The 115343-nt window shown below is 60.7% G+C and carries 86 protein-coding genes, 7 tRNA genes and 1 other RNA gene (2 of these 94 cut by a window edge); 29 read left to right on the top strand and 65 right to left on the bottom strand.

What is annotated here, in order from left to right:
• From LPB405_RS08040 to LPB405_RS07920, 25 genes are all read right to left on the bottom strand, one after another.
• Positions 1-2290 carry the 5' portion of a non-ribosomal peptide synthetase gene (locus tag LPB405_RS08040; protein WP_219101143.1) on the bottom strand. 2021 nt of this gene lie to the left of the window's left edge, so 2290 of the gene's 4311 nt are visible here — the first part of the coding sequence; the start codon lies at positions 2288-2290; the stop codon falls past the left edge of the window.
• 243 nt (positions 2291-2533) lie between these two features.
• Positions 2534-2761, bottom strand: coding sequence for a phosphopantetheine-binding protein (locus tag LPB405_RS08035; RefSeq protein ID WP_219101141.1), 228 nt, complete (start codon positions 2759-2761; stop codon positions 2534-2536).
• A 54-nt stretch (positions 2762-2815) separates the two neighbouring features.
• Positions 2816-4516, bottom strand: a complete 1701-nt coding sequence (locus tag LPB405_RS08030; protein WP_219101139.1) for a (2,3-dihydroxybenzoyl)adenylate synthase — start codon at positions 4514-4516, stop codon at positions 2816-2818.
• Positions 4517-4768: 252 nt separating this feature from the next.
• On the bottom strand, positions 4769-6157 hold the full coding sequence (locus tag LPB405_RS08025) for an enterochelin esterase domain-containing protein (RefSeq protein ID WP_257604902.1): 1389 nt from the start codon (positions 6155-6157) through the stop codon (positions 4769-4771).
• 572 nt (positions 6158-6729) lie between these two features.
• On the bottom strand, positions 6730-7572 hold the full coding sequence (locus LPB405_RS08020; RefSeq protein WP_219101135.1) for an ABC transporter ATP-binding protein: 843 nt from the start codon (positions 7570-7572) through the stop codon (positions 6730-6732).
• Positions 7572-8678, bottom strand: coding sequence for a FecCD family ABC transporter permease (locus tag LPB405_RS08015; RefSeq protein ID WP_219101133.1), 1107 nt, complete (start codon positions 8676-8678; stop codon positions 7572-7574). Before LPB405_RS08015 ends, LPB405_RS08020 begins: the two co-directional genes overlap by 1 nt.
• Positions 8678-9745, bottom strand: a complete 1068-nt coding sequence (locus tag LPB405_RS08010) for a FecCD family ABC transporter permease (RefSeq protein ID WP_083303488.1) — start codon at positions 9743-9745, stop codon at positions 8678-8680. Before LPB405_RS08010 ends, LPB405_RS08015 begins: the two co-directional genes overlap by 1 nt.
• Positions 9746-9888: 143 nt before the next feature.
• On the bottom strand, positions 9889-10935 hold the full coding sequence (locus tag LPB405_RS08005) for a hypothetical protein (RefSeq protein ID WP_012903304.1): 1047 nt from the start codon (positions 10933-10935) through the stop codon (positions 9889-9891).
• A 198-nt stretch (positions 10936-11133) separates the two neighbouring features.
• Positions 11134-13215, bottom strand: a complete 2082-nt coding sequence (locus LPB405_RS08000; RefSeq protein WP_219101131.1) for a peptidase — start codon at positions 13213-13215, stop codon at positions 11134-11136.
• A 127-nt stretch (positions 13216-13342) separates the two neighbouring features.
• Complete coding sequence (locus LPB405_RS07995) at positions 13343-14401, bottom strand: ABC transporter substrate-binding protein (protein WP_219101129.1); 1059 nt, start codon at positions 14399-14401, stop codon at positions 13343-13345.
• A 388-nt stretch (positions 14402-14789) separates the two neighbouring features.
• On the bottom strand, positions 14790-15491 hold the full coding sequence (rpe, locus tag LPB405_RS07990) for a ribulose-phosphate 3-epimerase (protein ID WP_219101127.1): 702 nt from the start codon (positions 15489-15491) through the stop codon (positions 14790-14792).
• Positions 15492-15545: 54 nt separating this feature from the next.
• Positions 15546-17531, bottom strand: a complete 1986-nt coding sequence (locus tag LPB405_RS07985; protein ID WP_219101125.1) for an RsmB/NOP family class I SAM-dependent RNA methyltransferase — start codon at positions 17529-17531, stop codon at positions 15546-15548.
• Positions 17528-18496, bottom strand: a complete 969-nt coding sequence (gene fmt / locus LPB405_RS07980) for a methionyl-tRNA formyltransferase (RefSeq protein ID WP_219101123.1) — start codon at positions 18494-18496, stop codon at positions 17528-17530. The genes LPB405_RS07985 and fmt overlap by 4 nt, the downstream gene beginning before the upstream one ends.
• Before the next feature lie 6 nt (positions 18497-18502).
• Entirely contained in the window at positions 18503-19099 is a 597-nt protein-coding gene (gene def / locus LPB405_RS07975) for a peptide deformylase (RefSeq protein ID WP_219101121.1), read from the bottom strand.
• Between the two features lie 355 nt (positions 19100-19454).
• Entirely contained in the window at positions 19455-20303 is an 849-nt protein-coding gene (locus LPB405_RS07970) for a PD-(D/E)XK nuclease family protein (RefSeq protein ID WP_219101119.1), read from the bottom strand.
• Between the two features lie 108 nt (positions 20304-20411).
• A tRNA-Val gene (locus LPB405_RS07965) sits at positions 20412-20486 on the bottom strand.
• 581 nt (positions 20487-21067) lie between these two features.
• Positions 21068-21140, bottom strand: a tRNA-Glu gene (locus LPB405_RS07960).
• Positions 21141-21163: 23 nt separating this feature from the next.
• Positions 21164-21235: transfer RNA gene (locus tag LPB405_RS07955), tRNA-Gln, on the bottom strand.
• A gap of 469 nt (positions 21236-21704) precedes the next feature.
• Positions 21705-21780 (bottom strand) — tRNA-Gly (locus tag LPB405_RS07950).
• 263 nt (positions 21781-22043) lie between these two features.
• Positions 22044-22502: a hypothetical protein gene (locus tag LPB405_RS07945; protein WP_219101117.1), complete on the bottom strand. Its 459-nt coding sequence runs from the start codon at positions 22500-22502 to the stop codon at positions 22044-22046.
• Between the two features lie 2 nt (positions 22503-22504).
• Positions 22505-24016: a glutamate--tRNA ligase gene (gltX, locus tag LPB405_RS07940; protein WP_219101115.1), complete on the bottom strand. Its 1512-nt coding sequence runs from the start codon at positions 24014-24016 to the stop codon at positions 22505-22507.
• A gap of 57 nt (positions 24017-24073) precedes the next feature.
• Complete coding sequence (locus tag LPB405_RS07935) at positions 24074-24826, bottom strand: fumarylacetoacetate hydrolase family protein (RefSeq protein ID WP_219101113.1); 753 nt, start codon at positions 24824-24826, stop codon at positions 24074-24076.
• 221 nt (positions 24827-25047) lie between these two features.
• The gene (locus LPB405_RS07930) at positions 25048-26145 is read right to left on the bottom strand and encodes a branched-chain amino acid aminotransferase (RefSeq protein ID WP_070593443.1); all 1098 of its coding nucleotides are present in this window, start codon (positions 26143-26145) and stop codon (positions 25048-25050) included.
• Positions 26146-26573: 428 nt separating this feature from the next.
• Positions 26574-27629, bottom strand: a complete 1056-nt coding sequence (locus tag LPB405_RS07925) for a 3-isopropylmalate dehydrogenase (protein ID WP_219101111.1) — start codon at positions 27627-27629, stop codon at positions 26574-26576.
• 186 nt (positions 27630-27815) lie between these two features.
• Positions 27816-29180, bottom strand: coding sequence for a hypothetical protein (locus LPB405_RS07920; RefSeq protein ID WP_219101109.1), 1365 nt, complete (start codon positions 29178-29180; stop codon positions 27816-27818).
• A 587-nt stretch (positions 29181-29767) separates the two neighbouring features.
• Between LPB405_RS07920 and LPB405_RS07915 the strand changes: the two genes are divergently transcribed.
• Together LPB405_RS07915 and LPB405_RS07910 are read left to right on the top strand one after the other, a co-directional pair.
• Positions 29768-31207 carry a histidine kinase gene (locus LPB405_RS07915; RefSeq protein WP_219101108.1) on the top strand — a complete coding sequence of 480 codons (1440 nt, stop codon included), beginning with the start codon at positions 29768-29770 and terminating at the stop codon, positions 31205-31207.
• Positions 31208-31248: 41 nt separating this feature from the next.
• Positions 31249-32091, top strand: a complete 843-nt coding sequence (locus LPB405_RS07910; RefSeq protein WP_219101106.1) for a response regulator — start codon at positions 31249-31251, stop codon at positions 32089-32091.
• A 172-nt stretch (positions 32092-32263) separates the two neighbouring features.
• Here LPB405_RS07910 and LPB405_RS07905 read toward each other — a convergent pair whose 3' ends face one another.
• From LPB405_RS07905 to LPB405_RS07870, 8 genes are all read right to left on the bottom strand, one after another.
• The gene (locus LPB405_RS07905; RefSeq protein WP_049345616.1) at positions 32264-32581 is read right to left on the bottom strand and encodes a nucleotidyltransferase family protein; all 318 of its coding nucleotides are present in this window, start codon (positions 32579-32581) and stop codon (positions 32264-32266) included.
• A 183-nt stretch (positions 32582-32764) separates the two neighbouring features.
• Positions 32765-35518, bottom strand: coding sequence for an ABC transporter permease (locus tag LPB405_RS07900; RefSeq protein WP_219101104.1), 2754 nt, complete (start codon positions 35516-35518; stop codon positions 32765-32767).
• A gap of 3 nt (positions 35519-35521) precedes the next feature.
• The gene (locus LPB405_RS07895; RefSeq protein ID WP_049348985.1) at positions 35522-36289 is read right to left on the bottom strand and encodes an ABC transporter ATP-binding protein; all 768 of its coding nucleotides are present in this window, start codon (positions 36287-36289) and stop codon (positions 35522-35524) included.
• 328 nt (positions 36290-36617) lie between these two features.
• A complete protein-coding gene (gene metG, locus LPB405_RS07890) occupies positions 36618-38162 on the bottom strand; it encodes a methionine--tRNA ligase (RefSeq protein WP_219101102.1) in 1545 nt (514 codons plus the stop codon).
• 588 nt (positions 38163-38750) lie between these two features.
• Positions 38751-38823, bottom strand: a tRNA-Lys gene (locus tag LPB405_RS07885).
• Positions 38824-39035: 212 nt separating this feature from the next.
• A complete protein-coding gene (gene ilvC / locus LPB405_RS07880; protein ID WP_005505530.1) occupies positions 39036-40064 on the bottom strand; it encodes a ketol-acid reductoisomerase in 1029 nt (342 codons plus the stop codon).
• 237 nt (positions 40065-40301) lie between these two features.
• The gene (gene ilvN / locus LPB405_RS07875; RefSeq protein WP_060824598.1) at positions 40302-40802 is read right to left on the bottom strand and encodes an acetolactate synthase small subunit; all 501 of its coding nucleotides are present in this window, start codon (positions 40800-40802) and stop codon (positions 40302-40304) included.
• Positions 40802-42604: an acetolactate synthase large subunit gene (locus LPB405_RS07870; protein ID WP_219101100.1), complete on the bottom strand. Its 1803-nt coding sequence runs from the start codon at positions 42602-42604 to the stop codon at positions 40802-40804. The genes ilvN and LPB405_RS07870 overlap by 1 nt, the downstream gene beginning before the upstream one ends.
• 462 nt (positions 42605-43066) lie before the next feature.
• On the opposite strand from LPB405_RS07870, the gene LPB405_RS07865 reads away from it, so the two are divergent.
• Positions 43067-43606 carry a hypothetical protein gene (locus LPB405_RS07865; protein WP_070687540.1) on the top strand — a complete coding sequence of 180 codons (540 nt, stop codon included), beginning with the start codon at positions 43067-43069 and terminating at the stop codon, positions 43604-43606.
• 549 nt (positions 43607-44155) lie between these two features.
• On the opposite strand, the gene LPB405_RS07860 is transcribed toward LPB405_RS07865, so the two are convergent.
• Positions 44156-44228, bottom strand: a tRNA-Lys gene (locus tag LPB405_RS07860).
• Positions 44229-44449: 221 nt separating this feature from the next.
• On the opposite strand from LPB405_RS07860, the gene bcp reads away from it, so the two are divergent.
• The 8 genes from bcp (at position 44450) to LPB405_RS07820 (ending at position 54066) form a co-directional block, all read left to right on the top strand.
• Positions 44450-44926 (top strand): thioredoxin-dependent thiol peroxidase, encoded by a 477-nt coding sequence (gene bcp / locus LPB405_RS07855; protein ID WP_219101098.1) that lies wholly within the window; start codon positions 44450-44452, stop codon positions 44924-44926.
• Positions 44927-45126: 200 nt separating this feature from the next.
• Positions 45127-45207, top strand: a tRNA-Leu gene (locus LPB405_RS07850).
• 149 nt (positions 45208-45356) lie between these two features.
• Positions 45357-47555: an ABC transporter substrate-binding protein gene (locus tag LPB405_RS07845; protein WP_219101096.1), complete on the top strand. Its 2199-nt coding sequence runs from the start codon at positions 45357-45359 to the stop codon at positions 47553-47555.
• A 324-nt stretch (positions 47556-47879) separates the two neighbouring features.
• Positions 47880-49361, top strand: a complete 1482-nt coding sequence (locus LPB405_RS07840; protein ID WP_219101094.1) for a malate:quinone oxidoreductase — start codon at positions 47880-47882, stop codon at positions 49359-49361.
• A 278-nt stretch (positions 49362-49639) separates the two neighbouring features.
• Entirely contained in the window at positions 49640-51031 is a 1392-nt protein-coding gene (locus tag LPB405_RS07835; protein WP_219101092.1) for a YihY/virulence factor BrkB family protein, read from the top strand.
• An 83-nt stretch (positions 51032-51114) separates the two neighbouring features.
• The gene (locus tag LPB405_RS07830) at positions 51115-52134 is read left to right on the top strand and encodes an alpha/beta hydrolase (RefSeq protein WP_219101090.1); all 1020 of its coding nucleotides are present in this window, start codon (positions 51115-51117) and stop codon (positions 52132-52134) included.
• Between the two features lie 183 nt (positions 52135-52317).
• On the top strand, positions 52318-53409 hold the full coding sequence (locus LPB405_RS07825; RefSeq protein WP_060824590.1) for an S-(hydroxymethyl)mycothiol dehydrogenase: 1092 nt from the start codon (positions 52318-52320) through the stop codon (positions 53407-53409).
• A 9-nt stretch (positions 53410-53418) separates the two neighbouring features.
• A complete protein-coding gene (locus tag LPB405_RS07820; protein WP_049333239.1) occupies positions 53419-54066 on the top strand; it encodes an MBL fold metallo-hydrolase in 648 nt (215 codons plus the stop codon).
• Between the two features lie 193 nt (positions 54067-54259).
• Here LPB405_RS07820 and LPB405_RS07815 read toward each other — a convergent pair whose 3' ends face one another.
• From LPB405_RS07815 to LPB405_RS07805, 3 genes are all read right to left on the bottom strand, one after another.
• On the bottom strand, positions 54260-55849 hold the full coding sequence (locus LPB405_RS07815; protein WP_257604901.1) for an MFS transporter: 1590 nt from the start codon (positions 55847-55849) through the stop codon (positions 54260-54262).
• Between the two features lie 62 nt (positions 55850-55911).
• Positions 55912-59193 (bottom strand): AAA family ATPase, encoded by a 3282-nt coding sequence (locus LPB405_RS07810; RefSeq protein ID WP_219101088.1) that lies wholly within the window; start codon positions 59191-59193, stop codon positions 55912-55914.
• Positions 59190-60395, bottom strand: coding sequence for an exonuclease SbcCD subunit D (locus LPB405_RS07805; RefSeq protein WP_257604900.1), 1206 nt, complete (start codon positions 60393-60395; stop codon positions 59190-59192). The genes LPB405_RS07810 and LPB405_RS07805 overlap by 4 nt, the downstream gene beginning before the upstream one ends.
• A gap of 438 nt (positions 60396-60833) precedes the next feature.
• Here LPB405_RS07805 and LPB405_RS07800 point away from each other — a divergent pair, with 438 nt between their 5' ends.
• Positions 60834-61979, top strand: a complete 1146-nt coding sequence (locus LPB405_RS07800; RefSeq protein WP_219101086.1) for an ADP-ribosylglycohydrolase family protein — start codon at positions 60834-60836, stop codon at positions 61977-61979.
• A gap of 375 nt (positions 61980-62354) precedes the next feature.
• Here the strand turns inward: LPB405_RS07800 and LPB405_RS07795 are convergent, their stop codons facing one another.
• From LPB405_RS07795 to LPB405_RS07785, 3 genes are all read right to left on the bottom strand, one after another.
• Entirely contained in the window at positions 62355-63734 is a 1380-nt protein-coding gene (locus LPB405_RS07795) for an RNA polymerase sigma factor (RefSeq protein ID WP_049352557.1), read from the bottom strand.
• A gap of 395 nt (positions 63735-64129) precedes the next feature.
• Positions 64130-66013, bottom strand: a complete 1884-nt coding sequence (locus tag LPB405_RS07790) for a metal-dependent hydrolase (protein WP_219101084.1) — start codon at positions 66011-66013, stop codon at positions 64130-64132.
• 264 nt (positions 66014-66277) lie between these two features.
• Positions 66278-67183 (bottom strand): PAC2 family protein, encoded by a 906-nt coding sequence (locus tag LPB405_RS07785; RefSeq protein WP_219101082.1) that lies wholly within the window; start codon positions 67181-67183, stop codon positions 66278-66280.
• Positions 67184-67614: 431 nt separating this feature from the next.
• Between LPB405_RS07785 and LPB405_RS07780 the strand changes: the two genes are divergently transcribed.
• From LPB405_RS07780 to sucB, 3 genes are all read left to right on the top strand, one after another.
• The gene (locus LPB405_RS07780; RefSeq protein WP_219101080.1) at positions 67615-69111 is read left to right on the top strand and encodes a leucyl aminopeptidase; all 1497 of its coding nucleotides are present in this window, start codon (positions 67615-67617) and stop codon (positions 69109-69111) included.
• A gap of 434 nt (positions 69112-69545) precedes the next feature.
• Positions 69546-70931, top strand: a complete 1386-nt coding sequence (gene lpdA / locus LPB405_RS07775; protein WP_219101078.1) for a dihydrolipoyl dehydrogenase — start codon at positions 69546-69548, stop codon at positions 70929-70931.
• A gap of 191 nt (positions 70932-71122) precedes the next feature.
• Positions 71123-72802 (top strand): 2-oxoglutarate dehydrogenase, E2 component, dihydrolipoamide succinyltransferase, encoded by a 1680-nt coding sequence (sucB, locus tag LPB405_RS07770; RefSeq protein ID WP_219101076.1) that lies wholly within the window; start codon positions 71123-71125, stop codon positions 72800-72802.
• Between the two features lie 206 nt (positions 72803-73008).
• On the opposite strand, the gene LPB405_RS07765 is transcribed toward sucB, so the two are convergent.
• Positions 73009-74652 (bottom strand): peptidase, encoded by a 1644-nt coding sequence (locus LPB405_RS07765; RefSeq protein ID WP_219101074.1) that lies wholly within the window; start codon positions 74650-74652, stop codon positions 73009-73011.
• 184 nt (positions 74653-74836) lie between these two features.
• Between LPB405_RS07765 and lipB the strand changes: the two genes are divergently transcribed.
• The 5 genes from lipB to budA all read left to right on the top strand — a co-directional run bounded on the left by lipB (position 74837) and on the right by budA (position 80820).
• Positions 74837-75538, top strand: coding sequence for a lipoyl(octanoyl) transferase LipB (gene lipB / locus LPB405_RS07760; protein WP_256387664.1), 702 nt, complete (start codon positions 74837-74839; stop codon positions 75536-75538).
• Between the two features lie 164 nt (positions 75539-75702).
• Positions 75703-76710 (top strand): lipoyl synthase, encoded by a 1008-nt coding sequence (gene lipA / locus LPB405_RS07755; protein ID WP_005505472.1) that lies wholly within the window; start codon positions 75703-75705, stop codon positions 76708-76710.
• Between the two features lie 209 nt (positions 76711-76919).
• Positions 76920-77636 carry a DUF4191 domain-containing protein gene (locus tag LPB405_RS07750; protein ID WP_219101072.1) on the top strand — a complete coding sequence of 239 codons (717 nt, stop codon included), beginning with the start codon at positions 76920-76922 and terminating at the stop codon, positions 77634-77636.
• 314 nt (positions 77637-77950) lie between these two features.
• Positions 77951-79375 carry a type I glutamate--ammonia ligase gene (gene glnA / locus LPB405_RS07745; protein WP_060824576.1) on the top strand — a complete coding sequence of 475 codons (1425 nt, stop codon included), beginning with the start codon at positions 77951-77953 and terminating at the stop codon, positions 79373-79375.
• A 695-nt stretch (positions 79376-80070) separates the two neighbouring features.
• A complete protein-coding gene (gene budA / locus LPB405_RS07740) occupies positions 80071-80820 on the top strand; it encodes an acetolactate decarboxylase (protein WP_219101070.1) in 750 nt (249 codons plus the stop codon).
• 109 nt (positions 80821-80929) lie between these two features.
• Here budA and LPB405_RS07735 read toward each other — a convergent pair whose 3' ends face one another.
• Together LPB405_RS07735 and LPB405_RS07730 are read right to left on the bottom strand one after the other, a co-directional pair.
• The gene (locus LPB405_RS07735) at positions 80930-81358 is read right to left on the bottom strand and encodes an HIT family protein (protein WP_219101067.1); all 429 of its coding nucleotides are present in this window, start codon (positions 81356-81358) and stop codon (positions 80930-80932) included.
• A 53-nt stretch (positions 81359-81411) separates the two neighbouring features.
• Complete coding sequence (locus LPB405_RS07730; RefSeq protein WP_219101065.1) at positions 81412-82089, bottom strand: MBL fold metallo-hydrolase; 678 nt, start codon at positions 82087-82089, stop codon at positions 81412-81414.
• A 157-nt stretch (positions 82090-82246) separates the two neighbouring features.
• Here LPB405_RS07730 and LPB405_RS07725 point away from each other — a divergent pair, with 157 nt between their 5' ends.
• The gene (locus tag LPB405_RS07725; protein WP_219101063.1) at positions 82247-82711 is read left to right on the top strand and encodes a Fur family transcriptional regulator; all 465 of its coding nucleotides are present in this window, start codon (positions 82247-82249) and stop codon (positions 82709-82711) included.
• 294 nt (positions 82712-83005) lie between these two features.
• Here the strand turns inward: LPB405_RS07725 and LPB405_RS07720 are convergent, their stop codons facing one another.
• The 5 genes from LPB405_RS07720 to LPB405_RS07700 form a co-directional block, all read right to left on the bottom strand.
• A complete protein-coding gene (locus LPB405_RS07720) occupies positions 83006-83926 on the bottom strand; it encodes a metal ABC transporter permease (protein WP_005505453.1) in 921 nt (306 codons plus the stop codon).
• On the bottom strand, positions 83923-84822 hold the full coding sequence (locus LPB405_RS07715) for a metal ABC transporter ATP-binding protein (RefSeq protein ID WP_005508610.1): 900 nt from the start codon (positions 84820-84822) through the stop codon (positions 83923-83925). The genes LPB405_RS07720 and LPB405_RS07715 overlap by 4 nt, the downstream gene beginning before the upstream one ends.
• Positions 84823-85824 carry a metal ABC transporter solute-binding protein, Zn/Mn family gene (locus LPB405_RS07710; protein WP_219101061.1) on the bottom strand — a complete coding sequence of 334 codons (1002 nt, stop codon included), beginning with the start codon at positions 85822-85824 and terminating at the stop codon, positions 84823-84825.
• Positions 85825-86206: 382 nt separating this feature from the next.
• Positions 86207-87289 (bottom strand): hemolysin family protein, encoded by a 1083-nt coding sequence (locus tag LPB405_RS07705; protein WP_219101059.1) that lies wholly within the window; start codon positions 87287-87289, stop codon positions 86207-86209.
• On the bottom strand, positions 87286-88620 hold the full coding sequence (locus LPB405_RS07700; RefSeq protein ID WP_219101057.1) for a hemolysin family protein: 1335 nt from the start codon (positions 88618-88620) through the stop codon (positions 87286-87288). The genes LPB405_RS07705 and LPB405_RS07700 overlap by 4 nt, the downstream gene beginning before the upstream one ends.
• Before the next feature lie 587 nt (positions 88621-89207).
• Between LPB405_RS07700 and LPB405_RS07695 the strand changes: the two genes are divergently transcribed.
• The 8 genes from LPB405_RS07695 to LPB405_RS07665 all read left to right on the top strand — a co-directional run bounded on the left by LPB405_RS07695 (position 89208) and on the right by LPB405_RS07665 (position 99236).
• Positions 89208-92888, top strand: a complete 3681-nt coding sequence (locus tag LPB405_RS07695; RefSeq protein WP_219101055.1) for a multifunctional oxoglutarate decarboxylase/oxoglutarate dehydrogenase thiamine pyrophosphate-binding subunit/dihydrolipoyllysine-residue succinyltransferase subunit — start codon at positions 89208-89210, stop codon at positions 92886-92888.
• A 221-nt stretch (positions 92889-93109) separates the two neighbouring features.
• Positions 93110-93709 carry a GDSL-type esterase/lipase family protein gene (locus LPB405_RS07690; RefSeq protein WP_005505446.1) on the top strand — a complete coding sequence of 200 codons (600 nt, stop codon included), beginning with the start codon at positions 93110-93112 and terminating at the stop codon, positions 93707-93709.
• Positions 93710-93939: 230 nt separating this feature from the next.
• Positions 93940-94014: a 50S ribosomal protein bL37 gene (locus LPB405_RS09185; RefSeq protein WP_095343185.1), complete on the top strand. Its 75-nt coding sequence runs from the start codon at positions 93940-93942 to the stop codon at positions 94012-94014.
• Positions 94015-94171: 157 nt separating this feature from the next.
• A complete protein-coding gene (locus LPB405_RS07685; RefSeq protein WP_219101053.1) occupies positions 94172-94924 on the top strand; it encodes a sigma-70 family RNA polymerase sigma factor in 753 nt (250 codons plus the stop codon).
• A gap of 87 nt (positions 94925-95011) precedes the next feature.
• Positions 95012-95362 (top strand): mycothiol system anti-sigma-R factor, encoded by a 351-nt coding sequence (gene rsrA / locus LPB405_RS07680; protein ID WP_219101051.1) that lies wholly within the window; start codon positions 95012-95014, stop codon positions 95360-95362.
• Between the two features lie 234 nt (positions 95363-95596).
• On the top strand, positions 95597-97087 hold the full coding sequence (gene aroA, locus LPB405_RS07675; protein ID WP_219101049.1) for a 3-phosphoshikimate 1-carboxyvinyltransferase: 1491 nt from the start codon (positions 95597-95599) through the stop codon (positions 97085-97087).
• Positions 97088-98215, top strand: coding sequence for a ribosome small subunit-dependent GTPase A (gene rsgA, locus LPB405_RS07670; protein ID WP_219101047.1), 1128 nt, complete (start codon positions 97088-97090; stop codon positions 98213-98215).
• 79 nt (positions 98216-98294) lie between these two features.
• Complete coding sequence (locus LPB405_RS07665) at positions 98295-99236, top strand: inositol monophosphatase family protein (RefSeq protein WP_219101045.1); 942 nt, start codon at positions 98295-98297, stop codon at positions 99234-99236.
• 124 nt (positions 99237-99360) lie between these two features.
• Here LPB405_RS07665 and LPB405_RS07660 read toward each other — a convergent pair whose 3' ends face one another.
• From LPB405_RS07660 to glf, 17 genes are all read right to left on the bottom strand, one after another.
• Positions 99361-99957: a hypothetical protein gene (locus LPB405_RS07660; RefSeq protein WP_219101043.1), complete on the bottom strand. Its 597-nt coding sequence runs from the start codon at positions 99955-99957 to the stop codon at positions 99361-99363.
• Between the two features lie 1146 nt (positions 99958-101103).
• Positions 101104-101476, bottom strand: a transfer-messenger RNA (tmRNA) gene (ssrA, locus tag LPB405_RS07655).
• Positions 101477-101760: 284 nt separating this feature from the next.
• Positions 101761-102636 carry a DUF4190 domain-containing protein gene (locus tag LPB405_RS07650; RefSeq protein ID WP_219101041.1) on the bottom strand — a complete coding sequence of 292 codons (876 nt, stop codon included), beginning with the start codon at positions 102634-102636 and terminating at the stop codon, positions 101761-101763.
• Positions 102637-102875: 239 nt separating this feature from the next.
• On the bottom strand, positions 102876-103340 hold the full coding sequence (locus tag LPB405_RS07645) for a DUF4190 domain-containing protein (RefSeq protein ID WP_049354298.1): 465 nt from the start codon (positions 103338-103340) through the stop codon (positions 102876-102878).
• A gap of 126 nt (positions 103341-103466) precedes the next feature.
• Positions 103467-103961 (bottom strand): SsrA-binding protein SmpB, encoded by a 495-nt coding sequence (smpB, locus tag LPB405_RS07640; protein ID WP_005508591.1) that lies wholly within the window; start codon positions 103959-103961, stop codon positions 103467-103469.
• 19 nt (positions 103962-103980) lie between these two features.
• Entirely contained in the window at positions 103981-105108 is a 1128-nt protein-coding gene (gene prfB, locus LPB405_RS07635) for a peptide chain release factor 2 (protein ID WP_049327697.1), read from the bottom strand.
• A 247-nt stretch (positions 105109-105355) separates the two neighbouring features.
• Positions 105356-105871, bottom strand: coding sequence for a pilus assembly protein TadG-related protein (locus LPB405_RS07630; protein ID WP_219101039.1), 516 nt, complete (start codon positions 105869-105871; stop codon positions 105356-105358).
• Positions 105834-106331 carry a pilus assembly protein TadE gene (locus LPB405_RS07625; RefSeq protein ID WP_257604898.1) on the bottom strand — a complete coding sequence of 166 codons (498 nt, stop codon included), beginning with the start codon at positions 106329-106331 and terminating at the stop codon, positions 105834-105836. The genes LPB405_RS07630 and LPB405_RS07625 overlap by 38 nt, the downstream gene beginning before the upstream one ends.
• The gene (locus LPB405_RS07620) at positions 106306-106761 is read right to left on the bottom strand and encodes a TadE family protein (protein WP_005508587.1); all 456 of its coding nucleotides are present in this window, start codon (positions 106759-106761) and stop codon (positions 106306-106308) included. Before LPB405_RS07620 ends, LPB405_RS07625 begins: the two co-directional genes overlap by 26 nt.
• Positions 106761-106988 (bottom strand): hypothetical protein, encoded by a 228-nt coding sequence (locus tag LPB405_RS07615; protein ID WP_005505403.1) that lies wholly within the window; start codon positions 106986-106988, stop codon positions 106761-106763. Before LPB405_RS07615 ends, LPB405_RS07620 begins: the two co-directional genes overlap by 1 nt.
• Before the next feature lie 108 nt (positions 106989-107096).
• Entirely contained in the window at positions 107097-108029 is a 933-nt protein-coding gene (locus tag LPB405_RS07610) for a type II secretion system F family protein (protein ID WP_219101035.1), read from the bottom strand.
• The gene (locus tag LPB405_RS07605) at positions 108026-108880 is read right to left on the bottom strand and encodes a type II secretion system F family protein (RefSeq protein ID WP_070615018.1); all 855 of its coding nucleotides are present in this window, start codon (positions 108878-108880) and stop codon (positions 108026-108028) included. Before LPB405_RS07605 ends, LPB405_RS07610 begins: the two co-directional genes overlap by 4 nt.
• Positions 108880-110142 (bottom strand): CpaF family protein, encoded by a 1263-nt coding sequence (locus tag LPB405_RS07600; protein ID WP_070687517.1) that lies wholly within the window; start codon positions 110140-110142, stop codon positions 108880-108882. The genes LPB405_RS07605 and LPB405_RS07600 overlap by 1 nt, the downstream gene beginning before the upstream one ends.
• A gap of 506 nt (positions 110143-110648) precedes the next feature.
• A complete protein-coding gene (locus LPB405_RS07595; RefSeq protein WP_044150294.1) occupies positions 110649-111422 on the bottom strand; it encodes an ABC transporter ATP-binding protein in 774 nt (257 codons plus the stop codon).
• 4 nt (positions 111423-111426) lie between these two features.
• Positions 111427-112308 (bottom strand): ABC transporter permease, encoded by an 882-nt coding sequence (locus LPB405_RS07590; RefSeq protein WP_012903227.1) that lies wholly within the window; start codon positions 112306-112308, stop codon positions 111427-111429.
• The gene (locus LPB405_RS07585) at positions 112305-114311 is read right to left on the bottom strand and encodes a glycosyltransferase (protein WP_219101033.1); all 2007 of its coding nucleotides are present in this window, start codon (positions 114309-114311) and stop codon (positions 112305-112307) included. The genes LPB405_RS07590 and LPB405_RS07585 overlap by 4 nt, the downstream gene beginning before the upstream one ends.
• 2 nt (positions 114312-114313) lie before the next feature.
• Positions 114314-115343: the 3' portion of a UDP-galactopyranose mutase gene (glf, locus tag LPB405_RS07580; RefSeq protein WP_005508581.1), read on the bottom strand. Its footprint extends 158 nt past the window's final position; only the last 1030 of its 1188 coding nucleotides appear in the window; its start codon lies beyond the right edge, outside the window; the stop codon is at positions 114314-114316.

The following is a 115343-nucleotide window of genomic DNA, read 5'->3' as shown; positions in this document are numbered from 1 at the left end:
AGTACAGCTCCCACACGTGTACGTCAAAGGAGATGGGGGTCTTGTGCAGAACGCGGTCGCCCTCCCCCACCGGAATTTGGTGCTGCTGCCAGCGCAGGCGGTTATCAATCGCGCGGTGGCTGATGGCAACGCCCTTAGGCCTGCCCGTGGAGCCGGAGGTGAAGAGCACGTAAGCGTCCTCGTCCAGGCCGGTTTTCGTGCCCGGAAGCTCCTCTGCGGCGGGTGCCTGTACAGCTTCCTCGATGGTCAGCTGCGGTAGGGTGTGCTGGGGCAGGTTTGCGTGACGTGCAGGCTCCTGCGGGTTCAGCTCCTCCGCGCTCAGCGGCTGCAGACCGGGGCCGTGCAACAGCAGGGAACATTCGGCGTCCTCCATCATCACGCCCACACGCTCGGCGGGCAGATCCGGAAGCACCGGCACGTAGGTGGCGCCAGCGTACAGCAGGGCGTACAGCGCCACATACTGCTCGGCGCCGCGGTGCACACGCAGACCCACCGCATCGGAAGGGCGAACGCCCCAGTCCAGCAGCTGCGCGGCAAGCGCACGGGCGCGCTCGTCCAGTTCGGCGTAGGTGAGGGCGCGGTCAAAGACGTAGGCGCGCTCCGACTCGGGGGTGAGCACCTCACCGGGCGCGGGGGCAGAATCCAGCACCGCGAGCGCCTGCGGATGCGCCGCCACCGCGTCACGGAAGCGACCCAGCAGGGTCTTGTACTCCAGCGGGTGCTCGGTCAGCGCCGGGGCGGTCAGCTCGCGCAGGGTTGCCAGTTCTGCCTCGGTCGCCAGACCCAGGTTGTTCAGGGAGGCGCCCTCGCGCTGCGCCTCCGCCGCGTAGGCGGGCAGCCACTCGCTCAGGCGGGCGGCGTGATGTTCCAGCTCCTTAGCGGTGTAGAGCGCCGGGTTCATGTCAATCTCGCAGGAGATGCTGTTGCCGCGGCCGGGCATGCCGCGCAGGGTGAAGGTCGCGTCAGCAACGGGACCGGCAGAGATATTGTGAATACGCGCGGTCGGTACCGGGGCTCCGGACCCGCCCTTGGAGGGGGCCGCCAGCGGCAGCACCGCGTCGAAGGGCACCACGTTAATCTGCGCACCAAAAAGCCTGGACTGGGCGTTACGTGCGGTACGTTCGAGGTCTTCCTGACGAGCCAGCGGATGCTCGGCGTTACGGGCGTACTGCTCCTTCACCGAGTGCAGGGACTCCGCGATGGGGCCGGTCGCCGCAACCTGCACCGGCAGAACGTTCACCGCGGTACAGCCGGTCTGAGCGCTCACCGTGCCCAGGGCGCGGGTCGCCTCCGGCAGAGTGCGGGCGAACATGCGGTTCATCTGCGGCACGCCGAACGAAGCCTGCGGGTAGCCGCCCACACGCGCCAGGTACGAGCCGACGGCGGCGGTCGCCAACACGGGCCAGGAGACGGCGTGCTGCTTTGCCGCATCCAGCAGGGCCTGCTGGGTGGGCACATCAATGCTGAACGCCAGGCGCACAGACTGCGCCGACGGGGAGGCGGTACGACCCGCCAGGGAGGTATCTTCCTGTTCCAGGGCGCCGCTCGCCTCCCAGAAGGCGACGTCTTCTTCACGGGCGGTGGAGGCGGCATCGTCGGCATCGAGCAGCTGCTGCAGGCTCATGCGGCGGGTTGCCGGGACCGGCTGACCGGCGGACAGGGCGCGGTATATCGCCGCCACGCGGGAGAGGCCGTTGAACGCGGCGAACCCGTCGGCAACCACGTGGGAGAAGGAATGGTACACCCAGAGGAACCCGCCGTAACGCACCGCTGCACTGCGCACGGTCACGCCCTCATCGGTGGTGAGGGGCTGGGCGAGCAGGCGCTGTGCCCAGGCCCGTACCGGCGCGGGCAAATCAGAGTCAGGCAGGGCTGATTCAGGCAGGTCAGAGGCGTTCTCCTCCCCCGCCTCGGCGGTGCCGCTCAGCTCGTCCTCATCCACGAGCAGGTCAATGCCCGAAAGGAACGCCTCCTCGGTCAGAATCTGCTGGGAGGCGGCACCATCGGCAATGCAGGTGCGCACGCGGAAGCCCTCGTTCTCGCGGTAGAGCTGCACCAGCGCCTCACGCAGCAGGGCGAGGTCGGTGTCCGCGGGGCATTGCAGAACCTCCGCGGTGTTGTAGCAGGGGTTCGTCGGGTCAATCGCGGCGGCAAAGTAGATGCCGCGCGCGTTCGTGGTCAGCGGCAGCCAGGGACTGTCAGCGCTGTGCGATGCGGGATCAGTCGCGGCGGTGCGAAGGTCGGAAGCAGTCCCGAAGCTATCGGGTGCGGTAGTATCAGCTACGCCCATGGTGGCCTCTCAAAGGTCTGGATTAGGGATGATATGCGGTGTGTTAAAGGTAGGTGTGAAAGGTAGGCGACTGCCTCGCCGCTTCAAGCTGACAGATGTGCACTGACAGAAGTGCACTGACAGGGGTAAACGCAGCTACACAATACGGTGCAAAACCTGCGCAAAGAAAAACGAGGCGAGTAGCAAACACCCCGGGCACCCGTCTGCATTTGCGGCAGGCGGGCACTCGGGGTGCGGTAACGCTTAGCCCAGGCGGGAGGCGATGAACTCCACGGTCGGGTTCTCCACCAGCTCGGTAAACTCAATCACGGCGCCTTCGGCAGCAAGATCATCGAGCAGCGCGAAGGAACCCATCGAGTCCAGGCCCAGCGAGAACAGGTCGGTGGTCGGCTCGTCAAAAGCGGTCTGCAGGGAGTCGGGCTCGACGATGTACTTCTCCATGATGGGGCGCAGGGTCTCAAGTGCGGACATTTTTCTCCTCAAGTAGGGGTAGGAATACGGGCTTAAGGTTTAGCAGAAAAGGGTTTAGCCGAAAATTTCGGCAAGCTTGGCGCGCAGTTCGCGGCGAGAAATCTTACCCACGTTCGTGGTGGGCAGCTCCTGCAGAACCTGCACGCGCTCGGGAATCTTGAAGTCGGCGAGCTTCTTCGATGTGAAGAACTCGTGCATCGTGCGGCGCGGGTTTTCGCCCAGGTCGGCGCCTTCCTGCGGCACAATGACCAGGCCCACGCGCTCGCCCACGGTCTCATCCGGGATGCCCAGAACCACGGCGTCAAAAACGTCGGGGTGGGTCAGCGCCAGCTCTTCAATTTCGTCCACGGCAATCTTCTCGCCATTGCGGTTAATCTGGTCTTTCGCGCGGCCGGTCACCTCAAGGTACTTGCCGGCGACCAGGCGCACAATGTCGCCGGTGCGGTAGAAGCCGTCCTCGGTGAAGCCGTAGCGGTTCGCGTTCTCCTCCAGGTAGTAGCCGCGAATCGTGTACGGGCCGCGGGTGAGCAGGTGGCCGCTCTCGCCGCGCTTAACCGGCTGGTCCTGATCATCAACAATCAGAATTTCATCGTCGGGGCTAATCGGGTAGCCCTGAGTCCTCAGACGCATCTCAATCGGGTCGGTCGAGCGGGTGTAGTTCACCAGGCCCTCAGCCATGCCGAACACCTGCTGAACGGTGCAGCCGAGCACCGATTCGATCTTGCCCGCAACCGCCGGAGCCAGCTTCGAGCCACCCACCTGCAGGGTCTGCAGGGACGGCAGGGACACATCGCGCTTCTCCGCGGAGGCGACCCACGCCTGAGCCAGCGGCGGCACCAGCGCGGAGGTGGTCACACCTTCCATCTCAATGAGGTGGAACGCAGTCTGCGGGGACGGATCCGCCGCAAACACCAGCTTGCCGGAGGCGCACATGACGCCCAGAATACCGGGCGAGCTCATCGTGAAGTTGTGCGCGGCGGGCAGCACCACGAGCATGGTCGTGTTGTTGTTCAGCTTGCAGATATCGACCGAGCCGCGCACCGAGTACAGGTAGGCGGCGTGGGTGCGAGGAATCAGCTTCGAAATGCCGGTCGTACCGCCGGAGAGCTGCAGGAACGCCACCTGCTCGCTCGCGCGCAGGTTCTCGGTGTTCTGAACGACGCCGGGCACGAACTCTTCAGCGAGCTCCTCGTCGGTCAGCGGGGTCAGCGGCTCGGCAACGTCAATAGCGACCGGCGGCTCCTGGGAGTTCTTGCGCAGCTCGGCGGCAACGTCCTCGTGCAGGGCGGTGAAATCCGCGCCGGGGGTCAGCGAAGAGAACACGTGCGCCGCCGCGTCGGTGCGGGTTGCAAAGTGCACGAGCTCGGTGGTGCGGTGCTGCGGCAGGCAGAACACCGGCAGAGCCGCCGCCCAGAAAATACCGAGCAGGTACACCAGGTACTCGGCGGTGTTACCCAGCTGCAGCAGCACGCGGTCACCGGGCTGCACGCCAGCCTGAACGAGGCGCGCCGCAGCGGCACGACCTGCCGCCTCCAGCTCACCGTAGGAGAGGCGAATCTGCTGGGGCTTGCCGTCCTCATCGAGCTGCGCGTGCGAAATCGCCACGAGCGCCGGGAAGTGCGGCTTCGCGCGGCAGGCATCCAGCAGGAACTCGGGGATGGTCTGGTCAATCCAGTAGCCGGCTTCGCGGTACTTCGCGGCAAAAGACTCGGGGATGAGCGGTGTGGGGGCCAGGGGGCTACGTTCTACGGTCATCTTCTCTCGATTTCTGTGTCGTTTGCGGTTTCTATAGCGCTCACGTGCTGCGTGCGTTCGCAGCGTGATGCCATCTCGTCAATGAGGGCGGGTGCACAACCTACGCCGGGTACCTTTCGGTACCCCTCGCGGCGCGGTAGTGTTGCACTCTTCTTAGGCTGTACTTCTCTAGGATACGGGCGCGGCGGTGTTTACCCTAACGGGAACCCCGCACGCCCACCATACGGGGTGTGCTCTACCCGTACGGGAGCCCTAAGCGATCTCTCGCTGGTTCTCTTCAGAGCCTGGCTCAGTGCGTTCAGCCTTCCGGCTGGCAGCAATAATACGTTCCAGGGCCGGCACAATCGCACCGCGCCAGCACGCATAATCGTGACCGCCGTTGAAGGTCGTGCAGTGTGCCCTCTCCAGGCCCAGCTTTTCCAGGCGCTCCTTCAGCTCACGGTGAGGAGGCACCAGAACCCACTCCTGCTCCCCCACCTCAATCTCAAGGTACAGGTGGCGCAGACGGTCAATCTCGCCCGCCGCCTCCAGCTCGTCCAGGCGGTCCATGACCTGCGGTTGCCACAGCGACGAAGACTGCGCAATCGCGCCACCAAACGCCTCCGGACGGCTCAGCACCGCCAGCAGGGAGGACAGGCCACCCAGCGACTGACCGTTAATCACAATGTTCTGCGGGTCGGTCTTAATGCCGTGCACCGCTTCCAGGTGCGGGAACGCAATCTCCACCAGGTAGTCGGCAATCGGGTTGTCACCGTTCAGTTCCTTCCAGCGGTTCTCACGGCCGCCAGAGTGCAGGAAGAACACATGCATCGCCGGAATACGGCCCGCCTCATGGGCGCGGTTGAGGGTCTGCTCCATACCCTGGCTGAACCACATCTCACCGTCGAACTGGATGAACAGCGGCGCATCCGGGGCGGGATCCCCCACACGACCGAGCACGTACTGGTGACCGTCAGAGGTCTGCATCCACTCGGGGGCGGGCAGCGCGTCAATCTCTTCCTGAGTCAGGATGAACTCCTGCACCGGCGCGTGCTCAAGCTGCACCACACCCATGCAACGACCGATGCGGTTGCACACGGTCTCGGGGTTCAGCGGGTCACCCTCGCCGGAGTCCAGGGCGGCGCGCAGGCGCACCTGGTCGTCATCGCCCAGCCAGGCGGGGCGCTCGCCGGGCAGCGTCGGCAAGAAGTTGTAGGAGGCACGCCAGGTGGTTGCCATCTGCATGCTCAGCTGCCACCATCCGGTGCCCTCGATGCGGGCCATGAGGGAACGGTCCAGGTTCTTCTCATCGGTCAGGCGGTTGATGAACATGAGCACCTGCTCCGCCTGCTCGTTGTGATACAGGAAGGTGACGATGCGCTCGTTCTCACTGATGCTGCCGTCGTCAAGATGCACCGGCTCGATGATGGGGGTGCCTTCGGAGACAACCTCAACGATGCGGGCGTTCAGCTCTTCGGGGCTGACCGCCTCGGCGATGAGGGCGCTGATGAGGGGGCTGTCCACGCGCGGTGCCGGTACGGGGCGCGGGATCTTGGGAGGGGCCGGGCGCACAGCCGGCGCAACGGTACGCGGCTGCACGGAAGCAGCTTGTTCAGAAGCGTTCTGCGTGGGAACGATCGCGGTGGGTTCGTGCTCGCCCAACGGTTCCTCCTTGGTCTGTGGAAACACTCAATCGGTGAGAATCGGTGAGGAGGCGCATTATTGTTAGTTAGCCTCTACTACCTCACTCTATGGTATCCCTTACCCAAACTCCAGCCAAAGGGAAAAACGAAAGAACCAAAAGATGACATTCATGACAGCGAACACACGCTGCTAAAACCCAAGCACGAAGCCGCCGCAGCCCCGCCCAGACCGGCACAGCCCCGCCCAGACCGGCTCAGAGCAACCCAGCCCAGCCCCGCCCAGACCAGCTCATCCCAGCCCGGCTCAGAAGTTAAAAGAGATGAGGCACCGAGACCGTGCATCAAACCTTCAAACAGTGAAGGTCTCATGCGGCAGTCTCGGTGCCTCATCTGCGGGTTCCCAAAATGGAACCTACCCAGTGCTCGTTTCCGTTCATGCGTCAAAGACGGGCGAGCACCGGGTAGGCGCCCTACGCGCAGGGGATCCTGGGTCCCTCAGATCCTAGCGTTCGCTGCTTGGCGCAATGCCGAGCTTTTCCACCCGTACTGAGACGGGTGGCGCAAACTCCCACGCGGCTTAGGGGCGAAAACTTATTTGCTTTCGCGGGCCGCCGAAATAGCGTCAGCGGCAATATGAATTGTTTGGTTCTCCTTCGGAATAACCAAAGGGGTACCAGTGCACGGATCAGGAATAATGACCGATTGCAGGTCAAAAACTTCCTGAATAAGTTCCGGTGTAATTATTGCACGCGGATCACCCTGAGCGATAATCCGGCCCTGCTTCATTAACACAACATGAGTAGCATACCTGAAAGCAAGGTTCAGGTCATGCAACACCACGGCTACAGTCCGGCCTTCGGAATGCAATTTCTTCGTCAGGTTCAGCACCTCAATCTGGTGCGTGATATCCAGGTAGGTGGTCGGCTCATCCAGCAGAATCAGCGGGGTCTGCTGCGCCAGGGTCATGGCAATCCACACACGCTGACGCTGACCGCCCGAAAGCGCCTCAATGGGACGCTCCGCAAGCTCCAGCACGTTCGCCGCCTGCATCGCCTCCACGCAGGCTCGCTCGTCCTCATCGGACCAGGAACGCAGCAGCGACTGGTGCGGGTAGCGGCCGCGCGCCACCACATCCGCCACGGTCACGCCGCTCGGCGCCTCCGGGGTCTGCGGCAGCATCGCCAGAATCTTAGCGATAGCGCGGGACTTCATCTGCGGCAGCGGGGTGCCGTCCAGGCGAACCTCACCCTTCTTGAGCGGGTTCACGCGGGCAAGAGCCTTCAAGGTGGTCGACTTGCCGCAGGCGTTCGGGCCCAGGATGACGGTCAGCTCCCCCTCCGGCACCTGAAAATCTACCCCGTTGAGCACCGTATGCTCACCGTAGGCAACCACCATGTTCTCGCCTTCAAGGCGGGTCGTCACACTAGTGTTCACTAGCTCTTCTTCCTTTCGAGGTAAATCAGGTAAATCAGGTACAGGCCACCAATCGCACCGGTCACCACACCCACCTGAATGATGCGTCCGGGAACGGCGAAACGGCCAATCAGGTCGGAGCCGAGCACCATGAGCGCGCCCATGAGTGCCGCGGAGGTGAAGCCCACCCCGCCACTGCGGGCGAGAGTCTTCGCGATGTGCGGTGCTGCCAGGGCGACGAAGGCAATCGGGCCGGTCGTCGCGGTCGCCAGCGAAACCAGAAGCACACCGATGAACAGAGCCGCCACACGGTACGCGTTCACGCTCACACCCAAACCGGATGCTACCTGGTCACCAAAACGAATCGCGCCCAGCGGGCGGACCAGCATCAGCAGCAGCGGAGTCACCACGAGCAGCAGACCCAGCAGCGCGTAGGTACGCTCCCAGGTGATGTCATTGAGCGAACCGGCAAGCCAGGACGCCGCGGTCTGCGCCTGAGTCAGCGAAGCACGCACCACCAGCAGCGAATTAAACGCCGCCAGGGTCGAACCCACGCCAATACCGACCAGCACCAGACGGAAACCGTGCAGACCCGTGCGGCGCGTCAACAACCACACCAGCACCGAGGTAGCCAAGCCACCAACCACAGCGCCCAGGGCAACCTCAACGGGGCCGGAATTGAACACAATAATCTGCAACAGCGCACCGGTCGCGGCACCATTCGTGAAACCGATAATATCCGGCGATCCCAGGGCATTACCCGAAATCACCTGGAAAATCGCACCCGACAGACCAAGTGCCGCACCCACCAGAAGCGCCGCCACAATACGCGCCGCACGCTGCTGAGCGAAAGCCACCGTAATCTGCTTGCCCTCACCCAGTAGCGCCGGGATCATCTTCTCCGGGGCGATCTTGTAGTCACCCTGCAACATGCCCCAAAACGCCAGTGCCGCAATCAGCACCACCAACGCCACATTCAGGATCAGCACACGCCACGGCACCTGAGCACTCACAGGACCGCGCACAGTCAGCACCGGGCGGCCACCCAAATCGCGGCCACGACGACGCGCCGAACGATTAGCGGAAGTGGTGGCAGTCGCCATCGAAAGAGCGGAAGAATTCGACATCAGAGAGCCTCCACCTTACGACGAGTCATCAAGAACAAGAACACCGGGGCACCGGCAAGAGTCGCCACAATACCCACCTGAGTCTCCTGCGGAGCCACCAGCACACGCGCCAACACGTCAGCACACAGCAGCCACACCGGACCCAACAGCGCCGAACCATAATTCACCCAGCGCACATCATTACCGAGCAGAGCACGCACCACAAACGGCACCGCCAAACCCACAAAACCAATCGGACCCACCGCAGCAGTCGCAGCACCGGCAAGCACCGTCACCGCCAGCAACGTCAAATTCTGGGTCGTACGCACACTCACGCCGAGGCTGGTCGCCGCCTCCTCGCCCATACTCAGAGCATTAATCGCAGGAGCCACAAAGAACGCCACCAGCACACCCAGCACAATCACCGGACCCACCGTCGACGCAATATCCATACCGCGGCCCTCCAGCGAACCGGCAACCCACACACGGAACTCGTTATACGCATCCTGATCAGCCAAAATCAGGCCCTGTGCAATCGCCGACAGCGCCGCAGAAATCGCCACACCCGCCAACGCAAGCTTCACAATCGACCCGTCACGACCACGACCCAGCGTGTACACCAGCACCGCAGCCAACGCGCCACCAATCGTCGCAGCAATCATGTACTGCCAAATACCCATCACACCAAAAACCACCACGGAAGCAATCACAGCCACCGCAGCACCGGCATTCACACCCATCAGGCCGGGCTCAGCCAACGGGTTACGGGTCAGCGACTGCATCAGCGAACCGGCAACAGCCAACGCCGCACCCGCCGCAAGACCCACCAGGGTACGCGGAATACGCTGCTCCATCACAATCGTCTGCGCCTGCTCAGAAGCAGTGCCATTAAAAACAGCCAGAACCTCATCCGGCGGAAGATTATTCGATCCGAACAGCAAAGAAGCAGCCACAGCACCCGCCAAAAGCACCGCAAACAAGAACAGAAAAGCCAGGCGCTTACCCAACTTCTGCCCCTGAATCACAGACCCCTGACGGGACGTACTCTCCTGCTGAACACCTCGGGACAATGAGCTCGTGCGGGCCACTATGCTCCTTATGCTCGATACAAGAAAACGGGGAGGCGCACCCGGCACCCCGCCGCAAGAGGGGGCACCCGGCACACCGGTAGATAATGAGAGAAACGCCGGAGCGGGCGGGTCACTCCCCCACCCGCATCCGACGTTAAGTCTTAGCGCTTACGGGTCAGCAGCAGCGCAGCGGCACCCACAATGCTTACGCCCAGAACCACCACGCCAATCCACGGGAACGCAGCACCGTAAGTCACGGTCTGAACGGTGGATGCGGTGTTAGCCGCGCCCGAAGCCGAAGCGCTCGGGCTCGACGCAGTACCGCGCGCAACAGCCGAAGAGGACGCGCTCGCCGAAGCGGTCGCCTTCTTCTTCTGAGCATCTGCCGAAGCAGAAGGCGCAGAGGAAGCATTAGAAGAACCAGAGGTAGTACCGGAAGAATCAGCCTCCGAGTTCAGGCGATCGTACTCTTCCTTGGTGATGGTGTTGCCATCAGCATCGGTGTAGACGGTCTCAGCGTCAGCCGCACCGTTTGCAGAACCGTTGGAAGAGCCGTTCGAGCCGCCATTGGACGAGGACTCGTTGGAGTCGTTAGAGCCCTGAGCGTCGTCTGCAGAGTCGGAGTTGTTAGAGTTCGAGCCGCCATTCGAGGAACCGCCGTTGCTCTTCGAGCTGGAAGAGCCGCGGTTCGAAGAAGACCCCGAAGAGTTCGAGGAGGAATTATCCGAACCGCCCTCACCCACCACGGTGAACTCGGGGCTACGGTTGGTGTACGCCTCGGTACCCAGGTACTTGCCGTCCTTATCGCGCTTCTCGCCGGTCGCGAGGAAACGCAGAGTGTGGGTGCCAGGGCCTACATCCGGCAGAACGAAGGAACCGGAGACGTTACCGTTCCCATCGCTCTTCTGCTGGTGCACCACGCAAGCGCCCTGAGCCGCATCGGAGGGGCACAGATCGCCGTCGTCAACCTTCACGGACACCACAGTGTTCGCGGGGAAGCCGCTCACGCTAAAGGAAATCACGCCGTGCTCATTCACCGAAGAAGAGACAGTCGAGGAGGTGCCGGGGGTAGATGCCTTCGCACCGCCCGGAGGCAGAGCGGAAGCGGTGCCAACGCCCAAGCCCAGCGCCAGGGTTGCGGCAGCGCAGGCGGTCAGCGCCTTAGAGGTCAGGGATGCCTTCGGGGCTCCCGAAAAAGGTGCACGCATGGTGGTCCTTTCAAAATTACCGGGGTCGAAGCTGAACGCTACCGGGTTCGTGTAGGTGAAGTTCAGTAGGTCGGTGCAGTTCAGCGGGTCGTGACCCGAGTGGTTCGTGGGGCACCCGGTCCACGCCCCTGTTCAAGGGTGCAGGGTCAAAACTGTGGAGCGTGGACCGGTGCCGATGTGAATGTGTGGTCAGAAAGCTTACTTCTTGGAGGTGCGCAGTAGCAGAGCCGCAGCCAAAACCACCAGACCAGCCGCCGAGAGCAGCAGGTTATTGGCGTTGTTGACCAGCCACTTGGTCAGACCGGTCAGCTCAGTACCCTCAATGGTCGGGCCCTGTGCCTTGGTGCCAGCGGCGGAGTTCTGGGAGCCCTGCGTGTTCTGCGAGTTCTTCGAACCGGCTGCGGCCTTCACAGCCTTCTTCGCCGAAGTGTCGACCTTCTGCAGGTTGGTTGCCAGGTTCTTCTGCGCGCCCTGAACCTTCGCCTTAGCCTGCACACGGTTCACGACCGGAGCGGTGCTCTGCGAGAGCGCGGCGAGGGATGCGTCCACGTCGGTGGCGCGGGTGCTGATGCGGCCGCCCGCGTTACGCATGGGCACAGGTGCCGTGGAGGTTGCGGTTGCCGGGTTCTCGTTCAGCTCTTCGACCAACTGGTCGGTGGCGTCCTGCTCATCGCGGGAAACGTCCTGACGAGGGGTAACAGCACGTTCCACGGTCATGTCAGCAAAACCGAGCACCGCATTTTCAGCGCCCTGGTTGCCGTTGTGCACAACCACGCGGTAGGTTGCGGCGGGCATGCTCACGCTGGTTTCGTAGCTGAAGCTGCGGTTGCCATCCAGACGCTTCCAGCCGGAGCCGTAGAGGGTCTGCGGGGAGTTGCCGAGGTAGGTCGCGGCGTACACCCAGGTGCCCGGTTCAGCGTTCGGCACGGTCACGGTCACGGTGGAGCCGTCACGGCTCACCTGCACGCCATTACCGTTAGTCAGTTCGGAGGCGTTGACCGGCTCGGGCGCGTCACCGGGGGCGTACTCGCCAATGGTGAAGGTCGTGTTGATGCCGCCCTGGCTGTTGGCGCCGCCGTAGGTTCCGGATCGGTCACCCTCACGCAGGCTACCGGTCAGCAGTCGCAGAGTGTGCTCACCGGAGGCGTACTTGGCGGCGTCTTCATCATTCTTGAAGGCTGCATTGTCGCGGGTGGGCAGGTCAATCCAGGTGTCGATATGGCCGTTTTCATCGGGGGTGATGACAGCCCAGATGGTGCGGTTATCGTTGACCGCGGTGGCGTCGTTACGGGATACCTTGCCGTCGTCAATCTTCAAGCCAATAACGGATGCTTTCTTATCCTCAGGGTTGCACCAGCCGTCACCGGTCAGGTGCAGCTTGCCGCCCTGAACCGCCTTGGGGTTCTCGATGGTCAGGCGCGGGGTGAAGGAGTCGCCAGCGGGGGCGCAGGTTTTCGAGTCTTCGCTGGGTGCGGGGGTAGGGTCTGCGGTTGCGCTCGGATCGGGGGTGGGCTCAGCAGTAACGCTCGGTTCCGCGGTGGGCTCAGCGGTGGGCGCAGCAGTCGCACTGGGCTCGGCGGTTGCAGAAGGCTCAGCGGTGGCGCTCGGCTCCGCAGAAGGCTCTGCAGTCGCAGAAGGCTCAGCGGTTGCGCTGGGCTCTGCGGTTGCGCTGGGCTCTGCGGTTGCGCTGGGTTCTGCGGTGGGTGCCGGGCTCGGAGCCTGGGCACTCAGCGTAATATTCTGCGACACAGATACACGACGGTCGTAGGTGTTGCCGTCCGCATCCACACCGCCCAGGGAGCCAGAAAGCACCTGAATACGGTGGCTGGTACCCTCCACGGTCCAGCCCTTGTTCTTCAGCTGCTCAGCGGTCAGACCGGTATTTTCGGGGGTCGGCAGGGATACCTCAACCTCGAAAGTGCCGTCCTCTTTAGCGGTTCCCATGAAGTTTGCGGGCGAGTTGCCGCCCTCCTTGGTGAGCGGGTTAATCGCCTGGTGAGCCTCATCCGGCAGGGCGTCGAGGAACTTCACAGCAAACACTGCGCCGCGGCCGGGAGCGGTGCTAGTGAAGCCGGTTCCGCGTAGCATGAGCTTACCTTCGCGCCACTTCTCGGTGGAGATGGTCACGGTAGCCTTATCCGCCTGCTGGGTGGCTGCGGGGGTGTCCGCGTAAGCGATGGTGGTGCCGGTCAGAGCGGCTCCGGGGGTGATGAGCGCGCCAGCGAGAGCCACGACGGCACCATAGCGGGCTGCGGTGCGTGCGGGTCGAGTTTCGGTCATTGTGGTCCTTGAGGATGGTGTGGTGGGTCGTGCATCCCCTTCCCGCCGCAAATCTAGGTTGCGGCGGGAAGGGGGTTCAGGAAGCTTCAGCGGGTGATTGCTTCACGGGGTGTTTAGAACGGGACGTTTAGAGCGGAAGCGCCTTCTTGACGTCTTCAACAATGCCGTTGAGCAGCAGCGGGCCGCCGGTGGAGGTCCACTTGGAGCCGTCCACGAGAATCACGTGGTCCTCCTTGACTGCCTTCAGGTTGGTGAAGCCGGAGGTTTCCTTCGCCTTATTCAGTGCTTCTTCGGCGCCCTGCAGGCCTGCGGAGCCCTGCGCGTTCGGGTTCTGCTGGCTTGCGCCGCCGAGGGTGCCCAGGAACATGTAGTCCGCGTCGATGGTTGCCAGGTTCTCCAGGGAGACGGGCTCGGAGTGGCCCTGACCGTTGCGGTCCTGTGCCTCGGGGCGCTTGAGGCCCAGGTCGTTGAGTACCTGGCCGGCGGGCAGTTCCTTGAGAATCAGGGCGGGGCCGTTGCCTGCCCAGCGGACGATGGAGAAGGTCTTGTCGCCGTACTTGGGGGCGAGCTGGTCCTTCAGCGCTGCGGCGCTTGCCTCGTATGCCTTGATGACCTCTTCGCCCTTGTCAACCATGTTCATGGCGTTGGCGACGTTGCGGAAGTTGATGCGCCAGTCGCCGCCCGCGTAGCCGCAGTAGACCACGGGGGCGATCTTCTTGAGGGTTTCGAAGGCGTCGGAGCGCTTGTCCACGCCGGTGGAGTCGACGAGGATCAGGTCGGGGTCAAGGTTGCCGATCTGCTCGTAGTTGACCTGGGCGACGGTGCCGATGATCTTTACGTCCTTGGCGCGGTCGGCGAGGTAGTTGGGTACGCCGGACTGGCCGCGGCCGGAGACGGAACCGACGGGGGTCACGCCGAGGGCGAGCAGGCCGTCAAGGGTGGGTTCGGAGAGGACGATAACCTTCTGCGGGTTGGCAGGAACTTCTACATTCTCGTCATCGATATCCTTGATGGTGCGGGTGCCGCTGTTACCGCCGGAAGTGGTGGTCGTGGTGGTCTCGCTGCTGCATGCCGCGAGGGCGAGAGCAGCCGATGAGGCGAGCGCCAGGCCGAAGAAGGCGCGGCGGTTAACGCCCGGTGCGCCCTGGTTTTCGGTGTCGGTCAGCTCGGTTCGGTTGAAAGACATAGTTCCCCCTAGATGTGACTAAACTATACCTAACCTTACAGATATCTGAGTGTTACATCAAGACGCGTTCTGTTTGTTTTCTCAGACCGTCAGGATGCCCGGTTTTGCCGCGGAATTCCGCGGGTAACATATTTCACTCTTTGTCACAGTCTTGCTGACACTATGTCGCTTAAATGGGTGGCTCTCCCCACCAGTTTTCGCTATGAATCTGCGGCAGTTGAGAAGCGTTGAGAAAGCAGAACACGCACAACGCCCCGCCGCGAAAAACCGCGACGGGGCGCTCTTCACAACGGGTCGTTGAGGCTTTATAGATGCCGGGCACCATTACTGGTGTGCATCGTTACTGCCCAGCACCATTATTAGCGGACACAGTTACCGGCGTGCACCGCTAGTGGCGACAACCACAACCGGTGCCGTAACGCTTGACCGATGCAGCCGCCGCACGCAGGGAGGCGATCGCCGCCTCCGGGCCGCCGAGTGCCTCGTCCACGCCGTAGACCGAGCTGCCGGCAACGAAGCAGGTTGCGCCCGCCTCCGCCGCACGCAGGATGGTCTCTTCGGTGATGCCGCCGTCCACCTGCACGGTCACCGGCAGGTTCGCGCCCTCAATCGCCTTGGCGGCGCGGGCAATCTTCGGCAGGGTCACATCCAGGAACGCCTGGCCGCCGAAGCCCGGTTCCACGGTCATAATTAGCAGCATATCCAGTTCGCTGAGCATGTCCAGGTAGGGTTCCACGGCGGTTGCCGGGCGCAGCGCCATACCCGCCTTCGCGCCCTCAGCACGCAGGGTGCGCGCCAGTTTGATGGGGGCGATAGCCGCCTCCGCGTGGAAGGTCACCGATTCGCAGCCCATGCTGGCGTATTCGGGTGCCCAGCGGTCGGCGTCCTCAATCATCAGGTGCACGTCGAACGGCACCGGGGAGATTTCGCGCAGACGCTTGACCACGGGCGGGCCCCAGGTGAGGTTGGGGACGAAGTGGTTGTCCATCACGTCAATATGCGCGGCGTCTGCGGTGGAAATGCGCTCCAGCTCGCGCTGCAGGTTCGCGAAATCCGCCGAGAGAATCGACGGGTTAATGGCAATACCCATGGGGTTCCTTTCAAATCCGTGCCGTATGGCGGATGATGCTAGGCGGTGAAGCGGCTAGTTCTTACGTAGCAGGGCGAGGAACATTGCGTCGGTTCCGTGCACGTGCGGCCACAGCTGCGCGGTGGTCGGGTTCTCCGAAGCCTTCACGACCGGCGCGCCCTTCTTGACCTTGATCTCGGGGGTGTGGCCGGGGTCCTTCTCCCCCGCCAGCACGCTCACGGGTTCGCCGTTTGCGCCTTCGGTGTGCAGGGCGACTTCGCGCAGTGCGGCGGCGGAGTCGAGCAGGCTGACCGCGCCGCTTTCGAGCACCTCGGCAACAATGTTCTGGGTTTCTGCCGCGTGCGGGGAGCATGTCACGTAGGCGATGACGCCGCCGGGGCGGGTCGCCTCAATGGCTGCGTCCAGGAGCTGACGCTGCAGGGGCAGCAGCTCGGCAATATCGCGCGGGGACTTGCGCCAACGCGCCTCGGGGCGGCGGCGCAGAGCACCCAGACCGGAGCAGGGCACATCGACCATCACGCGGTCGAAAAGCTGACCGGGTTCAATGGATCCGGGCAGGCTGGAGGCGTTCTTGCGCAGGGTCTCGCGGATCTGGCGGCCGTCGCCGGTAAGTACCGTGTAGCTGTCCTCGGGCAGGGGGCGCATGGAAGATTCCACGAGCTGGGCGCGGTGCGGTGCCGCCTCGTTAGCGACCAGGGATGCGCCGCGCTGAACACCGATAGCGCCGAGCAACGCCGCCTTACCGCCGGGGCCCGCGCACAGGTCGAGCCAGGCGGTGTCGGGGCCGTCCAGGGGGGCTGCGGCGAGCGCGCGAGCTACCAGCTGGGAACCGGCATCCTGGGCACGGACGGTGCCTTCACGTACGGATTCCAGGCGCGCCAAATCGCCGGAAGCATACAGTGCCGAACCTTCCACCAGCTCACCGTCGACGGCGCCCTGTTCGCGTGCCTCGTCGAGGCTACCCAGACCGGGCAGCGCAACCAGGTTCACCACGGGGGCGAGGTTGTCCGCTTCGAGCAGCTGCTCAATTTCGGAGGCGGGGCGACCGTGCGCGACGAGTGCCTGGCGCATGGAACGCACAATCCAGCCGGGGTGCGAGGCGAGCAGAGCCATTCGCTCGGTGTCGTCCTTCGCGTCCTCGATGATGAGTTCGTACCACTCTTCGGGGGTGCGCTCGGAGACGCGGCGCAGCACCGCGTTGATGAAGCTTGCCGGGCCCGCACCGATCTTTTCACGTGCCAGGGACACGCTCTGGTTCAGTGCCGCGTGGGCGGGAACGCGCATGTTCAGCAGCTGGTGCACGCCCATGCGCAGCACGATCAGGGTGGTGGTGCCGACCTTCTCGATGGGGCGGTCTACGCAGCGGCTGAGGATTGCGTCGTAGGTGCCCTGGTGGCGCAGCGTGCCGTAGGTCAGCTCGGTTGCAAAGCCTGCGTCGCGGTGGTCGAGGCGGTGGCTACGAATCGCCTTGGGCAACACGAGGTTTGCGTAGGCGTCAGATTCGGCAACGGAGCGCAGTACGTCGAAGACGGTTGCGCGTGCGGTGTCTGCGGTACGCGAGCGTGCGGAGGGTGCCGCCGCGGAGAATTCGCGGGCGGACATGGAGCGGCGGTTGCGTTCGTGGCCGCTCTTATTGCGCTGGGAGGTGCCGCCGCCACCGCGTTTGGTGTCATCGTGCTCGGTCTTGGCGCGGCGTGCGGCGCGTTCGACGCTGGTCAGGCCATCGAAGCGGCGACCGGTGCGCGATTCGCTGCGGGAGTTGTCGTCCCACTTCTGCGGGCGGCCCTGCGAGCTTTGATTCTGCGAACGCTGGTTCTGAGCGCGCTGATTCTGCGAACGCTGGGAATTCTGGGACTGCTGGCGGTTCTGCTCGCTCACACCAGAGCCGCTGCCAGCGCCGGAGCGGCGGCGACGCTTACGCTTCGCACCGCCCTCACCCTGGCCGCCACCCTGGTTGAACTTGCCGTTACCGGGCTTGCCATTGCCAGCGTGACCGGGCTTGCCGTGTCCTCCCTTGTAGGGGCGCTTTTCGTTGCTCATGCGAGTACCACCAGGCCTTCCGCCATGTCCTTGCCAGCGCCGCGAGCCCACGCGGGCGCATCCATCATTTTCTTACCGGCAGGCTGAACCTGCAGCAGCATCAGGGGTTCGGTACCGGTGCCGACCAGTACCTTCTTCGCGTGCAGACGCACCGCGCCGGGTGCGAGGGGGCCACCGTTCGCCTCGGTCAGGGACTGCACCAGGCGCTCATCGGCAACCGCCAGGCCACCGATCTTGAAGCGGTTTTCACCCAGTTCGCACCATGCGCCGGGTTCGGGGGTCACGCCGCGGAAGCGTGCCAGGATCTGCTCGGCGGGTTCGCTCCAGGTGAGGCGGCCGTCGGCAATGCTCATCTTGGAGGCGTAGCTGACCGACTCGTCCTCGACCTGCACGGTGCCGTTCTCGCCCGCTTCGAGGCGTTCGAAGGTGCGTTCAAGCAGTGCGCCGCCGCTGGTGGCGAGGCGCATCAGCACGGTGCCTGCGGTGTCGTCGGCGGCTACGGGGGTGGATTCCTGCTCGAAGGTGGGACCGGTGTCCAGGCCTTCTTCGAGCAGGAAGGTGGTGGAGAAAATTTCCTGCTCACCGGCGATGAGGGCGCGCTGCACGGGGGCGGCGCCGCGCCATGCGGGCAGCTTGGAGAAGTGCAGGTTCACCCAGCCGTAGCGCAGGGATTCGAGCGCGGACAGCGGCAGCAGGGCGCCGTAGGCGACCACGGCGGCAGCGGCAGCGTTCAGCTCGGCAATGGCCGCGGCGGCTTCGTCGTTCCAGCGGTTTGCTTTCACGATGGGCAGGCCGAGCTCTTCGGCACGCTGCGCCACCGGGGAGGGGGTGAGCACGCGCTTGCGGCCCACGGGGGCATCTTCACGGGTGAGCACGCCGACCACGCGCACCTTCTCGGAGTTCGCCAGGTAGTCGAGCGGTGGCACGGCAACGTCGGGGGTGCCTGCGTAAATAATGTTGAGCATGTGAGCCTACTTTCCGAAGCTACCGAAGGAGGAACCGGCACCGAACGCGCCACCCCCGCCGAAGGCACCGCCCACACGGGCTGCACGCTCGGTCACGGTCTTAGCGGCGACCGTGTTATAGTCTGCGGCGCGCAGGGCACGCATCACGCGCTGGCGGTCTTCACCCACGAGACGGTCGATGAAGAGCTTGCCGTGCAGGTGGTCGGTTTCATGCTGCAGCATGCGGGCGAACAGACCCTCACCCTCCAGCACGAGGGGTTCGCCGTGGCGGTCCACGCCGGTCACGCGCGCCCAGTTCTTGCGCGGGGTCGCGGACTTCTGGCCGGGCACGGACAGGCAGCCTTCGCCGCCTTCCTGGTCTTCTTCGCCGACTTCGAGCACGGGGTTGATGATGTAGCCTTCGCGGTCGTCAATGCCGCCGAAGGTGAAGATCTGCTTGGAGATGCCAATCTGCGGGCCGGCAAGGCCCACGCCGCCCACGTCGTACATGGTTTCTAGCATGTCGTCGATGAGTCGTGCCAGGTCGTCGTCGAAGACGGTGATGGGGTCGCAGACGCTGCGCAGCACCGGGTCGCCTACGGTGCGGATGCTCAGGATGGTCATGGTTCTCCTTTGCCGGCGGAGTGCCGGGAATGTGCTTACGGATTTCAATATGGCGGCAGAACTGCACCGATAGAACCTCGCGGGTGAAACTGCGCTGGCGGGCTCTCTCGGCAGGAGGGTTCTCCCAGTAGCGGGTTCTTCACAGCGGGTGCGCGGGCGCCGTTCTGCCTATTTGTTCTATTGTCGCCGATTCGGTAGCGCGAATCTAGAACGAATCGAGGCGCTGGGGGTGGAGGCGGCAGGGTGAGGGCTGAGCCTCACCTCCCTGGGCTCACCTCCTCGGGGGTTTGATCCTCTCCCCTACGCTCGCTACTCCCCTATACCGCCCAGTCTTCTAGTCGGCGGGGGTGCTGGCCTATGCCGTCGGCGGCGGCACTACCGGCATGAGCGCGGGGTCTTCAAATTCTTGAACCTGGCGGTCGAATTCCCAGACGCGGCGCAGGGCGCAGAACTTGTACCAGTTGCGTTCGAGCACGGCGGGGTTTGCCTGCTGCGGCAGTACTTGGGTTTCGCCGAGTGCCACGCCCATGAGGACGGGTGCGTCGCCGTATTTCCAAGGTTCCCAGGTGCCTTCATCGGGGTCGACGATGGATTCTTCGGCTTTGAGTCCGGCGACGAGCTGCATGACGACTTTTTCGTCGAGTGCTTTGACGCGGCCGCGTTTGTCGGTGCCTTTGGTTTTGTAGTCGATGATGCAGGTTCGGCCTGCGATTTCTGCGACCAGGTCGAGGGTGCCCGCGTAGCCGACGGTGTCGTTCCAGATGGTGACTTCGGCGGCGAGGGGGCGGGGTTTGAAGGCTTCCCACCATTCGTCGAAGCGGTCGGCGTAGGCTTGTTCGCCGTTGATGATGAGCTGTTCGCGGCTTTCGTCGAGGTTGTGTTCGCGGCCCATGGCGCGTAGGGCGACGGCTTCGGCGTAGTTGTGGACGCGGTCGCCTCGGGCGGCGGCTGCGTCGCGGTATCGTTCGGAGGCGCTGGCTGCGTCGCGGATGATGGCGAATTTGAGGCCGTGGGATCCGGTGGCGCGGTAGGTGCGCTGGTCTTCGAGGGCGGCTTTGGCTGCCATGTACCCGTGCCAGCCGCTGAGGTCGCTGGCGTGCTGCCCGATGACGGTGGTGATGGAGGGGACGAGGGGTTCTCCTCCGCGGACGCGCGCATACATGCGTCCGTAGTCGGTGGCTGCGGCGAGTTCGGGTGTTGTCACGGGGTACCTCATTCTCGGGTGGTTGTGTCCGCGGCTGGGTTTGTACTGCTTGTGGGCACAAATACCGGTGGGCATAATAAAACCCCCGTTCCTCGAAACGGGGGTTATTGGTGCGTGATACTGGGTTCGAACCAGTGACCTCTTCGGTGTGAACGAAGCGCGCTACCACTGCGCCAATCACGCTTACGGATAAGACTATACCGAGGCTTGGCGTGAAGGTCAAATTTTGCGCTCCCCTTTTTTCTTCCCGTTCCCTTCCCGCCGAGAAGCCACTTGTGTTTCGAAAAGCCACAAAAATGGTGGCTTTTCGAAACACTTGTGGCTTTTCGCTGAGTATGCGGCGGCACCACAGAGTCTAAGAGGTCTTCCGACCGGAGGTGGCTGCATGTTCAGTAATGACTTATGGACTCTGGTCATGAGTTACGGACTGTGGGGTTAGGTTAGCGTCTTCAGGGATAGCTTTTATCCATTGCTGAAGTCACTAAGTCATGGCTGAATCTCAATCCAGTTTTCGCTGGATAAACAAAAAAGCCTGGCTTCCGAAGAAACCAGGCTTTTTCCTAGTGGTGACCCCAACCGGGATGAACAGGTGACGGAGGGTGCATGATGCCGAGCGCGCGAGGAAATCCATCATGCCCCGGAGTGCCGCGACGTAAGGAGCGGCGCCGTGAGAGGCTCACGGCGGCACTGTAGAATCTGGACTCAGTTTTGCCCGATAAACAAATAAACCCCCAGTCAGAAGACTGAGGGTTTATTTCCTAGTGTGACCCCAACCGGATTTGAACCGGTGTTGCCGCCGTGAGAGGGCGGAGTACTAGGCCGCTATACGATGGGGCCGCAACCTCCATAGTGGAGGTTAGCTGGGATACCAGGACTCGAACCTAGAACAAAGGAACCAGAAACCTTCGTGTTGCCAATTACACCATATCCCATTACTCTATTGAGTTACCATTCCGATTTTTGCCTTTCGGCTTTTCACCGGAACGAGTAATAACTATACGGGTCTTTCTGGAGGCGTGCAAGCTGAAATCTGGAGAGCCGCCTCACATTCACGGTTTTATACCCGCTACTTCCGCGGAATTCCGGGGTTTTTGGGGTCGAAAAGTTTTTTAAATTTCTTCAAAAAGAGGGTTTTGGAGCCGATTTTACCCCCTCAAAACGACTTCAAGAGGACTCGGAGAGTAGTTTCAGCCGCTCCCCCACACGCTTTGCACCCTAAATTTTTTGAAGATTTTTTCTTCCCACCCTGCTTCCCCAGCAGCAAGCTCGCTAAAGCAGTCACTCCGGAAAAGATCACAAGACTCCTACCCGCTACCCTCACCTCCGAAGGCTAATAAGTTCTGGAGACATAAAACTTCTGGAGACAACGAAAAAGCCCCGAGGCGAACCTCGGGGCTTCAGTGGAGCGGTTGACGAGACTTGAACTCGCGACATCCACCTTGGCAAGGTGGTGCTCTACCAACTGAGCTACAACCGCATGTTTTCGCTTTGAACTTTTCAGCTCGTCGCAACAACAGGTACTACTATACGAGCCTTTGCCGGGGTACGCAAACCAAACTCTTGCCACACCCCCCAAAATGGAGCCAGATTCACCCCAATAAAACATACTGACTAGTAGTTTTACAGGAAACACCCATCACAAAAAATATTCTCAAATTTATGAAAAATCCCCTTATCCGCCGGGTTTCTTCAGACCTTTCGGTCGTCAGATTCCCGCTGGATAAGGGGACTCTCTAGAGCTTAGTCGCTGCTACCGCCGGAGTCGCCTCCACCGGAATCGCCGCCGCCAGAGTAGTCGGAGCTACTGTAGCTGCTGTAATCCGAACTGCTGGAGCTGCTGGAGCTTCCGGCGTCGAAGTCGCCCGCGTCCGGGTCGGGTCCCGGGTCCACGAAGTCGTCTTCGTCGTCCTCTTCACGCGAAGAGTCCGAGGTGTCTACGCCGTCAGACGAGCTACTCACGTCGCCACTGCGGGCGTGCCGTGCCTGAGCTTCTTGAGCGTTCAGGGCGGCGCGCGCCTCGAAGTAGGCGGTCACGTATCCGAAGGCTGCCGCAACGACAACAGCGACCACCATCAAGACGGACTTGTCCATGTTGGCGATGTACAGAATCAGCCAGATAATGCAGGCGTTGGTGAGCGCCATGAGGGTGCCCTTGAGCAGCGCCTTGCCGATGATGGATTGGTTATTCGGCTGGCTCATGGTTAGCTCAGTTCAGCGGCAAGCTTGCGCAGGCGCGCGAGGGAGGATTCCTTGCCCAGGATTTCCATGGATTCGAACAGCGGCGGGGAGATGCGCTCACCGGACACTGCGATGCGCACGGGGCCGAATGCGAGGCGCGGCTTGATTTCCAGGCCGTCGACGATTGCGGCGCGCAGGGCTGCCTCAATGTTGGCTGCGGTGAAGTCCTCGAGGGGCTCCAGAGCCTCGATAGCGGCGGCGAGGACCTGCGGTGCGGATTCCTTGAGCTGCTTGCGTGCGTCGTCTGCGGTGCTGATTTCTTCGTCAGCCTTGAAGAGGAATGCGAGCAGGCCGGGTGCTTCGCCGAGCAGCTGCATGCGCTCCTGAACGAGGGGGGCTGCTTCGGTGAGGATCTGCTCTTCACGCTCGGTGAGGGTTTCACCGAGTACGCCTGCAGCCTGCAGGTACGGGATGAGGCGGTCGCGGAAGTCCTTGGGGTCGAGCGCACGGATGTGGTCGCCGTTGATGGACTCTGCCTTCTTCACGTCGAAGCGTGCGGGGTTGGCGACAACGTCGTGTACGTCGAAGTGCTCGACGAGCTCGTCGATGCTGAAGACGTCCTGGTCTGCGGAGAGGGACCAGCCCAGCAGGGACAGGTAGTTCAGCAGGCCTTCCTTGATGAAGCCGGAGTCGCGCAGCAGGAAGAGGTTCGATTCGGGGTCGCGCTTGGAGAGCTTCTTGTTGCCCTGGCCCATGACGTAGGGCAGGTGGCCGAATTCGGGGATGAAGCTGGTCACGCCGGTGTCGATGAGTGCGCGGTAGAGCGCAATCTGACGCGGGGTGGAGGAGAGCAGGTCCTCACCGCGCAGCACGTGGGTGATGCCCATGAGTGCGTCGTCGACGGGGTTCACGAAGGTGTACAGCGGGTCGCCGTTGGAGCGGACGACCACGTAGTCGGGCACGGTACCGGCCTTGAAGGTGATTTCACCGCGAACGAGGTCGTTGAAGGTGATGTCTTCGTCGGGCATACGCAGGCGCCACACGGGCTTACGGCCCTCGGCGCGGTAGGCTTCCTTCTGCTCTTCGGTGAGGTTGCGGTCGTAGTTGTCGTAGCCGAGCTGCGGATCCTGACCGGCTGCCTTGCGGCGTTCCTTCACCTCGTCGGGGGTGGAGAAGTCTTCGTACACGTAGCCGCCTTCAACGAGCTTCTGGAAAATCTCGTTGTAGATGCCTGCGGTCTTACGCTCGGACTGGCGGTAGGGCTCGTGGGGGCCGCCGACGCCGACGCCTTCGTCCCAGTTGATGCCGAGCCAGTGCAGGGATTCGAGCACCTGGTTGAACGACTCTTCGGAGTCGCGTGCCGCGTCGGTGTCTTCGATGCGGAAGATCAGTTTGCCGCCGGTGTGGCGTGCGTACGCCCAGTTGAAGAGGGCGGTGCGGACCATGCCCACGTGCGGGGTGCCGGTGGGCGAGGGGCAGAAGCGGACGCGAGTGTCTGCGGGGCTGTTGAGTACGGGACCGTGGTATTCGGTCATGATGTCTCCTTGACGGTGTGTTTCAGGATGTACGTTACGTTTTTGGGTGCGGACTGCTTAGTCGCGCACGCGGGTGACGAGGGAGCCGATACCTTCGACTTCAACCTCTACTTCGTTGCCGTCGCGCAGTACGCTGATGCCGGCGGGGGTGCCGGTGAGCAGTACGTCGCCGGGCAGCAGGGTGAAGATTTCGGAGGCTGCGGCCACCTGTTCGGCCACGGAGTAGTGCATCTCGGAGGTGTTGCCCTCCTGCACGACGTCGCCATCGACCCAGGTGGTGATGTTCAGCGAGTCGGTGTCCAGGTCGGTTTCAATCCAGGGGCCGAGCGGGGTGGCGCCGTCGAAGCCCTTAGCGCGGGTCCACTGGCGGTCTTCGAGCAGGTCGCGGGCGGTGAGGTCATTGGCTACGGTGTAGCCGAAGATGACCTCGTGCACGCGCTCAAGAGGCACGGACTTGGCGATACGACCGATAATGACGGCGAGTTCACCTTCTGCGCTGACGGCTTCGGAGTACTCGGGCAGGGTCACGGGGTCGCCGGGGCCGATGACGGTGGTGTTGGGCTTGAGGAAGAACTGCGGGGAGGCGGGCGCCTCGGTTCCTGCCCAGTTTGCGATCGCTCCAATCACCTTGGAGCGGGGGATGATCGGGGCGAGCAGACGCACCTGATCGATGGGGTAGGTCGTGCCGGTCGGTTCGACGCCCGAGTAGAAGGGGTCGCCGGCGATGACGCGCAGGGTTTCTTCGCCTGCGTCGCCTTCTACCAGCCCGAAGTGGAGCTCATTATTTACGGTAAATCGTGCAATACGCATACTTTCTAGGGTACCAGCCTTCGAGGGCGCGGGCGGCGGGCGGAATTGGCGGGGCAGGTTTTAGCGGGCACAGCGAATCCCCGCGGGGTTCAACGCTATTAGGTTCGGCGGGGTGCGCCTCCCCTCCCCTATATTGCCGGGCACAGCGAATCCCCGCGGGTGTGCGTTCCGGGTGCGGGCGCATCCTGCGGGGATTTCGCGGGTTACGTTAGATTCACGTTTTAGATGAGGCGGGTCATCCAGCCGTGGCGGTCCTCAACGGTGCCGAGCTGAATGCCGACGAGCTCTTCGCGCAGGCTCTTGGAGATTTCGCCGAAGTGCTCGGTGGGTGCCGGGATTTCGAAGTCTTCTGCCTTGAGCTTGCCGATGGGTGCGACCACTGCTGCGGTGCCGCAGGCGAAGATTTCGGTGATGTCGCCGTTTGCCACGCCTTCACGCCATTCGGTGAGGGTGATTGCGCGCTCTTCGACGGTCATGCCGCGGTCCTTGGCGAGCTGAATCAGGGAGGAGCGGGTCACACCTTCGAGGATGGTGCCGGTCAGTTCGGGGGTGACGATCTTGTTTTCCTTGCCGAAGACGAAGAAGACGTTCATGCCGCCGAGCTCTTCGATGGCGTCGCCGCGGTGCGGGTCCTTGAAGATGACCTGCTTGCAGCCGTGCTTTTCGCCTTCGGTCTGGGCGATCATCGATGCCGCGTAGTTGCCGCCGCACTTTGCCGCACCGGTGCCGCCTTCGCCTGCGCGGGCGTAGGTGGTGGAGAGCCAGATGTCTACGGGTTCGGGGGTACCGAAGTAGTTACCTGCGGGCGAGCCGATGACGTGGTACTGCACGTGCTTTGCGGGGCGCACGCCGAGGTACGCCTCGGTTGCGATCATGAAGGGGCGGAAGTAGAAGGCTTCACCGTCGCCGGTGGGTACCCATGCTTCGTCTGCCTTGACGAGTTCGCGCAGGGATTCGACGAACAGTTCTGCGGGCAGTTCGGGCAGGGAGAGGCGGTGTGCGGAGCGTGCGAAACGTTCTGCGTTCTTTTCGGGGCGGAAGGTCCATACGGAGCCGTCAGCGTGGCGGTAGCCCTTGACGCCTTCGAAGATTTCCTGGCCGTAGTGGAAGACAGCGGAGGCGGGATCGAGGGTCAGCGGGCCGTAGGGGTGAACTCGTGCGTCGTACCAGGTGCCGCCGGTCTTGTAGTCGCCTTCCCAGTCGATGGTGACCATGTGGTCGCTGAAGTAGTCACCGAAGCCGGGGTTTGCAAGGATTTCGGCGCGGCGTTCGGCGGTGGCGGGTGACTGGTTTGCTTCGTGGCTAAATTCGGTTGCCATCGTTCTGCGTTCCTCTTCGTCTAGTTGCCTCTGTGGGCGTTCTTTGAGTGGCGGTTCTCGCGGCGGGGCGAGGGACCGGTGTGTGCCGCCGGGCGCGTTGTCGTGCGGGGCAGATGGTGCATCTAGCGGTCTGTGCTAGTCGGATGCATCAAAGCTAGTGGTGGATGGTGTCCACCGCCGAGGTGCCGGGCGGGTGTGCCTGACCTGTTTTAGAGTACCGGAAAGATGAGTTTGCCGCATGCGCACCTTTTCTCCCATTCAGGATGTGAACAGGGGCTACGCGGTGAAGGTATGGGTGAAGCCCGGAAGGTGTGTTCCTTCCGGGCTTCTTCCCTTGTAAGCTCCACGAGCGTAGTTTGCTCAGCTGCTACGGCAGATGAGTTTTAGCCGCGCCAGTATTAATCGAGCGAGCTTTAGCCGCACGAGCTTTAGCCGAGGCGTGCGAGCACGTCCGCACCGACCTGATCGGTTCCGCGCACGCTCGCGCCGTTCTCGCGCATATCTGCCTCAACAGCGTCCTCAATGCGGGCTGCGGCGGCATCGTGGCCGAGGTGACGCAGCAGCATCGCGCCGGCGAGGATTGCGGCGGTGGGGTTTGCCTTGTTCTGGCGGGCGATGTCCGGTGCGGAGCCGTGTACGGGCTCGAACATGGAGGGGAACTCGCCGACGGCGTTGATGTTACCGCTTGCCGCGTAGCCGATACCGCCGGTCACTGCACCGGCGAGGTCGGTGATGATGTCGCCGAAGAGGTTGTCGGTGACAATCACGTCGAAGCGGGCGGGGTCGGTGACCATGAAGATGGTGGTCGCGTCAATGTGCAGGTAGTCGGTCTCGACCTCGGGGAATTCAGCCGCGATTTCGGTGAAGTAGCGGTTGTAGAGGCGACCGGCGTGGGTAAGCACGTTGGTCTTGTGCACGAGGGTGACCTTCTTGCGGCGGGTGGATGCCAGCTTGAAGGCGTAGCGCACCAGGCGCTCCACACCGTGTGCGGTGTTGAGGGAAACTTCGGTGGCAATTTCGTGCGAGGTGCCGCCGCGGATGACGCCGCCGTTGCCAATGTAGGGGCCTTCGGTGCCTTCACGCACGACGACGAAGTCGATGTTGCCGGGGTTGGCGAGCGGGGAGACTGCGCCGGGGTACAGGCGGGAGGGGCGCAGGTTGATGTAGTGGTCGAAGGCGAAGCGTAGCTTCAGGAGCATTTCGCGTTCGATGAGGCCGGAGGGAATCTTGCCGCTGCGCGGGTCTGCACCGATGGCGCCAAAGAGGATCGCGTCGTGCTGCTTGAGGGCGTCCATGGTGGAGTCGGGCAGGGTTTCACCGGTTTCCAGCCAGTGCTCGGCGCCGAGCTTGTAGTGGGTGGGGGTTACGGTGATGTTTTCGAGCTCGCAGGCGCGGGTGAGGATGCGCTGGGCTTCGGTAATGATTTCGGGGCCGATGCCGTCGCCGGGGATGACGGCAAGGTCGATGCTACGTGCTTCAGTCATGCCTCTACCGTAATACGCGCCGCGGGTGGGCGGTAGAGTGGGCGGGCGGGTTCTCAGACTCTGGGCTAGGGAGGGGTGGGATAGATGGATACTACCGGTTAAAACAATATTCCCCGGCTGAATCATCAGCCGGGGAATATCGTTACGAGTTCTCACTCAGAGTTAGAGCCCTAAAGGTCTATGCAATTACGCGGTGCGCTTGCAGAGGGAGACCTTGACGTAGCCGTTGCCACGAGCGCCACGTTCGGTCGGAGCGTTACCTGCGGACTCGATGGAGCCACCGGAAACACCGGGAGCAACGTAGGAGCCACCAGCGCCACCGCCGCCACCGAACTGTGCGAAGCCAACGTTCTGGCGCAGACCGTTGGGGTTGTTGTTCCACTTCTGGGTCAGAACGATTGCGGAGGAGGAGGTAGAAGCACCGGAGCCACCGCCACCGTAGCCTGCGCCACCACCTGCGGAGATGACGGACTCGTAGCCGTTGAAGTTGAAGCCGATGGATTCGTACTCGAGAGCGTAGCCCTTACCGTTCTTGGTGCCCTCTTCCTTCTTGGTGCGATCGTTGTTGTCGATCAGGTAGGAGTAGGAGCCAACGCCGTCGCCACCGTTACCCTTGAAGCCGTCGCCACCCTGGTTACCGGACTTGGAGGAAGCGTAGATTTCCTGGTTGTTAGCGGAGGAGTAGCCCAGAACGCCGTTGGGGGACTTGCCGGAGGGCAGGTCGGTCTTGGAACCACCGTTACCACCGATACCTGCGGAGCCACCCTCACCTGCGTTAACAGTGGTGGTGACGGAGGTGTCAGCAGCGTAGGTCAGTGCACCCTGCTTACCTGCGGAACCTTCTGCACCATCAGCGGAACCACCGGTGGAACCGATAACGGGGTACACGTTGCGCTTTGCGCCGGAGGGCCACAGGCGACCTGCGTCAACTGCGCCAGCCGCAGCGTACTGCTCGTTGTTGTTAGCGCCACCGGAGTTCACGAAGCCAGCGCCACCGCCGCCACCTGCAACTGCAACGGGGGTACCGTTGATAACCAGAGCGGAGGAGCCACCACCGGATGCGGAGTAGATGATGCGCTTCAGGCTGGAGTCCTTCGACCAAATAGCGTTGACGCGCTGCATGACGCTTGCGGGGATGGGGGTGGGCAGGTTGGAGGAACCGCCGTTACCGTAGCCCTCGCCACCCTCTGCGGGGGACAGGGGGCCCTTACCGATACCACCGGCTGCGCCGATGAGCTGAACGGTCTGGCCGGGCTTGACCTCGATGATACCGGTGATCTTAGCACCGGAGCCTGCTGCGATATCGTCGTAGTTGGTACCACCAGCGCCACCGACAACCTCGAACTTGATCTTGTCGACCAGCGGGGGAACGACGAAGGACTGGGTGCCCTTAGCACCCGAAGCGTTACCTTCAGCGGTGTAAGCTGCGGTGGACTCCCACTCACATTCGGTGGAGGAAGCAAAAGCGGGAACTGCAGCAGATGCTGCGACAACCGGAGCAGCCCATGCTGCGCCAGCGACAACCTTGCGGCGAGAAATGTTAGTAGACATGTATGTCCTTCGAGAGTGATGTCATTTTGAGGAATAAAAGTTATCACCCGCCGTCGTGCACGGCGAAGAACGTCACCTGATGAGATTCGAGTGAGTGAAGTAGGCTTGCGCCTAACCTCTGGTGATAACGACATAATGCTGTAACCGGTCCCCTGCATAGGGACTTTCGCGTTTCAGAGCGCTTGGTGTTCACTCTGCGAGGCCTTGCCTCCTGGACGCAGAATTTCGGTACAGCCAAAACTATACCCATCAAAGACCTGTACCGCAATGGTTCCAAAAATGGTTTGATGAGGGGGTTTCCCTTAAACTCTCCGCCTTGGTTGAAGGTTTTTCAACCAAAATAGGTTACTTAAGGGAGTTTCAAGTCTCTTAAACTCGAATTCGAACCCCATACAATCCCAAACTCTCAAGTTTTAGTTGAAAGAATATTTTTCAAAAAAGTAACTAAGGTCACTAAAAATAGCTATTTTCGGCGTGTCATACTCACTCAAGCACACAACCCCACACGCAAACCCACAGAATATTCCTGCATGTGAGAGCAAAAAGAGGCCCCCAACCTCGCCCCACCACCCCGATACACTGGAAACATGCCCCACAAGCGCACCGAACCCCAGCAGAACCCACAGCACAGCACAGAGACAGCCGAACCCGGCTACGCCGTAACGAAAACCCGCGGCACCTCAGAAAGCAACGACCTGCCCGCCGACGCAATCACCGCCTCCAGCCGCGTGCAAAGCTACCTCAGAGACAAGCGCAGCTGGATGAACGTCCTCGTCGTCGCACACATGCAATTCTTCTGCTGCGTGCTCTCCGTTGCCTTCATCAACGGCTACGGCTGGATCCCGGTCATCTCTGCACTCGGTAGCACCACCGCGCTCTACTTCCGCTACCGATTCCCCTACGGCAGTATCTACGTGGTCATCGCGGCGCTCTGCCTCACCCTCGTGTCCCCCTTCCCCGATTCACTCGCCCTCACCTGCTACCCGCCGGTCAGCCTCGCCGCCTACCATATCGGCAGGCACTGGACCCGCCGCGCCCGCTTCCGCGGCCTCATTCTCGGCTGGGTCGGCGCACTCGCCGTCACCGTGCAGGCATCACTCTCATTCCTCTACCACTGGGACGACATACCCGCCCGCATCTTCATCTCCCTGATGCTCGGCGTTCTCTGCGGATCCATCTTCACCGTCTTCTGGTTCCTCGGCGACTCCCGCCGCATGCGCGAACTGCGCAGCGAAGAGTTCGAAGAACGCGCCCGCCGCCTCGAATACGAGCAGGAACAGGAACGCCGCCTTGCCGCGCAGGACGAACGCACCCGCATCGCCCGCGAAATGCACGATATTGTGGCGCACTCGCTCTCCAGCATTATTTCCCAGGCGGACGGGGCACGCTACGCCGCCGCGAGCGCCCGCACCGCACGCGCACAGCAAACGCAACAGGCAGAGCAGTCGGGTCAGGCTGAGCAGTCGGGTCAGGTTCAGCAGCAGAGCACACCGGATATTGCCGAGCAGACCCTCGAACTCATCGCAGATACGGCACGCGACTCCCTCACCCAGATGCGTTCCCTACTCGGGCTACTCCGCACGGACGAGGCAACCGCCTACGCGCCCGTGCCCACCCTCAGCGACGTGCCCGCCCTCGTGGAGCAGAGCCGCCGCGCCGGGCTACCCGTCACCTTCACCGGAATCACCGGCACCATGGCACGCACCCTGCCGCAGGGTGCCGAGCTGGCGGCGTACCGCACCGTGCAGGAGGCGCTCACCAACGCACTCAAGCACTCCCCCGGCGCGGCAACCACCGTCACCATTCACTGGAGTGAGGACGGTCTGCAGTTGCGGGTGCAGAACGACCCGGTTTCCTCTGTTTCCTCTGCCGTAAATCAGCGCGCCAGCAGCCCGGTACCCGGTAGCGGTAACGGTCTGCGCGGCATGAGCGAGCGCATCGCCCTCTACCACGGCGTCCTCACCTACGGTCTGCAACCCGACGGCGGCTGGCTCGTTGAGGCGGCGCTGCCCTACCGCGACCTCTAATACCCGTGCCCTCTACTACCTCGTAATCTAGGATTGAAACTATGTACTCTTCTGCACCACAGACCACCCAGCCGATTCGCGTGATGCTCGTTGACGACCAGCGCCTAGTGCGCGGCGGCTTGAGCATGCTCGTCAACTCCCAGCCAGACCTGCAGGTCGTTATGGAGGCTGATGACGGTCTGGCGGCGATTGACGTTTTTGACCGCATGGTGTCTGAGAAGCAGGCGCCGCAGGTCATCCTCATGGATGTGCGCATGCCGCACTGCGACGGCCTGGAGGCGGCGCGCCGCATCCTGGAGCGTGACGGCGAGCGTGAAGTTTCCGAGGATGAGCGGGTGCGCATTATCATGCTCACGACTTTCGATATTGATGAGTACGTGTATTCGGCGGTGCGTGCCGGTGCGAGCGGTTTCTTGTTGAAGGACACCCCGCCGGAGCAGCTGCTGGAGGCGATTCGTACGGTGCACCGCGGCGATGCGGTGATTGCGCCGTCTGCAACTCGCCGTCTGTTGGAGCAGATGATTCCGGTGCTGGACTCCCCCGCTCCTGTTGTTCCTACCGCTCCTGCCGCCGAGTCTGTTCCTGCTATTCCCCCGGCTGCTGGTTCTGAGCTTCCTAAGGCGACGTTTATTCCGGCTGAGCATGCAAGCTTTGAGCCTGTGCAGGATTATCCGCATCGTGAGTTGATTGAGCAGTTGTCGCCGCGTGAGTTTGAGGTGCTGGGTTTGATCGCGCGTGGCTTGTCGAATGCGGAGATTACGCGGGAGTTGGTACTGTCGGAGGCGACGGTGAAGACGCATGTGTCGCATGTGTTGGCGAAGTTGGGTGCGCGTGATCGTGTGCAGGCGGTCATTATGGCGTATGAGGCGGGTATCGCCCACTAGCGCTCCCTTATATAAGGGCACAGCAGAATAGAGAGCACGGCAGACTAGAGGACACAGCGAAGCCCCGGCGGGCGCCTCCTGATCGAGGCACCCTCCGGGGCTCTTTAGTTAAGTAGTTTCTTCTATCTCGTCGATGATTCGTTCAAAGTCGCTCATCAGCTCAGGCAACTTCTTATAGCGGCAACTCCACCATGTCCGGTTCTGCTTCCGCATAGATGCGGGGGCGCAACCGGGTGACCATATCAACGCTACGGCCGGTCAGCTGTTCAATGCGGTGCTGAGCATCCACCATCTGCATGAACTCGTCAAAAGGGGCCGCCCCCGGCATCTGCACCAGAAAATCCAGGTCGCTGGTTTCGGTCAGCTCACCGCGGGCGGCGCTGCCGAAGAGTCGGGCACGGCGCACACCAGCGTCACGGAGGATCTGAAGAACCTCCGCTTCATGGGGTAGCGTGTACCCGCGACGCAGATTGGGGTGGCTAGTACTCATACACCCATCATACGCGCAAAGCCATGCTACAGGTCAGCTCCAAGAATCTGAGAGCACAAGCACGACAGACTAGAGGACACAGTGAAGCCCCGGCGGGCGCCTCCTCTCGAGGCACCCTCCGGGGCTCTCTCACGCCGAGTATCCGGGTTCGCCGGGTACTGTAACTATGCCAGATACAGCGGGTTAGCCGCGCATACCCTCAACCGGGGACATGCGAGCCGAACGAGCCGCCGGCAGAGCCGAAGCGAGCATCGCGGCGAGCACACCCACCACGAGGATGACCACGTACCAGACGTACGGCAGGTCAAGCACGAGCGGGGCGGAAGCACTCATGGAAGACATAATAATCTGCGCAGAGAGGCTACCAATCACACCACCGGAAACCATACCGAGTACCACTGCGGCGAGCGTAATCAGAATCGCCTCAATGGAAATCATGCGGCGCAGCTGCTTGCGGGACAGACCCAGCGAGCGGAGCATCGCGTTCTCACGGCGGCGTTCGTTGACAGACAGGGTCATCGTGTTCGCCACACCAATGATGGAGATAACCACTGCGAGCATGAGCATCACCAGGGTAAAGGTCAGCATAACGGTCAGCAGCTGGTCGTAGGTCTGACGTTCCTGCAAGCCACCGGTGAAGGAGCTGTCAGGGCTGGCTCGGTTCAGGTCAGCCTGCAGGGCCGCGTTCTCGCTACTGGTCAGCGGGGAGGCGGCGCGCACCAGAACGACGGTGTCGTTACCGGTTGCCTGGCTGGTGACGGTCAGGTGAGCTGCCTTCGTCTGAGCTTCCTTGTCACCGCTGGCGATTGCTTCTTCCAGGCGCTTCTGAGCTTCCTCAGCGGCAGGGTTGGCAACCTTCTGCGGGTTCTTGGCGTCCTGCAACTTGGCGGCGGTGGCAGGGTTGACAATCAGCAGGTTCTGCTTGGTTGCGGACTTGACGGGCTTGAGTTCCACTTCGCCGAGCGGGCCGTGTGCCTTCAGACGGCTGGACTCATTCAGCCCAGCGGACTTCCAGAGGCCCTGCGGTACGAGCACGGTGTCATCGGCAAGGTTCGAGTTTTCGCCCGGCAGGATTGCCTTCAAATCGGAGGAGCTCAGCGCCACCAGGTCGGAATTCTGGTTGGCGGTCTGTCCCTCGTATTCGACGGTGTAGTCAACCACACCGGCTGCGTAACCGACGGCGGATGCCTGAACGTTCTTAATACCCTTGACCTTGGAGGCGATTTCCTCCGCCTTGGTCACGGTGGAGGTTGCCTCGGACTGGTCATACGAGCTGTACTTTGCCTGCGCAGAAATCGGGTACTGCTGATCCAGGGCTTTGGTCAGCGAGGCGCTCAGCACCGAGTAACCGGTCAGCACAGTCGATACGACCAGGGTACCCACCAGCACGGCACGACCGGTGGAGACGGTGCGCTTGGGCGAACGCAGCGCGTTGGCGAGCGCCAGCTTGCCGGTCTGGGTGCGGGTGACCTTACCGAGGGCACGTACCAGCGGCGGCAGCACCAGCGGGGTGATGAGGAAGACCGCAATACCGAGCAGCAGTGCGGCCCCCATCATGAGGAGGATGGCCTTATTGCCGGCACCCTCACCGGAACCCTGGTTCTGAGCCAGCATAACCAGGCCGATACCTGCGGCACCGAAGACCAGACCCAGGATCGGGCCGACCTTGCCGGGCTTGCGCACCTCAAGGTTGGTGTGCTCGCTCATCGCGCTGATGGGCGAGATGCGCAGGGCGCTTCGTGCCGGGGAGAGCGACGCCAGAACCGTAACGATGGTGCAGATCAGGGTACTGATAATCACCGGGGTGATCGTGTAGGAGATCATGATGGTCGAGACCATGCTTCCCACCAGCATGCCGACCGGGAAGGTCAGCAGTGCACCGATGAGGGAGAACACCACGCCCACGGTAACGGATTCGATGAGTAGCATCCGTACGAGGGAGCCGCCACGGGCACCGAGGGTGCGCAGCAGGGCGAGCTCACGGATGCGCTGGCCGACCAGCACCGCGAAGGTGTTGGAGATGACGAACGAGGAGACCAGCAGAGCCAGTGCCGCGAAGGCGCCCAGGACCACGCTAATGGAGGTGAAGACCGTGGAGATGGTCTTCTGGTAGTCCTCCAGCAACTTCTGACCGGTCATGACTCGCGGGTCGTTCTTGGTGTCGCCGCTGCTGAGGGTATCCTGCAGGCTCTTGAGCTTGGCGTCGGTTACGCCGTCCTTGAACTTGAGGTAGATGAGGTTCGCGCCAGCCATGCTTCGGTAGCCTGCCGCGGAACTCTTGTTTTCTGCCTCAGCTGCCTTCAGGGCGGCTTCGCCGAGGCTGGTGCCACCAATGAAGACAGCCTGATTGGTGGTGGAGCCTTCAAAACCGGGGTCGAACAGACCGACGACGGTGTATTCGGCGGTCTTGTCGGTACCGGGGGCGCTGACGGATTCTACAACGTCGGTGCTGGTGACCTTGCCGTTCAGCGAGAGGTTGTGCTTCTTCGCGAAGTAGGTAGAGACCATGATTTCGTGGTCGCTACCGGGGATTTTGCCCTGCACCTTGTACGGGAAGAGGCTCGAGTCGGCGGGCAGCTGGTTGTACTGCACGAGGGTTTTCTGATCGCCGGTACCGAGCGCGCCCGAAACGGCATACTGAACCCAGTAGCCGGAGAGCAGGTCGCTCTTTTCTACTTTCTGAATCTGGTCACGGGTCAGGTAGATAGAGGTGCTGTCTTTACCGTCGCTGGTTGTAGCGGCGGAGGCGACAACCGCCTCGGCGCGGGAGAGCACGTCACCTACGGAGGAGTTGACGGTCGCCTGCAGCGAGTTGGTGAGCATCATAATGGCGGCGATGAAGAAGGATGAGATCGCGATGCCTATGCCCGTGAGAATGTATTTTCCTTTGGAGGCGCGCAGATTGGAGCGCGCCACCGTGTTCAGTGTGGTTGCCACGGCTTATCGACCTTCCAGCTGTGCCATTGCGCCGAGGACGGCGTCGTAGGTGGGTTCGATCATTTCGCCGGCGACCATGCCGTCCTTGATGAAGACCACGCGGTCTGCGTAGGAGGCGGCGTTTGCGTCGTGGGTGACCATGAGGATGGTCTGTGCGTGATCGGTTGCGGCGGCACGCAGCAGGCGCAGCACCTCGGCGCCGGAGTTGGAGTCGAGGTTACCGGTCGGTTCGTCGGCGAAGACCACTTCGGGGCGTGCGAGCAGTGCACGCACGATGGCGACGCGCTGCTGCTGACCGCCGGAGAGCTGTTCGGGGCGGTGGTCGAGGCGGGTTTCCAGGCCGAGGGTCTTGACCAGGTAGTCACGCCACTGCGGGTCCGGCTTCTTACCGGCAAGACCCAGGGGCAGGTCAATGTTCTGGCCCGCGGTGAGGGTGGGCACCAGGTTGAACGCCTGGAAGATGAAGCCGATGTGTTCGCGGCGGAATTCGGTGAGGGCGTTGTCCTTCAGACCGAAGAGCTCGGTACCGCCAATACGGATGGAGGTTGCCGGGTTCGGGTCGGGGGTGTCCAGGGTTGCGATGGTCTGCATCAGCGTGGACTTACCCGAGCCGGAGGGGCCCATAATGGCGGTGAACTTGCCCTGCTCAAAGTCGACGGAGACGTTGTTGAGGGCGTGGACGGTGGCTTCACCGATGCCGTAGGTTTTGGAAAGGTTTCGTGCGGAGACGGCAGGCTGTGCCGTCTGGGCGTGAGGAGTTGTCGTAGTCATAGTTCAATTATTTCACGCAATGTGGCGCTGACTACTGGGTTTTTCTCATCCTCCAGGTTGATTTTGGTAGGTGTTCACCGACTCTTGACCTGCGGATGCGAAGGCTCCCCACTCATTCCACGGGCTGAAATGAGCTTGAGGAGGGCTGGGCGGGGTACCGGCATCATCCTTAAGTATGAGTGGGGGCTCACTCGGCGTTCTCACCCTGCGTCCTTACCCCGCACCCGTACCTCTAGATAGTGCATGCCAAAAGCCCCCGGCTCCTCCCCCATTCAGGGTTAGGAAGCCGGGAGCTTTCTCACGCTATCCGCTATTGCTGAAGCAGCCGTTATGCCTTGGGTGCTTCGTAGCGGGGGAACACCGGTGCGGGTGCGGGCAGTTCGGTGCCGGGCACGAGCGCGGTGCCGAGGGCTGCGAACTGGCGTGCGTCACCTTCGGGTACGCCGAGCAGGGTCAGCAGCTTGGCGGTCGAGTCGGGCATGACGGGCTGCAGCAGCAGGGCGACCTGGCGTACAACCTCAAGGGTTACGTACAGCACGGTGTTCATGCGGTCGAGTTCGCCGTTCTTGCGCAGGGTCCAGGGTTCCTGCTCTGCGAAGTAGGCGTTGGTGTCTGCGAGGACGGTCCAGATGCGTTCCAAAGCGCGGTGGAATGCCTGCTCGTCGAAGTCTGCACGGACGGGCTCGTAGAGGGCTGCCGCCTGGTCGAGGATCTGGCGGTCGGCTTCGGTGAATTCGCCGTGGGTGGGGACGGCGCCACCGCAGTTCTTGGCGACCATGGACAGGGAACGCTGGGCAAGGTTGCCGAGGTTGTTTGCCAGGTCGGAGTTGATGCGGTTGATGATGGACTCTTCGGAGTAGGAGCCATCCTGGCCGAAGGACACTTCACGCATGAGGAAGAAGCGGACGGCATCCAAGCCGAATGCGTTGACAAGGTTTGCGGGGTCGACGACGTTACCGACGGACTTGGACATCTTCTCGCCGTTGACGAGCAGGAAGCCGTGGCCGAACACGCGCTTGGGCAGTTCGATTCCGGCAGACCACAGGAATGCGGGCCAGTAGATGGAGTGGAATCGGGTGATGTCCTTACCGATGAGGTGCAGGTCAGCGGGCCAGTACTTGGCGAACAGTTCGTTGTCGGTGTCGGGGTAGCCGAGGCCGGTGATGTAGTTGGTGAGGGCGTCGACCCACACGTACATGACGTGCTTGTCGTTGCCGGGTACGGGTACGCCCCAGTCGAAGGTGGTGCGGGAGATGGACAGGTCGTTGAGGCCGCCCTTGACGAAGGAAATCAGTTCGTTGCGGCGGGATTCGGGGTAGACGAAGCCTTCGTTGGCGTAGAGTTCGAGGAGCTTGTCGCCGTACTTGGAGAGGCGGAAGAAGTAGGATTCTTCTTCGGTCCATTCGACTTCGGTGCCGGTGGCGATGGCGTAGCGCTGGCCGTCGCGTACTTCGGTTTCGTCTTCTGCGTAGTAGGCTTCGTCGCGTACGGAGTACCAGCCGGCGTACTTGTCGAGGTAGATGTCGCCGTTTTCTTCCATGCGCTTCCAGATGGCCTGGGATGCGACATAGTGGTCGGGGTCGGTGGTGCGGATGAAGCGGTCGTAGCTGATGTTCAGCGCGTCGTTCATTGCTTTGAAGCGTGCGGAGTTCTCGTCGGCGAGTTCCTTAGCGGTCTTACCGAGCTTTTCGGCGGTGGTCTGCATCTTCTGGCCGTGCTCGTCGGTGCCGGTCATGAAGCGCACGTCGAAGCCGTCGAGGCGCTTGAAGCGGGCTAGCACGTCGGCTGCGATGGTTTCGTAGGCGTGGCCGATGTGCGGGTTGCCATTGGGGTAGGAGATGGCGGTGGTGATGTAGAACGGAGTTGCAGTCATAACTTTCAGTTTACCGCAGTATTAGGCGAGGCTCTCACCGGGGTTACACTCTGATACGCGGTGGCTCATTGTTTGCGGGTGGAGGCTGCCACCAGGCAACAGGCTAAACCGCGACAGCCCTCCCCCGCCCCAGTTCGCTAGGCACGGGGCACACACGAAACCCCCGCGAATCCACCGCAACCCCGGCGGGATTAGCTCGAGGTTCGGCACCCTCCTCGTTCCTACAGGGGCACCCGCCCTCGCTTCGCTTCGGGCACCCTGATGTCACTACGGAGGCCACCGAAACCTCCACGCACCCGCCTAACCGGTGCAGCTACATTTTCCGGAAGCGCCCTCAGGGTGTCACACGGACGCTCTTCCGCAGCGAAGCAAGGAAAGAGCGGAGCGTCCGGGTGACGGGTGCCCCTGCGTAGGCGCGGAGGAAACATGTAGCGCACCCCCGCAGTCTTAGGAGACGCGAGGTACCCACCCACCCCACCCCTGCAGGAACGAGGACGAACACCGATTCCTCAACCCATGAAGACTGCTTTTCAAGGGGAACGCAAAAATCCCGCCGATTCCGAAGAATCAGCGGGATTTTCTTTAATGTGCGCCCCCTGGGACTCGAACCCAGAACCCATTGATTAAGAGTCAATTGCTCTGCCAATTGAGCTAGAGGCGCTTATTTTGTTTTTGCGGGTTTCCCTTGCAACAAGTAAATACTATACGGCATTCTTCAACCGCCCGCAACTTGATTGAGCATGAACTGCATCACATATTTGACGGGTGTTGCCGTTCAGCCTGAAAACACAAGAATCCGGCGCCCACCTCCTCCCCTGTGCGGGATGAGAGGTGGAACGCCGGATTCTTAGAAAGCTATTGCTGAGCTACCGTTTAGCGAGCGACGGAGCCTTCGGTGTAGTCGTCGTCAGCGGTGTTCCAGGAGAACAGCTCGCGCAGCTTGCGGCCGGTTGCCTCGATGGGGTGTGCCTCGCCCTTTGCGCGCAGTTCCTTGAACTCGGGTGCGCCTGCAGCCTGGTCTTCCATGAAGCGCTTTGCGAAGTTGCCGTTCTGGATGTCTGCCAGGACAGCCTTCATGTTTTCCTTGACCTCGGGGGAGATTACGCGGGGGCCGGAGACGTAGTCGCCGTACTCTGCGGTGTCGGAGATGGACCAACGCTGCTTAGCGATGCCGCCTTCGATCATCAGGTCAACGATGAGCTTGAGCTCGTGCAGAACCTCGAAGTACGCGATTTCGGGCTGGTAGCCAGCCTCGGTCAGGACCTCGAAGCCGTACTGGACGAGCTGGGAGGTGGAGCCACAGAGGACTGCCTGCTCGCCGAACAGGTCGGACTCGGTCTCTTCGGTGAAGGTGGTCTTGATGACGCCTGCGCGGGTTGCGCCCAGTGCCTTTGCGTAGGACAGTGCCAGTGCGAGTGCTTCGCCGGATGCGTCCTTCTCGACTGCGACCAGGGCGGGAACGCCGCGGCCTGCTTCGTATTCGCGGCGGACGGTGTGGCCGGGGCCCTTGGGGGCGACCATTGCCACGTCGACACCCTCGGGTGCGGTGATGTAGCCGAAGCGGATGTTGAAGCCGTGTGCGAAGAACAGTGCGTTGCCGGGCTTGAGGTTCGGCTCGATGCTCTCTGCGTAGACCTTTGCCTGGACCTGGTCCGGGGTCAGGATCATGATGACGTCTGCTTCTGCTGCTGCTTCTGCGACGGTTGCGACGCGCAGGCCTTCTGCCTCAGCCTTGGCACGGGACTTGGAGCCCTCGGACAGACCGACGATGACCTTCACGCCGGAGTCACGCAGGTTCAGTGCGTGTGCGTGGCCCTGGGAGCCGTAACCGATAACTGCTACGGTGCGGCCCTGGATCAGGGAGAGGTCTGCGTCGTCGTTGTAGAAAATGGTTGCTGCCATTTCTTCTCCTCAGTAAGTTTGGTATGCGGCCCAGGCTGGGCTCAACATTGACTATTCTACTTGATAGCTGTTTAGTTGCGGGCTGTCGAGATTACTTCTCAGCATCTGAAGTATCCGGAAGGTCTGTGAGCCCATAGGGGCGGGTATCGCATCGCTGCCGGTTTTCCCGGTTGTGGCGGTGCGATACCCGTCGCTATTTCCCGCTGGTGCGGGGTTGGCGTGGCACCCCGGTGGGTGTTAGATGCGTTCGCTCATGGCGCGGGGGCCACGTGCCAGGCCGATGGTGCCTGCGCGAACGATTTCGCGAACGCCGTAGGGTTCCAAAACGTCCAGCAGTGCGTTGAGCTTCTCCTCGGAACCGGTTGCTTCAATAACAACGGACTCGGGGGAAACGTCGATCACGGATGCACGGAACAGGTCTGCTGCCTGAACGATCTGCAGGCGTGCTACTGCGTCTGCCTTGACCTTGATCAGGATGTGGCCGCGGCGGGTGGAGGAGTCGGCGGGAAGCTCGACGACCTTCAGCACGTGAACGAGCTTGTTCAGCTGCTTGGTAATCTGCTCGATGGTGTGGGCGTCTCCTTCGGTCACGACGGTGATGCGGGAGACACCGGGGTTTTCGGTGGGGCCCACAGCCAGGGAGAGGATGTTGAACAGTCGGCGGGAGAACAGACCGGAGACGCGGGTGAGAACGCCCGGCTTATCTTCTACCAGAACGGACAGAGTGTGCTGAGACATTAGTTCTCTTCCTCACGATCGAACTCGGGCGAAGTGTTCTTCGCAATCCAAATCTTGTCATTAGATACGCCTGCCGGGACCATGGGCCAGACCAGGGCGTGGGGGCTGACGGTGAAGTCAATGACGACGGGGCGGTCGTTGATTTCGAGGGCAGCCTTAATGGTGGCGTCCACATCCTCGTCGCGCTCGCAACGGAAGGTTGCGCAGCCGTATGCTTCGCCGAGCTTGACGAAGTCGGGGATACGTACGGTGCCGTGGCCATCCTTCAGGTCGGTGTTGGAGTAGCGCTCGTTGTAGAACAGAGTCTGCCACTGGCGCACCATGCCGAGGGAGGAGTTGTTGATGATGGCAACCTTGACGGGGATGTTGTTCTGTGCGCAGGTGACCAGTTCCTGGTTGGTCATCTGGAAGCAACCGTCGCCGTCGATAATCCACACGGTGGAGTCGGGGTGTGCGACCTTAGCACCCATACCTGCGGGAACGCCGTAGCCCATGGTGCCGAGGCCTGCGGAGCTAATGAAGTGGCGGGGGCTCTCCTGCTGAATGTAGTGTGCACCCCACATCTGGTGCTGACCAACACCGGTGACGTAGTATGCGTCAGGGCCGGTCAGAGCACTAATACGCTCGAGGACGTACTCAGGCGAGCCGAGGCCATCGTTGGGCTTCTCGTAGCCGAGCGGGTAATCCTTGCGGATGACGTTCAGCTCGTTCCACCATTCGGTGAGGTTCGGCAGCTGGTCTGCGAACTCGGTGGAGAGCAGGTCGGTCAGCTCGGGCAGGACGTACTTGAGGTCGCCGACGATCGGCACGTCTGCGAAGCGGATCTTCGAGATTTCTGCCGGGTCAACGTCAATGTGGATGACCTTAGCTTCGGGTGCGAAGGAGTCGAGCTTACCGGTGACGCGGTCGTCGAAGCGTGCGCCGAGGGTGATGAGCAGGTCAGACTTCTGCATTGCGGCGACGGCGGGGACGGTGCCGTGCATACCGGGCATGCCGAGGTTCTGCGGGTCAGAGTCGGGGAACGCGCCGATAGCGTTCAGGGTGGTGACGACGGGTGCGCCGATGAGCTTAGCCAGCTTGTGGAACTCTTCGGAAGCACCTGCGCGGACCAGACCACCGCCGACGTAGAAGACGGGGCGCTTGGATTCGGTGATGAACTTTGCAGCTTCGTGAATCTGCTTGGAGTGGCCGCGGGTGACGGGGGTGTAGCCGCGCAGCTCCAGGTCTTCGGGGATGCCGCGGTATTCCATCATGCCGACCTGTGCGTCCTTGGTGACGTCCACGAGCACGGGGCCGGGGCGGCCGGTGGATGCAATGTGGAATGCTGCAGCCAGTGCGCGGGGGATGTCCTGCGGGTCGGTGATCATGAAGGAGTGCTTGGAGATGGGCATCGCCATGCCGACGATGTCAGCTTCCTGGAATGCGTCAGAGCCGAGCAGCGCGGTGGATACCTGGCCGGTGATTGCGACGAGGGGGACGGAGTCCATGTTTGCGTCTGCGATTGCGGTCAGCAGGTTGGTTGCGCCGGGGCCGGAGGTTGCGATGCACACGCCGGTCTTGCCGCTGGACACTGCGTAGCCCTGGGCTGCGTGGCCTGCGCCCTGCTCGTGGCGGACCAGGATGTGGCGGACCTTCTTGGAGTCGTACAGGGGGTCATAGGTCGGCAGAATAGCTCCACCAGGCAGGCCGAATACGTCAGTCACACCCAGGTCTTCGAGGGTGCGGACGATTGCCTGAGAACCGGTCATGCGTTCTACGGGAGCGTTTGCCGCGTCATCAGAAGTGGAAAATCCCATGGTCATGGAAATGCCTCGTGTCTTAATGGTTCTTCGTTGTACTCAATGTTCTGCGTGGGTGTTGTGTGATCCGCACGCATCCTATGCCCGGGGGTACCAAGCTATAAAAAATGCCCCTCGCTGTTGGTGGTAGCGGTAGGGGCGCTCAGTCGCAGTGAATTGACCCTGCCACTCGCCCTAGGCGACGTCGACAAGGTTTAGAATTCGCTGGTACATTGCTGTCTTCACCCTTCTATGGTGAAGCCCGGGGCGGGGGTGAGTCAAATCTCTATGGGGTGTCGTGGTGGTTTTTACATGGAAACCCCCTAGTCAACCTTCTTCTTTCATGATGTGGACACATTGCACTTGTTTACACATTCCCACGTATTCATTTGAACAGGTGAGAAAAACTCGCATTTTTGGACGTCATGGCGCGTAATATGCGCGAATACTCGTGACCTTCGTTGGTTGCCCCGGTAGACTGAAACTATGACCGAACCGATCATCCCGGTCGCTGATGAGCTGACCGAAGCAAGTAAGTACGCAGAGGTTGTTGACCCCCGTAACTCTGTTGAGAGTGACGTGTTTTTGACGGGTGAGGAACTCATTCGGGTTCTGCACCCGGTTTTTGACGAGCAGATTATTAATTACGGTGCATACAATTTGGTGTATGCGACGGGCCGTGCGGTTTACCGTAATCCTGATTTGGCGTTGCATCAGTCTCCTGATCAGGGGCATTTTATTGTTGGGTATCAGGATGCGCCTGATGAGGTGATTATTGCTCCGGTGAATTTGCCGGCATTGACGCCTGCGGGTACGGCGACGACGATTGATAATACGAATGCTCTGCATGCGTATCGTGTGGGTGATGATGCGGTGACAATCGAGTCGGTGAATGGTAGCTCGTTTTATCTGTCGTTTGAGGATAATGCTGAGGTTGCGACTCGCTTTGGCACTGGACTTTTGGAGCAGGGTAAGGATGTGGAGGATTTCCGCGAGTTTGTGACGCGGATTTGGCCGGTCCTGTAATTGAGACTTTTCGTGTGGAAAGCCCGCCGCAACCCTTTGGGGTTGCGGCGGGCTTTCGCATGCCTACACCCGGCTATGTTGGACGCTTGAGGGGCGGTGCACGTCCTCGCTCCTACAGGGGCACCCGCCCTCGCTTCGCTTCGGGCACCCTGATGTCGCTACGGACGACACCGACGCCTCTGCGCGCAACTGACTAGCTACCTCGCAAGAGGCAAAAAGCGACAGCTCTCCCCCGCCCACACGCAAAACACCAACCACCAAGCAACAGGCCAAAAAGGCGACAGCCCTCCCCCGCCACAGTTCGCTAGGCACGGGGCGCACACGAAACCCCCGCGCACCCCAACGAACCGGCGGGATTCCACGAACCCCTGAACCACAGACACACAGGGGTATAGATATTCCCCGCCGCGACATCAGGGTGTCCGAGCTCTGCGAGGACAGGTCCCCTGTAGGAGCAAGGGGAAATATCTACACCCCCTCAAAACTGTATTCACGAGGGAACGCAAAAATCCCGCCGATTCCGAAGAATCAGCGGGATTTTCTTTGAAGTGCGCCCCCTGGGACTCGAACCCAGAACCCATTGATTAAGAGTCAATTGCTCTGCCAATTGAGCTAGAGGCGCTTATTTGTTTTTCAAGGTTTCCCTTGCAACAGAAAAATACTATACACGAGTTTTTGTGGTGCGCGCAAGTCGAAATAGGGTGAGCCTGGACACATTATTTGGGTGGGGTGTGTGGGACACTAGACTGTGTGTATTGCATGGGGCGCGTCCGCCCTTGGTACTGTGTGGGGCGCATCCGCCGCTCCCCTGCTGATTTCTATTGATGTTTTGAGGAGTTATTGATGAGTGTTCGTCTTGAGCCGGGTACCCCGGCACCTGCTTTTTCGCTGGTTGATTCGGCTGGTGTTACTCATAGTTTGAGTGATTATGCGGGCAGTAAGGTGATTTTGTATTTTTATCCGAAGGCTTCGACTCCGGGTTGCACGAAGGAGGCGTGCGATTTCCGCGATAATTTGGCGTCGTTGAAGTCGTTGGGTTACGTGGTGTTGGGTGTTTCTCCGGACTCGCCGGCGGCTATTGCTCGTTTTGTGGAGAAGGAGTCGTTGACGTTCCCGCTGCTGTCTGATGCTGATCATGCGGTGGCTGAGGCGTATGGTGCGTGGGGTGAGAAGAAGAATTACGGCAGGGTGTATGAGGGTCTGATTCGTTCGACGTTTGTGATTGATGAGCAGGGTGTTGTTGCTTTGGCTCAGTACAATGTGCGTGCGACGGGTCATGTGGCTAAGCTGCGTCGTGATTTGGGTATTGACCCGAAGTAGGGTCGTGTTTTCTGTGCTCGGGTAGCGCGAGGGGCGGCGGCGCTGTGTAGCACCTCCGTGTGGGGGTTGCTGTGCGGCGTGTTTGCGGACTTTTTGCCCTATGGGGGCTGCTTTTAAGGCTTGGAGAACCTTGGTTCCTGGTGTACACTAATTTTTTGTTGCCTCAGACGCATGCATCTTCGGATGTGGGGTGACACTGCGCGCGAGTGGTGAAATTGGCAGACACGCAGGATTTAGGTTCCTGTGCCTTATGGCGTGGGGGTTCAAGTCCCCCTCGCGCACACACATTTACATTGGGCCCGCCGTCACGGTTTTCGTGGCGGCGGGTTTTCTTGTATGTGCCTTACCGGGGTGGGTGTGTCTCGCCCGGTTGGGTGTTGAACCGTTATCCTGAGAGATAAGCATCCGCGACGGAAGAGAGGACCCTCCCGTGCAGCATCAGCCTTATGCATCGTCAGCTGTTGGCAATTCTGATGCGCTGCTTCGAGCCACTGTCGGCTCGAGTGGCTTGAGTCGACGCGCCGTTTTGCGTTTTGGCGCACTTTTTAGTGCTGGTTTGGCGCTTTCTGCGTGTTCTGGTCAGTCTTCTGCTGGTTCGTCTGCTGGGTCTTCGGCGAGTGCGTCGTCTGCTGATGCGCGTCGTGTGTTCCGTTTTGCGCAGGGTGCGGCGCCGTTGGGTTTGGATCCGGCGTTGTTTCCTGTGGCGAGTACGTATCAGGTGACGGCGCAGGTTTTGCAGACGTTGTTGGTGGCGAATCATTACACGGGTGATCCTGAGGTTCAGGATTCTTTGTGTACTGAGTGGACGGTTTCTGATGACCGTTTGGTGCATACGTTTGTGTTGCGTGAGGCGCATTTTAGTAACGGTTCTGCGTTGACTGCGGATGCTGTGGTGCAGAATTTCCAGAGGTGGCAGGCGTTGGCTACGGGTGAGGGTACTGCAGCTCATGCGGTGCCTGCTCAGCCTTTGTTTGCGTGGGGTTTTGGTGTGCCGAAGCCGGGTTCTATTGATCCTTCGGCGGTGGAGCCTGCGCCTGTTCAGGCGTCTCCGTCGGGTGCGACGACTCCGTCAGCAAGTGCTTCCCCGTCTGCTTCTGCGAGTGCTTCTGAGACCGCCTCCCCGAGCACTTCCCCGTCGGCTTCTGCTTCTTCTGATGCCGCTACCCCGAGCGCCTCTGCGAGCGCTTCTGATGCTGCACATCCGGGCGATAAGAAGACCAGCAAGAAGGCGGATGCTCAGTCGTCTGCGGTGCAGTCGTTCTTGCCGCTGGTTTCGTCGGTGGTGGCGAAGGGTAACTCTGTGGTGGTGACGCTGTCGCGTCCTTCACTGGCGTTCCCGCGTATCTTGACGCAGCAGGCGTTCGGCATTATTGACCCGTCGCTGTTTGGTTCTGATCAGAAGTTGACGGGTAACCCGGTGGGTACGGGTGCGTTCCTTGTGGATTCTTTCAAGGACGGCACGGTGCGTCTGCTGAAGAATACTCATTTTGACGGTCAGGCGCCTGAGCTGGATGAGATTCAGATTTCGACCCTCACGTCGTCGGATAAGCGTTATTTTGCGCTGATGGAGGGTCATATTGATGCGTGTGATCAGGTGAATTCTTCTGATCTGGGTCAGTTGGCGCGTGATGGTTATCAGACGCCGGGCCGTGACCCGTTCTCGTTGGTGTATTTGAGCCTGAATACGGCGCATCCGGTGTTGAAGAATATTTCGGTGCGTCGCGCTATTTCGCATGCGGTGGATCGTGGCGCGCTGCGTCAGTATTACCCGCAGGGCACCTCGGATGCGCAGACGCTGATTTCGCCGTCGTTCCGCATTAAGGCTGATGACGCGAAGGATTACACGGACCGCAATCAGGATATGGCGCGCTCGCTGCTGGCGACGGCTGGGTACGACAATCAGGTGATTGAGTGCTACTACCCTGCTGACGTTTCTCTGCCGTGGATGGATACTCCTCAGAAGGTGTATTCGGAGATGGTGGCTTCGCTGATTGAGGTGGGTTTGAATATTAAGCCGGTGCCTCTGCCGTGGGCTGAGTATCTGCCGAAGAGCCGCGAGGTTTCTTCTGAACGCGGTATTACGCTGGCCGGTTTCTACGGCATGTACCGTGACCCGTACGCATTCTTTGGCCCGGTGTTGGCGCCGCTGATTGCTGAGCATCAGGTGCGTTCGTTGATTGCGAATGCGCCGTCGGATATGACGACTGGTTTGACGAAGAAGAGTTCTGATGTGCCGTCGTCGGGTGGTGCGAATTCGAATGTGCGGATTTCTGCGACTCCGAGCCCGCAGCCGAGTTATTCGCCGGACCCGTTGACGCCTGAGGAGGAGGCTTCGGCTTCTGCTTCGCCGAGCCCGTCGGCGTCGCCTTCGCCGCAGCCTACTGCTGTGGCGGTTGCGCCGTCGCCTCGTTTTACGGAGATTTTGGAGGCGATTCGTACCGCGGATTCTGCCGATTCGGTGGATTCGCAGCGCGAGTTGTATGCGAAGGTTGTGTCTCAGCTGGGTCAGTTCATGCCGGCGGTTCCGTTGCTGAATGTGACGTCGAAGGTGGCGGTGAGCCGTGAGGTTCAGGGCTATCAGACGGAGCAGAATGCGATTGAGCTGTTCGGTAAGCTGCGCAAGTCGTAGCCTGCGTTTTTAGCTTTTGCGGAAAGGGGTGCATCCCGATTGGGGTGCGCCCCTTTCGCCGTGTTTGGGGCTTTCGTGGGGCTTTCGGTGAGCGGGTGGGCGGGTATTTCTGGAGCTGCTTTCGGGTTGTTGCCGGCGGGTGTAGCAAATGCATGCGATTACGGGTCTTTTCGACCCTAAGAGATTTATTGATATGAACTGCAACACTCTCTCTCGTTTTGTGGATTCTGACTATGCCAACCCCACTAAAAGGGGTAGGCTAGATGATGTACCCCACATTCACTGTGCCCAGGCCGGGCACCCGCACCCCTAAGGGAGAATTCAGTGGTAGCACGTACTGAACGAACCGACGTCGTCCTGGTCGGCGGCGGCATCATGAGCGCCACCCTCGGCGTGTTCCTCAAGGAACTCGAACCGACCTGGAATATTATCCTGCTCGAACGCCTCGACAAGGCCGCTCAGGAATCCTCCAATCCCTGGAACAACGCAGGTACCGGCCACTCGGCACTGTGCGAACTCAACTACGCACCCGCTGGCCCCGACGGCACCGTCTCGGCAGCTAAGGCGCTGAACATTAACGAGCAGTTCCAGATTTCCCGCCAGTTCTGGGCATCCCTGGTTGAAGAGAAGATTCTGGGCAACGCAGACTTCATTAACCCGGTCCCCCACATGTCCCTGGTCTTCGGTGAGGACCACTCCAAGTACCTGGCAGCACGCTACGATTCCTTCCGCAAGGAGAAGCTCTTCGAGCGCATGGAATTCTCCACCGAGCGCGAGAAGATTGGCGAGTGGGCACCGCTGACCGTCAACGGCCGCAAGGGTAACGACCCGATCGCAGCGACCTGGTCCCCCGAAGGTACCGACGTTGACTTCGGCGCCCTCACCCAGCAGATGATTGACCACCTGCAGACCAAGGGCGTTGAGGTTCGCTACGGCTACCAGGTCACCAACCTGAACCGCGAGTCCAACGGCTCCTGGACCATTGACGCTATCAACCGCATCAACAAGGAAGAGCCGCTGACCATCAACGCGAAATTCGTCTTCCTGGGTGCCGGCGGTGGCGCTCTGCACCTGCTGCAGAAGTCCGGCATTGAAGAGGGTAAGGGCTACGGCGGCTTCCCCGTCTCCGGCCTGTTCCTGCGCAACACCCACGAGGCAACCGCAAACCAGCACAACGCAAAAGTGTACGGTCAGGCTTCGGTGGGCGCACCTCCCATGTCTGTTCCCCACCTGGACACCCGCTACGTGGACGGCAAGCGCGCCCTCATGTTCGGCCCCTACGCTGGTTTCAAGACGAACTTCTTGAAGCAGGGTTCCCTGCTGGACCTGCCGCTGTCCCTGCGCCCGCACAACATCTACCCGATGACCCGTGCAGGTCTGGATAACTTCTCCCTGGTCAAGTACCTGCTCTCCGAGCTGGTCAAGGACAAGAACGCACGCCTCGAATCGCTGTACCAGTACTACCCCGAGGCTAACGGCGGCGAGTGGGAGCTCATCGAGGCCGGCCAGCGCGTCCAGATTATGAAGAAGGACGCGAAGAAGGGCGGCATCCTGCAGTTCGGTACCGAAGTTGTTTCTGCAGCTGACGGTTCCATTGCGGCTCTGCTGGGTGCATCCCCCGGTGCTTCTACCGCGGCTCCGATTATGCTGAACCTGCTCAAGCAGTGCTTCCCCGCCAAGATGGCTGGCTGGGAGCCTCGCCTGAAGGAGCTCATCCCCGGTTACGGTGTGAAGCTCAACGATAACCACGACCTGGCTGATGAGGTTATGGCTCACACCGCTAAGGTTCTGGGTATTCACAACTAGTTTTCAGCTAGTCGATAACAGTATCCGACAAGGCTTTTTGAAGCTTTTCGGAGCGGCGACCCTCTCTAATTGACCAACAGGTCAAGTATCTGCACTCGCAGAAAAATGCGGGAGGGTTAGAAAACCCTATAATGTCACCGCAGGGGCGGGAAGGACAGCTCATTGTTCTCCCCGCCCCTTCTGTGCACCCACACGCTGAAACCCGCACGCTGAAACCCGCATGCTAAAGCTAACAGGCGCACCACTGTGTAACACTCCCACTCATTCAAGGAGCCCCATTGGCTGCACACACCGGCTCTTCCACGGACACCTCCTCAACCACGGTGTCCGCCGGAGCTCGACGCGGACTCTTCTCCCGTAAGAAGAAGCCCGCAGCCCCCAAGTACGCAAGCGTGAAACTACGCGACTTCCCCAAGGGCAGCATCCTCTACATCCTGCGCTGTGCCATCTTCAAGTTCGGCGTAAATGGCGCAAGCGACATGGCGGCAGCACTCACCTACTTCACCGTGCTGTCCATCTTCCCCGCCCTGCTGGCGATCGTCTCGCTACTGGGTGTGTTTGGGCACGGTGAGGAAAGTGCCGCGGTCATCCTCTCCTTCCTCAAGGACAACGCCCCGGCACAGATGTACGCCATTATGGAAGACCCCATCAAGCAGATTACCGGCGACCATGGCGCAGGCCTGGTGCTGTTGACCGGTATCCTCAGTGCGATCTGGTCCGCCTCCGGGTACACCGGATCCTTCGGCCGAGCACTCAACACCGTCTACGGTGTGCGTGAAGGCCGCCCCGGCTGGTTGCTCAAGCCCATCAACGTGCTCGTCACCGCTGTGCTCATCATCCTCGTGGTACTCATGATTCTGATGATGTTGCTGGGCGTAACCGTCCTCGATTTGATCGGTCAGTACGTACCCGAAACCGTGGACATGGAGCTCATCAAGCTCCTCTGGCTCAACGGCCGTTGGGTGCTGATTCTGCTCATGGCAATCGGCCTAATTACCCTGCTCTACTCCACCACCCCGAATGTTCGCCGTTTCAAGCCGTGGAAGCTCTCCCCCGGCGCGGCGCTGGCACTCTTCGGTATGGGTCTGGGCGGTTTCGGCTTCACTCTCTACGCCAATAACTTCAGCAAATACAACGCCACCTACGGTCTGATCGGTGGTGTAATCGTGATGCTACTGTTCATCTGGATTATGAACAATATGCTGCTCTTCGGCGCGCATCTGGACGCCGAAATCATGCTCATGCGCCAAATCATTGCCGGCGAAGACGACCATGGCCACTTGAAGATTCAGCCTCGTCAGACTTCCGCTTCCCGCGCAATGAAGGCACGCCAGGAGCGGCTCATGTCTGCAGGACGCGAACTGCAGCAGCAGGCGGTCGGCCAGGGCATGCTCCCCAAGCCGAAGGGCCCTTCCGTAGCACAACGCGTGCAGAAGGCGGTGGATACCAACACCACCATGATTCGCACGCTCATTGCCGACGGTAAGGAGCGCATTGAAAACGGCAAGGAGCAAAGCGGTAAGGAACAAAAGCAGGCGAAGGCCGACACCAAGGCGAAGGCAGACGCCACGGCGGAAGCCGCCGAATCTAAGGCGAAGACTGACTCTCAGCAGCAGGCGCTCTTCGACCCGGGCACCGATAAGTCCACCGGTGCGGCACAGAAGAACTAAGCGGCAGCTCAGCTGAGCGCGTATCGCCTCAACCTTTCAAGGGCGTGGGACAGAAATCCCGCGCTGGTCACTAAGATAGACATATGACCAGTGCAGATTTCTCTCCCGCGCCCTTTGCCGTACCCGGCGTTACCCTGCCCAACCTCGAGTACACCCTCTACCAGCCGCAGCAGCTCACAAGCCGCGTGCCCGCCCTCATGATTCACGGCTTCGCCACCCGCGGCGAACAGCTCTACGGCGGCACCGGCTGGATCCGCCAATACCTGCGCGCAGGATACCCCGTGCTGATTGTTGGCCTGCCCTACCACTCAGACGAATACCTCAAAGACCCCGAATCCATGCACGCCATCGACTGCAAGCTCCCCAACAACGCGGGCGTGCGCAGCCGCGCAATTCCGTTTGATTCGGTGCCCTCTGTCGACGCGGCAGGTCAGCCGCTGACCCCCATGCACCTGTACACCAACCTGCTCGCCCAACTGCTGCGCACCGTCGCCACCGAGAACGACCTCGGCGTTGAACTGGAGCCCCGCGCACACGTTATCGGTTTTTCCTTCGGCGCCCGCGTCGGCTGGGAACTCGCCCTCACCCACCCGGAGGCGGTCGCATCACTCACCCTGGGCGGCCTGCCCCTGCACGACCACCTCATCACCCTGCGCGCCATGCTCGAAGCGCACGAGGGGACCAGCGCCTCCGCGAGCGCAGAAACCCCCGCGGCGGACTCCACCGACGAGGCAATCGCCTCCTTCACCTCAATCATTGACAACTCCCCCATTCAGCCCGACGCACTGCTGAAGTTCGTGCGGATTCCCTTCGGCCCGTTCTTCGACGTGCCCGCCCTGCGCGCCGGATCCCCGGAACTGCCTGCGGGGCACCCGGGTGCGCATCCGCGCGTACCCGTTGCGGTGGTTCTCGGTGACGCGGACACCATCGCCGCAGACGGTGCGGAACTCTACGATATGGTGCGCGAGGATAACCCGCTCAACCGCTTCATCTCCCTGCCCGGCCGCGACCACGTCAACGCGCTGACCTCGGGTGCGTTCCGACGCGGTGCGCTCGCCTTTGCTGCTGAGGTGGAGGCGGCTGAGGTGGAAGCAGCAGAGTAAACAACGGCGGGGTAAGCGACGACGTCATAAAAGGTCAAATTCGCGGGGGCGCTTCACTATCAGCTTTATCGTGCGCCGGGTGCTCCATTGCTCGTAGAATGGAACGTATCAAAAAACCTTTATCTGCGGTTGAACCTCATCTGCTGTTGAGCATCAACCGCAATCCCCAAGCAAAGGAACAGCATGCACAAGGTTAAGGCTGTCGTAGCCCTCTCCCAGGACGCACCCGTCACCGTCACCACCATCAACGTACCCGACCCCGGCAAGGGCGAAGCACTCGTCAAGGTCCTCACCTGCGGTGTCTGCCAGACCGATCACCACTACGTCACCGGCGGCGTCGGCCAGGACTTCCCCTACCTGCTCGGCCACGAGTCCGCAGGTATCGTCGAGGCTGTCGGCGATGACGTCACCAACATCGCCCCCGGCGACCTGGTCATCCTCAACTGGCGTGCCGTCTGCGGCGAATGCCGCGCATGCCGCAAGGGCCAGCCGCAGTACTGCTTCGCAACCCACAACGCAACCCAGAAGATGACCCTCGAGGACGGCACCGAGCTCACCCCCGCGCTGGGTATCGGCTCCTTCGCGGAGAAGACCCTCGTCGCAGCAGGTCAGTGCACCAAGATCACCGCTGACATCAGCCCCGAACAGTACGCAGCAATCGGTCTGCTCGGCTGCGGCGTCACCGCAGGTCTGGGCGCTGTACTGAACACCGGTGAACTCAAGCGCGGCGAGTCCGTCGCTGTCATCGGTTGCGGCGGCGTCGGCACCGCAGCAATCGCAGGCGCACAGCTCGGTGGCGCAACCACCATCATCGCCGTCGACATCGACGAAGAGAAGCTGGCACGCGCACGCGAGCACGGCGCAACCCACACTGTGAACTCCTCCAAGGTCGACCCCGTCGAGGCAGTCAAGGAACTCACCGGCGGCTTCGGCGCAGACCTCGTCATCGACGCTGTCGGCATCGCCCCCACCTTCAAGCAGGCATTCGAGGCACGCGACCTGGCTGGCCGCGTCGTCCTCGTCGGCGTGCCCGCCCCCGGCACCACCTGGGACGTCCCGCTGGATGAGGTCTTCGGCCGCGGCGGCTCCATCAAGAGCGCATGGTACGGCGACACCCTGCCCTCCCGCGACTTCCCCGAATTCGTGGACCAGTACCTGCTCGGCCGCCTCGACCTGGACGGCTTCGTCTCCGAGCGCATCCGCCTCGAAGACGTCAACGAAGCATTCGAAACCATGAAGACCGGCCGCGTGCTGCGCTCGGTCGTGGAACTCTAGGAACGTAGCGTGAGCGAACGTATTGAACGAGTCGTCACCTCCGGCACCTTCTCGCTCGACGGCGGCTGCTGGGACGTCGACAACAACGTCTGGATTATCGGCAATGACTCCTCCGTGATCATCATTGACCCCGCCCACGACGTCGACAAGATCTCCCGCACCGTCGCAGGCCGCACCGTGGAGAAGATTCTGCTGACCCACGCCCACGACGACCACATCCGCAGCGCAAAGGAGGCGGCAGAACGCTTCGGCGCACCCGTCTACCTGAACCCCGCAGACCGTGTGCTCTGGGAAATGGTGTACCCCTCCTGGGACTTCGACCACGAACTGGCTGACGGCGATGTAGTGCGCATCGGCGACACCGAGCTGAAGGTCCTCGCCACCCCCGGCCACTCCCCCGGCTCCGTGTGCTTCTACGCACCCACCCTCAGCTGGGAGAACAGCGAAGGCGTCGTCTTCTCCGGCGACACCCTCTTCAACGGCGGCCCCGGCGCAACCGGACGCTCCTACAGCGACTTCGACACCATCATCGAGTCGATCTCGACCCGCCTGCTGACCCTGCCCGAGTCCACCGCGGTCCTCACCGGCCACGGCGACAGCACCGGCATCGGCCTGGAAGCACCCGAGCTTCCGGCATGGATCAAGCGCGGTCACTAAACCGGTAGCCTCACGCTGAAGTTCTCACACTGAGGTTCTCACGCCGAGGCTCACCACAAACCGAGCACGGTACACAAAAGGCGGATGCCCCACCACCTGCAGAAGGTGGCGGGGCATCCGCCTTTTAGCATGCGCTCGGCACGCTCAAGCTGCCCGCAGGGAACAAGCCGCAAGGAACTAGCAGCGCCCTAAACTAGCCGCGTTCCGTCTCAGCCAAAGGAGCCAGCTGCTCCTCATGCTCCTCACGCCACAAATAGCCAAACAAATGACCCAACGCAAAATACAGCGTCGCAATAATCACCGGGACCATAAACGCATTACGGTAATACGGAGCATCGCCCATATAGCCGCCCCACATGCTACCCATCGCCATGCCAACGCCCAGCATCGAACGGGTAAAGAAGCTCGCCTGAGCATCCGGAATATGCTTGAGCGAACGGTTCAGCCACAGCTCATGACCGCCAAACGCCACACCCAGCACCGCACCACACAGCACCAACGCATAGAAAATCGTGGACGTATCATCGCTCGCCGGCAAGTACAGCGCCGCCATAATCAGCAGAACGCCACTCGCCAGCCAGCCATGCCACGGGTTCACCGAACGGGCACCCAAAACCACGGGGAAAGACACAAGCACCATCGCGCCGGTACCGGTCGCAACCATCGCCATGAACAGGTTCATCGAACCGTGAATCAGCGAGAAGCCCAGCAGACCCGAACCGACCGCGCCCATACACGCACCCAGCAGCACCAGACCAAGAATCAACACCACCGTCTGCTTATTCGGACGGACCAGATTCTTCGGCGGAGACATGCGAATACGCGAAATATCCGGCAGCCACATCGGCGCGGCCAGAACCACAATGAACAGTAGCGCATCCAGAATCATCGTGATCCAGAAGCCCGCATACTCATGATTCGGGGTGAGGTACGCATCGCCCAGCCGCACCAGCAGAGCAGCCAGCGGGTACATCGACAGGTTCGCCGTCGTCCCCCAAGAAACAGCTGTCGACAAGCGAACATCACTGTACTTATAGTTGCGGCGGTACAGCGACTCCAACGCAAACGGCGTCCACGGCGGAGTCGTAAAACCCATCGCCACGCAAGAGAGCGCATGGTATGTCGTACTCACGTTATTCGGGTCAACCGTCAAACGCCAACCAATGACCAGCATATTCAGCACCGCAGCAATATTCAGCACCGACGTAATCGCCAGCAACGCCCTCAAACCCAGGGCACGCACCAGCATCGGGCCGAGCATAATCTGCACCGAATACGCGCCAGCAAACGCCGCCACCGCATAGCCGCCATCATGCACACTACCCAGGTGGCTCGCCAACAGAATATACAGCGCAAACGCCGAAGAAGCCGCCGGAATATGGAACAGAATCGTCAACACATTACGGGCCAACCCCTCATCACGGAGCACACCGCGCAGATGGTAACGCTGCTCCTTACCGTTACGCAGGAACAACGCCCAATGCTGACGCAAAATATCCGGCAGCGAGGCGTTCGTGTTCACCTCATCCGCAGCCGGCACCGGTCGCGGCGGCAACTCCTGCAACACGTGGTCGTTACTGCGCACCACATCCGTCAGGGACGTACCCGGAACCGTGGGAATACCCGTGCCCGAAGCACGCAACTTATCCGGCGCATCGGAGGCGGGCGCCACCTTCATGGTGCGCGGAGGAACCTCCGGCGCGGATGCGTTAGTGTGCGCATCAGCCGAAGGTTCCACACGATACGTTGAATTCGGTGCCCTGTCCTGAGGTGTCGAGGTCATCATCTCTTTCACGAATAAGCCGCCGGACATGCTACAACAGAGGCCCGGAAGCGAATTTATGCCTAATAGGAGTTTACCCTCACCGACGAGCCGTTCTGACCTTTTTCCACCACAATCTGCGCCGGAATACGGTTCTTCATCTCCTCCACATGCGAAATCAGGCCAATAGTGCGGCCGCTATCACGCAGAGATTCGATCGTGCCCATCACCATGTCCAAGGTTTCGGCGTCCAACGTGCCAAAACCCTCATCAATGAACAGGGTATCCAGCTCGATACCGCCGTTATTCGCCTGTACGACCTCCGCCAGACCTAACGCCAACGACAGCGACGCCAAGAACGACTCGCCGCCGGACAGCGACGACGCCTCACGTGGCTCACCCGTCCAGGTGTCAGTAATCTCAAGGTTCAGGCCGCCACCGGAACGGCTACCCTTCGCACGGTGATCACTGAACACCATGCCGTAGCGGCCCTCACTCATACGGTCCAGATGCAGCGACGCCGACTGCAGAATCCGCTCAAACTCGGCACCCAGCACATAGCTGACCAGGTCAACCTGATGCTCATAACCGCCCAGCGTATCACCGCGGGCAGCCGCCGCCAAGTTAGCCAACATCTGCGCACGGTCATAACGCTGCGCCGTCTTCGCACGGAACGCCGCATACTCGCCACGCAGCACATGCAAAGAACGCAGCACGCTCTCCCGCTCACCCTCACGAAGAGTCAAACGGTGCGCCGCCGCACGCAACTGCTCAACCTGCTCACGCACACCCTGCAGATCATCCGGCGCCTGCTCACCAGCGGCGGCACGCGCCGCCACCGCAACAATCGCCTCACGACCAAAGCCCTCAAGGAGGCGGGCATGCTCCAACTCATACGCGGCAACAGCCTGCTCCAGGGCATCAACACGCTCGGGGGTGCGCACCGCCGCCTGCACCAGCTCAGCGCTCTCAAATGCCGACTCGCCCAACAGACGCTGCGCCTGCGCCGCCGCCAAAGCATGACGCTCACGCGCCTGCCCCAACAGCAACACCGCACGAGCAAGACGCTGATGCGCCACACGGTAGCCCTCCACAGCCTCAACACGCTGCGCAAAACCCACCGCCGCACGAGCAGGCGCCAACTGCGCCGCAGCCGCCTCACAGCGCGCCGCAGCATCACGGTGACGAGTCTGAGCCTCAACCGCCGCGCTCTCGATGGTGCGTAGCGCCTCCTGAGCCTTCTGCTGCTCGGCACGCACCCGCTCAACCTTCACCAGCACGCCGTCACGCGCGGTCACGCGCGACTGAGCCTGCGCGAGGCGGGTCTGCGCCTGCTGCAGCTGGGCGGCAGTCTGCTCAACATCGCACTCGCCCTGAGCCGCCAGGGTCTCGTACTGGGTGCGGGCGGCGGCAAGCGCCTCGGAGGCTTCCTGATGTGCCTTGGTCGCCCGGTCCTTAGCCAGTTCGTGGGTGCGCGCCTGCTGGTGGGCCCTATCTTCACGCTCCTTGGCGGCGTCCAGGTCGGCACGCTCCACCAGCTGCTCACCCTCGGCAATCTGCGCGGGGGCGGGGTGCTCGACCGAGCCGCAGACCGCGCAGGGTTCGCCGTCCTTGAGCTCACGCGCCAGCAGGGAGGACGCCTGGGCGAGGCGCAACACCTGCAGGTTCTTGAACTCCTCCGTCGCGGCGAGCGCCTGCTGAGCCGAAGCCTGCCACTTTTCCTGCGCCTTCTGCTCGGCGGTGGCGGTGCGCTTGCTCTGCTTCTCGGCAGCTGCGACCGCGGCGGAGGCGGCGTCCAGCTTCTGCTGCATCTGCTGGGCGGCGTCGTGCTTCTGCTGCGCCTCGGTGACCAGGTGCGCGGCAAGGGTGCGTTCCTCGTCGGCAGTGCTGTAGCCGGCGAGTTCTTCGGCAAGCTGCTCGGCCTGGGCGGTGAGGTCGCTCAGCATCTTTTCGGCACGCGACTTATCCTGTTCGAGGGAGTGAGCCTGCTTCAGCAGGGCGGCTGCGGCGGCTTCCTCGTCGGCGAGCTGCGCGTCCTTCTTCTGCAGGGCGCGCAGGGTGTCAAGGAGCGCCTCGAGCTGGATTTCCTGCTCGGCGGGCTCGAGGGAAGGGAGTGCGGCGAAGGTGGTCTCCTCAGGGAAGGTGGTCTCCGGCGAAATGTTCTCATCGCGCAGTGCCGCAAGCAGGGCACGACCGTTCTCATCCAGCGCGGAAGCACAGGCTGCCTGCTCCTGCTGGCGGGCGGCAAGCGCCTGCGATTCGGCGTGGACCTGCGCGTACTGTGCGTGCAGGGGCGCGGCGGCACGCGCCTGCGCCAGCTCTTCACGCTGCGCCTTGTGTTCGTCGGCGCGTTCGGTCAGGCGGGTGCGGCGCTCGCAGAGCTGCTCGTATTCGCGCCAGTCGGCCTGCAGCTGGGCGCGTTCGGCGAGCAGGCGGGTGTTCTGGTCGGCTTCGTCGGTGAGGCGCTGCTGCTCCTGCTTTTCGCGTGCTGAGGTTTCGCGGGCGCGTTCTACTCCGCCGGCGACCCATGCGTCGAGGGTTTCGGCGGTGACACTCTCAGCGGTGAGCTGTTCGGAAGTCTCCGCCTCCACAGGGTCTTCGGTAGCGGAGCCCTCCCCTGCAGCATCTTCAGCGTCCGGATCCGCAACATCCAGTAGCGCCTGCAGGGCGAGCATTTCTACGCGGGCACGTTCAAGGTAGCCGCGCTGGGTGTTTTCGTCCTGGGCGACTTCCTGCTGGGCGGTTTTCGCTTCTTCGGTGAGTGCGGCGAAGAGCTGCTCGTAGTGTTCGACGGGGAACATCTTTTTGAGCAGTTCTTTACGTTCTTTGGGCTTGGACTTGAGGAATTGCGCGAACTGGCCCTGCGGCAGGAGTACGACTTTGAGGAATTGTTCTTTGGTCAGGTGGGTGCGTTCGGCGATGGTGCGGTTGACTTCGGCGACGCTGCTGGAGATGGGGGTCCAGGCTTTTTCGTCGGCGGGGTCGGCGCCGGGTGCGAGTTCGGCGAGGGTTGCTTTGGCGCTTTCTTCGCGCATCTGGCCTTTGCGGGCGCCGCGGGTGATGGGCTTGTTGTAGGCGGGGGTGCGGTCGATGCGCAGGCGCTTGCCGTGGAGGGTCACGTCGAGCAGCACGCGCGGTTTGGTGCCGCTGTGTGCCGCGTAGGTGGAGTGCAGTTTGGCGGATTCGCGGTCGCTGCTGGTTTCGCCGTAGAGGGCGTAGCAGATGGCGTCGAGGATGGTGGTTTTGCCGGCGCCGGTGGGGCCGTTGAGCAGGAATACGCCGGCGCTGTTGAGGGTGTCGAAGTTGATTTCTTGGCGCTTGGGGTATGCCATGAAGGCTTCGAATTCGAGGGTGTGCAGGATCATGCGTTGTCCTTGTGGCTTTTGATGTGGTCGCTGAGGGTGGTGATGACGTCGCGTTCTTCGCTGGTGAGGGGGCGGTTGCGTACGTATTGGTGGAATTGGTCGAAGGTGTCGACGGGGTCGGCGTCGCGGGTGGGTTGTGCGGCGGCGGGTTTGTCGGCGGCGGGTTGGGTGCTGCGGTAGCTGAAGTGGGAGATGGTTTCGTAGCGGCTGCGCAGGCGGTCGACGGCACCGACGGGTAGGGTTTCGTCGGTGAGCTCGATGCGGCAGTAGTAGCCGTGTTCGTAGTCGGTGTGTTCGGGGCTGTTGAGTAGCTGCTCCATGGTGCCGCGCAGGGTTTTCATATGTACGCGGGTTGCCCATTCGTGGCCGCTGATGGTGGGTTCTTCGCCGGGGTTGAGTTCGATGAGGTAGGCGCCGTTGCGGTTGTGTTCTTCGCTGAATGAGAAGCCGAGCGGGGAGCCGCTGTAGCGGATGGTGTGGGTGACGGGGTAGCGCTTGTGGATGTGGCCGAGGGCTACGTAGTCGAAGCCGTCGAAGAGGGAGGCGGGTACCCAGTCGATACCGCCGACGCTGATGTCGCGTTCGGAGTCGCTGCGGGGTGTGGTGTCTGCGCTGCCGGTGGTGTCGCTGACGGTTGCGTGGCTCATGACGATGATGCGGTCGGCACCTTCGCCGCGGGCGCGTCGTTCTGCGGCGTCGGCGCGGATGGCGTTGGTGACGGCGCCGAGGACCGCCTGGTGGGTGGGGTCAACGCCGAGGGCGGTGGCGTGAAGGCGCGGCGCGAGGTAGGGGATGGCGTAGACGTGCACGCGCTGGGTGCCGTCGGTGAGTTCGACGGGGCGGGTGGCGTCTTCGAGGCTGGTGCGCAGGTGCACGCCGGAGGCTTCGAAGAACGCGGCGCCGTAGCTGAGGCGGCGGAAGGAGTCGTGGTTGCCGGAGCTGAGGATGACGTGCACGCCAGCGCGCATGAGGCGGGTGAGTGCCTGGTCGAGCAGGGTGGTGCTTTCGGCGGTGGGGATGGTGCTGTCGTAGACGTCACCGCTGATGAGGAGGGTGTCGATGCCTTCGGCGTGCACGTATTCGAGCAGTTCGTCGATGAACTGCTGGTGTTCGCGGGTGAGGGGGCTGCGGTGGAAGGTGCGGCCGAGGTGCCAGTCGGAGGTGTGCAGAATCTTCATGGTTTCAGTATGGCACTGCGTCATGTTTTGCGCCTCACAGTTCGTCATTCGCGGTTCAGACCCCACCGCGGCGCAGGCACTCACGCGGAACGGGGGCTCCGTCCTCAAGGCGCCCCAGCGCCGCAGAGGGGGCACTCCCCCGCGAGCATGAGCGCAAAGCCGTTTTTGTCTAAGCCTCTCCATTCCCGGCGAGGAAGAGTAGCCAACCATCCTCGGCGTAGGTGCTCATGCGGAGCGAGGGCTCCTTCCCCGGTGTCTCCCCATCCGCGGAGTAGGCATCCTACCGCGGCGTAAGTGCTCATGCGGAGCGGGGGCTCCGTCCTCAAGGCGCCCCGGCGCCGCAGAGGGGGCACTCCCCCGCGAGCATGAGCACGAAGCCACTTGGTACCCCCGCACATCCTGAGCACAAAGTCGACTGGTACATCCCCCACGCATCCTAAGCACCCGTGGGATAATCGCCCTATGAGTTTTTCTTCTGTTGAGTTCACGCATGCACCTGAGGTTTCGGCTGAGTTTGCGGGCAGGGTGCGCGGCTTGTTGCGTGCGTCTGCGTTGGGTGATGCGCTGGGTTATCCGTTGGAGTTGTTGTCGGCTGAGCAGATTGCGGAGCGCGCCCCTAAGCCGTGGGATTCGGCGTTTGGTGAGCTGCTGGTCAGTGATGATACGCAGCTGACGTGTTTCACGCTGGACGCTTTGACTGAGGTTTTGGAGTGGAATAATGAGGGCGCGGCGGCGGATGAGTTGGCGTGTCTGTGGTTGGCGTATTTGCGGTGGTTCCGCGGTATTGGTGAGAGCCTGCCGGAGTCTGCGCCGTTTTCGTTGGATCGTGAGATTGATGGTTCGTCGGAGTTGACGGCTCGTCGTGGTCCGGGTGCGGCGACGTTGCGGGCGTTGGGTTCGGGTGAGATGCAGTTGGTGTCGAAGTCGTTGAATCCTGATGCTTTGGGTAGTGGTGCGTTGGTGCGTTCGGCGGCGTTGGGTGTGTTGCCGGTGGCGCAGGAGCGTACGGTGGTTTTGTTGGCGGTGCGTGCGGCGGCGTTGACGCATGGGCATCCGGAGGCGTTGGCTTCGGCGGCGGCGTATGCGTTACTGGTGCGTGACTTGTTGGCGTCTCCGTCGGGCTCGTTTGGTGCGTTGTTGGAGGCGGCGCGTTGTGTGCTGTCGTGGTGTGGTTCGGTGGCGGCGGATGATTCGATTCCGGGTGATGCTTCGCGTACGGCGGCGGCGTTGAGTCGTGCCATCGAGCTGTTGGAGGGCGGTACGGTGCCGGTTCCGGAGGCTGTGGCGGAGCATTTTGGTACGGGTTGGACGGCGCCTGAGCTGTTGGGTGTGGCTCTCTGGTGCGCGGCGGATGCTGTGAAGAGTCTGCCGGCTGATGCTGATGATGCGACGGTGCGTGGTGCCCTGTTTGAGGGGTTGTGCCGTGCGGTGTCGGTGGATTCGGATTCGGATTCGGTGGGTGCGATGACGGCGGCGTTGTGGGCGGCGGCTGGTTTCCCGGTGGGTGGCGATGAGGCTGATGCGTGGTCGGAGGCGCTGGGTCGTGTGAGTGGTTTGGATCAGGTGGAGGCGGTGGCGGACCGCTATCTGCGCCAGCTGAGCCTGTAGCGGCGCTGAACCTCAACGGCGCAGCGGACATGCGTAATGGCGGAGGCCCCATCCTCAAGGCGGCTGGCTCATTTACTTATTGGGGCGCCGCAGAGGGGGCACTCCCCCGCGAGCATCGTCCGCAAGCCGGCTGTGCAAAACTTACGCGAGCATCGACCGCGTGCCGCATATACAAACTGTTTATATACGCAGAAAAGGCTCTCCGGTATCTCGGAGAGCCTTTTCTGTATGTGCTAGAACTAGCAAAACTAAGCCTTTACGGAGTAGCCGGTCACGCGGAGCGGGGGCTCCGTCCTCAAGGCGCTCAGCGCCGCAGAGGGGGCACTCCCCCGCGAGCGGGAACCGGCTACGTCCGCTCAATCTAGGTGATGTTTCCTAGTCCAGGTAGTCGCGCAGTACCTGCGAACGCGACGGGTGACGGAGCTTAGACATGGTCTTGGACTCGATCTGGCGGATTCGTTCGCGGGTCACGCCGTAGACCTTGCCGATTTCGTCGAGGGTCTTGGGCTGGCCGTCGGTCATGCCGAAGCGCATTGCGACCACGCCGGCTTCACGCTCGGAGAGGGTGTCGAGTACGGAGTGGAGCTGTTCCTGCAGAAGGGTGAAGGACACTGCGTCTGCGGGGACGACTGCTTCGGAGTCTTCGATGAGGTCGCCGAATTCGGAGTCGCCGTCTTCACCGAGGGGGGTGTGCAGGGAGATGGGTTCGCGGCCGTACTTCTGGACTTCGATGACCTTTTCGGGGGTCATGTCGAGTTCCTTGCCGAGTTCTTCGGGGGTGGGTTCGCGGCCGAGGTCCTGGAGCATCTGGCGCTGCACGCGGGCGAGCTTGTTGATGACTTCTACCATGTGCACGGGGATGCGGATGGTGCGGGCTTGGTCTGCCATTGCGCGGGTGATGGCCTGGCGGATCCACCAGGTTGCGTAGGTGGAGAACTTGAAGCCCTTGGAGTAGTCGAACTTTTCGACGGCGCGGATGAGGCCGAGGTTGCCTTCCTGGATGAGGTCGAGGAAGAGCATGCCGCGGCCGGTGTAGCGCTTGGCGAGGGAGACGACGAGTCGCAGGTTGGCTTCGAGCAGGTGGTTTTTGGCTCGCTTGCCGTCGTGGACGACCCAACGCAGGGCTTTCTTGAGGTCTTTGTCCATGTCGGGGTTTTCAGCGAGCTTGTGTTCGGCGTAGAGGCCTGCTTCGATGCGCTTGGCGAGGTCGACTTCCTGCTGTGCGTTGAGCAGGGAGACTTTGCCGATTTGCTTGAGGTAGTCCTTGACGGGGTCGGCGGTTGCGCCGGGGGTGACGACGCGCTGTGCGGGTGCGTCGTCGTCGTCGTTTGCGGTGAGGACGAAGCCGGAGCCTTTGGCTGCTACTTCTTCTGCGGCCTTCTTTTCTTCTTTTTTGGCTGCGGTTTCTTCGTCTTCTTCGTCGGTTTCGTCTTCGCTGTCGGTGGTGTCGAGGTCTTCGTCGAGTGCGAGGTCGAATTCGTCGTCGCTCTTTTTGCGGCGGCCACCGGTCTTGCGCTTGGTTGCGGTTTTGGTGGTGGTTTTGCGGGTGCGCTTGGGCTTGTCTGCCTCGGTTTCGGCAGTAGTTTCGGCAGTGGTTTCAGCACCGGTTTCGGCGGTTGCACCGGTGGTGTCTTCGGTTGCCGCTGCGGCTTTGGTGGTTGCCTTCTTGGTGCGGGTGGTCTTGGTGGTGGTTTTTGCGACGGTTTCTTCGGTTGCGTCGCCGGTCACGGTCTTCTTGCTGGTTGCAGGTGCCACTAGAACCCTTTCTGGCTTGTGGTGGGGTGTTTTGTTTGCAAAACACCTAAGACCCTGTCAAGTCTGTGCTGGCGTCCTCGGTCGGGGTGTTTGCTGCGTTTATCTGGTTTAACGCTGTGGGGGCGGGTTTTATTCCGCGTGCGTTGGGCGGTTTGCAGGGTTCCGTTGCTCGTTGTGTGGAGCGGTTTGAGGGCGCGTTATAGCGCATTGACTGTACGGGGTCAATATATAAGTATTGCAGATTTTTGGTTGCTTTCAACTTGACGCGCTGTTTGGGTGGCTTGTGGGCCTGGTTTTGGGTGAGTGCGGCTGTGTGCGGGAGGGGCGTGCCCGGTGGCGCGCCCCTCCCTCGTTTTGTACCTCGCTTTTAGGTGCCGGTTTTAGGTGCCGGGCTTTTAAGGTTTTCGGGGTTTGAGGGTGCTGATGGGTTCGCGGTGTGTTCCGGGTTCGCCGCAGATGGTGTATTTGATCCAGGCGGGTAGGTTGCCTGCGTTGAGGTGTACATCGAGGATGTTGAGGTCCTTTCCGCATGTGTGGCGGTGGGCTTCTTGGCGGAGCATGCGGGCGTAGGTGCTGTAGCCCTTGTACCAGTTGGCCCAGGCTTGGGTGTTGCGTAGTTCGGCGTATTCTCCGTCGGTGCTGTGGGGTGTGAGCAGGCTGGTGAGTAGTTCGAGTGCGTTGAGGCGTGCCCAGTGGGGGCTGTCTAGTTTTCCTTTGAGGGCGTTGAGGTAGTGGGTGTAGACGGCGTGGTGTTTGGTGAGGTATTCGCTGTTGGTGCAGCTTTCGTCGATTCGTTGTTTGAGGTTTTCGAGTTTGTTGTGGGCGTTGTGGTCTTTGGGGTGTTCCTCGAGGCGTGGGAGCAGGTCGCGGCTGATGGTGTTGAGTTCGGCGGCGCTGGCGAGGTCGGCGGGGGTGAGGTTTTCGAGTGCCCAGCCGTTGAGGTTGGTGTGCTGGTTGCTGCGGTTCTGTTGAATGGTGCGGCTCTCTTGAATCGTGCGGTGAGTGCGGCGGATCCAGTCTTGCCATTGCACGCATTTTTCGGGCACGGCGCGTACGTACCCCTGTTCGATGCCGGGCGCGGTACTGAACGCGTGGGTGAAGCTGGCGGGTATATAGGTTTTGCGGGTGATGCGGGTGCCGTAGTGGGGCGGTTCGAGCGGTGCGAGGTTGGTGCTGGGGTATTCGCCTCCGAAGGCGTGGTAGGTGTATTGGGCGGAGTAGTGCAGGTAGGCGAGCGCTTTTTGGGCGTGGTTGAGTCCGTAGCCGGCGAGGTAGGTGAGCATTTCGGCGGTGATGGGGTTGAGGGCTGCCGGTGCGATGGAGGCGCGTAGGTGCCCGGCGACTTCGGCGGGGATGAGTTCGCGGAGTGCGTCACCGATGGTGGGCGCGTCGCCGATGGTGGGCGCATCGGCATCATCAACCGGGTGGGTGGTGAGCAGGTGCGCGGCGGCGTTGATGGCGGCGTCCCAGTAGCAGAGGTCGATTTGGGCTTGACGGTAGATGGTGCGGACACCTTTGCGGGCTTCTTCGTGGCGGGTGGTGTGGGTGTGGTCCCAGAGTTCTACGGCGTTTTCCCAGTCGTGGCGGGTTTCGGGGTTGGTTGTGGGGTCGGTGTCCCAGGGGCTGTGGGCGTAGTTGTGTTCGGCGGTGTCGGCGATGGTGTCGCCGTGGCGGGTGAGCCAGGTGTAGTAGCTGCTGTGGCGGATTTCTTCGATGGGTGCCAGGAGGGTGAGTGCCTGCTGTTCGGGGTCAAGCGCCCAGATGCTGGCGCCGCCTGCGTAGATGACGTCTTCGCAACGTAGTTCGCTGACGATGCGCGGGTCGTGGAGCAGGTGGAGCCATGCGTTGATGGGGATTTGGGTGTCGACGTCCCGTTGGATTTCTTCGATGGCGGCAAGTTGTGCGGTGTTGGGGTGCAGTTGGCGTTGGCGTACGGTGTTGTCGCCGTCGATGATGATGGCGTAGAAGCGGGTGAGGGTTTCGCCGTTGTGGCAGGTGGGGAGTTTGGCGAAGGTTTCGTGCAGGAAGTCGGCGCGTTCGCTGTGGGTGCAGGGTTCGTCGGGTAGGTTGACGCGCAGGCTGGGGCCGAGGGTGTTGTCGGTTGCGGTGAGGATGATGAGTGAGTGGTCGGGCCAGTAGCCGTGCTGGTGGAGGGCGCAGCTGAGCACGTCGTATTCGTTGCGGATGGGCGGGGGCGTGTCGTAGTCGCCGTGGAGGTGGTCGCTGCGGAGGTGGTCGTTGTTGGGGATATTGCCGTTGGAGGTATTGTTTGCGTTCATGCCTTCACGGTGGCATGGTTTGCGCGGGTGCGCAGGTTATACAAATAAATCTGTGGATACTTCGGTTCATGTGTCCGAAGGTTCCACAGATTTATTCGTATTGTTCGTTTGTTCACCGAGGTTTGTCCACAGCGGCGCGGGGTGCCGCGTCATAATCTGTCACGCAATACCTGGCGGGCAATATCTGTAACGTGCTACCCGGCGGGCAACCCATCCGCTCCCCTATGTCTCACACTCCCCCGCAGCGTCCCCTACTGCGCGCATCTATTGTTCGTCGAGGAACCGCTCGAAGAGCGCACCAATCTCGTCGCGGCTGGGCACGTTGTGCGCGTCGCGTCGCGAGAGGGGAATCGCAATATCGGAGGTGCGGAAGTTCTCGTCGTAGTTCTCTTCCATGGCCGTGATCATGCGACCGATTTCGGGGTTCTGCTTGACCTGATCGTTGATCTGGCTGTGCACGTGGCGTGCGGCTTCGCGCAGGTTCTCGGTGGGTAGGGAGAGGTGCGCCGCCATGCCCACGTGTTCGAGGGCGGTGAGGGTGCCCTGCGGCAGGTCCGCCTCCGAAATGTACTGGGGGATGTTCACGCCGAAGCCGACGGTGTCGATTCCGTTTTCGGTGAAGAGCACTTCCAGCAGGTTGGTGATGGTCGCATGCACGTCCGCGCTGGGCTTCCACGGGGAGATGCCGCGAATCAGGTCCTTGCGGGAGCCGTGCGCGGTAATCGGGAAGGGGCGGGTATGCGGCACCGGCATGGGGAATGCGGAGACCAGCACGACCAGGGAGGGCTTGACCCGCTGGGCGATGGTCAGCACCGCCTTTTCGAAGCGCTGCCACTGCAGGTCCGGTTCAGCACCGGTGAGCAGCAGGAACGGCTTGTCGAGGCTGTCTTCTACGGCGTAGAGCTTCAGCTGCGGGTATTGCGGCTTTTCGAAGTGGTCTTTTTCGTAGCGGATGTAGGGGCGGCGGGCACGGTAGTCGTGCAGCTGGTCACTGTCGAACTCGACGATTTCAATGTTTTTGAGTTCGCTGAGCAGCACCTGTCCGAGCTGGCCTGCGGTGGATCCTGCGTCTTGCGGGCTGGAGAGGGCAATGATGAGGGTTAGCCCGTGCATCCTGGGGTCGTCCAATATTTTGGTGTTGGCTAAGTAGAGATCTTCGGGGTTGAGCATTACGCCTCCTCACTTCTGTCTGGTTCGCGCCGCGTTCGGGGGGCTTAGTATTTTCTGCCGGTACCCGAGGTGTTGGGGCGAAGGGGCGTCTTCTGTTATCTGACGCTTTCCGTAGTCTTTCATTTTATGCCACTACTGCCCTGTCTCGACAGTGTGCGGGCTTTTCTCGCAGTAGGTGAACTTGCTTGGTGTCTCGTCGACGTTCTTAAGGCGCTGCAGCTCGGCTTCTTGTGCATTTTTCTGTTCTGCCAGCTGTTCGGGGTGAGAGCTGAACCTCACGCCCTCCTACATATCCGTGTAGAGTAGAAGCAGTAGTCCGCGTGGCTTTGCGCGGCGGTATTCATCCTCACTCTTCGAGGGCCTACAGTTGAGTTTTTCGGGCGCGAGGATGTGCCCCGACTATTTGAGAAGACATACGCAAAGGAGTAACGATGTCTCTGTCTCTGTCTATTCACAGCACCGACCTTGAAGCGCTCGAAGCTGACGTTCTGGTTCTGGGCGTTCTGAAGGGTTCGGACGGCCCGTACCTGGCGCCGAGCTCCCTGTCTGAGGACTCTGTTGAGGGTATTAACGAGTTGCTGGAGGCGCTGGGCGCTTCGGGCGCACCCGATCAGCTGCTGCGTCTGCCCGGTCTTGAGGACACCGGTGCCGGCATTGTGGCGCTGGCGGGTCTGGGCTCCGATACCGCTGAGGGTCAGGAGCGCCTGGATGCTCTGCGCTACGCCGCCGGTTCTGCGGCTCGTCAGCTGGCTGGTTCCGCTGAGGAGGTCGCTTTCGATTTCGGCGTTTCTTCGGTAGAGGAAATTGAGGCTATTGCTCACGGCGCTGTGCTGGGCAACTTCATTGAAGAGGGTCTGCGTTTCAAGACCAAGGATTCGGTCCAGGAAGAGATCGAGTCCATTCTGATTGTTTCTTCGATTGATCAGGAAGAGGCTGAAGAGGCTCTGGTGCACGCCCTGGTTCTGGGTGAGACCGCTAAGGATGCTCGCCGTCTGGTGAACCTGCCTCCGTCGCACCTGTACCCGGAGACTTTCGCAGAGTTCGCTGCTGAGGTCGCTGAGGATTACTCGAACATTGAGATTGAGCTGTTCCACCACGACCGCCTGGCTGAGGAGGGCTTCGGCGGCATTTCCGGTGTTGGTCAGGGTTCGCCCCGCAAGCCGGTTCTTGCCGTTGTGAAGTACACCCCGGAGAACCCGAAGGCTCACGTTGCTCTGGTTGGTAAGGGTATTACCTTCGATACCGGTGGTAACTCGCTGAAGCCTGCCGCTTCGATGATGACCATGAAGTGCGATATGGCGGGTGCTGCTGCCGTGCTGAACGCTGTGGTTGCTTCCGCTGAGCTGGATGTGCCGGTTGCTGTGACCGGTTACCTGTGCCTGGCTGAGAACATGCCCGGCGGTCACGCACTGCGCCCGGAGGACATTATCACCATGCGTGATGGCCGTACCGTTGAGGTTCTGAACACTGACGCTGAGGGCCGCCTGGTCATGGCTGATGGTATCGCTCTGGCTTCCGAGTCGAACCCGGACGTCATCTTGGATATCGCTACCCTGACCGGTGCCGCTATGGCTGCTTTGGGTCTGCGCACTGCGGCTCTGCTCGGTGACGAGGAGATTCGTGACCGCGTGATTGCAGCCGGTGCTGCTGCGGGTGAGGCGTACTGGCCGATGCCGTTGGAGTCCTACCTGCGTAAGAGCCTGGAGTCCCCCGTTGCTGACATCAAGAACATTGGTTCCCGTTACGGTGGCGCGCTGACTGCGGGCCTGTTCCTGAAGGAGTTCGTGGGCGAGGGCATCCCCTGGGCTCACCTGGATATTGCGGGCCCCGCGTTCAACGAGGAATCCCCGTACGGCTTTACTCCGAAGGAAGGCACCGGTTTCGGTACCGCTACCCTGGTGAACTTCATCGAGTCGTACGCTAAGTAGTCTGCTTGGCTGGGCGCGCACCCTAACTGGAGCATCCTAACTGGTGCCCCTTATCTGGTGTGCGGCCGCATAGCATAGAGCATAGAGCTGATCTGAGGAGGGCTTTCCGGTACTTCTACCGGGGAGCCCTCCTCTGCGTCTTTTCGAGGGTGCGTTCTGTACGACCGCTGCGGTGGTCCTGTCACCGCACTGTTCTATGACGCGCCCCTTTTCTTGCGTAGTGAAAAATTTGGGGTGTTTGGGCGATTAATCGGCTAAAACCGCCCTGAGTGAACTTAAACGACCTTCAACGGGGGTATTGTTGTATTAAGTGTTTTTCTGCGTACGTGGAGGGCGCGCGACTTTTCGAGCTCGCGGGCCTTTCGCGCATGCTGAGGAACCTACCAATAAATTGGTAAAAAGAACTCATTGCAGGGGTTTCAACCCCAACAACTATGCAAGGGAGCAATATCGTGGCTCAAGAATTCGACATCCTCATCCTCGGCGGCGGTTCCGCTGGCTACTCTGCAGCTATTCGCGCACGCCAGCTGGGCTTCACCGTCGGCCTGGTCGAGAAGGAAAAGGTCGGCGGCACCTGCCTGCACACCGGCTGTATCCCCACCAAGGCGTACCTGCACGCTGCTGAGCTGGCTGAAGATGCACGCGAGGCGTCCAAGGTTGGCGTTAACGCTGTACTGCAGTCCATCGAGATGGGCAAGGTTCGCGATTACAAGGACGGCATCGTCTCCGGTAAGTTCAAGGGTCTTGCAGGCCTGCTGAAGATGAAGGGCGTTGAGGTTATCCCCGGCGAGGGTAAGCTGACCGCTCAGGACACCATCACCGTCGGTGGTGTTGAGTACAAGGGTAAGAACATTATCCTGGCATCCGGTTCGGTCTCCAAGACCTTCGGTCTGCCCATTGAGGGTCGCGTTCTGACCTCCACTGAGGCACTGGAGATGGACTACCTCCCCAAGAGCGCTATCGTGCTCGGCGGCGGCGTGATTGGTTGCGAGTTCGCATCCATGTGGAACGCTATGGGCGTTGACGTCACCATCATCGAGGGCCTGCCGAACCTGGTTCCCAACGAGGACCCGGCAATCATCAAGGTTCTGGAACGCGCGTTCAAGAAGCGCGGCATCAAGTTCAACACCGGCACCCTCTTCGAGAAGGTTGAGCAGGACGCTAACGGTGCTAAGGTCACCCTGGCTGACGGCAAGGTCTTCGAGGCAGAGATCGTTCTGGTCGCTGTTGGTCGTGGCCCGAACACCGCAAACATGGGCTACGAGGAGCAGGGCATCCCCATGGATCGCGGCTTCGTCCTGGCTAACGAGCGCCTGCACACCGGCGTTGGCAACATCTACGCTGTTGGCGACATCGTCCCCGGCGTTCAGCTGGCTCACCGCGGTTACCAGCAGGGTATCTTCGTTGCTGAGGAAATCGCTGGCCTGAACCCCTCCATCGTTGAAGACGTGAACATCCCCAAGGTCACCTTCTGTGACCCGGAGATTGCTTCCGTTGGTTACTCCGAGCCCAAGGCTAAGGAGAAGTTCGGCGCTGAGAACGTTGAGACCGCTGAGTACAACCTGGCTGGTAACGGTAAGTCCGCTATCCTCGGTGCTACCGGTATCGTGAAGGTTGTCCGCCAGAAGGACGGCCCCATCGTTGGTGTTCACGCTATTGGTAAGCGCATGGGTGAGCAGATTGGTGAGGCTCAGATGTGGGTTGCTTGGGAAGCATTCCCCGAGGACGTCGCTAAGTTCATCCACGCACACCCGACTCAGAACGAGTCCCTGGGTGAGGCTGCAATGGTCCTGAACGGCACCCCGCTGCACAGCGCATAATTTTTGCTGACTGGCGTTAGCGCGTCAGCTTAGTATTGACGACCGTTGGTCGTTAGCGGTTGCCGGGCGTATCCGCTGAACAACGCCCCTATCCGGATGCGCGTCGACGTGCTTCAATGCATACGGCGCGCATCCGGGTCACCGCTCACATTTTTCTAGTTCAAGCATTCACAAGGAGAACGGGAAAGATTATGTCCCACACCGTAGTACTGCCCGCACTGGGCGAGTCCGTGACCGAGGGTACCGTTACCCGCTGGCTCGTTGAGGTCGGCGACACCATCGAGGTTGACGCACCCCTGGTTGAGGTTTCCACCGACAAGGTTGACACCGAGGTTCCCTCCCCCGTAGCAGGCGTTGTCGAGCAGATTCTCGTCCCCGAGGACGAGGACGTCGAGGTCGGCGCTGCTCTGGCTATCATTGGCGACGGTTCCGGCGCTGCTGCTCCTGCTGCTCCCGCAGCTGCTGAGGCTCCCGCAGCTCCCGCTCCGGTTGCTGAGGCTCCTGCTGCTCCCGCAGCACCCGCCGCTGCTCCGGCTGCTCCCGCAGCTGCTGCTGCAGGCATCGAGGTCGTACTGCCCGCACTGGGCGAGTCCGTCACCGAGGGCACCGTTACCCGCTGGCTGAAGGAAGTTGGCGAGCAGGTTGAGGTTGACGAGCCCCTGGTTGAGGTTTCCACCGACAAGGTTGACACCGAGGTTCCCTCCCCCGTAGCAGGTACCCTGCTCGAGATCCGCATCCCCGAGGATGAGGACGCAGAGGTTGGCCAGGTTCTGGCTATCATCGGCGACGCTGCTGCTGCAGCTGCTCCCGCTGCTCCGGCTCCGGTTGCTGAGGCTCCCGCAGCTCCCGCTCCGGTTGCTGAGGCTCCTGTTGCTCCGGCTGCACCCGCAGCTCCCGCTGCACCTGCCGCTCCGGCAGCTGCTGAGGGCGAAGCATACGTGACCCCGCTGGTCCGTAAGCTCGCTAAGGACAACGGCATCGACCTGTCCACCGTCAAGGGCACCGGTGTTGGTGGCCGCATCCGCAAGCAGGATGTTCAGGCTGCTATCGCTGCTAAGGGTTCCGCTGCTCCCGCCGCCGCTGCACCTGCAGCTGCTGCTCCGGCTGCTGGTTCCGCAAAGGCACCGCACACCTTCGAGGTTTCCCCCAAGCGTGGCACCGTCGAGAAGACCGCACGTATCCGCCAGGTTATTGCAAAGCGTATGCGTGAGTCCCTGGACGTCTCCACCCAGCTGACCCAGGTCACCGAGGTTGACGTGACCCGCATCGTTCAGCTGCGTGCAAAGGCTAAGGACGGCTTCGCTGCTCGTGAGGGCGCTAAGCTGACCTTCCTGCCCTTCTTCGTCCAGGCTTCCGCTGAGGCTCTGCAGCAGCACCCCGCTCTGAACGCTTCCATGACCGAAGACTACAAGCAGATTACTTACCACGGCTCCGAGAACATCGCTATTGCTGTGGACACCCCCAAGGGTCTGCTGGTTCCGGTCATCAAGAACGCTTCTGACCTGGGCATTGCCGGCCTGGCAAAGGCTATTGCCGACCTGGGTGGCCGCGCACGTACCGGCGACATCTCCCCCGAGGAGCTGTCGGGTTCGACCTTCACCATCACCAACATTGGTTCCTTCGGTGCACTGTTCGACACCCCGATCATCAACCAGCCGAACGTTGCAATCCTCGGTACCGGTGCTATCGTGAAGCGCCCCATGGTTGTTAAGGATGTTGACGGTAACGACGTTATCGCTATCCGCTCCATGTGCTACCTGTCCCTCACCTACGATCACCGCGTGGTCGACGGTGCGGACGCTGGTCGCTTCCTGCACACCGTCAAGACCCGCCTGGAGGAGGCAAACTTCGAGTCTGAGCTGGGCCTCTAAGACCTGCAAAGATTCAAGGAAGTTTCCTTGTGGCGGTGCCCTGATGGGTAGCCGAGCGTAGCTCTCCGGGTTTTCCCGGACGGTGAGCAAAAAGCGGCGGCTCGATCCACTTCGGTGGGTGGGGCCGCCGCTTTTGTTGTGTCTGCTTTTTGTTGTGCCCTCGTTTCTACGGTGTCAGCTGTACGGTATCAGCTATACAGCGTCAGCTATGCCGGAACGGGTTCGGCGCGGGCTATCTCCCAGCCTTTCTCCCCGCGGTGCAAGTCGAAGATGACTTTCTGGCGGGTGACGCCGTTTTCTTCGCTGAGTTTACGGGCTTCCTGCTCGGTTTTATCGGCGCGGTAGCCGGGTGCGGAGACCACCGCCATCACGCGGATGTTCTCGCTGTCGCGGCTGAGTTCTTCGGCGGTGTCTAGGGTGAGCTCGGCGCCGCCTCGCATGCGCCGTTCGTGGTTCCGCTGGTCGATGAGGGCTCGCAGGATCTGCTCGCCCTGCGATGCCTTATCTTCTGCGCTCTGATCCTGCGTTGCCGTGCCGTCGGGTGCCTGCTCCCCCGCTGCGTTCACGGCTTGAGCGGATACGGGCTGTGCCGTTGCCGAGGCATTCTGCCCGTAGAGGGTGAACCCGAGAGGCAGCGCGATAGCCCCCAGCGCGAGCGCAGCGATGCCCAGCCGCGAGGCCAGTCCCAGCCGCGCGGTGGGGCGGGTGAACGCACCGCGTAGCACCGTGAGGCGGGATGTGCCCGTCGCGTCTGCGTTCTTTGGGGCGGGTGCAGTATTTGCGGGGCTCTTTGTGGGGCTCAACGGCTTCTTCAGGCGGGGTAGGTGTTCCGCCAGGTAGCGTTGCGCTTTCTGCGCCTTTGAGAGTTTCTGTACCGGTGCAGGCTCCACGGCTGCGGGAATTAGGGCGCGGGCTCTTTCTGAACAGCTCAGGTAGACGTTGAGCGGGCGAGGCGGTACCTCCTCCGCGAGGGCGACCACGGAGCTCAGTCCAGCGAGCGCCGCCTCCTGGGCAGGTGCGTCCAGCAGGTATTCGAGGGCTCTGCCGAGGCGCTCAATCCACTCGCTACTGGGCGCCCCATTGGTTGCAATACCGCCCGCTCCCATGCGCTGTGAATCCATGCGCAGTGAGAGGGGTACGCGGGCGGTGGAGGGTTCCGGCGCGTGCCCGCAGGCGGCTTGCCAGAGCAGGGCTGCTGCGGAGCGTGCGTAGTTGCCCCGAGCGGCGGTGAGCTGTTCCGTATCTTGAGGGGCCGCTTCACGGTAGACAGCGTCAGGTAGCAGGAGTTTGGGCACTCCGGCGGCGCTCAGAGCGATGTATTCGGCGCTTAGTTCGGCGCGCCCCTCCCCCACCTTTTTGAGGCTGCCGAGCGCCCGGTGCAGGGTTCGCGCCAGGGTCATGAGCTCGGCGGGTGTCAGGGTGCGAGCGCGCAGGAGCTTGTCAAGGGTGCCCGCATCGAGGGGCTCGTACCAGAGGCACAGCTGATTGGCGCTATCGGTGCTCTCACCAGTAACGGCGTGGAGCTTGGCGAGTCCGGGCGCGTTACGTAGGGCGGCGGCTACCTGCGGGGTCTGGGCGTGCCGCTGAGCGGATACATCCGTGTTTTCCTCGAATCCGTACCCGTTGGCTGCCGCGCGCAGAGTGGGTGCGGCAGGAGCCAGCTGGGCGGAAGGAGCTGGCGGGATGGGCTGAGAAATGGTGCGCAGGGTGTAGCGTCCGGGGTGCGCGGAGGTTACGGAACGTGTAGCGGGCGCACTCTCGGTGGTTTCGCCCCGGTACTCGACAATCTGCAGAGTGGGTAGAGCCGGGTTGGCGATGCTTTCCAGAACGTGTGCTTCTTTGCTTCTCATACCATTATGTTATCAAATTGCATCAAATAATATCTTTAAGCAAACTAAAATAGTTCAAGTACTCCAAAGAATAATTCAGGCATTTATCTGCTCATTCACCCCCTCCCCTTGAGCACACCCTCACGTAACATTCCGACGTGTTCGCTCATCACGTGATTCAGGGCGCCCTAATTTTCTTCCCTCCATTAGCAGTACTAAGGTAGAAAGTATGTCTGTGACGATTGAACGCGTGGGCTTCGCCCCGAACTATGTGAACTATGTTGAGTGCCTGGACGAGCAGTACCGCATCCACGATGAGGTGGCTAACCGCACCCGCCAGAATACGATTCTTCTACTTGAGCACGAGGCAGTGATTACCGCCGGTAAACGTACCGAAGATCACGAGTACCCCGCAGACAAGTCCACCCCCGTCGTCAAGATTGACCGCGGCGGCAAGCTGACCTGGCACGGCCCCGGCCAGCTGACCGGTTACCCGATTCTGCGTCTGCCCGAGCCCATTGATGTGGTGGCGTATGTGCGCATCATCGAGGAAATCATCATTAACGTCCTGGCTGGTCTGGGCATTAAGGGTGAGCGCGTTGAGGGTCGTAGCGGCGTGTGGATTCTGGGCGACGGCGTCACCCAGGACAAGAAGATCGCGGCACTGGGCATGCGCGTTTCGCGTAACACCACCATGCACGGCTTCGCGATTAACTGCTGCAATGACACTGCACCTTTCCAGCAGTTCATTCCCTGCGGTATTAGCGATGCGGGTGTTACCACCATTTCGGAGCAGCTGGGCCGCACCGTCACCCCCGCCGATATTTTGGAGCCGCTGGAGGCGGAGCTTCTGAAGTATCAGGACCGTCTGGCGGAGTCTTTCGAGCCCATTGCGGCGCAGGACTAAACGCAGGGTTAGACGCAGTCAAGAAGCTTCGAACGGGCCGTACACGTAACGCGTCTGGCTTTGTTCGTCATATACGAAAATCAGTTTCACCTACGCCTGAGCGGGCGTAAAATAGAAGGTGGCCCACCTGTACAGAGGGCACACCGAGACCAAGGAGAAAACTTTTGAGTACCGCACCTGAAGGACGCAAGCTACTGCGTGTGGAGGCCCGCAACGCTGAGGTTCCCATTGAGAAGAAGCCTCACTGGATTAAGACCAAAGCTATCGTTGGCCCCGAATACAACGAGATGCGCGAGCTGGCTCGCGGTCAGGGTCTGCACACCGTGTGTGAAGAGGCTGGCTGCCCCAATATTTACGAGTGCTGGGAAGACCGTGAGGCAACCTACCTGATTGGTGGCTCCGAGTGCACCCGTCGTTGCGACTTCTGCAATATTGCGACCGGCAAGCCCGTCGCTGTTGACTATGCTGAGCCGTTCAAGGTTGCTAAGAACGTGAAGGTCATGGGTCTGCGTTACGCAACCGTGACCGGTGTTGCTCGTGACGACTTGGAAGACGGCGGTGCGTGGCTGTACGCAGAGACCACCCGCCAGATTCACAAGATGTGCCCGAACACCGGCGTTGAGATGCTCGTCCCCGACTTCAAGGGTGTTCCCGAGCATGTTCAGAAGGTGATTGACGCTAAGCCTGAGGTGTTTGCGCACAACCTGGAGACCGTCCCCCGTATCTTCCGTCAGATTCGCCCGGCGTTCCGTTACGAGCGTTCCCTGGATGTTATTACCCAGGCTAAGGAAGGCGGCATGGTCACCAAGTCTAACCTGATTCTGGGTATGGGCGAGACCGATGACGAGATTTACGAGGCGCTGTGCGATCTGCACGATGCTGGTTGTGACATCATTACCCTCACCCAGTACCTGCGCCCCGGCCCGCTCTTCCACCCGATTGAGCGTTGGGTGAAGCCGCAGCAGTTCGTGGATTTTGCGAACATGGCTGAGGAGATTGGTTTCGCTGGCGTTATGGCGGGCCCGATGGTTCGTTCTTCGTACCGTGCAGGTCGCCTGTGGGCTCGTGCAATGCGTAAGAACGGCTACCCGATCCCTGAGAACCTTGCCCACATTGAGGGTGAGGGTGCAGCCCTGCAGGAAGCCTCCTCCCTGGTGGCTGCAGGCTACTAAGCCTTTTCAGAATCTTTCTGAGAGCGTTGAGGCTCCTCGAACCCGGTGTTCGTCCGGTGTTCGGGGAGCCTCCCCTTATGCCCCGCCCCTTGTGCGGGTAGGGTAAACTAGAAAAATTGCAGGCATACACTGCATCGTTACGTCACTATGGTTCCGTGAGCGTTTGAGGCGCTTCTCGGGGCCGCGGAAGAACCAGCCGAGGAAGAATCGTGGCAGATAAGCGCGAAGAGAAGAAAAAGAAGAAGGAACGCACTCCGGGCAATTTCGCCCAGATGAAGCAGGTCTACCAGATGACCAAGAAGTCCGACCCGAATATCGGTTGGATTCTGAGTCTGTCGGCTCTGGGTACCCTTTTGGTTTTCCTCCTCATCGGTATTGCTCTGGGTAACTGGGTTACTTTCCTGATTCTGGGTCTGGGCGTTGCCGCTATTGTGGCGATGCTTCTGCTGGGTCGCCGCGCGCAGACTGCGGCTTTTGCTCAGATTGAGAACCAGCCCGGTCGTAGTGGTGCGGCGATGAACTCTGTGCGCCGCGGTTGGATTGTTGAGGAGCAGCCCGTTGCTGCGAACCGCAACCAGGATCTGGTGTTCCGTGCGCTGGGCCGTCCCGGTATTGTGCTGGTGACCGAGGGCCCTCACAGCCGCGTGAATTCCCTGGTGAACACCGAGAAGAAGCACCTGAACCGTGTGGCTCCCGGTGTGCCGGTTCATGTGATTGAGACCGGTCACGAAGAGGGTCAGGTTGAGCTTAAGGACGTTGTGAAGACCATGAACAAGCTTCCGAAGGCTCTGACTCAGCAGGAGATGCAGGTTGTTTCGGGTCGTCTGAGCACTCTGAACACTATGCGTAACCCGATGAATGGTCTGCCGAAGGGTGTTGACCCGATGCGTGCACGCCCCGACCGTCGTGCGATGCGCGGCCGCTAATTGAGGATTTTATATAGGTGTGAAGGCTCTGGTTTTTCCTTTCGGGGAAAATCCGGAGCCTTTTACCATGTCCACTGATTGTTCTCGCAATCAGGGTGTTTGTCTGGTGCCTTGCGCTGTGGGTTTGCCTTTGATGCAACAGCTTTCCAAGATTTGTAACATTACCGAAACACGATAGTCACGCACGCGCAAAGAATAACCACTATGCTTGATATGTCACAGGGTTTTGCCCGCGGCCAAAAACTAAACCACAGACTGAATGCGATGAGGGACGATACCCTCCTTCACGGTCAGTCAAACAAGGAGCAGTCCTCATGTTTACCAGCCCCCAGGAAGTTCTCGACTTTATCAAGAACGAAGAAGTAGTCTTCGTCGATATCCGATTCACCGACATGCCCGGCGTGCAGCAGCATTTCAACCTGCCCGCTAAGGCGATTGATGACGATTTCTTCGTCAACGGCCAGCTTTTTGACGGCTCCTCCATCCGCGGCTTCCAGGGCATTGCAGAGTCTGACATGCAGCTGATCCCCGATGTTCAGTCCGCGTACGTTGACCCCTTCCGCATTGAGAAGACCTTGGTCATCATCTGCTCCATCGTGAACCCCCGCACCGGCGAGCCCTACCACCGTGACCCCCGCGGCGTCGCTGAGCGCGCCGAGGCGTACCTGCAGTCCACCGGCATTGCAGACACCGCGTTCTTCGCATCCGAGGCTGAATTCTTCGTCTTCGAGGACGTCCGCTACCAGGTCGAGCCGAACTCTGTGTTCTTCAAGATCGACTCCGACGAGGCTCCCTGGAACACCGGCCGCAAGGAAGAGGGCGGCAACCTGGGCAACAAGACCCCCGTCAAGGGCGGCTACTTCCCCGTCTCCCCCGTCGACAAGCAGGCTGACCTGCGTGACGCAATGTGCGTAGCAATGGACGAGGTTGGCCTCGAGGTTGAGCGTAGCCACCACGAGGTGGGCGCAGCCGGCCAGGCAGAAATCAACTACAAGTTCGACACCCTCACCAAGGCTGCTGACGACCTGCTGAAGTTCAAGTACGTCATCAAGGGCACCGCAGACGCATGGGGCAAGTCCGTGACCTTCATGCCCAAGCCCGTGTTCGGTGACAACGGCTCCGGTATGCACTGCCACCAGTCGCTGTGGCAGGACGGCGAGCCCCTCTTCTACGATGAGCGCGGCTACGCTAACCTCTCTGACACCGCACGCTGGTACATTGGCGGTCTGATTGAGCACTCCTCCGCTGTTCTGGCGTTCACCAACCCGACCGTGAACTCTTACAAGCGTCTGGTTCCCGGCTACGAGGCTCCTATCAACATGGTGTACTCGCAGGGTAACCGTTCCGCTGGTATCCGCATCCCGATTACCGGTACTAACCCGAAGGCTAAGCGTCTGGAGTTCCGTGCACCGGACCCCTCCGCTAACCCCTACTTCGCGTTCGCTGCTCAGCTGATGGCTGGTCTGGACGGTATCCGTAACCGTATTGAGCCGCCGGCACCGATCGATAAGGACCTGTACGAGCTGCCCGCTGAAGAGGCTAAGGACATCAAGAAGGCTCCGGCTAACCTGGAGGAGGCTCTGGCGGCTCTGGAGGCTGACCACGACTTCCTGCTCGAGGGCGGTGTCTTCACTGAGGACCTGATTCAGGCGTGGATTGACTACAAGCGTAAGAACGAGCTGGAGCCGCTCTCGCTGGTTCCGCACCCGCTTGAGTACCAGCTGTACTACGGCGTCTAATTCGCTGGCGTCTCATCTTTCCTTCTGAGCTTTGCCCCGCACCCGCGCTGAGGTAAATTCCGGGATGGGTTTCTGGGGTAAGTTCTAGATAGCAGGCAACGGCCTATACGTTCCTTGGGGAGCGTATAGGCCGTTGTTGTGTGTTCTGAGGGGTTTCTGCAGGGTTTCTGCGGAATGCAGGCTCGCCGTACTATTTTGGTGACGGTTCGTGTCTAATATTTTTCTGTCTCGATAAGCTTCGTGTGTCTTAGTTGCGCTTAGAGTTGCGCTTAGAGCGGCTCTAAGGGCTAAGCTGTTGGTGCTGGCGTTCCCTCCCTTTTCGTCGTGCAACCGGAGGGAACGCCAGTCTATTTTTATGCCCTCGCGTCACTTGCGGTATATCAGCCCCGCTAAGTCAGCCGCGCTTGGGTAATTCACGCTTGGGTAATTCACACCTGGGTGATCCGCACCTGGGTGATCCGTGCAAGGGTCACATCATAAGATGTCGTACCCGCTAGTCCCAGGGTTCTTCCTACACGGGCGTACAATGAAAGTGCGTGCGCCCGGCCAGCGGCACCTACGAATTCCGCGAGAAACGACATCGAACGCCGTGTTCTCCCCACCGCCCTCCCCTTTTCAGCATCTGCTGGGGCGAGTATCGCCGATGACCGACCGACCCGTCTGACGCCGCATCCACTGTAACGAGGAGAAATCTCATGGCATATCAGCCGACCATCCTAAACGGTGAAACTGTTTTCCGTAACGAAGTTTTTCAGACCGGCCTCATGTCCCAGCTGCTGGACGGCATCTACGATGGCGAGATGACCATCGGTGAGCTCCTGAGCCACGGCAACTTCGGTGTGGGTACCTTCAACGGCCTCGACGGCGAAATGGTCGTCCTCGACGGCGTCTGCTACCAGGTGCGTCACGACGGTTCCGTGTCTCTGCCCGACCTGCGCCAGCAGACCCCCTACGCCGTGGTCACCAACTTCGTGCCCATGATTAAGCGCGAACTGCCGCTGAACCTGCTGCGTAAGTCTGCCTCGCACATTCTGGATGACTTCACCGTCTCCAAAAACTACATGTACGCCATCAAAATTTACGGCGAGTTCGAGTGGGTCCGCACCCGCACCGTGAAGAAGCAGGAAAAGCCCTACCCGAAGATGGTTGCCGCCACCGAGAACGAAGACATCGTCCAGTTCGATAACGTGACCGGCACGATCGTTGGCTTCCGCACCCCCATCTATGAGCAGGGCATTTCGGTGCCCGGCTGCCACGCCCACTTCATCGATGACGAGCGCACCCGCGGCGGCCACGTGGTCGACTTCAAGTTGCGCTCCGCAAAGGTCGAGATTTGCCCCGGTACCGGTCTGCAGCTGCACCTGCCGCTGACCCCCGAGTTCTCCTCCGCTAACCTCTCCCCCGAGGACCTGGCTGAGCAAATCTCCAAGGCTGAAAAGCACTAAACTTCTCGCCCGTTTGGGTATAACGACGAAGGAGCCGTCCTCTACAGTTCAACCTGTAGAGGACGGCTCCTTCGTGTTAAGTAGCTACACACTATGCTGCGGGAAGCGCTTATGCCTCGGGCACGAACTCACCGTGGCCGCGCTCGCGCAGGGCGGCACGCACCTTCTCAGCGGCCGCATCCAGCTCTTCGGCGGTTGCGTCCTTCTTCGCGTTAGCGGGATCGTAATCAGCCATGCCGTCAGCCGGGAACAGGTGGATGTGGGTGTGCGGAACGTCGAAGCCCGCAATCATCAGAGCCACACGGTCCTTATCAAAGGCCTGGTCCAGGGCACCAGAAATCTTATGCGCCACAGCGAACAGGTGCGCTGCCAGCTCCTCGGGAAGGTCGGGCCAACGGTCGACCTCAGCGCGGGGAACGAGCAGCAGGTGACCTTCCGACAGGGGCATGATGTCCAGGAAGGCGACGCAGTGCTCGTCCTTCCAGACGAAGCGGCCGGGAATCTCACCCTCAATAATCTTGTTAAAAATCGTGCTCACAATACTCTCCTTCATGCGCCGTCATCGGCGCGGTTGAAGCTCAACGGTCAGGCTTACGCCTCAACCTCAATGCTCTCACCGGGGTTCAAGTGCTTCAGCTCCGTGCCGTACTTCGCGCCGAAGTTCGTCACCAGGCCCTCAATAATGCCGGTGCCGTTCTGGTTAATCATGCCGTTGTGAATCGGAATCACACGCTGAGCGCCGGTCGCAATCACAAAATCGATGACTTCCTGAACCTTCGACCAGGGGGCGTGAATCGGCACCAGAACGGTATTCGCACGCACGCGGTGAGGAACCACCAGCGAATCGCCCGGATGGTACACTACACCGTTAATCAGGTAACCAACATTGGCGATGGTCTGGATCAGCGGGTGAATCAGAGCGTGCTGACCACCGTAGGTCTTCACCTCAAAACCGGGGATGCTGAACTCAGAATCAGAGGAAACAACGGTGACCTCGGCAGCGGGCACAGCCTCCTTAATGACCTGGGCAACAGCCTCGGGAGCCCAAATCTTCAACGGGGTCTGCGACTCGGCGCGCTGAGCAATCAGCGGCAGCACCGACGGGCCATCAAAATGATCCGGATGCGCGTGGGTCACGAACAGGTAATCGGCGCCTTCCAGCGCGGTGGCATGCTCACCTTCAGCGGCAAAGTTGCCGGGGTCAAGAACGAGGGTGCGCCCCTCATTCTCAAGGCGGATACATGAGTGGGTGTACTTCGTCATTTTCATAGTTTTAGTCTACCGTTAACCCTCATTCGTGCCTGTTGGTAACTTCAATTTTTGAGATAAAGCGCAAATCAACCACCTTTTGAACGCCTCTAGTGTAAAGTCGTAAGACAAGATCGACCACACAATGGGGCGGATCTCCACCCCGAAAGGTTCAGCAATGGACACTCATATTCCCGTACGGAGAATTACGAAGCCCGCCGAAGCCCGAAATACCCGCCAGCGTCGCATCATCAAGGCGACCATGGAAGAGCTCGGCGATTTCATCTCAGCACAGGATCTGCACCTGATCCTCGCGAACCGCAAGGAACAGGTCTCTCTCGCAACCACCTACCGCGTGCTGCAGTCGCTGGCTAACGCCGGTGAGCTGGACTCGGTCAAGGGTATTGAGGGTGAGACTCTGTACCGCCACTGCCGGGTGAAAGATCACCACCACCACCTGCTCTGCCGCCGATGCGGCACCGCCATTGAGCTGGAAGCACCCGCCCTTGAGGATTGGGCACTGGCGATGGGCAAGCAGCACGGCTTCTCGGAGCTGGAGCACGTGGTTGAAGTGACCGGTTACTGCCCGGACTGCACTTTGGCACGTCGCGAGGAAGAATCGCAGGGCGGCACTGCACGCTAACATTGCAGGCTAAGCCGCAACCCCTAAGCCCCTCATTCTGAGGAGCCCCCCTCGAGGGAAAACCTTCTCAACGAAGGATACGGCGCTTTCAAAGACATGCGCTTTCAAAGATTGACGCCTTCAAAGATCTTTGACGCCGCAACAGCACGACACACAGGGCATCTGGACAGGGCTACACAACCCCACACGGACTAAGCCCACGCCGCACCGGGACATCCCCCTTCACCGCGGCACCTATGCACGACAACGAAAGAGCCCCACCTCATTCCCGAGGTGGGGCTCTTTCTATAGGTCTTATGCCTTCTCAGCCAGCTGGCGGCCCGACGCGCTATGGCGGCGCTTCACGCCACCAATCACACGGCACACCACGTAAATCAGGAAGGAAATACTGGTCACATAGGGGCTAATCGGCAGCGAACCGGCAAGAGCCAGCAGAATACCGCCCACGATGGACGCCTCCGCGAACAGCACCGACAGGATCAGGGTGCGCACCGGAGAGGCAGTCACCTGCATCGCCGCAGCCGCCGGAGTAATCAGCAGCGCCAGCACCAGCAGCGAACCGACCACCTGCACCGACAGCGCCACAGCAATACCCAGAATCACCATGAACACCAGGGACAGAAAGCGCATCGGCACGCCCTTAGCGCGCGCGACCTCCGGGTCCAGGGAGGCGAAGCTCAGCGGACGCCACACCATCACCAGCAGGCTGATAATAACCACCGCACCAATAATCATGGTGTGCAGCTGGTCGGCATCCACGGACACGATCTGACCGGTCAGCAGACCAAACTTATTCGCGCTACGACCCTGGTACAGGGAGAGGAAAAGAATACCCAAGCCCAGGCCGAACGGCATGAGCGCACCAATGACCGAGTTCGAGTTGCTCGCCTTAGAGCCCAGAAAGGCAATCAGCAAAGCCGAAGCAATCGAACCCACCATGGAGCCGGTCACCACGTCATAGCCGAGCAACAGGGCAAGGGCGGCACCCGCGAAAGACATTTCAGAGACGCCGTGCACCGCAAAGGCGTGGTCGCGCATCATCACAAAAATACCGACGAAACCGCCGATAAGGCCCAGAACAGCGCCAGCAAAAATGGAGTTCTGTAGCATCTGCAACAGCTCGCCGTAGCGGTCAAAGACGAAAATGCGGGAGAGCAAATCGTTCTGCGCGGCGGCAACCGGAGCCAGGGCGGGGAGGGAAGCAAGAATGGTCATCGAGTGGTTCCTCCCGGAAGGTGTAGGGTGCGCTGCGGTTCAGAAAGACCGGACTTCAGGTGGGAGCCGTGAATGTTCTGGTCGGTGCCCTCAATATGGCAGTGGTCGCTGGCGTGAGTCTCACCCACCACCACGTAGCGGCCATTGGATTTGAGCACGCTCACCGGGGTTCCGTACAGGGAGGTGAGAGTCTCGCTGGTCATGACCTCTTCCACCGACCCGACCGTGAAACGGCCGTTCGCCAGGTAGAGAACGCGATCCACATGCTCAATGATGGGGTTGATTTCGTGGGTCACGAACACCACCGCCACACCGCGTTCACGGTTGAACCGGTGAATCAGCTCAGCCACCGCGTACTGGTGGTTGAGGTCCAGGGAGAGCAGCGCCTCGTCAGCCAGCAGAATCTTCGGGTCGTTCGCGAGCGCCTGAGCGATACGCAGACGCTGCTGCTCACCGCCGGAGAGCAGACCCACCGGCACGTTTGCGTACTCGGTCGCGCCGACGGCTTCGAGGAGCTCGTCCACCTTGGCGCGGTATTTGCGGCCGTGCAGGCGGATGCCCCAGCGGTGCCCGTCCACGCCTAGTCCCACCAGGTCGCGGGCGCGCATCGGGGTGGAGGTGGGGATGGACTTCTGTTGCGGTACGTAGCCGACGCCGGCGTTGCCCAGGCGTGCGGGCTTGCCGAGCACGGAGATTTCGCCGGCGTTGAGTCCGGTCAGGCCGAGAACGACTTTGAGGAAGGTGGACTTGCCGGAGCCGTTGGGTCCGAGCACGGCGAAGTATTCGCCTGCGCCGATGTCGAGGGTTAGATCTTTCCAGAGGGTGCGGGCCCCGAAAGCGAGGCTACCCCCGCGAATGGAAATCGCGGGGGCGGCACCGTTATTGTTGTCAGTCACTTAGGAGAGCGCCTTTTCGAGGTTGCTGACGTTGGTCTTCATCCATGCCAAGTAGTTGGTGTTCTCCGGCAGGGTTTCGGTGAAGGATACGTAGTTCACCGAGGCGTCCTTAGCTGCTTGCAACACCTCGTTGGTCTGGGAGGTGGAGGTTTGCTCGTTGTAGGCGAGCAGCTGGACCTTCTTCTCGGTGACCATGTCCTTGGTTTCCTTCAGGACGAGTGCGGGGACGTCGTTGCCGGCTTCTGCCGCCTCAGCGAATTCGCTGGGGGTTGCGTTCTCTGCGCCGGTGGAGGAAATCAGGTAGTCCGGCACGGGCTCGGTGGACAGGTACTTCTTACCTTCACCGGCGATTGCCTTGGCGGTGGTGTCCAGTGCGTCCAGTTCCTTGGAGAAGGTGGATGCGTTGGTGCGGAACGCCTCAGCGTGTGCGGAGTCGAGGCCTGCGAGCTCTTCAGCAATCTGCTGGGCGACCTTCTTCATGGTTTCGAAGTCGTACCAGAGGTGCTCGTTGAACTCGTGTGCGTGGGCGTGGTCGCCGCCGTCTTCGTGGTGTTCGCCGCCGCGGTGGTCCTCGACCAGGTGGGTGTATTCGGCGTCGGTGAGCTTGCCGCTGACCTTGACCGCGTTCACGATCTTCTGGGAGGTGTTGTCCTTGCCGGCGAGGTCTTCGAGGAACAAGTCGTAGCCTGCGCCGTTGATGACGATCAGGGATGCGTCCTTTGCCTTGAGGCGGTCGGCGCTGGTGGCTTCGTAGGAGTGGGGATCGGTGCTGGTGGAGGCAATGAGTGCGGTGGCCTCAATGTAGTCGCCGCCGACCTGCTTGGCGATGTCTGCGTAGACGTCGGTGGAGGCGACGACCTTCACCTTGCCGTTGTTGGAGCCAGCCGAGGAGGACGAACCGGAGCTGTTCTCGGTTGCGCAGCCTGCCAGCAGCAGGGAGGACGCGGCGAGTGAGCCCATTGCGGTGAGGAAGTGCTTGCGGGTGATCTTCGGGTGCGACATGAGGGCTCTCTTTCGGTTCGTTCTAGTCTGTAGGTTTCTTAACTACATCATGCGCACACCCGTATAAACAACTCTTTATTGCTCTCTTTTAAGTGGTGTTAGGCTACCCTTTTCCCTGTCAATAGCTTATGGTGCATGGATGTTTAGCTATACCTACTCCGCTCCCCTGCCGCCGCTTCATGCCGCCGCCTGAGCCTGTCCCTTACGTGCGCCCATCAACCGTTTTTGATAGTAAAACAGCCCACCCCGCGCTCTCTTTCACGAGAGTGCGGGGCGGGCTGTGTTCAAGATTCCCCCGTTTTGCTCGGGTGTTTTACTCGGGTGTTTTACTCGGGTATTTTATTCGGGGTATCTCACGATGCGGTTACTGGGCTTCATGCGGTTACTGGGCTTCACGCGACTGCTGTCGGCGTACACGCTCACGCACCGCGTCCTGGGTGGTGTCGTTGATTTCGCCGACAAGCTCCTCCAGCACATCTTCGAGGAAGACCACGCCGAGGGTTACGCCCTGTTCATCCATAACCTGCGCGATATGGGTTCGGCTGCGCTGCATGGAGGCAAGCGCATCATCAATATCGGTGGTCGGGGTGAGCGTGTCCAGGGAACGCAGCTTGTACCAGGGGAAGGGCTCCTCGAACCGCTCAGGGGCGATGGCGAGGGCGTCCTTCACGTGCAGGTAGCCCATGTAGGTTCCGTCGCTGTCGGTAATGACGAAGCGGGAGTAGCCGCTGCGTGCCACGGCGCGTTCCAGTTCGGCGGGGGTGCTACCGAAGGGCAGGGTGACGAGCTTATCGCCGGGCACCATGATTTCGTAGACGTCCTTCTCGGTGAATTCGAGGGCGCTTTCAATCACGCCAGCGTCGTCTTCCACGGTGCCTTCCGCGGTTGAGGTTGCCACAATGGTCTGCAGCTCGCCCAGGGTGAAGGTGGAGGCGACTTCGTCCTTCGCTTCGACCTTCATGAGCGCCAGCAGCTTATTGGACAGGTTGTTCAGCAGGGCGACCACGGGGGCGAAGATCTTGGAGAAGGTCACCAGGGTCGGCACAATCCAGAGAGCCACGCCGCGGGCGGCGAGGGTCACGGCGGCGTTCTTGGGAACCATCTCGCCGAAGATCACGTGCAGGTAGGTGACCAGGATCAGGGTGACGCCGAAGGCGATGACGTCCACGATTGCGTGGGGCAGGCCGACCAGGTGCAGGGGCACCTCCAGCATGTGGTGCAGTGCCGGTTCTGAGACGTTCAGGATCAGCAGGGAACAGATGGTGATGCCCAGCTGGCAGGTGGCGAGCATGAGCGAGACGTTCTCTAGCGCGTAGATGACGGTCTGCGCTCGCTTATTGCCTTCTTCGGCGAGCGGGTCGATCTGTGCTCGTCGGGTGGACATGATGGCGAATTCACCGGCGACGAAGAAGGCGTTTCCGGCGAGCAGGATGACGAGCAGTGCGATGGCTACCCAGTCGTTCATGCCTTGCCTCCCTTCTCGGTCTGTTCCTGTGCGCTAGGTGCGGGGGTGAATCGGATGCGGTCCACGCGGCGTCCTTCGAGGGTGTCCACGCGCAGGGTGCCGCCGGGTACGGGGACGCTGTCGCCTACTTCGGGGATGCGGCCGAGCCGTTCCATCATGAAGCCGCCGACGGTTTCGTATTCGGGGCTTTCCTCAACCTCGAGCCCGGGGATAAGGGCGTTGATTTCGTCGGGGCGGCGCAGGCCGGAGAACACCCAGTCGCCGTTGCTGTAGCGTAGGGGGCGTTCGGTGCGGCCGCGGTCGTGTTCGTCGGAGACTTCGCCGACGATTTCTTCGACGAGGTCTTCAAGCGTTGCGATGCCGGCGGTTCCACCGTATTCATCGAGGACCACGGCGAGCTGCAGGGCACCTTGGCGCAGCTGGGTGAGCAGCGCGTCCAGGTGCAGGGTTTCGGGCACCTGCAGCACGTCTTCTGCGAGGGCACCAGCTTCGAGGGTTTCGCGGACCTCCGGGGGCACGCCGACCGCTTTCTTCACGTGCACGACGCCCACGATGTTGTCGTGGTCGCCCTTGTAGAGGGGGAATCGGGAGTGGCCGGTGGAGCGTGCCAGCTTGATGACCTCGGCAACGGGGGCGGTGTCTTCGAGCATGGCAACCTGGCCGCGCGGGGTCATCACTTCGGAGGCGGTCAGCTCGGAGAAGCGCAGGGTGCGGTCCACGAAACGTGCTGCGTCGGAGTCGAGGGTGCCTTCTTCTGCGGAGCGGCGCACCATGGAGGAGAGCTCTTCGGGGGTGCGTGCGGCGGAGAGTTCTTCTTTGGCTTCCATGCCGAAGCGTCCAAGGATCCAGTTGGCGGAGCCGTTCATGAGGCGTACGAGCGGGGACATGACGCGGGTGAATGCCAGCTGTGCGGGGGCAACTCGGCGTGCCACAGTGTAGGGTTCGGCAATGGCGAGGCCCTTGGGCAGTAGTTCACCAACAACCATGGACAGCAGGGTTGCGATGAGCATTGCCAGCAGCAGGGTGAGCATATCGGTCACGCTACTGGGCAGCCCCATGCTGTTGATTACACCGGTGGTGAGCGCCTTGATGGCGGAATCGAGAGTGTAGCCGGTCAGCAGCGTAGTGATGGTGATGCCAATCTGGCAACTGGACAGCTGAGTGGAGAGGGTTTTGAGGCAGCGCAGGACGGCGTCGGCGGCTTTATCGCCGGAGTCTTTTGCCTGCTGCACGGTCGCGGTTTCGAGCGCCACGAGGGAGAACTCTACGGCGACGAAGAAGCCGGTACCCAGGATGAGGAGTAGGCCGATGAACAGGAGTATCAGATCCACGCGGTCACCGCCTCCGCGGGGTGGTTTGCGCTGCGCTGGTTCTGGTGTAGAGATTCAACGGGTAACCTGTCCAGATGCTGAGCACCCGAGGAGGGGTTGTTTTCGGGTGTGCTGATGCCATAGGGCGCAGCGTGTGCCAGCAGTATTCTGCGTTGGCTAGTAGTCAGAGTCTTACTCAAGGGGTCATCCATACCCCATATTTTAGCGAAGGTTTCGCCTCTTCCAGGTGCCTTAGAGTGCCTGCTCACACGTGCAAGACTGCGCTTGGTGCGCACGCGGCTCATTGCGAATCGGCAAGAGTGAAAAATTGCATTGCGGATATGGCGCGATGAGCTGGAAAGTTCACCGTGCTTCTCTTTACACTTATACATAGGAGCATGAGTGTGCCGCCAGGTAAGCGGATGAACCCCGACGTTCACGGCACGCTAGGCAGGTTGGTACGGTGCACACCTCGCACACAACAGCCATCCAAGGCGATGCGCACATGCTCAGCGTGATGATTCGCCCCTCAAAGACGCGGGTCGTCTATGCCGGGTGAGTCCCGGACGCGACGGATAAATTCACACTAATTGGAAGAGGCGTTTAACGTGCCAAATCTGCCAGAACATCTGGTGCCTGAGGAATTTGCCGGTAACGAATGGTTCGTTGAAGAACAGTACGAGCGTTACCAGAAAGACAAGAACCTCGTGGACCCTTCATGGTGGCCCATTTTTGAGACCATCGATAAGGCGCTGGGAGGCGCCGGTACCGCTAGTGCAGCTCCGGCGGGGGCACCCGCCGCACCTGCCGCTGCACCTGTAGCGCCTGCTGCAACTCCCGCTTCCGCGGCACCGAAGCCTGCGGCTGCGCCTGCTGCCCCCACCCCTCCCGCTGCTACCAAGAAGGCTGAAACTGTGGAACCTGCTGAAGACAAGATTGTCCCCCTCCGCGGCCCTGCTAAGGCAGTCGTCACGACCATGGAAGAGTCGCTGACTGTCCCCACCGCAACCACCGTTCGTGCGGTCCCCGCAAAGCTGCTCATTGAGAACCGTGCGGCCATCAACAAGTACCTGGCAAGCACCCGCGGCGGCAAGGTCTCCTTCACCCATATCATCGGTTACGCAGTAATTCGTGCAGTGGCTGCTATGCCTTCGATGAACGTCACCTACGGTGTGGATGAGAAGGGCAAGCCCGTTGCAATCCACAACGCGCACGTGAACTTTGGTCTGGCTATTGACCTGCCCCGCCCCGATGGTTCCCGTAACCTGGTCGTTCCGAACCTCAAGGGCGCTGAGAAGCTGAGCTTCCGCGAGTTCTGGGATGCGTACAACGACATCGTTAAGCGTGGCCGTAACGGCGCGCTGACCATTGAGGACTTCCGCGGCACCACTGTGTCGCTGACCAACCCCGGTGGTATCGGTACCGTCCACTCGGTGCCCCGCCTTTCCAAGGGCCAGGCAGCCATCATCGGTGTGGGTGCACTGGAGTACCCGGCCGAGTTCCGCGGCCTGTCCGAGAAGCTCATCACCCAGCAGGGCCTGTCCAAGATCATCACCCTGACTAGCACCTACGACCACCGCGTCATTCAGGGTGCAGGTTCCGGTGAGTTCCTGAAGCTGGTTGAGCACTACCTGCTCGGCGGCGACGACTTCTACGATGCAATCTTCCGCGACCTGAAGGTTCCTTTCGAGCCGGTTCGTTGGGCACGCGACAACCACGTCGATGACGCTCACGAGATTTCCAAGGTTGCACGCATTCAGCAGCTGATTCACGCTTACCGCGTGCACGGCCACCTGACCGCAGCAACCAACCCCGTTGGTTACAAGATGCGTTCGCACCCGGACCTGAAGCTGGAGAACTACGGCCTGACCCTGTGGGATTTGGACCGTGTCTACCCGACCGGTGGCTTCGGCGGTTCCGAGCGTCTGCCGCTGCGCACCATCCTGGAGCGTCTGCACGAGGCATACTCCGGTTCTCTGTCCGTTGAGTACATGTACTCTGAGGACCCCGAGGTTCGTGCATGGTTCCAGGAGCGTCTGGAGCGCGGCGTTGCTAAGCCCACTCGCGAGGAGCAGCTGCGTGTTCTCTCCAAGCTGGTTGAGGCTGAGGCATTCGAGAACTTCCTGCAGACCAAGTACCTGGGTCAGAAGCGCTTCTCCCTGGAGGGCGGCGAGTCCCTGATTCCGCTGCTGGACGCTGTTCTGGACGAGGCCGCTAACAACGACCTGAAGGGCGTTGCCATTGGTATGGCACACCGCGGTCGCCTGAACGTGCTGACCAACATTGCTGGTAAGTCCTACGCTCAGATTTTCCGTGAGTTCTCCGGCACCGCAGCACCCTACGAGGGTGGCTCCGGTGACGTGAAGTACCACCTCGGTACCGAGGGTGTCTTCACCTCCGATTCCGGTAAGCAGACCCAGGTTTACGTGGCTGCTAACCCCTCGCACCTTGAGGCTGCAAACACCGTGCTTGAGGGTATCGTCCGCGCTAAGCAGGACGTCTACAACGAGCAGGGCGTTGAGGGTCACCCGGTCCTGCCGATCCTGATTCACGGTGACGCAGCGTTCGCCGGCCAGGGCATCGTCATGGAGACCCTGCAGATGGCTGACCTGAAGGCGTACACCACCGGCGGCACCGTGCACGTTGTGGTGAACAACCAGATTGGCTTCACCACCCTGCCGAACGACGGCCGCACCGCAACCCACGCTACCGACATTGCGCGTATGACTAAGGCTCCGGTCTTCCACGTCAACGCTGATGACCCGGACGCAGTGGTTCGCGCCGCACGCCTGGCATTCGAGTACCGTGAGCGCTTCGGTCGCGACGTTGTCGTTGACCTGATTTGCTACCGCCGCCGCGGTCACAACGAGGCTGACGATCCGTCGATGACCCAGCCGAAGATGTACCAGGATATTGACGTCCTGCCCTCGACCCGCACCCTGTACGCACAGGACCTGGTCGGTCGTGGCGATGTCTCTCAGGAAGAGGCAGACGAAGTTCTGGACTCCTACCACTCGAAGCTGGACGCTATCTTCGTCGAGACTCAGTCTTCGGCACCGGCTCCTGCTGGCGCGCACGTTTCCGGTCTGGAACTGCCCGCATCCCAGCAGAACACCGAGGTCGTTCACTCCGGTAAGACTGCGATCTCCCGCGAGACTCTGCAGCACATCGCTGATGCGTTCGGTAAGGCTCCTGAGGGCTTCACCGTCCACAAGAAGCTGAAGAAGCTCATGGAGCAGCGCGTTGAGATGGGCCGCACCGGCAACGTGAACTGGGGTATGGGTGAACTGCTCGCCTTCGGTTCGTTGCTGATGGAGGGCACTGACGTTCGTATGAGCGGTCAGGATGTTCAGCGCGGTACCTTCGTTCAGCGTCACGCTGTTCTGCACGACCACATCACTGATGAAGAGTGGTCGCCGCTGGAGCACCTCTCTGAGAACCAGGGCAAGTTCCGTATCTACAACTCCTTCCTTTCTGAGTACGGCGTTCTCGGCTTCGAGTACGGCTACTCGGTGGAGCGCCCCGACTCGCTCGTGGTGTGGGAGGCTCAGTTCGGTGACTTCGCGAACGGCGCTCAGACCATCATTGACGAGTTCGTGTCCTCCTCCGAGCAGAAGTGGGGCCAGCGCTCCTCGCTGGTTATGCTGCTTCCTCACGGCTACGAGGGTCAGGGTCCTGACCACTCCTCGGCTCGTGTTGAGCGTTACCTGCAGCTGTGCGCTGAGAACAACATGACTGTTGCATGCCCCTCGACCCCGGCTTCGCACTTCCACCTGTTGCGCCGCCACGCTCAGCACCGTCCGTACAAGCCGCTCGTGGTGATCACCCCCAAGCAGCTGCTGCGTCTGAAGGCTGCTTCGTCCTCCGTCGAGGACTTCACCGAGGGTTCGTTCCAGCCGGTGATTGGCGATCGTTCGGGCATCAACCCGGCTCAGGTTGAGCGTCTGGTCTTCGTGTCCGGCCGTCTCTACTATGATCTGGAAGCAGAGCGCGAGCGCCGCGGCGACACCAAGACCGCTATTGTCTCGGTGGAGCAGCTGTACCCGCTGCCCGAGAGCGAGATCAAGGAGCAGCTGGCTCTGTACTCGAACGCTACCGACGTTGTGTGGGCTCAGGACGAGCCTGCTAACCAGGGTCAGTGGCCGTTCATGGCTTTGAACCTGCAGCCGCTGATCGACCGCCGTATGCGTCTTGCGTCCCGCCCCGCAGCTGCTTCCCCGGCAGCTGGTACCGGTAAGCTGCACGCCGCTGAGGCTGAGGCTCTGCTCAAGCAGGTCTTCGAAGGCTAAGGTCTTCTACGGCTAAACTGCTAAAGGTTTTAGCTCTTCAAAACCCGTCTTCCCGTCAGATGTTTCTGGCGGGCAGACGGGTTTTTTAGTCTCGGATGCTTGCCGAAGAGGGTATTAAGTTCGAAAAGAGGCTCAAGAGCGCTTATCCTAGATATGAAGACTATTACTCACGTGCCTTGCCGCCTCTCACGGCGGGCGCATCCTGCTGAAGAAAGAATTCCGTGGAGCAACGCAATATTCGAATTGTGGCAGTCGGCGATGACCTGCTCGCCGGTGTTGGCGACCCCCGCACCCTGGGCTGGTTTGGTCGCGTTATGGCGCGCACCCCGCAGACCACTGCATCCATTGCGGCATATAACCTTGCCGCACCCAATGAAGGTAGCGAGCAGCTGAATGCACGCTGGTTCGAGGAGGCGCGCCGCCGCTTCGTTCCCGGTGCTGATAACCGCCTCATTATTGCTCCGTCGACCTTTGACATTGATTTGGGTCTGACTAGCGCTCGTTCGCGTTTGAACCTGGCGAACATTGTGGACATGGCGTCGCAGAACAATATTAAGGTTCTGGTTGTTGGTCCGCCTCCGACTCTGGACGCTGAGCGTAACCGCCGTATCGCTGACCTGTCGGCGGCGTATGCGGATGTGGTGACCCGCCGTAACCACGTGTACGTGGATACGTTCAACCCGCTGCTTCACCACGAGCAGTGGCGCAACGATCTTGCTGCGAATGATGGTCGTCCGGGTCAGTCCGGTTACGGTCTGATGGCGTGGCTGGTTCTGCACCGCGGCTGGTACAACTGGCTGAACATTCCTGAGCACGGCTAAGAGCCTGCTCCCCCGGGGCGGGACTGTGAGTTGAGGTGAAGAAAGTTCGTGTTTTTTAGCTCATATCCCGGTTCCAAGATGCAATCATGCCGTTTCTATGAAAAAATAGACGGCGTTGCCCTTATAGCGTGGGCCACCGGTTTCGGTGACCGCCTCGGCTAGGGCAGGTAATAGGGAGCGCGCACCGCGAAGGTGGGGCGTGCATCCATGAACACTATAAGGAGGCTCTGATGAGCAAGCGCGGTCGTAAGCGCAAGGACCGTCGTAAGGGCGGCGCAAACCACGGTAAGCGCCCCAACGCATAAGGTATCTTGCATACACTTTAAAACCCCGGCGTTTCGGATATTATTCGGACCCGGGGTTTTGCTTTACCCGCGGGTGTTTGTGCACGTTCTGCGGAATAAAGAGAAGAATTCTACGTTATGGATGTGAACGCCTGGCGCGTTCTTGTAGAGGAGAAACATGGCTGAAACCAACACCGCGGCGGATACCCGCGAGCTGCGCGAACGCTTTACCGCGGACGCTATGCAGTATGTGGATCAGCTCTACGCTGCAGCCCTGCGGATGAGCCGCAACTCTGCCGATGCTGAAGACTTGGTTCAGGAAACCTATATGAAGGCTTTTGCTTCGTACCACCAGTTCACTGAGGGTACGAACCTGAAGGCGTGGCTGTACCGCATCCTGACGAATACGTACATCAATCTGTACCGTAAGCGTCAGCGTGAGCCGCAGCAGTCTCAGGGTGAGACGGTGGAGGATTGGCAGCTGGCTCAGGCCGGTGAGCATGATGCGGTGGGTCTGCGTTCTGCCGAGGCGGAGGCGCTGAGCGCACTGCCGAATACGGAGGTTCGTGAGGCTCTGAACGAGCTGTCTGAGGATTTCCGCATGGTGGTGTACTACTCCGATGTGGAGGGGTTCGCGTACAAGGATATTGCGGAGATTCTGGATATCCCCATGGGCACGGTGATGTCTCGTCTGCATCGTGGCCGCCGGATTCTGCGTGAGAAGCTGCTCGATTATGCTCGTGAGAATGGCCTGCGCCCTTCGACTATCGCAATGGTAGAAGCGAAGGCTGAGGCGAAAGCTGCAGCAAAGGCAGGTGCTAAGGCGAGCACTAAGGCGCAGCCGGCTAAGGCTACCAAGGGCACTAAGGCGGCCAAGGGCGTAAAGTCCCCGCCGGCGGGCTCTCGTTCCGAGGCGCCTGCGGATTCTTAGTTCCGCTCTTCTCCACGTGAGCTAGCCCCATGAGGTTGAGGCGGCTCTCCCCTAACGCTTTATACCTTCCGTGTGAAAGGAACCCCGATGTCAAGCACAGACAAGAATTCTTCCGTCCCCGAGGCCCCTGTAGCCGCCGAAGCCCCCGCTGTCTCTGAAGCCCCCGCGGCTTCCGAGCCGCTGGAGGATTGCGGCGGCCAGCCCTGCTCGTCGACCCTCAAGCGCCTCTACGAATTCCTCGATCAGGAGCTGAGCCCCGAGCAGCTGCACACGATTCAAGCGCATCTGAATGCCTGCCCCGAGTGCGCGGATGTGAAGGACTTTGAGCTGATGGTGCGTGAGAAGATGCGTTCTTCGTGCGCTCAGCAGGCGCCCGAGCAGTTAAAGGCTCGCCTGCTGCAGGATGTGCAGAAGTTCTGCGCCGGGGCGAGCCTCTAAGCTGCCCCACGCTGTTGCCTCGCTGAGGGGACAGAAGTCTGACGATGAGTGAAGGCGGTGCACCAATAACGGTGCGCCGCCTTCCCGCGTATTGGTTGGTTCGCGCTGTCTATCTCAGCGCGACAGCCCTCAGCGGCTCGCAAACCCTCAACCGGTAGAATAGGGGGTAGACATCAACCGGCGCAGCGTCTCTGATTCTGCGCCCTCCCCATGATTTGAACCAGAAGAGGATGTATGAGCGACGCAGCAGTGCAGCTTTCCCCCGGTGATTGGCCCGCTCCCCTGGCACCCGCCTCCAGCGAAGCCGCTGGCAAGAACGCGCTGGTGCATATTCCGGGTTCTAAATCGCTCACGAACCGCTACCTGCTGCTTGCTGCTCTGGCTGATTCCCCCTCGTATTTGCGTGCGCCGTTGCATTCGCGCGATTCGGCGCTGATGATTGAGGCGCTGCGTCAGCTGGGTGCGGGTATTGAGCTGGTGCCGACCGATTCGCCGTTCGGCCCGGATGTTAGGGTCACTCCCCTCAACTTTGCGAAGGCAGATTCCGCTCAGGCACAGTCCGTTTCGCAGGCGGTGTCGATTGAGTGCGGTCTTGCCGGTACCGTGATGCGTTTTGTGCCCGCCCTGGCGGCGCTGCTGCCGGGTGAGTTCGCTTTTGACGGTGACCCGCACGCCCGTCAGCGTCCGATGGGTCCGGTTCTGGAGGGTCTGCGTCAGCTGGGTGTGCAGGTGGAGTGTGAACAGGGCGAGAATGCTCTGCCCTTCGTTCTACGCTCCCCCGGTCTGGCGAGCGCGGAGGGTGTCTCTGAGGCGCCCGTGGTTCGTATTGATGCTTCGACGTCGTCCCAGTTTGTTTCGGCTCTGCTGCTGATGGCGCCTCGCCTGCCGCAGGGTATGGTGCTGGTGCACGAGGGCTCTTCGGTGCCGTCCATCCCGCACATTCAGATGACCGTGGAGGCGCTACGCCAGATGGGTATCCGGGTGCAGGAGCACTACCCGAACCAAGGCGCCGGAACAGAGGGCGGCGAGTACCGTTGGACGGTTCACCCCGGTTCCTTCTCCGGCTTTGAGATGACCATTGAGCCGGATCTGTCGAATGCCGGTCCGTTCCTTGCCGCCGCCGTGGTCACCGGCGAGTCGGTGACTATTCCTCACTGGCCGGCACCCGCGGCTGATTCTTCGGCGGGTACGACCCAGGTGGGCGATATGTGGCGTGAGCTTCTGCCCGCGCTGGGTGCGCAGGTTCGCTACGCTGAGGGCCGTCTGACTGTGACCGGTCCGGCGCATCTTCCCGAGGGTGATTTCTCCTTTGACCTGTCTGCCGGTGGTGAGTTGGCTCCGACCATGGCGGCTGCCTGTGCTTTCGTGAAGGGCCGCGTGGAGCTGACCGGTATTGCGCATCTGCGCGGTCATGAGACGGACCGCCTCGCCGCGCTCGCCGCTGAGATTAACCGTCTGGGAGGTGCCGCCCACGACACCGCCGATTCGCTGGTGATTGAGGCGCCCATCCCCGCTGAGGCTCAGCCGGTTCTGGCGCGCACCTACGACGATCACCGTATGGCAACCTTCGCGGCGATTATTGGTCTGCGCCGTCCCAATGTGGTGGTGCAGAACGTTGCCACCGTGGCTAAGACCATGCCCGAATTTACCGCAATGTGGGAGGACATGCTGGCGCAATGGCAGGCCGGCGCTTCCACCGTTACCGCCGACCAGGAGGTCTTCTAAATGGGTTCTTCCCGCATGAACGTGCGCGATTTCTCCGAATGGGATGAGTCGGATGTGCGCGTGCGCCCGAACAAGAAGGGCTCCCGACCCCGCACGAAGGACCGCCCGACCTTCAAAGAAGCGATTCGTGGCAGGGTTATTACGGTGGACCGCGGCCGCTGGTCGGTCGTAGTTGATGAGGGTACCGAGAAGGAGCGTACCCTCGTTGCGGCGCGCGCTAAGGAGCTACGCCGCACCGCGATTGTGACCGGTGACTTTGTGGACCTGGTGGGTGACACCTCCGGTGCGAAGGATACCCTGGCGCGCATTGTGCGTCTGGGCGAGCGCACCTCGATTCTGCGCCGTAGCGCCGATGACACCGACCCGTCGGAGCGCGTAGTCGTGGCGAATGCTCAGCAGCTGGTGATTGTGGTTGCCGCGGCGAACCCGGAGCCGCGTACCGGCTTCATTGATCGTGCCGTGGTGGCGGCGTTTGATGCCGGTATTGAGCCGATTCTGTGCATTACGAAGACCGATGTGCGGTACCCGCAGAACCTGCTGGATTACTATGCGGCGAGCGGTTTGAAGATTGTGCTGTCTTCTTCTTCGGATGGTTTGGCGCCGAGCCAGGAGGGCGCTGCCGGTTTGGAGTCGGCGCCGGTTCAGGAGCTTCTGCAGAAGCTGCTGGGTCAGGTGTCGGTGCTTCTGGGCCACTCGGGTGTGGGTAAGTCGACCCTGGTGAATGCGCTGACCGGCTCCGAGCGTGCGACCGGTCATGTGAACGCGGTGACGGGCCGTGGCCGCCACACGTCCTCGTCGGCGTTGGCGTTGCGTCCGGTGAATGCGAATGGCGACCCGATGGAGCCGGGCACCTGGATTATTGATACTCCGGGTATTCGTTCTTTCGGTCTGGCGCATGTGCCGCCGGAGACCGTGGTGGAGGCGTTCGTGGATTTGGCGCCGGGTGCGGCGGATTGCCCGAAGGCGTGTACTCACGCGGCGCAGGCTCCCGAGTGCGGTCTGGAGGCGTACGTTGCTGCCGGTCATGCCGGCGAGAGCGGTCCCGCCCGCCTGGAGTCCTTGCGTAAGCTACTGCTGTTGACTCCTGAAGAGGGCGATTCAGAGAAGGAGCTGGGCGCTCTCGTCTAGGTTCTCTCCCCTGCACTACACACAGCACTACACACATTTTTGCTGACTACATCACCGAATATTGAAGAAGAGCATTACTATGAGCCGTCCCCAGCAGTACACCGACGATTTGCGTCTTGCGCATATTCTTGCCGATAGCGTCGATCGTGTGAGCGCCATGCGTTTTCGTGACCGCCCGGTCTTCTCCCCCGCTTCCGAGGTGGTAGAGCCCGCCGAGGCGGCACCCGCTGCGGCACCGTTGGCGCCGTGGCAGCAGGCGGCTCAGCAGCCCGCGGAGCCGCAGGCGCCGGTGCAGGAACCTGCCGATTACGCCTCGGGTGTGGCTCAGGAAATTGAGGAGCTTCTGCGCGCGCAGCTGTCGCGTGTGCGTACTCGTGACGGTATTGCCGGTGCGCATGCCGGCTATAACGGTCAGGCGGCGCGCCAGTGGGTGATTGCGCCGATTGCTGAGCTAGATAATTTTCGCCGCGGCGTGCCGGTGTGGGCGACTCTGATTGCTCTGCTGGATCAGGGTGAGCCGGTGGTGGGTGTGGTGTCTGCGCCCGCGCTGGGTCGCCGCTGGTGGGCGGCTCGCGGTTCGGGCGCGTACACGGGTAAGTCCTTGGCGCAGGCTACTCGTCTTGAGGTGTCTTCGCTGACTCAGCTGGATCAGCTGTCTGCCGCGTACACCGACCTCGTATCCTGGAAGGCAGCCTCTGAAGGCGCTGTAGACCGCTCTGGCGAGCTTGTACAGCTTCTGGGTCGCGTGGGTCGTTCCCGCGCGTACGGTTCGTTCTGGGCGGCGTGTATGCTCGCTGAGGGTGCCGTGGACACCGTCGTGGACGCATCCCTGTCGTTCTACGAGGTGGCGGCGCTACTGCCGCTGATTCGTGAGGCTGGCGGCGTCGCCTCCACCCTGGAGGGCGATCTGCCCGAGCATGCGGGTATTTCAGTCTCCGGTGTGCACCCGGTATCCCTGGTGGCAAGTAATACGGCGGCGGTCCAGCAGCAGGTGCTGGAGGCGCTCTCACCCCGCTCCTAATCCCTCCCCTGAGTAGGAGGCAGTAAAAGCAGGCGGCAGTAAAAATACAGCGAGGCGGCGGCTTTCCGGTCAGTGGAAAGCCGCCGCCTCGCTATTATCGCTTTGAGAGCACGTATTGCCTGTTTTAGGACAGCATCGTGAGGGTGCCGAGCAGACCCAGCAGGCTCAGACCCGAGATGATGTACGCCAGAATGTTGAAGGTCGTCATCTTCGAGGTGTACTTGGTGGTGTGACCGGCGTTCACCTTCGCCGAGTAGATGGCAAGCCAGATCGACACGCCCACCGGGATCAGACCCACGAGCAGCAGCGCAATCACCATGATGTTGGGGCTCAGGCCGGAGCTATACGCAGAGCTATAGTCGCCGGAGCTGATCTTTGCCTCAGTGCGGAGTGCCGCGACCTGAATCCACGCGTAGAGGGTCAGCACCAGGGCGCCCAGGGAGGCGCCGAACGCGCCGATGGAGTAGAAGTAGCCGGGGCCGCGGAAGTCGCCGGTGGTCTCACCGTAGGGGCGGCGGTGCTCAGCCGGCACGCGGTACATGTCCGGGATGCGCTGGTAGCTGTCGTCGCGGTCGCGCACGTTAGCGGGTGCCACGCCCAGGGGGGGGCCAGCGGGTGCTGCGCCGAGCGGAGCGCCGGGTGCTACACCTGCAGGTACCGGCTGCGGGGAGTTTGCGTTGTTCTGCTCGGGGAAGGAGGGTGCGGGAATCTGGTTTTCCATGGTGTGTCCTTGAGTGGTCGTCATAGCGGCTGCGTAGCCACCGCATCGTAGTGGCGGCGTCCCTATGACCTGCTATTTTGGCGGCTCTACGGTTGCTCTCGAACGTTGCCGGTGCGATTGAATGAACAATCAACACCGAACAACGATATCTACCCTTCGATACTACGCCATAGGGTGCGTTTTCGTCTTCTCTGATGACGTTCTCATTACGATGCGGTCACCTGAGCACCCTCGGGCACACCGGCACTCCCCGGAACGGACCGACAATACAGACCGAAACTTGGGCATAAAAATACCCGGCAGGTGACGCCGTGAGGCGTCCTGCCGGGTGGTAGAAACCTACCGCGGTTCTTCCTCTTAGAAACTTCTAAGCGATGTTTTACACACTAGGTCCTTTAGGGGGTCCCTTAGGGAACTTTGAATCACTCTCAAGCGTCCTTCTGGCTGCAAAAGTGACCAAAAGACCTCCTAAAATTGCACTTAGAATTGATACTGGATTAAAGAACTCCCCGTCTCTGGCAAATGAGATAATCACCCAGAACACCGGAACAATAGTGAGAAAAAATCCTAGTGTAAATATATTCTTCGTACGCATTGGACCTCTCCCAGGTTAAAGAGTGAGAGTGCAGGACACTGCTGCAACAGCTAGCGCAGCGGCAATTACTGCCGGACCTCCAAGGGCTTTTCCAAAACCACCAACAAATGCTGGCCCTAAAGCTCTTGCAATCGTGGAAGCAGCTAGCCCCCCCCCAATTCCAAGCAGAAATTGCGGTTGTGAATAAGCTTTATGCTGAATGCATTCTCACGTCACATAGTGACGTATCTTACATCACTACTCAGTAGTCTATCAGAGAGTCTCATCAGATGTAACACGTAAATTGACATTACAAGAAAATATACCTCTTCTGTCATGCAGGCTCTCAGTGGCGGGTCCGCTGCCGCATCTAATCGCGCGGTCGAGGCCCATGATGGTGGCCACCACGCTGGTAAGCCCCGGAGCGGGCCTAATTTGGGCATAAAAATACCCGGCAGGTGACGCCGTGGGGCGTCCTGCCGGGTGGTAGAAACCTACCGCGGTTCTTCCTCTGGATTGGAACCGATAATCACCGCCGCACCCCCCCTACGGGGTAGCGGACGGTTGGGAGATCGTGGAGATGCGGGGAATCGAACCCCGGTCCGATGTGGCGTCAACGGGGCTTCTCCGTGCGCAGTTTATGCGAACGCTACTTTTCGGCTCCGGTACTTGCATAAACACATATACCGACGAACCTAGTCACGTAAAAGTCCCGCCAGCCCCCGCAACAAGGGCTAGCAGCAGTGGCCTTTTAAGTCGATGCCGGTAACTGAGCCAAAGGCATGCTCAGGCCGACAGACGGCAACTCGCGCTTAGGCAGCGAGTGCGAAGTCAGTGCGCTTAGATTCTGCACTTAATTTTTTGCAGAGGGCGTTAACGAGATAACCCTGCATCCTCGGCACGCTTCACCCATCTCAACTCACATCGTCGAAACCGATCATCCCCCTATGCTTTTATCAAAAAGCCCACCGTCTTCTGAAAGTTTTCCTCAACATACCTTGATGCCGCGGTGCCATTCAAACACGGTAGAGGTTCAGTATATCGGAGGTGTTTAACGGTGTGCAAGTCCCCTACCCACGCAGGTACACCCCTCCGCTAGCGGCGAATACAGCGAACAGACCAGCGCAGCAGCAACACCGTAGCCCGGCACAGCACACAAAAACGGGGTGGGGACCTCAGAACATCTAAGGTCCCCACCCCGTTTTCTCACCGCATCAAGCGGTCAAAATTTAGTGGCGCGCAGGAACAGTCATGCGGTTGTTCGGGTTGTCACCAATCTGGCAGACCACGTTACCGTGACCGTCATCGGTACCAACCTCAAGGCACTTCTCAGTAGTCTGGAAGAAAGAAATGTATACGAAAAGCATGGAAATCGAAATCAGGACGGACACCGCACCGGTGATAATACCGGTCAGCGCGAATGCCTTACCCGCGCCAATTTCCTTAGTCTTCTTCAGGGACAGCGCGCCCAGAATGATTGCGGCAATACCCAGCAGAATACCAAACACGAGGAAGCCGGTCAGCACAGCCGCAATACCGAGAATCATCGCCGCCAGCGCCATGCCGGGAGCCTTCTTCGTCACGGGAGCCGCATACGGGTAACCCGCGGGCTGGCCGTAACCGTAAGCATCCTGCTGAGGCTGCTGGTAAGAGTTCTGCTGGTAGTTGTAATCAGCGGGCTGCGCCTGGTAGGAGGCGTCCTGACCGTAACCGTACTGGTTCTGCTGCGCGGTCTGAGCCTGGTAGGAAGCATCCTGACCATAGCCGTACTGCTGCTGCGCGGGCTGCGCCTGACCGTAGGTGTTCTGCGCTGCAGCACCCTGAGCGGCGTTCTGGCCATAAGCATTCTGAGAAGAAGACTGCGCACCGAACTGACCGTACTGGTTCTGCTGGGGCGCGTTCTGCGCAGCAGTGTTCTGCTGAGTCTGGCCGTAGCTGTTCTGAGCGGATGCGTTCTGACCGTAATCCTGGCCGTAAGTGTTCTGCGTTGCAGGAGCCTGGCCGTAATCCTGACCGTACGAGCTCTGGGCGGAAGAATTAGGCTGCTGAGCAGCGTAGGGGTTCTGTGCGTTCCCCTGGTTATTTCCGTAGTTATTCTCAGACATCCGTCGTTCTTTCCTTCACAGTTGCAGCGAACAATTTATACTCGCCCAACGCACCATTGCGCGCTGAGTTCGGTTCCATTATATAAATAAGCCGTCATTTGGGTCATCTGTGAAGTCCAAGATTTCAGATTCAGCCCCCAGAATCCACCAATCGGGCAGAATCAGCGCCGAGAAAGAACAAGGGACCGAATAGTTCAACACTATTCGGTCCCTTCACATCTCTATATGCTCAACGCGGCTTAGCGGCGGACAGCTTCATATTCCTTAGGGCTCATCGTCATGGTTTCACCATGAACGGTGCACACATAGTTACCGCTCGAATCCTGCACCGCATTCTCAGCGCACTCGCTGAGCATGCCAATGCCAATCAAGCCCAGAACCAGCACAACAACAGCAACAATCATGCCCAGCGCACCGGTGACAATACCACCAATCGCCATGCCCTTACCGGAGGCAGTGCCGTTCTTTACCTTCACCAGGGCAACAATACCCAGAATCACGCCGACCAGACCCAGCGCGCCACCGAAAATCAGCCAGCCAGAGAGCAGACCAATAATACCCAGAATCAGCGAAGCAATCGCCAGAGCCGAGCTCGGGGTCGGCTGGTAGCCGGGATAACCACCCTGCATGTTGTATGCGGGTGCCTGCTGCGGGGCGGGAATGAACTCGCCCGGGTTCTGCTGGTAGTTCGGGTTCTCAGACATGTGTCTCCTCAAAGAATGAATGGTGTTCGCGGTACGCCACGAATTTTCAACCATTATACGCGAGGAACCGCGCCCCGCCCCTAGCTACAGTCATCGGCTAGATAGGTCCCCGCCGTTGCCTCAGCCCTAGCCGAGGTTGCGGTAACGCATCGCGCGGCGCGCCTCCAGGTCATCCTGACGCTCACGCAAAGCCTGACGCTTATCGTACTCACGCTTACCGGTCGCCAAAGCAATCTCAACCTTCGCACGACCATTCGAGAAGTACAGCTTCAACGGAACCACCGTGTAACCGGTCTCCTTCAACTTCTGCGCCAACTTATTAATCTCAGAACGATGCAGCAGCAGCTTACGGCGACGACGAGCCGCATGGTTCGTCCACGTACCGTAACCGTACTCCGCAATATGAATACCCTCGAGCCACAACTCGTTATCGGTCACCTGGCAGAAACCATCCACAATGGACGCCCCACCATCACGCAGAGACTTCACCTCAGTACCCAGCAGAACAATACCCGCCTCATAGGTATCCACAATGTTGTAGTTGTGGCGAGCCTTCTTATTCTGGGCAATAATCGCGTTATTCGGGTCCTTCTTCGCGTCTTTCTTCTTTTTCTGAGCCATCACTCAATCCTTATACGTCTTAGCTCTCTTCAGCCGCGCGCCCCGAAGCACGCCAGCGAATACCAGCATCAATAAAGGCGTTCAAACCGCCATCCAAAACATTAGAGGTATTACCCTCCTCATAGCCGGTACGCAGATCCTTCACCATCTGGTACGGATGCAGAACATAGGAGCGCATCTGATCACCCCAGCTTGCCTTAATATCACCGGCAAGCTCCTTCTTCTTCGCATCCTCCTGCTCCTTACGCAACAGCAACAGGCGAGACTGCAGCACACGCAAAGCCGCCGCACGGTTCTGCAACTGCGACTTCTCATTCTGCATCGACACCACAATACCGGTCGGCAAGTGAGTCATACGCACCGCCGAATCCGTCGTATTCACCGACTGACCACCCGGGCCCGACGAGCGGAACACATCCACCTTAATCTCAGACTCGGGAATCTCAATAGCATCCGTCTGCTCAATCAGAGGGATCACCTCAACCGCCGCGAACGAGGTCTGGCGGCGGCCCTGATTATCGAACGGCGAAATACGCACCAGACGGTGAGTACCCGCCTCCACCGACAGGCGGCCAAAAGCGTACGGCGCGTTCACCTCAAAGGTCACCGACTTCAGGCCCGCCTCCTCAGCGTAGGAGGTGTCCAGAACCTTCGTCGGGTAGCCATTCTTCTCCGCCCACCGCAGGTACATGCGCAGCAGCATCTCCGCGAAATCAGCAGCATCCACGCCGCCGGCGCCCGAACGAATCGTCACCACAGCCTCACGCTGATCGTACTCACCCGACAGCAGCACCAGCACCTCAAGCTCTTCCAGCTTGGCGCGGATTTCACCGCACTCACGCTCAGCATCAGCGAGTAGCTCGGCGGCAGTCTCCTCATCCTCCGCTTCGGCAAGCTCCACCATCACCTCAACATCATCAATGCGAGAAGACAGCGAACGCAGACGATTCAGCTCCGACTGCTTATACGACAGTGCGCTCGTCACCTTCTGCGCGTTCTCCACGTCATCCCACAAATCGGGTGCGGCAGCCTGCGCAGACAGGTCCTCAATGGCGCGCTCAATCCCCTCAATATCGCTCACAGCAGCAATAGAGGTGAAAATCGCGCGAAGCTCTTTAATCTCAGCAGAAAAGTCGAAGGATGCCATAGCTTTTAACACTATCGCGAATTAGCCAGAAAGTCCCGCCGTTACAGCCCGCAACAGCCCACAGCGCAGAAGGATAAGGCAGGCAGAGGGCAGAAGCCACGCAATGAAGACCTAAAAAGGGCATAAAACGAGGGCGCATCCGCTAGCCGTTACACTACCTTGCGGATGCACCCTCGCAGTCTAAGGGGGCTCACAACACACCAATAAGCGAGTGCGCCGATACGTCCGTGCGCCCTTGATGAACGCACTAATCGGTGGATGGGCCCTGGCTCGTCTTCAAACGCGACGAACCGTGAGCGGTCACCTCAATACCATCAGGCACCAGAATCGACAGTAGCGGCGGACGAATACGAGCCGACAGGTACACGTGTACGCTGTGATCAGAATCTACGGACACGTTCTCCAGACGCAACGCATGAAAATCCTGCCCCGGCTGAACCTCAGCCAGGTATGCGCTCGCATACTCCCACGCCGCCGAACCACTCGCTTCATCAGGAGTGCGCATCGTGCGGGTAATCGAGTTCGCCTGAGCGTCCGCCATATCCTGCAGATGCTGAGTCTGCAGATACGCACCCGTAATCGCCACCGTTACCGAACCGATGAGCAGCAGCAACGCCAGCATGCCCACAATCAGCGGAGCAATACTGCCCTCTTCCGGGTCTGAGGCGAGCGCCCGACCCAGCACGCGGGCTCGAATCTTCATGCTGGCACGCGCCGGCAAACCATTAGGAATCAGCATGACCAGACCCCCAACTCGACGCATGAGAACTCACCGGAATCACGCCGCCACCCATAAACGAAGGCAGCAGCGGCAAACGCGCCTGAACCGTCACCGTGGCGTACGCCTTCGTGCCCGAGACGCACTCCCCCGACGAACAGCTCAACGACACGCTCACATCGGAAGGCTCAACCCCGTAATCCGCGGCAGCATGCACCGCCAAACGCTGAGCCAAATCCGGGCCAACCGACGAATCCTGCGGCTGCTCCTGCACATACAGCACCACCTGAGCGCTCGCCGCATGAGCCGCCATCACCGAAGACTGCAAGCTAAAAATCGTCAGAATGCCGTAGAGCACCGGGATGAGCAGAGTAATACCCAAACCCAGGAACTCCACAATGGTGCTGCCCTCTTCAGGATTGTGCCGATCAGAGCGGCTCTTCAGGCGTTCCTTCACCCGCTGCCGAAGCGAAAAACCACTAATCACCGGAACGCTGCTCCGCATAAATCGCATGCCCCTTCACCTCAATAGAATCCGGAAAACCCCACGGACCCAGCACCGGCAACGGCGACTTCACCGTCACCTCCAAAGTGCGCACACCCGTAGAATCACTACTCTGACGGTACGAAATATTCTCAGCATACGAAGACGGAAGAACCCCCTCAATCATCTGACGGGTACGCTCCATGCCCTCCTGCGGAGTGCGGTCACGCATCGTACCGTAACGTGCCCCAGCCGCCGCAGCATCCACCAACATGGTTCGTGCATACAGGGCGAAAGAAACCTGCAGAATCGCCATGGTCAGCAACACCAGCAGCGCACCGACCATGACGAATTCCGTGCTGGCGTCACCGCGCTCGCTCTCCTCCACAGAATATTCCGCGGAGGATAGCTCAGCGGCAGTCAGCTCAGAAGCGATGCGGGGCTTACGCATTACTGGTGAACCAGAGCAATCGCGTCGTTGAACATCTTGGTCAGAGCGGGCTGAGCAATCGCCAGGATAGCGGCAACCAGCACGGCGCTCATCATGGTAATCATGACCCAGCCGGGCACGTCGCCGCGCTCGGGGTCATCCTGCTTGTTCTTCAGGCGCAGAGCCAGCACGGATGCGATAGCCAGGGCAATCAGCACGGTGAGGGTGGTGCGGAAACGACGGAACATGATTTTCTCCTTCTGTCAAAGGGTGTAGTGTGTGGTTGGTGCGGCGCACCGGACAATCAGCCCAGCCCACCGCGGTGCAGCCGGTACGGTGTGTACCCGCCGCAAAATCTAAAAATTCAAACGCATGAGCGACAAGCCCGGGAAGACCGCAAAAATCACGGTCAGCGGCAGGATAAAAAACACCACCGGGGCGAGCATCGCAATCTCCTTCTTACCGGCTGTTTCCATCAGCTCACGCTTAGCGTTATCACGCACATCCTGAGCCTGCGCACGCAACACATCAGCCAGAGGGGTACCGCGCTCAATCGCGACAGCAATACCCTCAACGAAGCGGCTCAACGCCGGAACGCGAGTACGCTCCGCAAACTCCTGCAACGCGCTCAGCAGCGAAACACCGGTGCGGGTCTGCGCCAAAATCTCAGAAAACTCACGAGCCAACTCGCCGCGAGAGGTCAAACAGATACGCTCCAAAGCCGCCAGCGCCGACTCGCCCGCCGTCACCGACAGAGCCATCATCTCCGCCAGCGCCGGGAACTCAGCAACCAACTGCTTCTCACGCTTAGTCACCGCCTCACCCAGCCACCAGTCACGCGCCAGAAAGCCGCTCAAACCGCTCACCAGCACCAGCACAAGAGCCACCAGGATGGAGAAACGCTCCTGCACCACGCCAATGACGGTCAAGGCGCTCATGACGGTCACACCGGCAAGAGCCCACAGCAGCTGCTCAGCACGAAACGCGCTCACACTCTGCGAAGAGCCAGCACGACGCAAACGCTCCTGCACCGAACTATCACTCAGCGACGAGCCGCTCAACGACGAAGACAGCGAACGCAGAAGCGGCGCGCAGAACGCCGAAATCGCCTCTAGCAGGCTCGGCTCACGGCGCTCCTGCTCCTTCCACAGCGACTCACGCAGAGTCTCACCGCGCAGCTGCGACGCCACACGATCAGAAAACGAAATACTGCGGGTATTCAGCACCGACGAAAGAATCAGACCCACGCCAGTCGCCAACAGCAGACCAAAAATCAGAGGCAGGTTCACCCGAAAACCCTCCGTTCACGCGGCAACTCACCAATACGCAGCATCAGACGGTACGCCGCCAAAGAAATAGCGGCACCTGCAATCATCAGCATCGCACCGGCAAACGAGTTATACACCATGCGCGCGGCAGGCTGAGTCGCCATCAGACACAGCACAAACCAGGGCGCCACACAGGAGAGGCGAGCCGCATTCACAGTCCACGACTGGCGAGCCAGAAGCTCCGAACGGGTACGCGCATTCTCACGCAGAAAATCACTCAGCGTGCCCAGCAGCTTACCCAGGTCCGAACCGCCCACCTCGCGAGCAATCTTCAACGCCTCAATAATGGTGTCCGCCACCGGGTCAGAGAGGTACTCCTTCAAACGGTTCAGCGACGGCACAAACTCACCCGACGCACGGTAATCACGCGAGAAATGGGCGAAGGCATCACGCAACTCTTCCGGGCCGCGGTACGAGAGCTGAATCAGCGCCTCCGGCAGGGACAAACCCGCACGAATCGCCGAACGCAGGTGGTCCACCGCATCCGGCCACAACTGCCAAATACGGGCATCCGCCGCGCGAGCACGATGATTCACAATCACGCGAGGTGCCGCAAAACCACCAATCAGGCCCAGCAAGCCAAGCGGCAAAAGCTGAGTGACCATCAACAGCAGAACCGACGCGCTCACGCCGCTGGCAACGCTCACCCACATGAACGTGCGAGGAGTCAGCGAATGCATACCCGCCTTACGCAGCGCCACAACCAGCGCCGGGTCGTTACTCGGCTTCGGCGGCTTGCCGTTATCCGGAAAGCAGGAAAGGTAAATCAGGCAGACGCCCAACCCCAAAATCAGGCTCAGAAACAGAGGCATCACTGACCCGCCTTCGCCGCAGCCAGCACCTGCTCAGGACGGTGACCGGCACGAATCCAACGGTCCGGGTTCGGCAGCTCCAACGCCACGCACACCATCTGACCGTCACGGCGCACAAACAGCGGGGACATCTCAATCACTCCGTCCTCAACGCGGCCACCCAGCATGCTGATCTCTTCGACCTGACGCTGACCGCGCGAATCGCGGCCGCAATGCACCACAATGTCAAAGCAGGACGCCACGGTCGGCACCACGAACGCCGAGGAAATATTCTCGCCCGCCAGCAGCGGCAGGGTACAAATCTTGGTCACCGCGTCACGCGCCGAGTTCGCGTGAATCGTGCACATACCCGGCAGACCCGCGTTGAGCGCAATGAGCATGTCCAGGGATTCCGCCTCACGCACCTCACCAATGAGGATGCGGTCCGGGCGCATACGCAGAGCTTCCTTGACCAGGCGGCGCAGCTCAATCGCGCCGGTGCCCTCAAGGTTCGGCTGGCGGCACTGCAGGCCCACCACATCGCGTAGCGGAACCGCGAGCTCAAAGATTTCTTCGCACGTAATCACACGCTCACGCGGCGGAATGGATGCAGACAGGCAGTTCAGCATCGTGGTCTTACCCGCCTGGGTTGCGCCCGAAACGAGGATGTTCATGCCGCTCTCCACCGCCGCGTGCAGCAGGGACGCCGCGCCGGCACTCAGCGAGTTCATGCGCACCAGGTCGGGCAGTCGGCGGGCACGCACCACGAACTTACGGATATTGATGCTCGTGTGCCTGCGAGTAATATCCGGAATCACCGCGTGCAGGCGGGAGCCATCCGGCAGGGATGCATCAACAAACGGGGAAGAAAGGTCCACACGACGACCCGAAGGCTTGAGCATGCGCTCCAGCAGGCTATTGATCGCCTCGGCGCTCAGGTGCAGACCGGTCAATTCGCTTTCGCCGTTGCGGGCGATAAAGATTTCATCGGGAGAGTTAATCCAGATTTCTTCAACGCTCTCATCATCGAGGAACGGCTGAATCACACCAAAGCCGCAGATTTCATCGTGCAGGCGCTGAATCACGGATTCGCGGTCACCCAAATCCGGCAGGGAAATGCGGGCGCGCCGCTGCTCATAATCGGTCAGGTGCTCGTCAATGAGCCCGCGCACCGCATGCTGGTCCTCGTGCGGGTCCAGGCTGCGGTGGCGCATTGCCTCACGGATATTTTCCTCGAGCAGAGTTAGATGCTCCGCCCGGGTATCCAGTACGGTGTTCTCCATTGAAATGATCCGATGCTGTGTGGTGTGGTTGTGTGGAATACGGTGAAGCATTGATACATCAATGCCATCATCACCCTACCCTCAGTGCATCAAATTTATCAAAATGTAATAAAACGCCCCTTAATATTTACGAGTATAGTATTTGAGTATTTTTGATGCATGGAATCGCACATATCATTACCTAACGTGCATCAAAATTCAAAGTGCCTAGTCAGCTGTGACTTGCAGAACAATTGCACGTGCGCCTCCCGAACCGCTCACCGTTGAGCACCACCATATTGCACTTAGTGCACACGTAATATTTCGTCTTAAATACCCCGCAGCAGCCCCTGCCACACCCAGCTGCCCCTACCTCCCCTGCTGAAACGCCAGAACCCCATCGAGCAGATCATCTTCTCGGGCGGGGCATTAGGGTAGGGCATTCGGGCACAGTATTCAGGCATGGCAAAGGGGCGTGCACTCCCCCATCGGGAATACACGCCCCATCACAAGCAATCACCTAGCGGCTAGTCGCCACCACGAATCACCTTCACGGCTTCCTTAATCGGACCGTCAAAACGCAGGTTACCGTGCTCCAGCACCACGCCGCGGTCACAAATCTTAGAAACCAAATCCAGGTCATGGCTCACCACGGCAAGAGTCTTACCGGCAGAGCACAGCTCCTGAATCTTCGCAATACACTTCTTCTGGAACGGCTCATCGCCCACCGCAAGAATCTCATCCACCAGGAAGATATCCGGGTTCGTATGAACCGCAACCGAGAACGCCAGACGCAGGTACATACCCGAAGAGTAGAACTTCACCTCGGTATCGATAAAGTCGTGAATCTCAGCGAAATCCACAATCGAATCGAAGGAAGCCTCAATCTCCTCCTTGGACATACCCAAGATCGCGCCGTTGAGGTACACGTTATCGCGGCCAGTCAGATCCGGGTGGAAACCAGCGCCCACCTCAATCAGACCCGCAATATTGCCGCGAGTGAGAACCTCACCCTCATCGGCGCGCATCACGCCAGAAATCATCTTCAGCAGCGTGGACTTACCCGAGCCGTTCAGACCCAGAAGAGCCACACGCTCACCCTGACGAATGTCCAGGCTCACGCCGTTGAGCGCATTGAACTTCTCCGAAAGATCACCCTTGCGGCCCTTAATCAGCCACACAAAAGCTTCCTTCATCGAACGGGTGTGGCGCAGAACGAAGCGCTTCACCAAATTCTCCACGTGAATCACCACGGGAGCGTCCGGGCTCACCGGCGGGAACTCAAGCTTCTTAATATCCACAGAATCAGAGCTCCTGGGCGAAGTTGCCCTCAAACTTACGGAAGAGCAAATCACCAATCAAAACGGTCAGCAGAGAAATACCAAGGGCAATCGGAGTCCAGAAGCTGAAAAGATGCGGAACCACCTGCGAAGCAGGAAGCGCCAAATCCTCAGGACGGAGCGTCGGATGCCAGAAGCCATAGTGGAACAGCTCCACCGCAACGGTCAGCGGATTAAGCATGAACACGTTGAACACCCACGGATAGAGAGTGTCACGCACCATGGTCCAGGAGTACAGCACCGGCGAGAACCAGGTAGCCACCATCAGCAGCATGTCCACAATGTTCTCCGAATCGCGGAAGAACACGTTCGCCACACCGAAAATCAAACCCAGACCATAGGACAGCATCATCACAATCAGCATGCCCGCCAGAATCGACCCAAACGCCAGGAAGGTCGGGGACCAACCCACCAAGAAGCAGGCCAGCAGCATCACAGCAATCTGAGGCACAAAATGCACCAGAGCCACCCACACCGTCGACAGCGAGAACAGCTCACGCGGCAGGTAAATCTTACGAATCAGCGCGCTGTTAACCACCATGGCGCGAGCACCATTACCAAAACCCTCCGAGAAGAAGTTAATGGCAATCATGCCCGAGAACAGGTACACCGCATAGTTGTGCATACCGCGTTCCAAGCCAAGGAACATACCCATGGCAATGTAGAACACCAGGAACTGCACACCCGGCTTAATGTACGACCACAAAATGCCCAGCACCGAGCCGCGGTAGCGGACCTGGATTTCCTTATCGACCAGCAGTCGAAGCAGGTAGCGGTTCTTCACCGCATCCAGGATGCCGCGCCCACGGCCGGGCGCCTTCAGGGGAACAGACTTCAGATCGTTCATCGGGTCAGCTCAGAATCCGTATGCTCAGCGAAGGTCTTAGCCCACGCATCGTAGGAGGCAACCTCAGCAGCCTTCGAACGGTACTGCTCACGCAGCTTATCCCAACCGGTCACCAGCTGAACGTGCAGCTTAGCGGCCTGAGCCAGCTTCGACTTGAGCTGCTCGGGATCGCGGCGGTACCAGAACAGACCGGTACCCTCAGCGTTAGTCGCCAGAGCCGAATCGAACTTCGACAGGGTCCACCAGTTGGTCTCACCGTAGTTCAGCTGAATCTGCGGGTGAGCCTTCGCCTCTTCACTCACCGGCTTGAGCAGCTGACGAGCAACAGTCTTCGCGGTCCAGGAAGCAAGCTTCTTGTAACCGGGGGACGCAAAGGCGCGGCGGCCACGGAACGGAGGCTTCTTCGTCTGGATGGCCGGGAAATCATCCACGTTCGGCTTCACCTGAGACTCCGGGTACTCCTTAGCCATCGCACGAATCACCGGCAGACGCTGCGAGAGCGAGGGGTGCAGGTGCTCGGGGCCGGAGAGCAGATCCTCCAGCGCCATCAGGCGGCCAGCCTCGGTGTAGTACTGCATGGACAGGGTGTGCTTGACGTCCAAGAACAGGGACTCCAGCAGCACGCGGCCACCCTTATCGAAGGGCGAGTGCAGCAGCGCCGTAATGAGGCGGTTGCGCTCGTGGTAGTACGCCTGCCAGCCGACGGAGTCATCCTTATCGGTCCAGGACACGTGCCACACGCCCGCACCGGGGAAGGACACGGTAGCGAAGCCCGCGGCCTTAGCGCGCAGACCGTACTCAGCGTCATCCCACTTCAGGAACAGAGGCAGGGACAGACCGATTTCCTTGATGACGGTGGTCGGGATGAGGCACATCCACCAGCCGTTGTAGTCCACGTCCACGCGGCGGTGCAGCCACGGGGTGTTACGCAGGTTGTGGTGACCCAGGTTGTGGCCCATCGCCATGTCATCGTGCGGCTTAGCGTAGAAGTTACGCCACGGGTCAACAACCTCACCGAACGCGTGCAGAACCGAACGGTCGAACATGTCGAACATGTGCGCACCCACGATGGTGGGTTCCTTGCAGTAGTTCGCGAAGGTCACCATACGCAGAATCGACTCGGGCTCAACGATAACGTCGTCATCGAGCAGCAGCACGTAATCGGAACCGTTGTTGACAGCCTCGAACATGCCGCGCGAGAAGCCACCGGAACCACCCAGGTTGCCCTGGTTGATAATGCGGAACTTACCGGAGAGGGGCTTGACGACCTCTTCGAAGTCCTCGTGGTCCTGCACCTTCTGGGTACCCTGGTCCACAATCAGGAACTCGTGCACAGCATTGAAAATCTCGGGGCTCTCACCCAGAGCACGAATGTTATTGATGCAGTACTCCACCTTGTTCATGGTGGTAATCTGCACGGTCGCCTGACCAGCCTTCACGTCTGCGCGGGGCTCAATGTCGCCCAGCCAGTTCGCCTCAACCAGCTCAAGGTCGGTGGTGCCTGCCAGGTCGAACCAGTACCAGCCGCCGTCACCGAACGGTGCCAGGGGCAGCGTGAAGGTGTTGGTTTCCTCGCCGGAGAGCAGCTTCGCATCCACGCGCTGAATCACGCCACGGCCGTTGGACTTGTACACAATGACCATGCCCTCGCCGCGAGTCTGAACGCTCAGCACGACCTTCTGCAGGTCAGTCCAGCGGCGCCAGTACGAGGCGGGGAACGCGTTGAAGTACGTACCGAAAGACAGGCTCTGGCCCGCGTTCACGGTGATGGAGCGGCGGCTGTTCAGGCTGTTAGCGGCATCACGGTTCGCGCTAGCGTTCGATACAGACTGACCGGAGGTGTTCATCGCCTCCGCAATGGAGGTGGAAGCGTCGCCGTCAATACGGGTAGGCAACTGAACACCGGTCGCGACACTCGCGTCCACGTACAGGGGCACAACGTCAGTCTCAACCGCGCTCGGGAAAATAACCCGCTGCAGGTTCTTCAAAGTCTTATCAGCCATGGTTATGCGTCAACACCACCGGACTCGATCTTCGCGCCGTTAGCGAAGTGCGGGCGGATCTTGTTGTCGAACATGGACAGTGCAGCACCGATAGCCATGTGCATATCCAGGTACTTGTAGGTACCCAGGCGGCCACCGAACAGCACGTTGTTCTCACCCTTAGCCAGGTCGCGGTACGCCAGCAGCTTCTCACGGTCCACGGAGGTGTTGACCGGGTAGTACGGCTCGTCGCCCTTGTTCGCGAAGCGAGAGTACTCGCGCATGATGACGGTTGCGTCCTTGGTGTAGTCACGCTCGGGGTGGAAGTGACGGAACTCGTGGATGCGGGTGAAGGGAACATCAGCATCGGGGTAGTTCATCACGGAGCAACCCTGGAAGTCCTCAATCGGCAGGACTTCTTCTTCCAGGTCGATGGTACGCCAGGACAGGTCGCCCTCAGCGTAGTCGAAGTAGCGGTCAACCGGGCCGGTGTAGACCACGGGAATCTGACCCAGAACGTTCTCGCGAGAGTACTGGTGACCGGGCTCGAAGAAGTCAGTGTTCAGGTGCACCTCAATGTTCGGGTGCGCCGCCATGCGCTCCAGCCACGCTGCGTAGCCGTCAACGGGCAGACCCTCGTACTTGTCGTTGAAGTAGCGGTTGTCGTAGTTGTAGCGAACCGGCAGACGGGAAATGATGGAAGCGGGCAGCTCTTCCGGCGGGGTCTGCCACTGCTTAGCGGTGTAGTGCTTGATGAACGCCTCGTACAGGGGGCGGCCAATCAGGGAGATACCCTTATCGTTCAGGTTCTGCGGGTCGGTACCAGCCAGCTCGCCAGCCTGCTCAGCGATAAGCGCCTTTGCCTCTGCCGGAGAGTAAGCTGCGTTGAAGAACTGGTTGATGGTACCCAGGTTAATCGGCATGGGGTAGACAATGCCGTTGTGGCGGGTGTACACGCGGTGTACGTAGTTGGTGAACTCGGTAAAACGGTTCACGTACTCCCAGACACGCTCGTTGGAGGTGTGGAACAAGTGCGCACCGTAGCGGTGCACC

The organism is Rothia mucilaginosa (assembly GCF_019334805.1).
GTDB lineage: Bacteria > Actinomycetota > Actinomycetes > Actinomycetales > Micrococcaceae > Rothia > Rothia mucilaginosa_C.
Note: the sequence above shows the minus strand (reverse complement) of the source record. Positions and strands in the feature narration are given on the sequence as shown.

Bases quoted from the DNA above. Each gene is read 5' to 3' on its own strand.
- LPB405_RS08035 (WP_219101141.1), bottom strand. From the start codon at position 2,761: ATGTCCGCACTTGAGACCCTGCGCCCCATCATGGAGAAGTACATCGTC.
- LPB405_RS08030 (WP_219101139.1), bottom strand. From the start codon at position 4,516: ATGACCGTAGAACGTAGCCCCCTGGCCCCCACACCGCTCATCCCCGAG.
- LPB405_RS08015 (WP_219101133.1), bottom strand. From the start codon at position 8,678: ATGTCGAATTCTTCCGCTCTTTCGATGGCGACTGCCACCACTTCCGCT.
- LPB405_RS08005 (WP_012903304.1), bottom strand. From the start codon at position 10,935: ATGCGTGCACCTTTTTCGGGAGCCCCGAAGGCATCCCTGACCTCTAAG.
- LPB405_RS08000 (WP_219101131.1), bottom strand. From the start codon at position 13,215: ATGACCGAAACTCGACCCGCACGCACCGCAGCCCGCTATGGTGCCGTC.
- LPB405_RS07995 (WP_219101129.1), bottom strand. From the start codon at position 14,401: ATGTCTTTCAACCGAACCGAGCTGACCGACACCGAAAACCAGGGCGCA.
- rpe (WP_219101127.1), bottom strand. From the start codon at position 15,491: ATGGGTATTGCCATTAACCCGTCGATTCTCTCGGCGGATTTCGCGAAC.
- LPB405_RS07985 (WP_219101125.1), bottom strand. From the start codon at position 17,531: ATGAGCAACGAAAAGCGCCCCTACAAGGGAGGACACGGCAAGCCCGGT.
- fmt (WP_219101123.1), bottom strand. From the start codon at position 18,496: ATGCTCAACATTATTTACGCAGGCACCCCCGACGTTGCCGTGCCACCG.
- def (WP_219101121.1), bottom strand. From the start codon at position 19,099: ATGACCATCCTGAGCATCCGCACCGTAGGCGACCCGGTGCTGCGCAGC.
- LPB405_RS07945 (WP_219101117.1), bottom strand. From the start codon at position 22,502: ATGAGCCAGCCGAATAACCAATCCATCATCGGCAAGGCGCTGCTCAAG.
- gltX (WP_219101115.1), bottom strand. From the start codon at position 24,016: ATGACCGAATACCACGGTCCCGTACTCAACAGCCCCGCAGACACTCGC.
- LPB405_RS07935 (WP_219101113.1), bottom strand. From the start codon at position 24,826: ATGCGTATTGCACGATTTACCGTAAATAATGAGCTCCACTTCGGGCTG.
- LPB405_RS07930 (WP_070593443.1), bottom strand. From the start codon at position 26,145: ATGGCAACCGAATTTAGCCACGAAGCAAACCAGTCACCCGCCACCGCC.
- LPB405_RS07925 (WP_219101111.1), bottom strand. From the start codon at position 27,629: ATGACTGAAGCACGTAGCATCGACCTTGCCGTCATCCCCGGCGACGGC.
- LPB405_RS07920 (WP_219101109.1), bottom strand. From the start codon at position 29,180: ATGTCTACTAACATTTCTCGCCGCAAGGTTGTCGCTGGCGCAGCATGG.
- LPB405_RS07915 (WP_219101108.1), top strand. From the start codon at position 29,768: ATGCCCCACAAGCGCACCGAACCCCAGCAGAACCCACAGCACAGCACA.
- LPB405_RS07910 (WP_219101106.1), top strand. From the start codon at position 31,249: ATGTACTCTTCTGCACCACAGACCACCCAGCCGATTCGCGTGATGCTC.
- LPB405_RS07905 (WP_049345616.1), bottom strand. From the start codon at position 32,581: ATGAGTACTAGCCACCCCAATCTGCGTCGCGGGTACACGCTACCCCAT.
- LPB405_RS07895 (WP_049348985.1), bottom strand. From the start codon at position 36,289: ATGACTACGACAACTCCTCACGCCCAGACGGCACAGCCTGCCGTCTCC.
- metG (WP_219101102.1), bottom strand. From the start codon at position 38,162: ATGACTGCAACTCCGTTCTACATCACCACCGCCATCTCCTACCCCAAT.
- ilvC (WP_005505530.1), bottom strand. From the start codon at position 40,064: ATGGCAGCAACCATTTTCTACAACGACGACGCAGACCTCTCCCTGATC.
- ilvN (WP_060824598.1), bottom strand. From the start codon at position 40,802: ATGTCTCAGCACACTCTGTCCGTTCTGGTAGAAGATAAGCCGGGCGTT.
- LPB405_RS07870 (WP_219101100.1), bottom strand. From the start codon at position 42,604: ATGACCATGGGATTTTCCACTTCTGATGACGCGGCAAACGCTCCCGTA.
- LPB405_RS07865 (WP_070687540.1), top strand. From the start codon at position 43,067: ATGACCGAACCGATCATCCCGGTCGCTGATGAGCTGACCGAAGCAAGT.
- bcp (WP_219101098.1), top strand. From the start codon at position 44,450: ATGAGTGTTCGTCTTGAGCCGGGTACCCCGGCACCTGCTTTTTCGCTG.
- LPB405_RS07830 (WP_219101090.1), top strand. From the start codon at position 51,115: ATGACCAGTGCAGATTTCTCTCCCGCGCCCTTTGCCGTACCCGGCGTT.
- LPB405_RS07825 (WP_060824590.1), top strand. From the start codon at position 52,318: ATGCACAAGGTTAAGGCTGTCGTAGCCCTCTCCCAGGACGCACCCGTC.
- LPB405_RS07815 (WP_257604901.1), bottom strand. From the start codon at position 55,849: ATGACCTCGACACCTCAGGACAGGGCACCGAATTCAACGTATCGTGTG.
- LPB405_RS07810 (WP_219101088.1), bottom strand. From the start codon at position 59,193: ATGATCCTGCACACCCTCGAATTCGAAGCCTTCATGGCATACCCCAAG.
- LPB405_RS07805 (WP_257604900.1), bottom strand. From the start codon at position 60,395: ATGACGCAGTGCCATACTGAAACCATGAAGATTCTGCACACCTCCGAC.
- LPB405_RS07800 (WP_219101086.1), top strand. From the start codon at position 60,834: ATGAGTTTTTCTTCTGTTGAGTTCACGCATGCACCTGAGGTTTCGGCT.
- LPB405_RS07790 (WP_219101084.1), bottom strand. From the start codon at position 66,013: ATGAACGCAAACAATACCTCCAACGGCAATATCCCCAACAACGACCAC.
- LPB405_RS07785 (WP_219101082.1), bottom strand. From the start codon at position 67,183: ATGCTCAACCCCGAAGATCTCTACTTAGCCAACACCAAAATATTGGAC.
- LPB405_RS07780 (WP_219101080.1), top strand. From the start codon at position 67,615: ATGTCTCTGTCTCTGTCTATTCACAGCACCGACCTTGAAGCGCTCGAA.
- lpdA (WP_219101078.1), top strand. From the start codon at position 69,546: ATGCAAGGGAGCAATATCGTGGCTCAAGAATTCGACATCCTCATCCTC.
- sucB (WP_219101076.1), top strand. From the start codon at position 71,123: ATGTCCCACACCGTAGTACTGCCCGCACTGGGCGAGTCCGTGACCGAG.
- LPB405_RS07765 (WP_219101074.1), bottom strand. From the start codon at position 74,652: ATGAGAAGCAAAGAAGCACACGTTCTGGAAAGCATCGCCAACCCGGCT.
- glnA (WP_060824576.1), top strand. From the start codon at position 77,951: ATGTTTACCAGCCCCCAGGAAGTTCTCGACTTTATCAAGAACGAAGAA.
- budA (WP_219101070.1), top strand. From the start codon at position 80,071: ATGGCATATCAGCCGACCATCCTAAACGGTGAAACTGTTTTCCGTAAC.
- LPB405_RS07730 (WP_219101065.1), bottom strand. From the start codon at position 82,089: ATGAAAATGACGAAGTACACCCACTCATGTATCCGCCTTGAGAATGAG.
- LPB405_RS07725 (WP_219101063.1), top strand. From the start codon at position 82,247: ATGGACACTCATATTCCCGTACGGAGAATTACGAAGCCCGCCGAAGCC.
- LPB405_RS07720 (WP_005505453.1), bottom strand. From the start codon at position 83,926: ATGACCATTCTTGCTTCCCTCCCCGCCCTGGCTCCGGTTGCCGCCGCG.
- LPB405_RS07710 (WP_219101061.1), bottom strand. From the start codon at position 85,824: ATGTCGCACCCGAAGATCACCCGCAAGCACTTCCTCACCGCAATGGGC.
- LPB405_RS07705 (WP_219101059.1), bottom strand. From the start codon at position 87,289: ATGAACGACTGGGTAGCCATCGCACTGCTCGTCATCCTGCTCGCCGGA.
- LPB405_RS07685 (WP_219101053.1), top strand. From the start codon at position 94,172: ATGGCTGAAACCAACACCGCGGCGGATACCCGCGAGCTGCGCGAACGC.
- rsrA (WP_219101051.1), top strand. From the start codon at position 95,012: ATGTCAAGCACAGACAAGAATTCTTCCGTCCCCGAGGCCCCTGTAGCC.
- aroA (WP_219101049.1), top strand. From the start codon at position 95,597: ATGAGCGACGCAGCAGTGCAGCTTTCCCCCGGTGATTGGCCCGCTCCC.
- rsgA (WP_219101047.1), top strand. From the start codon at position 97,088: ATGGGTTCTTCCCGCATGAACGTGCGCGATTTCTCCGAATGGGATGAG.
- LPB405_RS07665 (WP_219101045.1), top strand. From the start codon at position 98,295: ATGAGCCGTCCCCAGCAGTACACCGACGATTTGCGTCTTGCGCATATT.
- LPB405_RS07660 (WP_219101043.1), bottom strand. From the start codon at position 99,957: ATGGAAAACCAGATTCCCGCACCCTCCTTCCCCGAGCAGAACAACGCA.
- LPB405_RS07650 (WP_219101041.1), bottom strand. From the start codon at position 102,636: ATGTCTGAGAATAACTACGGAAATAACCAGGGGAACGCACAGAACCCC.
- LPB405_RS07645 (WP_049354298.1), bottom strand. From the start codon at position 103,340: ATGTCTGAGAACCCGAACTACCAGCAGAACCCGGGCGAGTTCATTCCC.
- smpB (WP_005508591.1), bottom strand. From the start codon at position 103,961: ATGGCTCAGAAAAAGAAGAAAGACGCGAAGAAGGACCCGAATAACGCG.
- prfB (WP_049327697.1), bottom strand. From the start codon at position 105,108: ATGGCATCCTTCGACTTTTCTGCTGAGATTAAAGAGCTTCGCGCGATT.
- LPB405_RS07630 (WP_219101039.1), bottom strand. From the start codon at position 105,871: ATGCGTCGAGTTGGGGGTCTGGTCATGCTGATTCCTAATGGTTTGCCG.
- LPB405_RS07625 (WP_257604898.1), bottom strand. From the start codon at position 106,331: ATGCGGAGCAGCGTTCCGGTGATTAGTGGTTTTTCGCTTCGGCAGCGG.
- LPB405_RS07620 (WP_005508587.1), bottom strand. From the start codon at position 106,761: ATGCGTAAGCCCCGCATCGCTTCTGAGCTGACTGCCGCTGAGCTATCC.
- LPB405_RS07615 (WP_005505403.1), bottom strand. From the start codon at position 106,988: ATGTTCCGTCGTTTCCGCACCACCCTCACCGTGCTGATTGCCCTGGCT.
- LPB405_RS07605 (WP_070615018.1), bottom strand. From the start codon at position 108,880: ATGCCTCTGTTTCTGAGCCTGATTTTGGGGTTGGGCGTCTGCCTGATT.
- LPB405_RS07600 (WP_070687517.1), bottom strand. From the start codon at position 110,142: ATGGAGAACACCGTACTGGATACCCGGGCGGAGCATCTAACTCTGCTC.
- LPB405_RS07590 (WP_012903227.1), bottom strand. From the start codon at position 112,308: ATGAACGATCTGAAGTCTGTTCCCCTGAAGGCGCCCGGCCGTGGGCGC.
- LPB405_RS07585 (WP_219101033.1), bottom strand. From the start codon at position 114,311: ATGGCTGATAAGACTTTGAAGAACCTGCAGCGGGTTATTTTCCCGAGC.